The organism is Klebsiella sp. S69 (assembly GCF_016516145.1).
Lineage (GTDB): Bacteria > Pseudomonadota > Gammaproteobacteria > Enterobacterales > Enterobacteriaceae > Klebsiella > Klebsiella oxytoca.
The window spans coordinates 1-115,343 of sequence record NZ_JACVUU010000002.1; the positions used below are offsets into that span (position 1 = coordinate 1).

Below are 115,343 nucleotides of genomic sequence, written 5' to 3' on the forward strand. Positions count from 1 at the left end.
GTACTAATGAACCGTGAGGCTTAACCTTACAACGCCGAAGATGTTTTGGCGGATTTGAGAAGATTTTCAGCTTAGATTCCGGATTTTCGGGAACGAAAGATTTTACGCTGAGGCAAGGCGGCAAATGAAGAAAAGGAAGGAGCATACTGTAGTATGTGACTGACTTTACGAATGCAGCCAACGCAGCATCGGTGTAAAAGATTCGTTTCTGACAACAGAATTTGCCTGGCGGCAGTAGCGCGGTGGTCCCACCTGACCCCATGCCGAACTCAGAAGTGAAACGCCGTAGCGCCGATGGTAGTGTGGGGTCTCCCCATGTGAGAGTAGGGAACTGCCAGGCATCAAACAAGCGAAGAGCCCATCCTGACGGATGGGCTTTTTGCGTTTTTGTCGTCTGAAACTGCCGGACATCGGTCTACCCTTATCCGGCCTTTTCATTACTCATGTACCAAATTCAATAACGGATACGGTTTTCCAAGATCGTCCGTTTCAGAACGGCCTGTCACCTTAAAGCCCATTTTCTTATAAAATCCGACCGCTTGTTCATTCTGCTCGTTAACGTTAGTCGTCAGTCTGGGCGCTAACGACAAGGCGTGTTTAATCAAAAGCTTACCCACGCCACAGCCGCGAACGGCAGGATCAACAAATAACGCATCCATATGTTCCCCCGTTAGAAGCATAAAGGCGACCGGCTCATCTTTCTCCGTTACTGCTACCCACAGCGGCGCTTCGGGTAGGAATGAGCTCACCAGCTCTTCCAGCTCCGCTCTATATGCTTTTGATAAAAAACCGTGCGTTGCATCGACCGATCGACACCAGATCGCAATCAGTTTTTTCCCTTCATCATGCCGTGAACGGCGGATACTAATAACCATACATGCTCCTTTTATTTGTTCTTATATTCTAACGTAAATATCTCCGTGAAATTTTCTCACCCTGCATTTGCAGGCTCGACATTCACATTATTCCTGGGTATCTTCAGCTGTCTGGATGTCTAAACGTTTATACGTATGTTATGAGGTAATAAAGTTATGCCAATTCGGGTGCAGGACGAGCTACCGGCCGTCAATTTCTTGCGTAATGAAAACGTCTTTGTGATGACGACAACTCGCGCGACGACTCAGGAAATCCGCCCGCTGAAGGTGCTCATCCTTAATCTGATGCCGAAGAAAATCGAGACTGAGAATCAGTTTTTGCGACTGCTTTCCAACTCTCCTCTGCAGCTTGATATCCAGCTGCTGCGCATCGATGCCCGCGAATCACGTAATACCCCAGCGGAACACCTGAACAACTTCTACTGCAACTTTGAAGATATTTGCGATCAGAATTTTGATGGCCTGATTGTTACCGGCGCGCCCTTAGGTTTGGTTGAGTTTAATGACGTTGCCTACTGGCCGCAGATCAAACAGGTGCTGGAATGGGCTAAAGATCATGTTACCTCAACGCTATTTGTCTGTTGGGCTGTACAGGCGGCCCTCAATATCCTCTATGGTATCCCTAAACAGACGCGCTCTGAGAAGATTTCCGGCGTCTACGAACACCATATCCTGCAACCACATGCCTTATTAACCCGCGGCTTTGACGATAGCTTTCTCGCGCCGCACTCGCGCTATGCCGATTTCCCGGCGGCGCTGATACGCGACTACACCGACCTGGAGATTCTGGCGGAAACGGAAGAGGGCGATGCCTACCTGTTCGCCAGCAAAGACAAGCGTATCGCCTTCGTGACCGGTCATCCAGAATATGATGCAAACACCCTGGCCAGCGAGTTCTTCCGCGATGTGGAAGCGGGCCTCGATCCCCAGGTTCCACACAATTATTTCCCGCAAAACGATCCGCAGAACAAACCGCACGCCACCTGGCGAAGCCATGGCAATCTACTGTTTATCAACTGGCTGAATTATTACGTCTACCAGATCACGCCATACGATCTACGCCATATGAATCCGACTCTGGATTAATCTTCTACACAACGCGATCCTAAAACGTTTCAGTATTTTGCCTCTGGCACCTTCGGGTGCCTTTTTTATTTCCGAAATGCGGCTCATATTGTGATTAAACTTTATTTATATTGTTATCAATAGGTTAAATAAGAATTAAATTAAAAATGGAAATTGTTTTTGATTTTGAAAAATAAATGCGTAGTCTTAATTGTGCTGAACGAAAACTACACAACGATCTTACGTTCGCGCCAACTGGATCAACCAAGAGGAGCAGCACATGACGCAGCAGGCGACAATTACTGACGAACTGGCTTTTAGCCAGCCATATGGCGACCAGGAGAAGCAAATCTTAACGCCTGAGGCAGTCGAATTTTTGACTGAACTGGTGAGCCGCTTTACGCCTGAGCGCAATAAACTCCTGGCGGCGCGTCTCCAGCAGCAGCAGGAAATTGATGACGGTAAGCTACCTGATTTTATTTCGGAAACAGCTTCCATTCGTAATGGTGATTGGAAAATTCGCGGCATCCCTGTGGATTTGCAGGATCGCCGGGTGGAAATCACCGGTCCGGTAGAGCGTAAGATGGTGATCAATGCGCTGAATGCGAACGTAAAAGTCTTTATGGCGGATTTCGAAGACTCACTGGCGCCTGAATGGAGCAAAGTCATTGAGGGGCAAATTAACCTGCGCGATGCGGTTAACGGCACCATCAGCTATACCAATGAAGCTGGCAAAATCTATCAGCTCAAACCGAACCCGGCGCTGCTGATCTGTCGCGTGCGCGGCCTGCATCTGCCGGAAAAACACGTGACATGGCGCAGGGAAGCCATTCCCGGCAGCCTGTTCGACTTTGCTCTTTATTTCTTCCATAACTACAAAGCGTTACTGGAAAAAGGCAGCGGGCCCTATTTCTATCTGCCGAAAACCCAGGCCTGGCAGGAAGCCGCGTGGTGGAGTGAAGTTTTTAGCTTTACGGAAGACCGTTTTGAGCTGCCGCGCGGCACCATCAAAGCCACGCTGCTGATTGAAACGCTGCCCGCCGTATTCCAGATGGACGAAATCCTGCATGCCCTGCGCGACCATATTGTGGGTCTGAACTGCGGGCGCTGGGACTATATCTTCAGCTATATCAAAACGCTGAAGAATCACCCGGACCGCGTTCTGCCGGATCGTCAGGTGGTGACGATGGACAAGCCATTCCTCAGTGCCTACTCACGATTGTTAATTAAGACCTGCCATAAGCGCGGCGCATTTGCGATGGGCGGCATGGCGGCCTTTATTCCGAGCAAAGATGCTGAGCGGAACAATCAGGTGCTGAACAAGGTAAAAGCGGACAAATCGCTGGAGGCGAATAACGGTCATGATGGCACATGGATTGCGCATCCCGGTTTGGCTGACACCGCGATGGCCGTCTTTAATGGCGTGCTCGGTGAGAACAAAAATCAGCTATTTGTCACCCGTGAAGACGATGCGCCAATTACCGCTGAACAGCTGCTGGCCCCCTGCGAGGGCGAACGAACCGAAGAGGGCATGCGCGCCAACATTCGCGTGGCGGTACAGTACATCGAGGCGTGGATTTCCGGCAACGGCTGCGTACCGATTTATGGCCTCATGGAGGATGCGGCAACGGCCGAGATCTCACGTACCTCAATCTGGCAGTGGATCCATCACGAGAAAACGCTCAGCAGCGGTCAACCGGTAACTAAAGCGCTGTTCCGCCAGTGGCTGGCCGAAGAGATGCGGGTGATTCAGGACGAACTGGGCGAGCACCGCTACAGCAGCGGGCGCTTTGACGAGGCCGCGCGCCTGATGGAACAGATCACCACTTCCGATGAGCTCATTGACTTTCTGACTTTGCCGGGTTACCGCCTGCTGGCCTGACGGCCCAGGCTACTTTGTTTGCCATTTTGGCCCCGGGCAGTACTCAAAATCCTCACGTACTATAAGTACGCTCCGGTTTTTGCGCGCTGGCCGTGACCAAACTGTCATCACCAATAATGCCTGGGAAGCCAGGAAAATAATATGGAGCATCTGCACATGAAAACCCGTACCCAACAAATCGAAGAATTAAACAAAGAGTGGACCAACCCGCGCTGGGAAGGCATTACTCGCCCATACAGCGCCGAAGACGTGGTGAAGCTACGCGGCTCCGTTAACCCGGAATGTACGCTGGCGCAGCTGGGCGCGGCAAAGATGTGGCGACTGCTGCACGGCGAAGCGAAAAAAGGCTACGTCAACAGCCTGGGCGCGCTGACCGGGGGCCAGGCGTTACAGCAGGCGAAAGCGGGCATTGAAGCGATTTACCTTTCTGGCTGGCAGGTCGCGGCGGACGCCAACCTGGCCTCCAGCATGTATCCGGATCAATCGCTCTATCCGGCTAACTCAGTACCGGCCGTGGTCGAGCGGATCAATAACACCTTCCGCCGCGCGGATCAGATCCAGTGGTCTGCGGGTATTGAACCGAACGATCCGCGTTATACCGATTATTTCCTGCCGATCGTCGCCGATGCGGAAGCGGGATTTGGCGGCGTGCTTAATGCGTTTGAGCTGATGAAATCGATGATTGAGGCCGGTGCAGCGGCCGTACACTTCGAAGATCAGCTGGCATCGGTGAAGAAATGCGGCCATATGGGCGGCAAAGTGCTGGTTCCCACGCAAGAAGCGATTCAGAAACTGGTTGCCGCGCGTCTGGCGGCAGACGTAATGGGCGTGCCAACGCTGGTGATTGCCCGCACTGACGCCGATGCGGCGGATTTAATTACCTCAGACTGCGATCCTTACGATCGTCAGTTCATTACCGGCGACCGTACCAGCGAAGGTTTCTTCCGCACCCATGCCGGTATCGAACAGGCGATCAGCCGCGGGCTGGCCTACGCGCCCTATGCCGACCTGGTGTGGTGTGAAACCTCCACCCCGGACCTTGAGCTGGCGAAGCGCTTTGCCGATGCGATCCATGCGAAATATCCGGGCAAACTGCTGGCCTATAACTGCTCACCGTCGTTTAACTGGCAGAAAAAGCTGGATGATAAAACCATTGCCAGCTTCCAGCAGCAGCTGGCGGATATGGGCTACAAATATCAGTTCATCACCCTGGCCGGTATTCACAGCATGTGGTTCAACATGTTCGATCTGGCTCACGCTTACGCCCAGGGCGAGGGGATGAAGCACTACGTTGAGAAGGTTCAGCAGCCGGAATTCGCGGCGGCGAAAGATGGCTATACCTTTGTCTCCCATCAGCAGGAGGTCGGGACTGGCTACTTCGATAAGGTCACCACCATTATCCAGGGCGGAACCTCATCAGTAACGGCGTTAACCGGCTCTACAGAAGAAGATCAGTTCTGATCATTTCCCCTCTCCCCTCTCTCCGGGGGAGAGGGAGAGAGGGGAAGGTATGACACGTGGCCTGGAATTATTGATTGCGCAAACTATTTTGCAGGGTTTCGACGCCCAGTACGGTCGTTTTCTTGAAGTCACTTCCGGCGCCCAGCAGCGCTTTGAACAGGCCGACTGGCATGCCGTCCAGCAGGCGATGAAGCAGCGCATCCATCTCTACGATCACCATGTTGGCCTGGTCGTCGAGCAGCTGCGCTGCATTACCGATGGCAAAAATACCGATAGCGACTTTTTGCTGCGAGTAAAAGAACACTATACCCGCCTGCTGCCGGATTACCCTCGCTTCGAAATTGCGGAGAGCTTTTTCAATTCCGTCTATTGTCGGTTGTTTGACCACCGCTCGCTGACTCCCGAGCGGCTTTTTATTTTCAGCTCGCAGCCCGAGCGGCGCCTGCGCTCTATACCGCGGCCGCTGGCGAAAGATTTCTTTCCCGAGCGCGGCTGGGACACGTTATTACGCAAAGTGTTATCCGATCTTCCTCTCCGCCTGCCGTGGCAAAACAGAGCGCGCGATATCGGGTATATCACCGTTTGCCTGCAGGAAGCGCTTGGTGGCGAGCTGCTCTCCCGGTCGTATCTACAGGTGGCGAATGAACTTTTTTACCGCAATAAGGCAGCCTGGCTGGTAGGCAAATTGGTTACGCCGATGGCCACGCTGCCTTTTCTTCTGCCAATCCATCGTACCGATGAAGGTGAACTGTTTGTCGATGCTTGCCTGACGACGCATGCCGAAGCCAGTATCGTTTTTGGCTTCGCCCGCTCCTATTTTATGGTTTACGCGCCGCTGCCCGGCGCGCTGGTCGAGTGGCTGCGCGAGATTCTGCCGGGTAAAACCACCGCCGAACTGTACATGGCGATTGGCTGCCAGAAGCATGCGAAAACGGAAAGCTATCGGGAATACTTGCACTATCTTTCCCGCAGCAATGAACAATTTGTTGAAGCGCCGGGGATCCGCGGGATGGTCATGCTGGTGTTTACCTTGCCGGGCTTTGACCGGGTATTTAAGGTCATCAAGGACCGCTTCGCGCCGCAGAAAGAGATGACTGCCGCTCACGTGCGCGCCTGTTACCAGCTGGTCAAAGAGCATGACCGCGTGGGACGGATGGCCGACACCCAGGAGTTTGAGAACTTTGTGCTGGAGAAACGGCAAATTGCGCCCGAGCTGATGGCCCTGTTACAAACCGAAGCCGGTGGGAAAATTACCGACCTCGGCGATCGGATTGCGATCAGCCATCTGTATATCGAGCGGCGGATGGTGCCGCTGAATATCTGGCTGGAGCAGGTTGACGGGCAGGCGCTGCGCGATGCAGTCGAGGAGTACGGGAACGCCATTCGTCAGCTGGCTGCAGCCAACATTTTCCCGGGCGATATGCTATTTAAGAATTTTGGCGTTACGCGTCACGGCCGGGTGGTGTTCTACGATTACGATGAAATTTGCTATATGACGGAGGTGAATTTCCGCGAGATCCCGCCAGCGCGCTATCCGGAAGATGAGCTTGCCAGCGAGCCCTGGTACAGCGTCTCGCCGGGCGATGTTTTTCCGGAGGAGTTTCGCCACTGGCTGTGCGCCGACCCGCGTATCGGGCCGCTATTTGAAGAGATGCACGCCGACCTGCTGCGCGCCGACTACTGGCGGGAGCTGCAAAACCGTATTCGCAACGGCCACGTGGAAGACGTCTACGCCTATCGTCGCCGTCAGCGCTTTTGCGTGCGCTATGGCAACCTGCAACAGGCAGGGTAATCAGGCGGCCAGGTTCAGGCGGCCTCTATAACCGCAAATTCTTCGTACACCAGCTCCATATCCGGCGCCCAGGTGCCTTCGCGTTCAAAGAATGCCTGATGCGCCGATTGCCAGTAAGCGAGGCTCAAATCACCTTCGCCCTCCAGCGCGGCGAGCTCAGGGCTCATTTCATTAAACCGGATCAGCCTGAGCATCAGGGTGCGTATCACGCAGACGGCTTTGCCCTGGCCGTCCAGCACAATGTGATATGCCCCCGGCGTCACGGGCGGCTGCTCCTGCTGATAGCTGGCAAGCGAACCGCAGGTGCCGCGCTTCTTCCCCGCGATGACCAGGGCCGCCAGCTCGTCGGCCAGCTCCGCTGAATCGCCGAAAGACCAGCAAAAAGCAGAAGGGTATTTATCCTGCCAGTAGGATTTCAGATCGCTCATTTATCGCACTCCGCCATACGCCAGCGTCACTTCTTTCGCCGCTTTGATCACCATGGCGCCGAACTCGGTCACGCGGTCATCGGTAATGCGGGAAATGGGCCCGGAAATAGAGATAGCGGCGAACGGCTCACGATGTTCATCATAAATGCATGACGCTACGCAGCGCAGTCCTAGCGCGTGTTCTTCGTCATCAAACGAATAGCCGCGCTTACGCGTCTGGGCCAGGTCCTCTTTCAGATGCACCGGCGATACCAGCGTAGCGTGGGTGTAAGCGTGCAGACCTTGACGGTGCAGCAGGCCGGTGACCTGATCTTCACTCAACTGCGACAAAAACGCCTTACCGGCGCCAGAAGCGTGCATCGGCAGCTTACCGCCAATCGGCGCCGACATACGCATCAGTTGGGTACACTGCACCTGATCGATAATGATCGCCTGATGATCGCTCGGGTCCAGCACCGCGAGGTTAACCGTTTCGCCGGAGTCTTCCATCAGTTGACGCAAAATCGGATGGACGATCGCCAACAGGTTACGACTTTGCAGGAAGCTGCTGCCGACGACGAAAGCATGGGCGCCCACCGACCAGTGGCCCAGTTCACCGACCTGACGAACAAAACCCAACTGCTGCATCGTGGTTAACAGGCGGTGGGTGGTGGAATTAGGCAAGCCGGCCTGCTGGGCCAGTTCGGTCAGCGCCACGCTGCCGTGAGATTCAGCAATCCATTCGAGCAGCTTCAGGCCGCGGGTCAGGGACTGAACTTGCCCGCCAGCCGGAGCGGCGGCGGAGGCGGCAGGTTTTCTGCCGCGTTTTGCGGGAGCGGGGGTCGCCATCGCGGACTCCTTTTTTCTGTATCGTGGAAATGATTTTCGTTTTATTTGGCGATAATGCAATCACTACCCGACTGATCGGATGAGTGAAGCTGAACATGTCTCATCTTGCCCGCTGTTCTCTTTTCCACCCCTTCGGTTTGTGCCAGTATGGTCCGTTGAGTTTTTTCGGTCTGGTTGAGCGTTGTCGGGAGCGAGTGTGAGCAGCAAAGTTGAGCAACTGCATCAGCAGTTAAAAGAACGTATTCTGGTTCTGGATGGGGGCATGGGCACCATGATCCAGAGCTATCGTCTGAGTGAGCAGGACTTCCGCGGTGAGCGTTTTGCCGACTGGCCGTGCGACCTGAAGGGCAACAACGACCTGCTGGTTCTCAGCAAGCCGGAAGTGATCACCGCCATCCACGATGCCTATTTTGCGGCCGGGGCGGATATCATTGAAACCAACACCTTTAACTCGACGACCATCGCGATGGCGGATTACCAGATGGAATCCCTGTCGGCGGAAATCAACTTTACGGCGGCGAAACTGGCCCGCGCCAGCGCTGATGCCTGGACCGCGCGCACGCCGGAAAAACCACGCTACGTGGCAGGCGTTCTCGGCCCGACTAACCGCACTGCGTCCATTTCTCCTGACGTCAATGACCCGGCCTTTCGCAACATCACCTTTGACGGGCTGGTGGAAGCCTATCGTGAATCCACCAAAGCGCTGGTGGAAGGCGGGGCGGATCTGATTCTGATTGAGACGGTGTTCGATACCCTCAACGCCAAAGCGGCGATCTTTGCGGTCAAAGAGGAGTTTGAAGCGCTGGGGGTCGATCTGCCGATTATGATCTCCGGCACCATCACCGACGCCTCCGGTCGCACGCTGTCCGGCCAGACCACCGAAGCCTTTTATAACTCGCTGCGCCACGCCGATGCGCTCACTTTCGGCCTCAACTGCGCTCTGGGGCCGGACGAACTGCGCCAGTACGTGCAGGAGCTGTCGCGTATCGCCGAATGCTACGTCACCGCCCACCCGAACGCCGGTCTACCGAATGCCTTTGGTGAATACGATCTGGACGCCGACACGATGGCGACGCAAATTCGCGAATGGGCGGAGGCCGGCTTCCTGAATATTGTCGGCGGCTGCTGCGGCACCACGCCGGAACATATCGCCGCCATGAGCCGCGCGGTGGCCGGCCTGCCGCCGCGCCAGCTACCGGAGATCCCCGTCGCCTGCCGTCTTTCCGGCCTTGAGCCGCTGAATATCGGCGATGACAGCCTGTTTGTGAACGTCGGCGAACGCACCAACGTTACCGGCTCGGCGAAATTCAAACGCCTGATTAAAGAAGAAAAATATAACGAAGCGCTGGATGTGGCGCGCCAGCAGGTGGAAAGCGGCGCACAGATTATCGATATCAATATGGATGAGGGGATGCTCGACGCCGAAGCGGCGATGACGCGTTTCCTCAACCTGATTGCCGGTGAGCCGGATATCGCCCGCGTGCCGATTATGATCGACTCCTCCAAATGGGAGGTTATCGAAAAGGGCCTGAAGTGTATTCAGGGCAAAGGCATCGTTAACTCCATCTCGATGAAAGAGGGCGTTGAGCCGTTTATCCAGCATGCGAAAAAGGTGCGCCGCTACGGGGCCGCCGTCGTGGTGATGGCCTTTGATGAAGTGGGCCAGGCCGATACCCGCGAACGTAAAATTGAAATTTGCCGCCGGGCGTACACCATTCTTACCGAAGAGGTGGGCTTCCCGCCGGAAGACATCATCTTCGACCCGAATATTTTCGCCGTGGCGACCGGAATTGAAGAGCACAACAACTATGCCCAGGACTTTATCGGCGCCTGTGAAGATATCAAACGCGAACTGCCGCACGCGCTGATCTCCGGCGGCGTCTCTAACGTGTCGTTCTCCTTCCGCGGTAACGACCCGGTGCGCGAGGCGATTCACGCAGTATTCCTCTACTACGCCATCCGTAACGGCATGGATATGGGTATCGTCAACGCTGGACAGCTGGCAATTTACGACGACCTTCCCGCCGAGCTGCGCGACGCGGTTGAAGATGTGATTCTGAACCGCCGCGATGACGGCACCGAACGCCTGCTGGATCTGGCGGAGAAATATCGCGGCAGCAAAACTGACGATACCGCCAACGCCCAGCAGGCGGAATGGCGCAGCTGGGACGTCAAAAAACGCCTCGAGTACTCGCTGGTTAAAGGCATTACCGAATTTATTGAGCTCGATACCGAAGAAGCCCGACAGCAGGCCGCGCGCCCGATCGAGGTTATCGAAGGGCCGCTGATGGACGGTATGAACGTGGTCGGCGATCTGTTCGGTGAAGGGAAAATGTTCCTGCCTCAGGTGGTGAAATCCGCCCGCGTAATGAAGCAGGCGGTGGCCTACCTCGAACCCTATATTGAGGCCAGCAAAGAGAAAGGTTCCAGCAACGGCAAGATGGTCATCGCCACCGTGAAGGGTGACGTTCACGATATCGGCAAGAATATTGTCGGCGTCGTGCTGCAGTGTAATAACTATGAAATCGTCGATCTGGGCGTGATGGTGCCTGCGGATAAAATCCTGAAAACCGCCCGCGAGGTTAACGCCGACCTGATTGGCCTCTCCGGGCTGATTACGCCGTCGCTGGATGAGATGGTCAACGTGGCGAAGGAGATGGAGCGTCAGGGCTTTACTATTCCGCTGCTGATCGGTGGCGCAACCACCTCGAAAGCGCATACGGCAGTGAAAATCGAGCAGAACTACAGCGGCCCGACGGTCTACGTGCAGAACGCCTCGCGCACCGTCGGCGTGGTCGCCGCCCTGCTGTCCGATAGCCAGCGCGATGATTTTGTCGCCCGTACCCGCAAAGAGTACGAAACGGTGCGTATTCAGCACGGACGTAAAAAGCCGCGCACTCCCCCCGTCACGCTGGAAGCCGCGCGCGATAACGACCTGGCCTTTGACTGGGCAAGCTACACCCCGCCGGTGGCTCATCGTCTGGGCGTGCATGAGGTGGAAGCCAGTATTGAAACCCTGCGTAATTATATCGACTGGACGCCGTTCTTTATGACCTGGTCGCTGGCCGGTAAGTATCCGCGCATTCTGGAAGATGAAGTCGTGGGCGAAGAGGCACAGCGCCTGTTTAAAGACGCCAACGAACTGCTGGATAAGCTCAGTGCCGGGAAGGCCCTCAATCCACGCGGCGTCGTGGGGCTGTTCCCGGCTAACCGCGTCGGCGACGATATTGAAATCTATCGCGATGAAACCCGGACTCACGTGCTGACGGTGGGGCATCATCTGCGCCAGCAGACCGAGAAAGTCGGCTTTGCCAACTACTGCCTGGCGGATTTTGTCGCGCCGAAGCTGTCGGGGAAGGCGGACTATATCGGCGCCTTTGCGGTGACCGGCGGCCTTGAGGAAGACGCGCTGGCCGACGCCTGGGAGGCACAGCACGATGACTATAACAAGATTATGGTGAAGGCGATTGCCGACCGTCTGGCGGAAGCCTTCGCCGAGTATCTGCATGAGCGGGTGCGTAAGGTCTACTGGGGCTATGCGGCGAACGAAAACCTCAGCAACGAGGAGCTGATCCGCGAGAATTACCAGGGAATACGCCCGGCGCCGGGCTATCCCGCCTGTCCGGAGCACACCGAAAAGGCGACCATCTGGGAGCTGCTGGAGGTGGAAAAACGTACCGGCATGAAGCTGACGGAATCCTTTGCCATGTGGCCCGGCGCGTCGGTTTCCGGCTGGTACTTCAGCCATCCGGACAGTAAGTACTTCGCGGTAGCGCAAATTCAGCGCGATCAGGTGGAGGACTATGCGTTACGTAAGGGGATGAGCGTGGCGGAAGTGGAGCGCTGGCTGGCGCCGAACCTCGGTTACGATGCCGACTGATCCACCAGCCGTTATCTTTCCTTACAACTAACAGGGCGCTCAACGAGCGCCCTGTCTCTTTATTGTGCATAAACCCTTATACTGAAGGGAGCTTGCGATCGTTGCCGTCGGATAAGCGAAGCGCTATCCGGCCTGTAACGGTTTATGAGTTTCTGGAACAAATAAATATAAGGAGAAGCTGATTCCGTGTTAACTCTGCTACACCTGTTGTCCGCCGTCGCTCTACTGGTGTGGGGCACCCATATTGTTCGTACCGGCGTGATGCGCGTCTACGGCGCTCGCCTGAGAAGTGTACTCAGCAGCAGCGTGGAGAAAAAACCGCTCGCCTTCTGCGCGGGGATCGGGGTTACCGCGCTGGTCCAGAGCAGCAACGCCACCACCATGCTGGTCACCTCTTTTGTCGCCCAGGATCTGGTGGCGTTAGCCCCTGCGCTGGTGATGGTGCTGGGCGCTGACGTTGGTACCGCGCTGATGGCGAGGGTGCTGACCTTCGACCTGTCCTGGCTTTCGCCGCTGCTGATTTTTATCGGCGTCATTTTCTTCCTTGGGCGCAAGCAAACGCGTGCGGGCCAGCTCGGGCGCGTGGGGATTGGCCTGGGCTTGATTCTGCTGGCGCTGGAGCTGATCGTTCAGGCGGTGCATCCCATCACCCAGGCTAACGGCGTGCAGGTGATTTTCGCCTCGTTGACCGGCGATATTATGCTGGATGCGCTGATCGGCGCGGTATTTGCCATCATCAGCTATTCAAGCCTGGCAGCGGTGCTGCTGACCGCTACGTTAACCGCCACCGGCGTGATTTCGTTCCCGGTGGCGCTGTGCCTGGTGATTGGCGCCAACCTCGGATCCGGGCTGCTGGCGATGCTAAACAACAGCGGCGCTAATGCCGCCGCGCGCCGCGTTGCGCTCGGCAGCCTGTTGTTTAAGCTGGTGGGTAGTCTGATTATCCTGCCGTTTGTCCATCTGTTGGCAAACGTTATGGATGAGCTTCCGCTGCAAAAATCCGAACTGGTTATCTATTTCCACGTCTTCTACAACCTGATCCGCTGTATCGCCATGGTGCCGTTCGCCGGGCCGATGGCTAACCTCTGTAAGCGACTGATTCGCGATGAGCCGGAGCTGGATGCACGACTGAAGCCAAAGCATCTTGATACTTCAGCGCTGGACACCCCGGCTCTGGCGCTGGCTAACGCCGCCCGCGAAACCCTGCGTATCGGCGATGCCATGGAGCAGATGCTGGAAAGCCTGCATAAAGTGATGCACGGTGAGCCGCGTGAAGAGAAAGAGCTGCGGCGGCTGGCGGACGATATCAACGTACTTTACACCGCGATTAAGCTCTATCTGGCGCGGATGCCAAAAGAGGAGCTGGCCGATGAGGAATCCCGCCGCTGGGCGGAAATTATCGAAATGGCGCTCAACCTCGAGCAGGCTTCAGATATCGTTGAACGAATGGGCAGCGAAATCGCCGATAAATCGCTGGCCGCGCGGCGCGCGTTCTCCATGGAGGGGTTGAAAGAGCTGGATGCGCTCTACGATCAGCTGCTCAGCAATCTACAGCTAGCGATGTCGGTTTTCTTTTCCGGCGACGTACCGAGCGCCCGCCGCTTGCGCCGTAGCAAACACCGTTTTCGCATTATGAACCGTCGTTACTCGCATGCTCACGTTGATCGCCTGCATCAGCAAAACGTACAGAGTATCGAAACCAGTACGCTGCACCTGGCGCTGCTGGGCGATATGAAGCGTCTGAACTCGCTGTTCTGCTCGGTAGCCTATAGCGTGATGGAGCAGCCGGATGAGGACGATGAGCGCGATGATTATTAAGCGCTGACGCCGCCTTACATTCCCGGCTCGCGCTGCGCTTAGCCGGGCTACAGGTATACCGCGGTCTGCGGGGGGGAGCCCGGACAGGCGCGCAGCATCGCCTCCGGGAAATTGTGCCACTCTGCGCTTTGCTCCCGGGGGCGGCGCAAAGCGCCTTGCCCGGGCTACGGGTTCAGCGTTGTCTGCGGGCTGGTAGCCCGGACAGGCGCGCAGCGCCGCCTCCGGGACAAGGGCGGGGGGTCAGAAACGATGGCCTGCGTTCAGGGTTACCGCTTCCTCTCCGGCTCTGAAAACCAGCGTCGGATTCGGGCCGCCGAGAGTGGCGTGGCCCTGCGTCACCTGTATCCAGTTGCCTTCCGGCAGGCCGATAATCGTCAACTCTGGCGCAACCACCAGCAGCTCGCGAATCCGCTGTTCGCGAGTTTCCCCTTTGTGGCCTTCCGGCAGCGCGTTGGTGAAGTGCGGGTTAATTTGCAGCGGAAACAGCCCCAGTGCAGAAAAACCGTTAGGGTCGACAATCGGCATATCATTGGTGGTGCGAATTGTCGGGCAGGCAAGGTTAGCGCCCGCGCTCCAGCCGATATACAGCGCCCCGCGCTTCACTACATCCACCATCGGCGCCAGCAGGCCGCGGTCGCGACACTCTTTCAGCAGCTGAAAGGTATTGCCGCCGCCGACGATAACTATCTCCGCGTTCTCAATCGCCGAAACCGGGTCCGCGACGCTGTGAATACCGGTAACCGTAACGCCCATTGGGCTGAAGACGGCGGCGGTTTTCGCGGTGTAATCATCCCAGGTTTGCGTCACCCCGGCAAAAGGGATGAATACCGCGGAACGGCGGCCATTTAGCTGCCCGGCAATGGTCGGCAGCGCATGTTCCAGCCAGGCTTTGCCCGGCAGCGTTGAGTTACTCAATAGCAGCAGTTCCATAATTTCTCCATTTGACCAGATGATTATTCGGGCTGGGATGTTATCACAGGATATCTCACCGCTTGCTGACGTGCTCACGCTGAGACGCGCTGAGCAAAGCGGAGCGGCGATTTTTGGCGCAGGGATTCTCCGAATTAATCTGGAAAGTACCTCGCAGAGTGACTCTACCGGGCGTGACAGGTTAGCGGAAACCGCTTAGTTTCACGTGATGATTCACAGGCAAGGGAAGGGCTGCGCTGCGCGCTGCAATCGACTTTCCGATCAATGGTTATTAGAGCGCCCTCCCTGGCGCTCTTCGTTTGCCCTTATCCTCTGGCAAAGGCCGCGGCTTCAGCGACCAGCGCCGCGTCCGGACGCACGCCGGTGTAGAGCGCAAACTGCTCCACCGCCTGCAGGGCAATCACCTCCGCGCCGCTGATAACGTGTTTGTCCCGCTTCTTCGCCAGTTTGATGAGCGGGGTTTCCGGCGGCAGAGCGACCACGTCAAATACCACGTCGGCCCGTTCCACCATCGTCGGGCTAAAGGCCAGGGTTTCGCTTTCCGCACCGCCCGCCATGCCGAGCGGCGTGACGTTAACCAGAATATCCGCCGCGATCCCTTCCGGCTTTGGCTGCCATTGAAAACCGTACTGCTTTGCCAGCACCAGTCCACGATCGCGATGGCGGGCGGCGATAATCACATCGCGGAAACCGGCATCGCGAAAGGCGGCGATGACCGCTTTGCCCATCCCGCCGCTGCCCTGGATCATCACTTTGGCAGAGGAGTCGAGCTGATGGCTGTCAATCAGGCTTTTCACCGCGATGTAGTCGGTATTCAACCCGGTTAGCCTGCCGTCGTCGTTGACGATGGTGTTGACCGAATCAATCGCCTTTGCCGAAGGGGCAAGCGCGTCAAGATACGCTATGCAGCTCTCTTTAAACGGCATTGAGACCGCGCAGCCGCGGATGCCCAATGCGCGGACGCCCTTCACCGCTGCGGCAATATCCTGGGTGGTAAAGGCTTTATAGATATAATTCAGCCCGAGTTTTTCATACAGATAGTTATGAAAGCGGGTACCGAAGTTGCCCGGGCGACCGGCCAGCGACATGCATAGCTGCGTATCGCGATTAATCATGAGCAATATCCTCCGCGTGGGCCAGCAGATACTCTTCCGCCTCTTTTGACCAGATACCGTGGTGACGTTCCATAATCGCCGCCAGCTGCGGGTCGCGAATGTCTCCCAGCGGCGTCAGCGGGAAGTTTTTCCCGGTATAAACCAGCTTCTTACCGCCGCCCACCGCCGGTAAATCCAGGGTGGTCTCGCCCGCCGCGTTCAGCCCCAGAATATGGGTCACCACCTTTGCAGTCTGGACTTTTTTTGCCTGCATCAGCGCTACGGCGGCGCGCATATCGTCGGTATTGCCGCCGGAGGTGCCGACGTAGTGAGTGAAGGCGTAATGCACATCGTAAAAATTGATCGGCGCGCTGAACTGCTTATCCTGCGGGCCGGCGAAAAAGTTCAGGCAGCCGTCCGGGGCCAGCAGCGAGGATGCCAGAGTGATGAGCTGTTCGTTAGGGACGAAGACAAAAATATCGTCAAAACCGTGGCCGCCGGAGAGCGCCATCAGCGTTTCGCGGCTGGCGTCGTGCCCATCCAGATAGTGAATCAGCGTTTGCGGCTCGGAGGGATAGTGCTGGCGCGCATAGCTGAGTTTTGGCTTATTGGTGTCGGTGACCACCAGCAGCGCCGGGTTGATCGGGCCATGCAGCGCGTAGTCGATAGCCAGCAGACCCATCGGGCCCGTGCCGCCGAGGATCAGGGTGCGCCCCTGCGGGCGAATGCCCATCACATGGTTATAGCTGCCTTCCTGCAGATGATAGTTGGCGTTGAACGCGCCGATGACGCAGGAAAGCGGCTCCACCAGCGAACCTTCAAACCAGGTATCGCCTTCCCAGGTGAGCAGGCAATCCTGCGCCATCACCTCGTCAGGGATCACCACGTGGGTGGCTTCGCCGCCGATCCACGGGAAGGAATAACCGGGGCAGTCCGGGCGATCCGGTAGCTGCAGATTGGCCTGAATCACATAGCGCTGGCCAGCGTGAAACTTGTGCTGCCATTTTTTGCCGACGGCGATGATCTCTCCGCAGAACTCATGGCCGATGATGATCGGGTTAGTCGCCACATCGTCAGGCACCTTTTTGTGGTCCTCGCCCTGGTTCGCCTCTTTCCACGAAGAGAGGCACAGGCTGTCGGTGACCACCCGGGCGAGAATTTCATCATCCTGCATCGCCGGAAGTGCAAAGGTTTCCAGGCGCAGATCGCGTTTGCCGTACAGGCGCAGGGCTGTTGTTGTTTGCATGTTTACCACCTCACCCCCTTCATCTTTCGCATTACGACTGTATTGGCTTCCTTCACGTCCCCGGGTCACGCAGTGAATCCACGCTCCCAGGGATAAATCCAGTTGCCGCCTCGCCGTACTGCGCCATCTTTGGGGTTAACTTGTTGAAGTAGACCCGGCATCGCCGGGCGGAATAATCAGGACAGGAAGCCCAGTGCGTTACCGATAATCCCCAAACCGAAGAGGGCGAAAATCAGCCAGACCGGGTTCACTTTCTTATTGAGCAGGCGCACCATCAGCAGCGTCAGGCCCAGAGCCAGCAGGCCGGGGCAAAGCTGATCGAGGATGTTTTGTACGGTCATGGTGACGGTTGAGCCGTTGGCGCCCGGCGTTTGCGAGACCACCAGCGGGACGTTGATGGTGGTCCACTTGGTGACCAGCACGCCCATCACAAACAGGCCAAGAATGGAGGCGCCTTCGGTCAGTTTTTGCAGCAGGTTACCGCCCATATCGATGACGATATTGACCCCTTTACGGAAGCCAAGCTGCAGTCCGTACCACTTCATCGCCAGACGAACCGCGTTGAAAATAAAGAAGAACAGCAGCGGACCAAGAATATTTCCGGAGAGCGCCAGCGAGGCGCCGAGGGCGGCGGTAATTGGCCGCAGCGTGCCCCATACCAGCGGGTCGCCCACGCCTGCCAGCGGCCCCATCAGGCCGACTTTGATCCCGTTGATGGCGCCATCGTCAATAGCGGCGCCGTTGGCCCGCGCTTCCTCCATCGCGACGGTCACGCCAATAACCGGCCCGCAGACTGCCGGAGTGGTATTGAAGAACACCAGATGGCGCTTCAGCGCGGCAACCTGATCCTCCTTCAGCGGGTAGAGGCGCTTGATGGCCGGGATCATGTCGTAGCAGAAACCAAGCCCGTGGATACGCTCGAAGTTGAATGACGCCTGCTGCAGGTTGGATCGCAGAAACATGCTCACCAGGTCGCCTTGGGTAATTTTTTTCTGTTCCATGTTGGGCTCCATCAGTCGTCAAGCTGGTCAAGGGCGGTGGAAGAGGGGGCGGCGGCCTGCGGTTCAGGTTTACGCCACTGCGGGTTGAGCTGGATATAAATCAGCGCGATGATGACCCCCACGCCGCCGAAAGCCAGCAGACTAAAGTCGAGATAGCCGCCCGCGAGGAAGCCGAGAAAGAAGAAAGGCATCAGATACTTCACGCCCATCATGCGCAGCACCATGGCGTAGCCGACCACCACGATAAAACCGCCGGCGATTTGCAGACCGCGGGTGACGAATTCCGGAATGGCGTTGAGCATATTGCTGACCATATCCGCGCTGACAAACAGAGAAACGATGAGTGCGGGAATGGCGACGCGCAGCGCCTGAACGCCCAGCGCCGACACGTGCAGCAGATCGATTGTTCTGAAGCGTGCCTCTTCCGCGGCCTTATCCGCCGCGTGCTGGAACACCACGGTAATGGTGCGGGCGAACACGGTGAGTACCTGGCCTGCGGCCGCGACCGGCAGCGCAATCGCTATTCCGGTAGCGATGCTTTGCTGGCCAACGATCACCAGGATGGCGGAAATAATGCTGGCTAACGCCGAATCCGGAGACTGCGCCGCGCCGACGTTCATCCAGCCGAGCGCGATGAGCTCCAGCGTCCCGCCGAGCATAATTCCGGTTTTTAAATCGCCGAGAATTAAGCCAATCACGGTACAGGCGATTAATGGACGGTGAGTCTGGAATTCATCCAGCACGCTGCCCATTCCGGCAATACAGGAAAAAATAAATATGGCTATTATTTGTAGGGTACTTATTTCCATAATTTGTCACCTCGAGGGTATAGAAATCCCTGCCTTTTACGGCATTTACACGACGTTCTTCAGGCTGCCTCTTTGTTGACTGCATTCTCTCGCCCCAGTCGCATAGTAATCTATGCTGCTGGTGACTCGCTCATTTGCCGCCGCGATGCAGCCAGAATGCCAGGGTGAAATAAAAGGCGCGTTTTATTATTCTGTAACGGACTGCTCTGCTATTTTATCGAGAATATTAACCGACGGATCTGAGGCTACGACGCGTAAATCAAGTTTAACCCCCAGCTTATCTAACTGCTGAAAGGTATTAATATCCGCTGCGTCTAATGACACCGCTTTGGTTAATTGTTTCTTACCCGGTCGCCAGGCCATGCCGCCAATATTCAGGGTGGCTATTTTCACCCCCTGCTGCACCATAGTTAATACGTCCTGCGGATTAGTGAATAAATAAAAAACCGTTTCGTCCTGATATTGCGGGTTGTGATAAACGGCGACGGCTTTCTCGATATTCACCACATTAACCTTCATGCCCGGCGGCGCGGCCTGGCGAAGCAGCGTGCGGCGAACGTCGTCGTTATACACGTCGTCATTACAGATAATAATGCGCTGGGCATTGGCCACTTTTGACCAAACGGTGGTGACCTGGCCGTGAATCAAACGGTCGTCAATGCGCGCGAGCGTAATGTTCATCAGAAATCCTCCTCAACGGTTTCCGGTTGCCGCCAGGTGACGCAGCACTGGCTGGCGATAAGTTCCAGGTGTTGGCACAGCGCTTCTGCATTCATCGTTTGCTGATTATCGACCAGCTCCAGAGCCAGCGGCAGCGACAGGCCGCTGATGACCCGGAGCTGCGGGTTGCGCATCGCTAGCCCGGCGGCGGCATTCCACGGGCTGCCGCACTGTAAATCGACGGCAATAAGCCACTCTTCGTCTTTGTGAGTACTTACCAACTTTTCAAGCTTACCGGCGATGTCGCCCGCGTTTTCACCCGGTACAAACTCCACGGCGCTGACGTTGACATCGCCGTAAACCATGCGCACCGAGTCGAGCATGGCGCAGGCCAGCTGGCCGTGGGCGCAGAAGATGACGTTAACCATTTTTCCCCCTTAGCCGCGCGTTTTTCCGCCCGCGATGTTAGTGGTGACTCCGGTGATATAGCTGGCGCGATCTGAGAGCAGATAGCAAACAAAATCAGCGACTTCGCTGAGCCGACCCGAACGACCAATCGGAATCGAATTTTTGCTATAGCCTTCGCGCAGCTGCTCGACGGTAATATTACGGGTCCAGGCCAGCGCCTGTTCGTACTCAGGCGTGCGCAGCCCGGTTTTTTCCAGAATGCCCGGCGCAACGCCCACGACGCGAATACCGTGTTTACCTAACTCTTTCGACCATGAGCGGGTAAAGCTATTCAGCGCGGCTTTAGTCGCGGCGTAACAGCTCTGGCCTTCAGAGCCTTCGAGGCCGCTTTCCGACGAGACGTTAACAATCACGCCGCTGCGCTGTTTAACCATCTGGCGGGCTACCGCCTGTGACATCAGAAATACGCCTTTTTGATTGATATTGACCATTTTTTCGAATGCCGCTTCATTTAATTCATAGCGGCCGGACGGCGCTTTCTCATCGACTAATAAACGCGGGAAGTTGACGCCAGCGTTATTAACCAGTCCGTCAATACGGCCAAAACGCTGAATAATACTGTCGACGGTATTATTCACTTCGCTGGCGCTGGAAATATCGGTTGGCCAGAAACAATAATTTTCACCGAGCTGATGTTTATCGCCGCCGTGAATATCGCTCATCTGCACATTTGCGTCCTGGGCTAATAATTCATCGACAATCGCCAGGCCAATTCCTGATGCGCCACCGGTAACAATAATAATTTTATCTTTTAAGTTTAACCACGTATCCATTATCGACTCCTGTTTCTTCAGATAAAGGGATTCCCCGCAGCAGCGCTGCGTGAAATCATATCGTTGTAATTTACTTCAGTAGCGACTCGGCGGTTTCTCGATTCGTCACCAGACAGTTAATATAGTGTCCATTTAAGGCGCCAAGAATACCGGAGTATTTTTCCTCGCCCATGGCGATACCTACCGAATAACGCGCCTGCCTGAGTTTCGCCATCTCAATAGACAGCGTTTTCTCGCTCATGGCGGTTTCTACCAGCGCGCCATCAATATTGTAAAAGCGCGAGCAGATATCACCGGCGACCTGGCGGGCGTTGAGATCGTCGCTCTCTTCGCTGCCGTAAAACGCATGCCAGTTGGCGCCGTCGCGGATAGCCGGTGAACCGATCCCCACCAGCGCGACGTCCAGGTTATCCCAGTAAGATGCAATGGTTTTAAAGTGCTGGGATTGCATAATACCGTTGCGAATTAATTTGTTATCCAGCAGCGCCGGGAAATCGGCGAGATGCGATTCCGCTTTCAGCTTCGCCGCGGCGCCGTAGGTCAGCGTATTCACGTGGTAGCGGCTCTCCAGCTTGCCGGAGGGGCCGCCGATAATCGGGACGCAGATAACCTGACGGGACTGGCTGGCCTGCGGCAGATTCTCCACCAGCGCGCGTACCGCACGCCCCCAGGAGAAACCGACGATATCGCCCGGCTCCAGCAGCCTGTCGACCAATTGTGCGCCATGCAGGCCGATAAGATTTAGCTGATCCTCCTCCAGCAGCGAGTCGCAGGCCGCCACCACCGCCTCCTTGAGGCCAAATTTTTGTTTCAGCTGCTGCTCAAGCCACAGATTTTCGTTGTAGTCATAGTTGATGGCGATAGTGACGATGCCCTGCTCGCGGCCGCGCTTCAGCAGACGGCTGATGGTGGTGCGGTATATCCCCAGCTCGCGGGCAATCTGCGCCTGGGTCATATCCTGCTCATAATAGAGCTGGGCGATTTTTACGATCAGACGAATATCGTCGCTGTTTTCCATCGTCACTGTCGGCTCCTGCACATTTGTGCAAATCAGATATTGGCGCTCACGATCTGATATAACCCCATCAGGCGCCCGCTTTAAAGAAATTTTCCTCTTTTTCATAGCAACCTTCTGACCGTTTCTGTTGCACATTTGCGTTGCTAATCGCCGGTTTCCGGCACGTTTGTGCCGTAAGTGATAAGGGCCTGATTCTGCTTTATTTCGCCGGGCAAAGTTGCTGGGCTTTCTGAAGTACACTTTTGTGTTGAAAGGCGGGACAGATCACATTTAGCGTCAGGCGGCGAGCGCGCGATTCTTTTTTATCGCCTGCAAGGTAGGGTATATTTCGTTTTTAAACAGAAAGCATTCAAGTTTTATCAAGGCGGCAAGGGAGCGACGCCCGGCAGCATAGAAATCTATGTGACTGGGATCAGTGAGTGTAGCCATCGCAGAGACAACTTGAAGGATGAAGTGTTTCAGGAGAAGTTATGCTGCCCGACTCGTCAACCCGACTCAATAAATACATCAGCGAAAGCGGAATTTGCTCGCGCCGTGAAGCCGATCGCTTTATCGAACAAGGCAACGTTTTTATCAACGGCAAACGCGCCACTATTGGCGACCAGGTTAAAGCTGGCGACGTAGTCAAGGTCAATGGCCGGTTGATTGAGCCGCGCGAAGCGGATGATTTAGTACTGATTGCGCTGAATAAACCGGTTGGCATCGTCAGCACTACCGAAGACGGGGAGCGCGACAACATCGTTGATTTCGTTAACCACAGCAAACGCGTATTCCCAATCGGCCGTCTGGACAAAGACTCGCAGGGGCTCATCTTTCTGACCAACCATGGCGATCTGGTGAATAAAATCCTGCGCGCCGGTAACGACCATGAAAAAGAGTATCTGGTCACCGTTGATAAGCCGGTGACCGATGAGTTTATTCGCGGAATGGGTGCGGGCGTACCGATTCTCGGTACGGTGACGAAGAAGTGTAAAGTGAAAAAAGAAGCACCTTTTGTGTTTCGCATTACCCTGGTCCAGGGGCTGAATCGCCAGATCCGCCGGATGTGCGAATATTTTGGCTATGAAGTGACGAAGCTTGAGCGGACGCGGATCATGAACGTCAGCCTGACGGGGATCCCGCTGGGAGAGTGGCGCGATCTGACCGACGATGAGCTGATCGATCTCTTCAAGCTGATTGAGAACTCGTCTTCAGAGGCGAAACCGAAGGCAAAGGCGAAGCCGAAAACGGCCGGCATTAAGCGCCCGGTAGTCGCGATGGAAAAAACCAGCGAGAAGTCTTCCCGTCCGGCGTCGAACGGCAAACGCTTTACTGCGCCTGGGCGTAAAAAGAAAGGGCGTTAGCGTCTGCCGCGCGTTGGCGTATTTGCCGACCAGGAAAACGAGGCCTCCGCATCCGGTTTGTAAGCCTGCTTTTTCTTGAGCTGGCGGGCTTTCTTAGCCTCGGCTTCGCGCTGGAGCATTAGTTTATCGATGTACTCTTTTTTCACGCTATTGGTCTCCGCGTTGGTCAGCGGACGGCCATGGGCGATGCGCGCGCGGTCGAGCAGGGTTTTCAGTTCGCGCTGTTCGCGCTCGGTCATCTCTTTTTGAGTGATGCGGGGGAGTGCCATAGTGGTGCCCTCAGTTAGCCTGTGGCTTCAGTGTACGGTAAAGGGGCGGACGTCTCACGGTAAATTGTTGTGCCTCGCAGAAAATCCCGGAGGCGGTGCTGCGCACCTGTCCGGGCTACAAAACCCGCAAGCTGCACGGACCGTAGCCCGGCTAAGCGCAGCGCAAGCCGGGAAAATTACGGGTTGTTAGCTCTCTTTTTCCGTTTTACGCGATTCATCCGCAATCGGCTTCCCTGACCAGTAACCGGCCAGCAGCGAGCCGGACAGGTTGTGCCAGACCGAGAACAGCGCCCCGGGCAGCGCGGCCAGCGGGCCAAAGTAGATTTTCCCCAACGCGGCGGCAAGGCCGGAGTTCTGCATTCCCACCTCGATCGCCAGCGTGCGGCAGGTGGACTCGTCAAAGCCAAACAGTCGCCCGCCCCAGTAGCCGCCGAGCAGACCGATAGTGTTATGCAGGATAACGGCGATAATCACCACAAAACCAACGGAAGCGATATGCGACGCGGAGCCTGCCACCACGGCGCAGATAATCGCCAGAATGCAGACCATCGAAAAGGCCGGGAGAAACGGTTCCACCGCCTTCACCACTTTCGGCAGCAGATGATGCACCGCCAGCCCCAGTGCAATTGGGATCACCACAATTTGCAGAATGCTGAGCAGCATTCCCATCACATCTACCTGAATATGCGCATCCACGTACAGACGCGTCAGCAGCGGCGTCGCGACCACGCCGACCAGGGTGGATACCGAGGAGATGGTGACTGAGAGCGCAACATCGCCTTTTGCCAGAAAGATCATCACGTTGGATGCCGTACCGCTGGCGACGCTGCCCACCAGCACCATGCCGGCGGAAAGCTCCGGCGGCATGTGAAAAATCAGCGCCAGCAGCCAGGCGGCGAGCGGCATCACCAGGTAGTGGAGAAAAATCCCTGCGGCAACCGGCGCGGGGCGGGAAAGCACGCGCTTAAAGTCGTCGACTGTCAGATGCACGCCCATGCCGAACATAATCAGCATCAGCAGCGTCGGGACCCACGGGCCAACGGGAGTAAAAGTGGATGGCGTGTAATAAGCGATAACCGAGAGCAGCAGCGCCCATAATGGGAACAGCCGCGTAAGCGTGGCGAGCATGTTGTTTTCCTTGCACATAAGTTGTGTTTGCTTGTTATTGACCGGCCGGGATCGAGCCCGGCCATAGCTATTGTTTATCGTGCTAAGAAATATTATTCAAACAAATTATGCTCATGTTCCGCTGCGGATAAGCTCCCAGCTGAGTCCGAAGCGCGCTAAATACTTGCGCAGGCGGTCAGCATCGTTAGGATTGGCCTTTTTCTGACGGGAGACGGCGAACAGCTCGCGTCCGGCTTCGGAGAGCGAAGCGCTGCGCTGGCAGACCTCCAGCACCGTTTCCAGCTGCCGGCGCTCGAAGAGATCGATTTCCATTGCTATGTCAGGAGAAGACGTCGTCAGCTGCCAGCTCTCTTTCAGCAGCATAATCTCCTCTTCCGCAACGGCCTGCGTAATGCGCCCCTGCTCGGCCAGCGTCGCCATACGCGCCACGGATGAGCTGAGTTCGCGAAAATTGCCGCGCCACTGCGCCTGCGGCGAGCAGGCAAAGGCCAGATAGCGCTCGCGGGCCTCTTTATCAAAGCGGATCTGCGTCTGCCGTTCGCTGGCCAGTCGCCGTAGTTCATACTCCACGTTTGGCGCAATATCTTCCCGCCGCTGCGCCAGGCCGGGGAGGGCAAAGCGCCACATATTGATGCGCGCATAAAGATCTTCGCGAAAGCGTCCTTCCGCCACCCACTGCTGCATATCGCGATGCGTTCCGGCGATTAGCTGAAAGTCGCTGTGCGCCTCGTTGTCCGAACCAAACGGGAAAAAGGTTTTTTCTTCAATGGCCTTCAGCAGCATGGCCTGCTCGTCCAGCCCCAGCTCGGCGATTTCATCAAGAAACAGCACGCCGCCGTCGGCTTCGCGTAATAGTCCGGCGCGCGGCGCGACCGCGCCGGTAAACGCGCCTTTGACATGGCCAAACAGCGTAGACATTGCGTTATCGCCGCGAAGGGTGGCGCAGTTAACCGCCATAAATTTTCCCGCCACTAAATGACGCGACTGGCGCAGCTGATAGATACGTCTGGCGAGAAAGGACTTACCGGCGCCCGTTGGGCCAGTAAGCAGGATCGGATCGGTCGATCGGATCGCCACGCGCTCAATTCGATCGATAAGCTTGTTGAACGTCGCATTGCGCGTCTCTATCCCGGCTTTCAGGAAAGAGACCGACTGCTGCTGTTCGCGCTGAAAGCGGCTAGTGAGCGCGGCATAGCGGTTTAAGTCCAGATCGATAACCGAGTAAATACCGGCAGCGATGGCTTCATCCGGTGAGCCTTTCGGCGCAGGACCGGTCTGCAGCAGATTGGCGGGAAGATAGCGCGCCTCCGTCAGCAGGAACCAGCAGATTTGCGCCACGTGAGTCCCGGTAGTGATATGCACCAGATACTCTTCGTTTTCGGTATCAAAGCTGTAGCGGCTGGCGAAGTCGAGAAACGCCGCGTAGACCTCTTCAAAATCCCACGGATCGTTTATCTCGACCCTATGCGGGCGTACTTCGGTTTGCGGCGAAAGCAGGGCGATATCTTCGATCAGCTTTTGCGCCAGGCTTTCATCGTGCGGCTGGTGGATGAGCTCCAGCCTGTCGACAGGAAAATCGGCCTGCTGGCATAGCCCAACGGTGGGCCGCCATTTTTTTAAACGATTAGCCCGCTTGCCGCGTTTATCCAGCACCGTTCCGAGAACGCCAATCACCACCCGACGCTTGTTCATTATTTATCTCATAAGATAAGTATCGATACTAAAAGATAAAAAATTCTCCCGAGCCGGGCAACGGCAAAAACCGAGGTAAAAAATAAATCACTTTTAATCAATGAGATAAAAATTTATTTCGTCACTTTTTCGTTCTGGCACGCATCTGGCAATAACCCTTTCGTTATTTCGCTGAATTCGCAGGGGGTTAAACCCCGCCGGCACGTCAGAAACGGTACTGACCGTCTTTCGGGCGCGTTCCGTCAGCCGATAACCACCAATGGGTTCGATTCCCGATTTCACTCCAATGAAAACTGGTTTGTTAATCATAGAGATACACGGGGTTTTGCGCAGTCAGCACTCCCCACAGCAGGCCGCCGGTAAAGGCGCCGTGCCGCAGGCAAAAGGTAGTTCCCCTGCGGCTTCGCCCCTGCACCCGCGCCTGCTTTTTATAAGGAATAAAAAATGGCTAAAAAAATCACTATACGGCAAGGCCAACTGGGGCTTCTCTCTCGTCAGGGAGATTTCTATCAGATTCTGGAAGCGGGCGAGCATCGCCTGCCGTGGTTCAACGTTCCTGAAGTGCTAATCGTTAACAGGGACGGCAGCGAAGTGCCGGAGGCGCTGGCCGAGTATTTACGGCGCTTTCAGGCGGAATGGATCGAACAGTACTGCCTGGCGGCGGACCTGACGGATAACGAGGCCGGAGCGCTCTATAACAACGGCGTGCTGCAGGAAATTCTGCCGCCAGCGACGCGTCGACTTTACTGGGCCGCCGGTGACGAGATGCAGCTGCTACGTCTGGATACCCGGCAGGTTGAGGTCCCCGAGGCGATCATGAACGCGGTGCTGCAGCCGAGACGTCACGGGACGGTAAAAGGTCGCGAAGCGATCCTGACCGTATCGGTGCCAGCCTGGCACGTCGGGGTATTGAAAGTCGATGGTGAGACGCAGTCGCTGCTGCCGCCGGGCCTGAGCGCCTACTGGAAGATCAATCACCTGGTGGAAGCTGAAGTGGTCGATACCCGCCTGCAGGTGCTGGAAGTCGGCGGTCAGGAGATTCTGACCAAAGATAAAGTGAATCTGCGTTTAAATCTGGCGGCGAACTGGCGCTACAGCGATGTGTTGCGGGCTTTTGGACAGCTGACGAAGCAGCTGGATCATCTGTATCGCGAACTGCAGTTTGCGCTGCGTGAAGCCGTCGGAACGCGAACGCTGGATGAACTACTGGAAGATAAGCACATCATTGATGAGGTGGTGAGCGCGCAGGTAACCGAGCGCATGGCGGCATTTGGTATCGAAGTCGCCTCGCTGGGCGTGAAAGATATTGTTTTGCCCGGCGACATGAAAGCTATTCTGTCGCAGCTGGTGGAGGCGGAGAAATCGGCGCAGGCGAACGTGATCCGCCGGCGTGAAGAGACCGCGGCGACGCGTTCGCTGCTCAACACCGCGAAAGTGATGGAAAACAACCCGGTCGCGCTGCGCTTAAAAGAGCTGGAAACGCTGGAAAGGGTGGCGGAGCGTATCGATAAAATCTCGGTCTTTGGCGGCCTGGACCAGGTGCTGCATGGACTGGTCAATCTAAAAGGATAAACAACATGACGTATAACGGTGTGGATGCCGCCATGCGCCATAAGGTGCGGCGGCAGTTACAGGAGGTGGAGCAGCGCTACGGCGTCAGGGTGCTCTACGCCTGCGAGTCCGGCAGCCGGGGCTGGGGCTTTGCTTCGCCGGACAGCGATTATGATGTGCGGTTTCTCTATGTTCATCCCCCTGAGTGGTACCTGCGGGTGGATGCGCCGCGCGATGTTATCGAGCTGCCCATCGACGCTGAGCTGGACGTCTGCGGTTGGGAGTGGCGTAAGGCGCTGGGTCTGCTGAAAGGGGCAAATCCGACGCTGATCGAATGGCTGGACTCGCCGGTGGTGTATCAGCAGGATGATGCGACGGTTCAGGCGCTTAAGCGGCTGATACCGGAGTGGTTTTCTCCGGTACGCGCCCGCTGGCATTACTACTCGATGGCCAGAAAGAATTTTCGCGGCTATCTGCAGGGTGAACAGGTGCGGTTGAAAAAGTACTTTTACGTGCTGCGTCCGCTACTGGCCGTCCGCTGGGTTGAGGCGGGAAAAGGGGCGCCGCCGATGCGCTTTGCTGAACTGCTGGCGGGAAGCTGTCTGGAAGCGGGCCTGCGTCAGGAAATCGACGAGCTGCTGGCGCGTAAACAGCGCGCCGGTGAGGCTGAATATGGTCCGCGGCGGCCATTACTGCATGCGTTTATTCAGTCCGAGCTGCTCAGAGGCGCGATCCCTCCCGCACTGCCGGATAGCCGGACAGGGAATATCAGGGAGTTGGACAGATTACTGATGACCACGGTGATGGGGAACGCAAAATCGGAATCTTTGATACGCGTTTGATTTGTAAGGCCAGCATTTCTGCAAGGCAATGGTAGAAAGGCACCCTTTGTCTGCCATCTTAAATGGCCCGGCAGAAATGGCGGGCCATTTTTATCGCTGTTACTCGAACAGATTATGATGCAGCTTCTGCACCACTTTTTCGGCATCCGCACCCGGTACCAGGAAGCACAGATTGTGGCTGGATGCGCCGTAGCAAATCATTCGAATATTAAACGGCTCCAGCACGCCAAACACCTCTTTACCGACGCCGCACGCTTTCGACAGTTCGTTACCAATGATGGCAACCAGCGCCAGGTCCTGTTCAACCTCAACGCGGCACAGCGAGGACAGTTCGGTCAGCAGCGACTGGGTGAGCAGGGTGTCGCCGGCTGAAGTCGAACCGGTGGTATCCATGGTCAGCGCCACGCTCACTTCAGAAGTGGTAATCAGATCGACGGAGATACTGTGACGCGCCAGCGTGCTGAATACCTCGGCCAGAAAACCGCGCGAGTGCAGCATATTGAGGCTGTGCAGGGTCAGCAGAGTCTGCTTGCGGCGCAGCGCCAGCGCGCGGAACAGCGGCGGATTTTCCGTATTTTTGCACACCAGCGTGCCGCCCGCTTTTGGCTCTTTGCTGGAGCCGACGAATACCGGAATATCGCTACGTACGGCGGGAAGCAGGGTGGCCGGATGCAGCACTTTCGCGCCAAAGGTCGCCATTTCCGCCGCTTCTTCAAAGGCGATAACGTCAATGCGTTTTGCCGCCGGCGCAACGCGCGGGTCGGTGGTATAGATACCCGGAACATCGGTCCAGATATCGACGCGGGTAGCGTTTAGCGCTTCGCCGAGTAGCGCGGCGGTATAGTCGCTGCCGCCGCGGCCAAGTGTGGTGGTACGGCCTTTCGCTTCGCTGCCAATAAAGCCCTGGGTGATCACCAGGCCTTCCGCCAGACGCGGAGCCAGAAGTTGCTCGGTGAGTTCAGATAAGGCGGCGATATCCGGTTCCGCGCGGCCAAAGCGATCGTTGGTGCGCATAACCTTGCGCACGTCGAACCACTGGGCGGCGATACCGCGCTCGCGCAGGATCTCGACAAATAGCAGAGTGGACATCAGTTCGCCATGGCTGACCAGTTCGTCGGTTAACGCGCTTGAACTGGCCAGGGAGGCGGCTTCCGCCAGGGTGGTGATGTTTTCCAGCAGGCGTTCAATTTCATCGCGAATCACGTTCGGATAACGCAGACGCTCCAGAATATTGAACTGGATTTGCCGCATGGCATCGAGCTTTGCGAAACGTTCGCCAGGTTCCAGCCCTTCCGCTAAGGCGACCAGCAGGTTGGTCACGCCAGCCGAGGCGGAAAGCACCACCACGCGGGTATTGGCATCCAGCAGCGCGACGTCTACGCTGCGGTTCATGGCATCAAAGTCGGCAACGCTGGTACCGCCGAATTTGGCTACAACTAAGTCTGTCATAACAACCTCGTGTCAGGGGGCCTGACTTATTAAAACGATTCCTGACAACCAATCCTGGCGGGGCTGGACGCAGCCGGATTGCAACAAAATGTCTTAATAAGCCAGGCCAAATTATTCAGCCATGGCACAAGGGAAGAGCGAAAAACAGGGTGGGCGCAGAGCGATAAACAAACTACGATGTCACCCAGAAGTGCTCCACCTTGTAGACCCGCTTGCCGATGCAGCGCATCAGATGGCGAGTATGAAACGCCCGACTGCGAACGTTTCTGGTGACAACCCAGGGGATTCAGCCCCTGTGGCCGGTGATGAGCGTAACCAGACGCTTATTCACCTCGGCGTTGCTCCCCCTCACGTATTTTCCCCGGACTGGCTCCTCCAATACGGTTACCTGGGCAACGCACCTCTTCTGGCAATTACCGACGTCTTTCACTTTGCCAGGGGGACGCGGGACATTATACCCCCCTGCAATACCCTTTCGCTGTAGCGTGAAATGCGCGATCCATACCTACCTACGTATATGTAGGTACTGCCCGTTATATAAAGGGTTCAGGCGAAGTATGTCAACGTCAGGGTTATGCGGATTTTTCATGCGCGGGTCGCTGACAGAAAAAAGCCTTATGATGTCTATACTATCAGGGACGTTTTGCCTCAAATTGCCCCAATTTCTGACGCGTATCATCGGCATAACATAAAAATCATCACAATTTTTCGTCACCGGCGCTACAATCGACCGAAGTCACAATTCTCAAATCAGAAGAGTATTGCTAATGAAAAACATCAACCCAACGCAGACTTCTGCCTGGCAGGCATTACAGAAACACTTTGATGAAATGAAAGACGTTACCATCGCGGATCTGTTCGCGAAAGATAGCGACCGTTTCTCTAAATTCTCCGCCACGTTCGACGATCTGATGCTGGTGGATTTTTCCAAAAACCGCATCACCGAAGAGACGCTGGCCAAACTGCAGGATCTGGCCAAAGAGACCTTCCTGGCTGACGCCATTAAATCCATGTTCTCCGGCGAGAAGATTAACCGCACGGAAGATCGCGCGGTGCTGCACGTTGCGCTGCGTAACCGCAGCAATACTCCGATTCTGGTTGATGGCAAAGATGTGATGCCGGAAGTGAACGCCGTGCTTGAGAAGATGAAAACCTTCTCTGAAGCTATTATCTCCGGTAGCTGGAAAGGCTACACCGGTAAAGCGATTACCGACGTCGTGAACATCGGTATCGGCGGCTCCGATCTTGGCCCGTTCATGGTGACCGAAGCGCTGCGTCCGTACAAAAATCACCTGAATATGCACTTTGTTTCTAACGTCGATGGTACCCATATCGCCGAAGTGCTGAAAACGGTGAACCCGGAAACCACGCTGTTCCTGGTGGCGTCGAAAACCTTTACCACCCAGGAAACCATGACCAACGCCCACAGCGCGCGCGACTGGTTCCTGGCGACCGCTGGCGATGAGAAACACGTAGCGAAACACTTCGCCGCGCTCTCCACCAACGGTAAAGCGGTAGGTGAATTCGGTATTGATACCGCCAATATGTTTGAGTTCTGGGACTGGGTTGGCGGTCGTTACTCTCTGTGGTCTGCTATCGGCCTGTCCATCATCCTGTCCGTGGGCTTCGACAACTTCGTCGAGCTGCTCTCCGGCGCGCACGCGATGGACAAACACTTCTCCACCACGCCGGCTGAGAAAAACCTGCCGGTGCTGCTGGCGCTGATCGGTATCTGGTACAACAACTTCTTCGGCGCTGAAACCGAAGCGATTCTGCCGTACGACCAGTATATGCACCGCTTTGCCGCCTACTTCCAGCAGGGCAACATGGAATCCAACGGTAAATACGTTGACCGTAACGGCAACGCCGTGGATTACCAGACGGGCCCGATCATCTGGGGCGAGCCGGGCACCAACGGTCAGCACGCGTTCTATCAACTGATTCACCAGGGGACCAAAATGGTGCCGTGCGATTTTATCGCTCCGGCGATTACGCATAACCCGCTGTCTGACCATCATCCGAAGCTGCTGTCTAACTTCTTTGCGCAGACCGAAGCGCTGGCGTTTGGTAAATCCCGCGAAGTGGTTGAACAGGAATATCGCGATCAGGGTAAAGATCCCGCGACGCTGGAACACGTGGTGCCGTTCAAAGTGTTTGAAGGCAACCGCCCGACTAACTCCATCCTGCTGCGTGAAATCACGCCGTTCAGTCTGGGCGCGCTGATTGCCCTGTATGAACATAAGATTTTCACCCAGGGCGTGATTATGAACATCTTCACCTTCGACCAGTGGGGCGTTGAGCTGGGCAAACAGCTGGCGAACCGCATCCTGCCGGAGCTGAAGGATGGTTCTGAAGTCAGCAGCCACGACAGCTCCACTAACGGCCTGATTAACCGCTATAAATCCTGGCGCGCATAATCGCTAAAACGTTGTCAATGCCGGCCCAGGTGGCCGGCATTTTTTATAGCCGCCGCAGCAGTTTTGCCGGGTTTCCTGCCCACACGCCTTTCTCTGTAATGGATTTTGTCACCACGCTGCCCGCGCCAATCACGACGCCATCGCAAATGCTGACCGCCAGAATGGTTGCGCCGCTGCCGATAGACACATCGTTGCCAATGATGATTCTTCCCCAGCTTTCGCGGTCGGCGTTGGGCTTGCCGTCGCGGAACATATCGTTAGCGAACATCACGCCGTGGCCGATAAAACAGCGTTCGCCGATGGTCACGTACTCGCAGATAAAGGTATGGGACTGAATTTTGCTGTCGCTGCCAACGCGGGTATGGCCCTGGATTTCAACGAAGGGGCCGACGAAGACGTTATCGCCTAGCGTGCAGTCATAGAGGTTGGCGGGCTGGTAAATCACCACGTTTTCGCCGCTGGCGACGTTGCGAATGGCGGTTTCACGAAGGGTATGCATGCTGCCTCTCAGATCGGTTTAGCCAAAATGTGTAATGTGCTTTGCTGGGTCGCAGAATGAAAGATGACATCTTTTACGTGCTGCATTCCCTGACGTTCATAAAAACGGCGGGCGCGGGTATTCGCGGCGAGCACCTCCAGCCAGAGCCAGCGTTCACCGGCAACTTTTGCTCGCTTCTCGACGGCGTGAAAAAGCTGCTCGCCATAGCGATGGCCCGTTGTTGCAGGTAACAGATAGAGCTTATGCAATAGCGTACCGGTTGGACCTTCGGGGTTGATGTCCTGGCGGCAGGCGTATTTAGCAAAGCCGATTGGCTCCTCTGCCTCAGCAATTAACCAGCAGCACTGCGTATCGGCCAGGCTGCGCTCCAGTGAGGCCACGGCATACTCTTGCTGCAGGTAGCGCTCCATTTCATCGGCGTTATGCCAGAGGTGGGTAAAGTGATGACGATAGCTGGCATTCGCCATATCGTTGAGTAAAGCCGCATCTTCCGGACGTGCAAGACGAATCTTTAGCATTCTGCGTTCCTCGCAAAGAAGTGGCGATATTTTGCCCGTAAAGTTCGCTGCGGGTAAACCTCAAAAGTGGGGGAGGAGAAGATGCCGGAGGTGAGCCTCCGGCTGGGGATCAGGCGACGGCGATGGCCTCGATTTCAATACCCGCATCTTTAGGCAGTCTGGCGACCTCAACGCAGGAGCGGGCTGGAAACGCCGCGTTGTGTTCAACGAAGAACGCTTCATAGACCGCGTTGATGGTAGCAAAATCGTTCAGATCCTTGACGAAAACCATCGTCTTAACAATATTTTTCACCTGCAAGCCCGCCGCTTCCACGATAGCCTTAACGTTTTCCAGCGACTGGCGCGTTTGCACAGCGATGTCGTCAGACATGGTGCCATCTTGCGCATTAACCGGGAGCTGTCCTGAGGTCATCGTCATGGTACCCAGGTTTACCCCCTGAACATACGGACCGATGGCGGCAGGCGCGGACGCGGTGGAAATAATCATTCTGTTGATTCCTCTTGATAAGTGGTTACATGAAATAGTTAAGTAAAACCAGTGAACCAACGCCGCTGACGACGACCCAGACCAGCCCCAGTCGGAAGCTGGCAAGCGTGCAGATAATCGCGGCGATGACTTTCGGGTTTTTTAAATCAAACTCCATGCTGGAGTTCACGCTCAGGATCTGAATCGTGATGATGGCTGGCAGAACAGTCACCGGCACAAAGCGCAGCGTTTTGCTGACCCGGTTCGACATCTGGATTTTCCCGGCGAGACCAATGAACGAGAAGCGAATAAGAAAGGTCACGGCGGCCATACCCAGCGTCAGGGCGATAAAAAAGCTATTACTCATTTTCCAGCGCTCCTTCGAGAGAGAGTTTAGCGGCGGCCTGCGCTTGTTTACGCTCTTCGGCGAGATCGACGCTCAGGCCCGCCATTACGCCCAATACGGATGCGACGACAATGCCTAACGAATAGGGCAGCACAACCAAAAGTACGCCGGATACGGCAGCCACAATGGCGGCGACGGTACAGGCCTGGCTCTTGATTTGCGGAACGACGATGGCGATAAAGGCGGCGACCATCGCAAAGTCCAGACCGTATTTTTCAATATGCGGAAATGAGGCGCCAACCAGAGCGCCAAGGAAATCGGCTAAAACCCAGGCGAACCAAAATGTCAGCATGGCTGAAGAGTAGAACAGATATTTATCCTTTTTATTCTCCTCCATCTCTTTCACCGTCGTGGCGTACACCTCATCGGTCAGAGCATAGGCCATAAAGCATTTTTTAAAAAAGGACGCCTCGCGTACGGTACTGGAAATTGATGCGCTGTAAAGTATATGACGGAGATTAATAATCAGCGTGGTGAATATAATTACCCCGAGGCTCGCCCCGGTTTTGAGCACATTCAACGCCAGCATTTGTGCTGAACCCGCAATAACAATGGTGGACCAGACCGTACTTTGCCAGACGCTCATTCCGGCGCTCACGCTTAGCGCGCCGACGATAAATGAAAAGGGAAAGTCGCCGATACACAAGGGAAGAATGGCGCTGGCGCCCCGTAGGATAACTTTTTTGTTCATAAGCAATATCTGTTATTTAAGAAATTAATTATTTATGTAAGGTACGTGGAAAGATTAGTTAATGATTATTTAGCAACCATGATGTTGATAATTTCTTTGTCGGTATAGGCCATGGGCTTAACAACCAGACGACAGAGATTATTAATCGTTTGCTCAACGTCAGCGCAAACGATCCCATCATTAGAGCTTGCGCAGCTATTTTGCATGGCCATCAATACAGCCTTAAATGCGCTGGACACGACGGATGAAACTTTCATCGCGCAGCTATTAGAAGCGCCGTCACAAATCATACCGGTAATATCACTGACCATATTAATAATCGCGGTGTTAATGGTTTCCATATCGCGAGTAAATAGCCACGCCATCCCGGCAGCTGCTCCCATTGCTGCCGTAGACGCCGCGCATAGCGCGGACAGACGCGTATAGCGGGAGTGGATCGATATCGCGGTCAGGTGGGAGAGCGCGAGCGCCCGTGCGAGCGTCTCTTGATCGGCATTAAGATGCTCCGCGACCGTCACTACCGGCATGGTAGCGGCGATACCCTGGTTACCGGAACCAAAGTTTGACATGGCGACGACGGGAGCGCCGCCCATCCGCGCGTCGGATGCGGCGACGGTATTGATGATGACTTTACTGAGCAGGTCGTTGCTGAGCAGACCCTTTTTTACTGCATCAGAGAAGGTACCATTGATGTTTAAACCATATTTCTTGCTCTTGCCTTCATTTGCCAGCGCCGAATTGAGGCGGGCGGCTTCGAGAATAAATTCGATGTCGGCAAAATCGACTTCGCTTATAAAATTGAAGGCTTCGACAAGCGAAAAGGTTTCTAACGCTTCCTGCTGCGTTACCGTATTCTGTTTATTAGCCAAAGCCTGCGCTTCGCCATTAATATAAAGTTCAACGATATTGGTATGCGTGCCTTTAACTACCACGCGGCAGCTCTTTTCGCCACCGGTCAGGGTCAGATCCAGATGGATAAAATCGGGAGTATCTTCCACGCGAATATTAACCTGGCCATCGGCGATTAGCATTTGTGCTAATTCGACATGCTGCTGGGTAATCCCCTCCAGCGTTTTTAAACCCTTATCGGCATCGCCGCCAAAAGCGCCAATGGCGGCGGCAAGCGCGACACCGCTAACGGATGTTCCTGGAATAGTTACGCCCGTCGCGTTTTTGTACAGATTCGCAGAAATAAAACCGTTAATACTTTGACAGGCCGTATCTAAATGTTTCGCAGCGTAAGCGGTAGTAAAAGAAATAGCGACGGGTTCGGTACAACCTAATGCCGGAGCCACTTCTTGTTTTAGCCATTTTATAAAAATGGATGCGCGTTCATTAATCATATTTTAAATCAATCCGCTAATTGTGGGTTATTAACTGGCGAGTATCCTAAGATAATTCTGAAGGAAAAACTTACTCTAATAACCCTGTTATTTATGCATTAAAGAGAAAAATTTTCGCTTATTAAAAGAATGTAAAACTGTGATCTTATTATGGTTAATTAACTGATTTACCGAGTATTTATATTCTGTTTTTTGAACATAAAAAGGGATTTAGTTAACCGCCTCACAGCGATGACGAAAGTAAGATTTTCTCTTTTTACGTATTTCGTCGTATACGAGCAAGGCGGGCAGTGGGGAGAAGGGGATAACAAATGTAGATCTGGATCACACTTTTGCGTTATACAGGTCACAGTAAATCATGATGATGAGGAGTACCTATGCCGCCGGTTTATCGTCCGTTGGTGAGTTTTATTGCAACCGCCATGCAAACCGTTTTGAATCTTGGCCTGCTGTGCCTGGGGGTCATTCTGATCGTATTCCTCGGTAAAGAGACGTTGCATTTGGCGCACGTCCTGTTTACCCCTGAACCTGTCAGTAAATACAAGCTGGTGGAAGGGCTGGTGGTCTACTTCCTCTATTTCGAGTTTATCGCGCTGATTGTGAAGTACTTTGAATCGGGATTTCACTTCCCGCTACGCTACTTTGTTTATATCGGCATCACCGCCATCGTACGCCTGATTATCATCGATCATGAGTCGCCCATGGCGGTGCTGATTTACTCCGCCGCGATCCTGATTCTGGTGATTACGCTCTGGCTGTGTAACTCCAACCGACTGAAACGCGAGTAAACAGACAGCACGCCGCTTCCGGTAGCGGCGTGCTGTGGTTATTATCTGATAGAGGCCTGAAGGGTTTTCTCTTCTGCGGGTGCCCACAGCTCTTCGAGTTCTTCCAGCGTCTTGCCTTTCGTTTCCGGCACAAATTTCCACATAAACATCGCCGCCAGAATTCCCATACAACCGTAAATCCAGTAGGAAAAACCGTTGTGAAAATGGGCAACCAGCCAGGAGTTTTTATCCATCATCGGGAAGGTCCAGGAGACAAAGTAGTTCGCCAGCCACTGCGCGGCAACCGCAATGGCGAGAGCTTTGCCGCGAATCGCGTTAGGGAAGATTTCTGCCAGCAGCACCCAGCAAACCGGGCCCCAGGACATGGCAAATGCGGCGACGTAAAGCAGCATCGACAGCAGCGCCACCAAACCGGATGCTTGAGTATAAAAGGCGGTGCCGAGGCTGAACATGCCAAGCGCCATCCCGAGCGCGCCAATAATTTGCAGCGGCTTGCGGCCAAATTTATCAACCGTCATGATGGCCAGAACGGTGAAAGTCAGGTTGATAACGCCCACGATAATGGTCTGCAGCAGGGCGACATCAGTGCTGGCTCCCAGCGTTTTGAAGACTTCCGGAGCGTAGTAGAGCACGACGTTGATGCCGACAAACTGCTGGAATATAGACAGCATAACGCCGATAGTAATGACGCCTGCGCCAAACATCAGCAGACGACCGCCCGTTTTACGGCCATTTTCCAGTGACAGATTGATCTCCTGCATTGCCTGGACGGCGAGCTTGCTGCCCATAATTTTGCGCAGAATACCCTCCGCCTGTTCCTGTTTGCCCTGCGCCATCAGCCAGCGCGGGCTTTCCGGTACGGTATACAGTAGCCCTAAAAACAGCAGTGCGGGAATGCATTCTGAGGCAAACATATATCGCCAACCATTGGTATCCAGCCAGTTAGCATCACCTGATTTTGCAATGAAATAGTTAACACAGTAAACCAATAGCTGCCCAAAAATAATCGCGAACTGGTTAAAGGAAACCAGTTTTCCTCGTATGCTTGCCGGCGCCAGTTCCGCAATATACATCGGTGAAAGCATAGATGCTAAACCTACGCCAATGCCTCCAATAATGCGGTAAATAACGAATTCTGGTACATATCCGGCTAAATAAACTGGCACCGCGTTGTCAGGATTTATCGGGGTAAAACCTAATTCAGGCCATGCCGAACCGATACCGGAGATAAAAAACAGAAGCGCGGCAATTTTTAGCGAATCCCGGCGGCCAAAACGGTTACTACAATAGCCGCCAAGCGCTCCTCCAATGATGCAGCCAATCAAGGCGCTGGCAACGCAGAAGCCCAGCAGTGAGTTGGCGGCAGATTCACTCAGGTTTTGCGGAGCCACAAAAACAGTGTTTAAGGATTCTACCGTACCGGAGATGACTGCGGTATCGTAGCCAAATAATAGTCCTCCTAACGTGGCGACTAACGTAATCGAAAAGATATAGCTTGAATTATATTGGGTATTCATCCTGACCAGCCTTAAATACACATTTCTTCTTATCGGTAATAATGATGGTGTATTCATCACCCGGGGATGGCAATTATCAAATTTAATATTGCAATTACGTTATATTCTTTATGTGATCGCAACTCTATTTAATTGTTAAAAGAACGGCGGTAAATGAAATTGCAGTGATGAATCGCGCAAAAGAAAATAATCGTAACCTAAATGCAAAATAACATAATAAATTTCTTTAAAAGAGTGGCGGATTATCTCTCTTCGGAAGAGACGTTGGTGGGTGGGCGCCGCTGCATCAAGGCGCTGCGGGTGGCTAACGCTCAGCACTTTGCCTGCGAACTTCTGGACTTCCGCGCAAGGGGGAGTTTCATTGCGAGACGTCGGGTACCTGAAACGCGAATAAAAAAAAAAGCGGCCTCCAGGGCCGCTGACCAACAGTCACAAATAGAATTTATGTAGGGTCCAGTTGAGGATAGCAGTGGCATTTGCCTTACTTTTTCAGCTGAGGGCGACGGCGGTAATGCCCGGTTGGGGTCGTGCATTACCGCGAAACCGTCATCCCTCCTCTGAAATTTGGGGCGGGTATACTCGTCATACTTCAAGTTGCTGATGCGTTGACTGCACCCGCTCACCCCAGTCACATAGTTATCTATGCTGCTGGGGATTATCGGGCTTGTCGCCTTTCGACAACTCGAATTAATTAGAGTATCTAACGATGAAAATTAACCTTTCACTCCGCCTGCGGTCAGGCCGTTAACCAACCAGCGCTGGGCCAGCAGGAACACTACGGTAATCGGAATGGCGGAGAGCACCGCCGCGGCGGCAAAGTCGCCCCACAGATAGTTCTGCGGGTTGAGATACTGTTGCATTCCGACCGCAAGGGTATAGCTGTTCACATCGCGCAGCAGCAGAGAGGCCACCGGCACTTCGGTAATCGCGGCGATGAACGACAGAATAAACACCACCGCCAGAATCGGTACCGATAGCGGGAGCAGCACCAGGCGGAAAGCCTGCCATGGCGTCGCGCCGTCCAGCGCCGCCGCTTCTTCCAGCGAGCCGTCGATGGTTTCGAAGTAGCCTTTGATTGTCCAGACGTGCAGCGCGATACCGCCCATATAGGCGAAGATCACGCCGCCGTGGGTATTCAGTCCAACGAACGGTACGTACTGGCCGAGACGGTCAAACAGGGCATACAGCGCGACCAGCGACAGAACCGCGGGGAACATCTGGAAAATCAGCATTCCTTTAAGCAGCGTGGCTTTACCCGGGAAGCGCATACGGGCAAAAGCGTAAGCGCAGGTTGTAGAGAGCGCGACGATGCCAATGGCGGTAATGCCGGCTACCTTGATGGAGTTCCACAGCCACAGGAGAACCGGGAAGGGGGGCGGCGTGACGCGGCCGTCAGCGTGTTCGACGCTGAAGCCTAACGCCAGCCGCCAGTGCTCCCAGGAGATACTTTCGGGAATCAGGCTACCGGTGGCGAAGTTCCCTTCGCGCAGCGAGATAGCGATGACCATCAGCAGCGGGAACATAATCGCCGCGATAAAAATCAGCAACAGGAGGTGCGTTGTTAATAAACGCAGCTTCTGAGATTTGGGTTGAACCATAGCCATAATATTTTTACTCCCCTTGATACCGCTCCAGGCTATTTTGCTTGTCATTTTGAACTCGGGCAGTGCTCAGAATCCTCACGTACTACGTGTACGCTCCGGTTCTTGCGCGCTGGCCGAGCTCAAACTGCCCGCGCCAATGACGCCTGGTTATTCCAATTAATCGAACTTCATACGTGTGGCTTTCAGGTTAACAATCGCCAGGGCGCCTACCAGCAGGAAGATCAGCGTGGCGATAGCCGCCGCGAGGCCGAAGTCCTGCCCGCCGCCGCCTTCAAAGGCGATGCGATAGGTATAGCTCACCAAAAGGTCGGTGTAGCCCGCCGGCGTGGTGGTGCCGAGCCGGTCCGGCCCGCCGTTGGTCAACAGCTGAATCAGCACGAAGTTGTTAAAGTTAAAGGCGAAGCTGGCGATCATCAGTGGCGTCAGCGGCTTGATCAGCAGCGGCAGCGTAATTTTGAAGAAGTTCTGGAACGGCGTGGCGCCATCCATTGCCGAGGCTTCATATAAATCGTCAGGAATCGCTTTCAGCAGGCCCATGCACAGGATCATCATGTACGGATAGCCCAGCCAGGTGTTGACGATGATAATCATGGTGCGCGCGGTAGTCGGGTCGCTAAACCAGGCCGGCTTGATGCCGAACAGCGCGCTGAGCATCATGTTGATCTCACCAAAGCTCTGGTTGAACAGCCCTTTGAAGATCAGAATTGAGATAAACGACGGTACGGCATAAGGCAGAATCAGCAGTACGCGATAAATCGCTTTGCCTTTCAGGGCTTCCCACTGGACGAGACAGGCGAGCACCATGCCGACCGCAACGGTGAGAATCACGGTCAGAACAGAGAAGACCACCGTCCAGACGAAAATCGCGAAGAACGGTTTCTGGATACCTTCATCCTGGAACACGCGGGTGAAGTTATCCCAGCCGATGGTCACGGTGTAGCCCGGGCTGAGCTTTTCGCTGCGCCAGCTGCCGTCGGCGTTAATCGCCTGATAGAAACCGACCTCGGCGTTCGGCCGATATTTCACGCCGCTCTGGTTGTTGGTCAGCGTACCGTCATTGGCCAGCGCGTACAGCGGCTGGGTACCGGAGAACTGACGCAGGGAGCTCATGATGACTTTGCTCTCATCCGGCAGGACGGCGGTCAGCTGGTTCAGGGCGGTGCGGTTTTGCGTAATCACGCGCAGGGTGGCGCGTTCGCCTTCCGGCAGGGCATCAGCCTCTTTTAACGCCAGCTTCTGTTCGCCGCCGAATTTAAAAGCGTCGGAAAGATAGTTTTTGCCGCTCTCGCCATCGGTCAGCGCCAGCTTCCACTCCTCTCCCGCCGGATAAAGCGCGAAGTTGTAGGATTTACCCGCCTGGAAGGAACGGTCCATCAGCACCTGTTGGGCGCGTTCAAAGGTAAGCTGGTTAGTACTGCTGTAGTTGGTGAAAGCGATAGCGATAGTGCAGATCAGCGGGAACAGGACGAACAGCCCCATCCCGGCGAGACCCGGGTAAACATAGCGCCAGGCATAGGCCTTGCGATTGGAAAAAATATACAGGCCAACCGAGCTTAAAATCAGCGTCATGATGGCAAACAGGTACTCCCCCTGGGCGTACATCAAAACAACAAGGTAACCCACCAGCAGGCACAGCAAGCCGATCACAGACCATGTGAGCTGCGGACTTTGCCACCAGTGTTTCTTTTTCACGACATCCATGGGGATCATCCTCTTTACACTTTATCCTTCGCGCGACCTCTTTGTTGGCTGCGGATACGCATCCCAGTCACTTACGGATGTAAGCGCCTGGGGATTTGCATCCTTGCCGCCTCGATGTAGCGCGAAAGATTTCGTGTAACAACGTATTCAACAAACCTTACTCCCTAAGGAATAAGGGAAACCGTATTACTTGGTGATACGAGCCTGCGCGTCTTTCAGGGCGGCATCGACGGTCTGGCGACCGCTAGCGGCGTTGATAACTGCGGTACGAACGGCATACCAGAAGGCGGACATCTGCGGGATGTTCGGCATGATTTCACCTTTCTGGGCGTTAGCCATGGTGGCGGCGATACGCGGATCTTTTTCCAGTTTTTCCTGGAAGGATTTCAGCGCAACCGCGCCCAGCGGTTTGTCCTTGTTAACTTCATCCAGACCCTGGTCGGTCATCAGATAGTTTTCGAGGAACTCTTTCGCCAGTTCTTTGTTCGGGCTGGCGGCGTTAATACCGGCGCTGAGTACGCCAACGAACGGCTTGGACGCATTACCTTTAAAGGTTGGCAGCAGGGTAACGCCGTAGTTAACCTTGCTCTTATCGATGTTAGACCACGCCCACGGACCGTTGATGGTCATCGCAGTTTCGCCTTTGTTGAAGGCCGCTTCCGCGATGGAGTAGTCGGTGTCGGCGTTCATATGTTTGTTCTTGATCAGGTCGACCAGGAAGGTCAGGCCCGCTTTCGCGCCAGCGCTATCTACGCCCACGTCTTTCACGTCGTACTTACCGTTTTCAAACTTGAATGCGTAACCGCCGTCGGCAGCAATCAGCGGCCAGGTGAAGTACGGTTCTTGTAGGTTGAACATCAGCGCGCTCTTACCTTTCGCTTTCAGTTCTTTATCCAGCGCCGGGATCTCTTCCCAGGTTTTCGGCGGGTTCGCTACCAGGTCTTTGTTATAGATCAGCGACAGCGCTTCAACGGCAACCGGGTAGGCAATCAGCTTGCCGTTGTAGCGAACCGCATCCCAGGTGAACGGATAGAGTTTGTCCTGGAAAGCTTTATCCGGGGTGATTTCCGCCAGCAGACCGGATTGTGCGTAGCCGCCGAAGCGGTCGTGAGCCCAGAAAATGATGTCGGGGCCGTCGCCGGTCGCGGCAACCTGCGGGAACTTCTCTTCCAGCTTGTCCGGATGTTCTACGGAGACTTTGATGCCGGTGTCTTTCTCAAACTTTTTACCCACTTCAGCGAGGCCGTTGTAGCCTTTGTCGCCGTTAATCCAGATAACCAGCTTACCTTCTTCAATTTTTGCGAGGGCAGAGGCGGAAAACATCATCGTGGTCAATGCAGACAGCGCGAGGATGCGAGCGCCAGTTTTGATTTTCATATACCCGTCCTATTTGGTGATGTGCTCGTGGATACACTTGAGTGGCTTAACGATGATGAGTTTCCTTTTTTAACAACCTCTTTCCATCCTCCCCATGTCTACGCCCCATCCTCCGTTTGTGTGATCTCCATTGCAGAAATGCCGGTTATGAGTCCTGGCGCACATAAAAAGGCGGCTAATTTTGCAGGCGACATCACGAAATCGGCATCCGCCCGTCCCCCCCGGCGGCGAGACGTCATCTCTCATCCTCCCGCCTCCTCCCCCATAAAAAAGCCGGGGGGTGGAGGATTTACCCCACTTATGAATGCCGCATAGTCAGCCCATCTTGAATGTGTCGTTAAGTGACAGGTTGTAACGAAGGGAGAAGGGCATGGCGAGCGTACAGCTGCGAAATGTAACGAAAGCCTGGGGTGACGTGGTGGTATCGAAAGATATTAATCTCGAAATCCAGGATGGGGAGTTCGTCGTGTTTGTTGGGCCATCAGGCTGCGGCAAATCCACCCTGCTGCGTATGATTGCCGGGCTGGAAACGGTGACCAGCGGCGATCTGCTGATTGGCGATACCCGAATGAATGATGTTCCGCCCGCCGAGCGCGGTATCGGGATGGTGTTTCAATCTTATGCGCTTTACCCCCACCTTTCCGTCGCGGAAAACATGTCTTTCGGCCTTAAGCTGGCCGGCGCCAAAAAAGAACTGATCAACCAGCGCGTGACCCAGGTGGCGGAAGTTCTGCAGCTTGCCCATCTGCTGGAACGTAAACCGAAAGCGCTTTCTGGCGGCCAGCGCCAGCGCGTGGCGATTGGCCGTACCCTGGTGGCTGAACCGCGCGTTTTCCTGCTGGATGAACCGCTCTCAAACCTTGACGCCGCGCTGCGCGTACAGATGCGTATTGAAATATCCCGTCTGCATAAACGCCTTGGCCGCACGATGATTTACGTGACCCACGACCAGGTCGAAGCGATGACGCTGGCCGACAAGATTGTGGTGCTGGATGCCGGTCGTGTCGCGCAGGTCGGGAAGCCTCTCGAACTCTATCACTACCCGGCGGACCGTTTCGTCGCGGGCTTTATTGGCTCGCCGAAGATGAATTTCCTGCCGGTCAAAGTCACCGCTACCGCCATTGAGCAGGTGCAGGTGGAGCTGCCGAACCGCCAGCAGGTCTGGCTGCCGGTGGACAGCGCCCGCGTTCAGGTTGGCGCCAACATGTCTTTAGGTATCCGTCCGGAGCATCTGCTGCCCAGCGATATTGCCGATGTCACCCTCGAAGGTGAAGTCCAGGTGGTCGAACAGCTCGGCCACGAAACGCAAATTCATATTCAGATCCCATCCATCCGTCAGAACCTGGTTTACCGCCAGAACGACGTGGTGCTGGTAGAAGAGGGAGCCACATTCGCCATCGGTTTGCCGCCGGAGCGTTGCCATTTATTCCGTGAGGATGGCACCGCTTGTCGTCGGCTGCATAAAGAGCCGGGCGTGTAAGGCTTCCCATTAAAAAAAACGTGCACCCTGCAGCGTCGATAAACAGACGCAACAACAGGCGAAGCGTTCAAAGAAAAGCAATGATCTCAGGAGATAGAATGATGATTACTCTGCGCAAACTTCCACTGGCGGTCGCCGTTGCGGCAGGCGTTATGTCTGCTCAGGCGCTGGCCGTTGATTTCCACGGCTATGCTCGTTCTGGTATCGGCTGGACCGGCAGCGGCGGTGAGCAACAGTGCTTCCAGGCAACCGGTGCTCAAAGCAAATACCGTCTTGGTAACGAATGTGAAACCTATGCGGAACTGAAACTGGGCCAGGAAGTCTGGAAAGAAGGTGATAAGAGCTTCTACTTCGATACTAACGTCGCCTACTCTGTGTCGCAGCAGAACGACTGGGAATCCACCAGTCCGGCATTCCGTGAAGCTAACGTGCAGGGTAAAAACCTGATCGAATGGTTGCCAGGTTCCACCATCTGGGCCGGTAAGCGCTTCTACCAGCGTCATGACGTTCATATGATCGACTTCTACTACTGGGATATTTCTGGTCCTGGTGCGGGTATTGAAAACATCGATCTGGGCTTCGGTAAACTCTCTCTGGCAGCAACGCGTTCTTCTGAATCCGGCGGCTCCGGTACCTTCGCCGATCGCGACCAGTTCGGTAATCGCGTTTACGACAATATCGTGCCGAACGATGTATTCGACGTGCGTTTAGCCGGTCTGGAAACTAACCCAGGCGGCACGCTGGAGCTGGGCATTGACTACGGCCACACTAACATCCCTGATGATTATTCTCTGCAGCCGGGCGCTTCCAAAGATGGCTGGATGCTTACCGCTGAGCATACTCAGAGCATGCTGAAAGGCTTTAACAAATTTGTTCTGCAGTATGCAACTGACTCTATGACCTCCAGCGGTAAAGGTGTTCCGCAGGGTGGCAGCATTAATAACGATGGATCTATGTGGCGCGTGCTGGACCACGGTGCGATCTCTCTCGGCGATAGCTGGGATCTGATGTACGTCGGTATGTACCAGGATATCGACCGCGACAACAACAATGGTACCCAGTGGTGGACCGTCGGCGTTCGTCCAATGTACAAGTGGACGCCTATCATGAGCACCCTGATGGAAATCGGCTACGACAACGTCAAATCTCAACGCACCAGCGATCGTAACAGCCAGTATAAAGTGACCCTGGCCCAGCAGTGGCAGGCTGGTGACAGCATCTGGTCCCGTCCGGCAATCCGCGTATTCGCAACGTACGCCAAATGGGATGAGAAATGGGGCTATAACGATAGCGGCGTAGCGTATAACGACACCAGTGCTAAAACCTTTAGCCGTGGCGATAGCGACGAGTGGACCTTCGGTGCCCAGATGGAAATCTGGTGGTAATCGAGCCTGACCGTTCGTAACTAAAAGAGGGGCGCAAGCCCCTCTATCTTAGGCCCAGCGCGCTATTGCCTGGCTACCGCTCGGCCATCGGAATTGAGGTGATAACAATGAAAATGAAGAAAAGTCTCGTTGCCCTCTGCCTGTCCGTCGGCCTGATGGCCTGCGTACCCGCAGTCAGTTTTGCTGATGTTAATTTCGTGCCGCAGAACACCTCTGCCGCGCCGTCGATTCCGGCCTCCGCGTTGCAGCAGCTCACCTGGACTCCAGTCGACCAATCCAAAACGCAAACCACAAAGCTCGCCGTGGCCGGGCAGACGCTCAATGTCCCCGGAATCAGTGGTCCGGTCGCCGCATACAGCGTTCCGGCGAATATTGGCGAGCTCAATATTACGTTAACCAGCGAAGTGGAAAAACAAGCTGCGGTATATGCACCGAACGTGCTGATTCTTGATCAGAATATGACGCCATCTGCATTCTTCCCCAGCAGCTACTTTACTTATCTTGAACCGGGCGTGATGAGCTCAGATCGTCTGGAGGGTGTAATGCGCCTGACTCCGGCGCTGGGACAGCAGAAAATTTATGTGCTGGTCTTTACCACGCCGCAGGATTTACAGCAGACCACTAAATTAATCGATCCGGCGAAGGCATACGCCAAAGGCACCGGCAATGCGGTGCCGGATATTCCGGATCCCATCGCGAAACACGTCACCGACGGTACCATCAGCCTGAAGGTAAAAACCTCTACCGGCTCTAGCGTGCTGGTTGGCCCGCTGTTCGGTTCGTCTGGTCCGGGGCCTGTTACCGTCGGTAATACCGCTGCTCCTGCCTATAGCGCGCCGGTCGCCGCCCCGGCCCCGGCTCCAGCGGCGAAAACCGAACCGATGCTTGATGATACCGAAACTTACTTCAATAACGGCATTAAGCAGGCGGTTGCGAAAGGCGATATCGACAAGGCTCTGAAATTGATGAACGAAGCTGAACGTCTTGGCTCGAAATCTGCTCGTTCCACCTTTATCAGCAGTGTAAAAGGCAAGGGGTGACCGTCTCCCCACAATGCTGATGTTTAGGCACAGCCTTTAGGTGCGTCCGTCAGGGCGCACTTTTTTTTATCGCGCGGCAGCTTCTGTTGCAGGGCTGTTGCGCGGATGATCGTATATTGACGTTTGCCCGCCCCCGATGCCCCATTCTGCGATACAATACCTTTACGTTTTGTACCGGAGATTCAGGCATGCCACATCCTGCGCTTACGCAACTGCGTGCGCTGCGTTATTTTGCCGCAATGCCCCCGCTGGACGCGCATCTGCGCGACTGGCTATTGCTGGAAGACTCAATGACCAAACGCTTTGAGCAACAGGGGAAGCGAGTCAGCGTCATCATGGTTAACGAAGGTTTTGTTGGACGCGAAGCGCTGGCAGATGAAGCGCCTCTGTTACCCGTCGAATCCCGCTACTGGCTGCGGGAAATTATCCTTTGCGCTAATGGCGAACCCTGGCTTGCTGGCCGAACTATCGTGCCGGAGTCGACGCTGAGCGGCCCCGAACTGGCGCTGCAACAGCTGGGACAAACGCCGCTGGGCCGCTATCTCTTCACGTCATCGACGCTAACCCGCGATTTTATTGAAATTGGTCGTAATGCAGAGCTTTGGGGGCGTCGTTCCCGCCTCCGGTTGAGCGGCAAACCGCTGCTGCTGACGGAGCTGTTTTTGCCTGCATCGCCGTTGTATTGAGAGGAAAATGAAATGGAGTGGAGTCTGACGCAGAACAAGCTGTTGGCGTTTCACCGCCTGATGCGTACTGACAAACCGATCGGCGCGCTGCTGCTGCTGTGGCCGACGCTGTGGGCGCTGTGGGTGGCCACGCCGGGGATACCGCCGCTGTGGATCCTCGCCGTGTTTGTTGCCGGCGTCTGGTTAATGCGCGCCGCAGGCTGCGTGGTCAATGATTATGCCGATCGTAAATTTGACGGCCACGTTAAACGGACGGCCCGCCGTCCGCTGCCGAGCGGCGACGTCAGCGAAAAGGAGGCGCGAACGCTGTTTGTCGTGCTGGTGCTGCTTTCTTTCCTGCTGGTGCTGACCCTGAACACCATGACCATTCTGCTGTCGATAGCGGCGCTGGCGCTGGCATGGGTCTATCCATTTATGAAACGCTACACCCACTTGCCGCAGGTGGTGCTGGGCGCGGCATTTGGCTGGTCGATCCCGATGGCCTTTTCGGCGGTAAGCGAATCGCTGCCGCTCAGCTGCTGGCTGATGTTCCTCGCCAACATCCTGTGGGCGGTGGCCTACGATACCCAGTATGCGATGGTCGATCGTGATGATGACGTCAAAATCGGTATCAAATCGACGGCGATTCTGTTTGGCGACAACGATCGCTTAATCATCGGTATTTTACAGGTGGCGGTACTGGGTCTGATGGCGGCAGTAGGCTGGCTGAGCGGGCTGGGCTGGGAATATTACTGGTCGTTGTTTATTGCTGCGGCGCTGTTTGTCTGGCAGCAAAAGCTGATATTTAAACGCGAACGCGATAGCTGCTTTAAGGCATTTATGAATAATAACTACGTGGGGCTGGTACTGTTTCTCGGCCTGGCGATGGGGTATATGCAGTAAATGTGGCGGGGTTCCCCGGCTGGCGCCGTAAAAGCTTTAGCCGGGCTACTAAACCGCAGGGTCTGGTAGCCCGGCGCAAGCCGGGATATCGCTTTAAACGTTATGCTCATCCTGGGTAACGCTTTCAATCGTCAAACGCACATCAGAAGTAATCAGATCCGCCAGCATACGGTAGATCTTCAACGTCTCTTCCGGCTCGGCATCTCCGGTATCGCTGATATAGCCTTCGTCGCGCAGGGTCAGTACCAGCGTGCTGAATACCGCCTTATCGAAGAACTCCGGCGCATTGATACCGTGCAGAACGGACAGGCGCTGCGCCACGGTACGGCTCTCTTTTTCCAGCGAACTGCGGTTGATTGACGGGTTGGCGCTCAGCAGCCAGAAGGTGATGGCGTAGCGCTGCAGCGTTTCGCGCGCGCCTGCGGCCAGCAGCTGCAGGGAACGGGCATGAGACGGATTGACGCTCACCTCATCGTCATTCACGGCGATAAGCCCCTGACGCTGCATCTCGGCAATCAGCGCATCGACGACGCCCGCCAGCTCCGCTTTTTCCCAGCGCAGGAACAGCTCGGCCTTGAGGAACGGATAGAACATCTCGACGTGACGCAATATTTCGCTGCGGGTAATACGACGATGCTGAGTGACGATGGCGGCTAACAGTGACGGCATCACCAGCATATGGGCGATGTTGTTGCGGTAATAGGTCATCAGGACGGCCTGCTCGCGCGGCAGAATGATGATATCGCCGATCGTGTCTTTCTCGACTTCGAACTTGTTCATCTGCAGCGCGTGGTCGATAAGCTCGCTGGCAGACGCCGCAGGCGTGGTCGCGTCCGCAGAGTACGGCACGTTGCGCAGCAGGGCGAGGTAGCACTCCAGCTGTTCGGTAAGCTGCTCGCGGGTCAGGGAACGCTGACGCGATGCCAGCAGCGCCGTACAGCACAGGTTCATAGCGTTGGCCGCACCGGCATTGTTAATGCGTACCATCAGGTCTGAGGCGATGTTATTTACCGTCGGCGTCAGCCAGGAGGGGCGAACGGCTTCGATAGGATCGATCGACTCGCGCCAGTCCGGCACATGTTGATTCAGGTAGGCCATCAGCGGCAGCGGTTCGCCGAAGTTAACGTAGCCCTGGCCGAGATTACGCAGCTTGCTTAAGCCGCGCAGCATCTGCGGCAGGTTCTCTTTCTCTTTTGTCGCTCCGCGCAGCTCTTTAGCGTAGGTACCAACCTCCATCACGTGCTCGTAGCCGATGTAGATTGGCACCAGGGTGATGGGACGATTACCGCCGCGCAGCATCGCCTGAATGGTCATCGACAGGGTACCGGTTTTCGGATCCAGCAGGCGTCCGGTACGAGAGCGGCCGCCCTCAACGAAGTATTCGACGGAGTAGCCGCGGCTGAACAGCTCGCCGAGGTATTCGCGGAATACCGTCGAATAGAGCTTATTGCCCTTGAACGTACGGCGAATGAAGAAAGCGCCGCCGCGCCGGAAAATCGGCCCGGCAGGCCAAAAGTTCAGGTTGATACCGGCGGCGATATGCGGCGGAACCAGGCCCTGATGATAAATCACGTACGAGAGCAGCAGATAATCCATATGGCTGCGGTGGCACGGGACATAAACGATCTCGTGGCCTTCGTGCGCCAGCTGGCGCACGCGCTCGGCGTTATGCACGTTAATGCCCTGATACAGACGGTTCCAGGTAAAGCCCAGCACGCGGTCTGTCAGGCGAATCATCTCGTAGGAGAAGTTCGCGGCGATCTCTTCCATCAGGGCGATAGCGTTTTGCTGCGCCTTTTCATGAGAAATTTTCTTGCTGCGCGCTTCGTCTTCTACCGCACGGGCAATGGCTTTCGACGCCAGCAGTTTATTGAACAGATCCTGGCGCGCAGGCAGGCGCGGACCGACCGCCGCCAGACGCTGACGGGCGAAGTGCATACGCGCCACGCGGGCCAGCTTCTGAGCGATAGTTTTATCGGTGCCGTGTTCGTCCGCCATTTTACGCAGCGAGACCGAAGGCGAGAAACGCACAAAGCTGTCGCGGCCCAGCCACAGAACGGCGAAGAATTTCTGAATGCCGTTGAGCATGCGCAGAGGCGGGTTAACCTCGCCTTTTTCACGCCCCGGCGCGCGACCGAACATCACCGAGACTGGCACCATTTGCACATCAAGATCGGGATGATTACGGTGCAAATCCAGATAGTCGTGAAAGAGCTTGATAGACTCTTCTTTCGGCGTGTAATAGGTGAATACGCGCGGTCCGCCGTGGATAAATACGTAGCGCGGAAGCAGGGCGCCGTCGATCTCCAGCGGCTCCAGCGGGTCCGGTAACTCATGCTCCAGACATTGCGCGCGCAGCGTCAGCAGGTCCGCCTTCGAATTGTAGGGCAGGACGTACATAATGGGCCGCGAGGTATCCAGGCCTAACTCCTGAGCAGGTTGTGCCGGAATCGACTTGCTTTTTACCAGCGCCCTTAATGGTAAATTCAGTAATTTATAGTAAATTCGTTGCCAGCCAGACATAGACGATGTGAAGCCTCTGGTTAATCATGCAAATGCGCCGCAAGAATAACAGAAAGTGCGCAAAATTTCCGTTGTAACGCGGCAAACGCGTACACTCATTGACGTCATTTACATAAAAAGGTTTGTTTGATGGCCAATAATACCACTGGGTTAACCCGAATTATTAAAGCGGCAGGGTATTCCTGGAAAGGATTCCGGGCGGCATGGGTCAACGAGGCCGCATTTCGTCAGGAAGGCATCGCGGCCATCATTGCCGTGGTGATTGCCTGCTGGTTAGACGTCGATGCCATTACCCGGGTGCTGTTAATTGGCTCGGTCCTGATAGTGATGATAGTTGAAATTATCAACAGCGCGATTGAAGCGGTCGTGGACCGTATCGGCCCTGAGCATCATGAGCTTTCCGGGCGCGCGAAAGACATGGGCTCTGCGGCGGTTTTACTGGCGATTGTCATCGCGCTGATCACCTGGGGAACCCTTTTATGGGCAAATTACCGCTAACTCCTGTCGTAGCGGCTCGCAAAACGAAAAGAAACTCCTGATTTTTGTGTGAAATGTGGTTCCAAAATCACCGTTAGCTGTATATACTCACAGCATAACTGTATATACACCCAGGGGGCGGAATGAAAGCGTTAACGACCAGGCAGCAAGAGGTGTTTGATCTCATTCGGGATCATATCAGCCAGACGGGCATGCCGCCGACGCGTGCGGAGATTGCTCAGCGCTTGGGGTTCCGTTCCCCAAACGCGGCGGAAGAGCACCTGAAAGCGCTGGCGCGTAAAGGCGCAATCGAAATCGTTTCCGGCGCCTCCCGCGGTATTCGTCTGCTGACGGAAGAAGAAACGGGCCTGCCGCTTATTGGCCGCGTAGCAGCAGGGGAACCGCTGCTGGCCCAGCAGCATATTGAAGGCCACTATCAGGTCGATCCGGCCATGTTTAAACCGAATGCCGATTTTCTGCTGCGCGTCAGCGGTATGTCGATGAAAGACATCGGCATTCTTGATGGCGACCTGCTGGCAGTCCATAAAACTCAGGATGTGCGTAACGGTCAGGTAGTTGTGGCGCGTATCGACGAAGAAGTGACCGTAAAGCGCCTGAAAAAGCAGGGTAACGTCGTCGAACTGCTGCCGGAAAATAGCGAATTTTCGCCAATCGTGGTGGATCTTCGTCAACAAAGTTTCACCATTGAAGGCCTGGCCGTCGGCGTTATTCGCAACGGCAACTGGCAGTAAACTCTTCCTCTCGCGGCATCATCTGATGCATGATGCTGCGTCGTTTTTCCTCTTTTTGGCACTCTCTCCATGTTTTTTAACGCCGCCGACAAAGCCCTGTGGCGCTTAGCGCTGCCCATGATCTTCTCCAATATCACCGTTCCGCTGCTCGGGCTGGTGGACACCGCCGTTATTGGTCATCTCGATAGCCCGGTTTATCTGGGGGGCGTGGCGGTTGGCGCAACGGCAACCAGCTTCCTCTTTATGCTGCTGTTGTTCCTGCGAATGAGTACCACTGGGCTGACGGCCCAGGCGTACGGCGCTAAAGATCCGCAGCGTCTGGCGCGTGCGCTGGTGCAGCCGCTGTGCCTGGCGCTGGCCGCCGGGGCGGCCATTGTGCTCTTGCGGATGCCGTTGATCGACCTGGCGCTGCACATCGTCGGCGGCAGCGAAGCCGTGCTCGAACAGGCCAGACGCTTCCTTGAGATCCGCTGGCTAAGCGCGCCGGCATCGCTGGCGAACCTGGTCCTGCTGGGCTGGCTGCTGGGCGTGCAGTACGCCAGAGCGCCGGTGATCCTGCTGGTGGTCGGCAATGTTCTTAACATTGTGCTCGATGTATGGCTGGTGATGGGTCTGCATATGAACGTGCAGGGGGCGGCGCTGGCAACGGTCACGGCAGAATACGCCACTTTCTTTATCGGCCTGCTGATGGCAAGGCGCGTGCTGGCGCTGCGCGGCGTTTCCCTGTTAATGCTAAAAAACGCCTGGCGCGGCGATATACGTCACCTGCTGGCGCTGAATCGCGACATCATGCTGCGTTCGCTGCTGCTACAGCTCTGCTTCGGTGCGGTAACGGTATTTGGCGCTCGCCTCGGCGCCGATGTCGTCGCGGTCAATGCGGTTCTCATGACGATGCTGACCTTTACCGCCTACGCGCTGGACGGTTTTGCCTACGCCGTTGAGGCGCACTCCGGGCAGGCCTACGGCGCGCGTGACGATAGCCGGCTGCTGGCTGTCTGGCATGCGGCTTGCCGCCAGTCAGGGATAGTGGCGCTGGCGTTTGCGCTGATTTACGGACTTGCCGGCGAACAGATTATTGCGTTGCTGACCTCGCTGCCTTCCCTGCAGCAGCTGGCCGACCGCTATCTGGTCTGGCAGATGATTCTGCCGGTCATTGGCGTCTGGTGCTACCTGCTGGACGGCATGTTTATCGGTGCGACGCGCGGTGCGGAGATGCGTAACAGCATGGCGGTGGCGGCGGCGGGGTTTGCCCTGACGCTGTTGACGGTACCCACGCTCGGTAACCATGGACTGTGGCTGGCGCTGACGGTCTTTCTCGCTCTGCGCGGCGCTTCCCTGGCAGCGATCTGGCGGCGGCACTGGCGGCGCGGAACCTGGTTTTCGTAGTGCATTTAGTACATCTGATGGTTAAAGATTCCGAATAATAAATCTTACTCAGAATACTCATCTATAGTTAAGTCATGTCCGAAACACAGCGGGCTGTTCATTCACCGAACGATAACCGAACGATGAGGAATGCATGATGAATAAAGACGAAATCGGCGGTAACTGGAAACAGTTCAAAGGTAAAGCGAAAGAGAAATGGGGCAAGCTGACTGATGATGACATGACCGTCATTGAGGGTAAGCGTGACCAGCTGGTCGGTAAAATCCAGGAACGTTATGGATATGAAAAAGACCAGGCAGACAAAGAAGTGACCGATTGGGAAACCAAAAACGACTACCGCTGGTAGCGAAAACGTCGTGTTTTAACCCACTGTTATTGCCTGCACGATCGGTACATGGAGGTACTGCTACCCTTGATTCCCGCTGCGGCTAACGCCTCAGCGGGCTTTCTTTTTTATCTGGATGGTATGGTCGTGATGACAGTGGCCCGGCGTACTGCAGGATTCGACCTCGACGCAGGCAGCGCAGAGGCCGTGAGCTTCAATGACGTTGTGGCGCAGCGCGAATCCCATTCTTGCCGCCAGCGTATGCATTATATCTTCGACGCCTTCCGCGCACTCTTCTTTCACGCCGCCGCAGCGGTCGCAAATAAACATCGCTGAGCTGTGGGTTGGCTGATCGAAAAGGTGGCACAGCACGTAGCTATTGGTCGATTCCACCTTATGCACGAACCCCTGCTCCAGTAAAAACTCCAGCGCCCGATAGACGGTCGGCGGTTTAGCCTGAGGCTCTTTTTCACGAAGCAGATCGAGCAGGTCGTAGGCGCTGATTGCCCCTTGCTGCAGGCTCATCAAACGCAATACTTCGAGGCGCTGCGGGGTCAGGCGCACGCCACGCTGCGCGCAGAGCTTTTCAGCATGCGCTAACATTTGTTGCGAAGTGGTCTTATCCATGAGCGTCCTCTGGTTGCGTGAATCTCAAACTGTTACTTTATCACGATACCAATGAAACGCCGAGACCCGGTGGACTATACCCGTCACACTTCGCGTCACATACGCTTTGGCAGCGTCAATTCGTCCCAGCCGTCACGCTCCTGGGGTCGCTCTGGCTTGCCCCCTTATGCTATACCTGATGCATCTCATTTTCGGGAGAAAACGATGAAACGACCTGATTGCATTCGACACTGGCGTGAACTGGAAGGGGCGGATGATTCCACCTACCCTGACAGTACCGAGCTTTTCTCCATCGGTGCGCCGCTGGCGCGCGGTCTGCGGCTCAATCGCCTGGGGATCCACCATGAGCGCCTGCCGCCCGGGCGCCGCACTTCTTATCCACATGCGGAAAGCGACGAAGAAGAGTTTATCTACGTGCTGGAAGGCTATCCGGAAGTGTGGATCAACGGCTACCTGTGGAAGCTTGAGCCGGGGGATAGCGTCGGTTTTCCTGCCGGAACCGGTATTTGCCACACGTTCCTCAATAACACCGAACAGGAGGTCCGCCTGTTAGTCGTTGGTGAGGCAAACAAGAAATTTAATCGTATCTACTATCCGCTTAACCCCGGCTATGCCGCTACGCGTCAGGATCGCTGGGTTGACCATCCGCCGCAGTTTTTCGGCCCTCACGACGGCAAGCCGCGGAAAAAATAGCGTTTATTGCGGGATGGAAAGGGGGCGCGCCGACGCTATGCGCCAGTGGTTTATCTTTGTGCTATAGTAGCGCCCCTTTTTACCCGGATGCTTATTTATTCGCCATGATGTCAGAATCAACGCCTACTGCTTTTGCTGCCCACCGTTTTTCCATCGCGCCCATGCTCGACTGGACCGACAGACACTGCCGTTATTTTCTGCGTCAGCTGTCGCGCCACACGCTGCTGTATACCGAAATGGTGACCACCGGTGCGATTATTCACGGTAAGGGCGACTATCTGGCCTACAGCGAGGAAGAGCATCCGGTCGCCCTGCAGCTCGGCGGCAGCGATCCGGCTGCGCTGGCGCACTGCGCAAAGCTGGCGCAGGCGCGCGGCTATGATGAAATTAACCTCAACGTCGGCTGCCCGTCCGATCGGGTACAGAACGGTATGTTTGGCGCCTGCCTGATGGGGAACGCGCAGCTGGTGGCTGACTGTATTAAAGCGATGCGCGACGTCGTGTCGATCCCGGTTACGGTAAAAACCCGTATCGGCATTGACGACCAGGACAGCTATGAGTTTCTGTGCGATTTTATCGAAACGGTATCCGGGAAGGGCGAATGCGAGATGTTCATCATCCACGCGCGTAAAGCCTGGCTTTCAGGCCTGAGCCCCAAAGAGAACCGCGAGATTCCGCCGCTGGACTATCCACGCGTTTACCAGCTTAAGCGCGATTTCCCGCATCTGACCATGGCGATCAACGGCGGTATTAAGTCGCTGGAAGAGGCAAAGGAGCATCTTGAGCATATGGACGGCGTGATGGTAGGCCGTGAGGCCTATCAGAATCCGGGTATTCTGGCCTCGGTGGATCGGGAGATTTTCGGCGTGGAAGGCGTCGATGCTGACCCGGTTTCCGTGGTCCGGGCGATGTATCCCTATATCGAACGCGAACTGAGTAACGGAACCTACCTGGGGCACGTAACGCGTCATATGCTGGGGCTCTTCCAGGGCATTCCCGGCGCGCGCCAGTGGCGTCGCTATCTGAGCGAAAATGCGCATAAAGCCGGGGCGGACATCAACGTACTGGAACAGGCGCTGAAACTGGTTGCCGACAAGCGTTAGTTTTTCGCTAAAATCTGGTCAAATTCACCACGCCTGGCACCTGACATGTCGGGCGTTTTTGTTTTTATTCAATAACTTATATTTGGCATGATTTTTGTAATATCCAGCAAGGTAGATTACATTTCTTTAGGGGAAAGACGATGCTGGAACTCTTATTTGTTATTGGCTTTTTTGTCATGCTGTTGGTCACCGGCGTTTCACTGCTGGGAATTATTGCCGCGATTGTGGTCGCGACCGCGCTGATGTTTGTCGGTGGTTTGTTTGCGTTAATGATTAAGCTGCTGCCCTGGCTGCTGCTGGCCGTAGTCGTGGTGTGGGTGATTCGGGCGATAAAATCGCCAACCGGGAACCGTTATCGCGGTAATAACCGCTGGCGTTACTAAGGTATTGAGCGGTATGTCACAACCTGAAGATTTTTTGCATAAAACAGCGTAGGCTTTGCTTATTAAATCTGTCACTATTAGCGCGTTAACGAATTCATCGAGCTGTACCCTACATACAGCCGAACAAAAAAAGTAAGGGCTTCCCAGGGGGAAGCCCTAAACTTTTCTTCTTCTCCCGTCATACTTCAGGCTGCAGGGGCGTTGGTTGCTGAGTGACTCGTCTCATCCATGAGACTCGCCCTTATGGGCCGTCGCTTTGCGGCGTTCAAATCTGTTTCTGACAGATTTGTCATTCACCCCAGTCACTTACTGTTGTCAGCTCCTGGGGATTCATTCACTTACCCTCTTCCTGTCGCCCGGCTCATTTAGGGAAAAGCCATAACTATGGCAACAGCAAACTCGAGCCCTGCGTCGCCCGGCTTTCCAGCACCTCATGCGCGCGGCGGGCATCGCTCAATGCATATTTCTGACTCTCCGCAACATCCACTTTTATCACCCCGCTGGCGATCAGCGAGAACAGCTCGTTGCTGGCCTCCGTCAGCTCTTCGCGCGTAGTGATATAGCCCTGCAGCGACGGGCGGGTAACGTACAGCGAACCTTTCTGGTTGAGAATGCCGAGATTCACGCCGGTCACCGGGCCCGAAGAGTTGCCGAAGCTCACCATCAGCCCCCGGCGCTGCAGGCAATCAAGAGACGCTTCCCAGGTATCTTTACCGACGGAATCATAAACCACCTGAACTTTCTTACCGTCGGTGATCCCTTTCAGGCGTTCGACGATATTCTCTTCGCGATAGTTAATGATCTGCCAGGCGCCGGCCTGTTTAGCGCGTTCGGCTTTTTGCGCGCTGCCGACGGTACCGATCAGCTTAGCGCCCAGCGCTTTGGCCCACTGACAGGCGATGAGCCCGACGCCGCCGGCCGCCGCGTGGAACAGGAACGGCTCGCCTGCTTTGATCTCATAGGTTTTACGCAGCAGGTAATAAACCGTGAGCCCTTTCAGGAACGACGCTGCCGCCTGCTCGAAAGAGATGGCGTCCGGTAAAATAGCGGCCTTATCGGCAGGTACGTTATGCACGGAGCTATAGGCCCCCAGCGCCGATTGCGCGTAGACCACCCGGTCGCCGGCTTTAATATGCTTCACGCCGTTACCGACTTTGCTCACGACGCCAGCGGCTTCGGTGCCGAGGCTGCTCGGCAATGACGGCGGTGGATAGAGGCCGCTGCGGATATAGGTATCAATGTAGTTGATGCCGATGGCCTTGTTCTCTACCTGAATTTCGTGCTCTGCGGGATCTTTCGGCGTGAACTCCACCGCTTGCAGAACATCAGGCCCTCCGTGCTGGTGAAATTCAATTCGTGTTGCCATGCTTCCTCCAGAAATGTGGTAATCTTTCGACCCATTCACTATCTCGGTAACTCCATTCACTATGGCAGGAAATAAACCCTTCAACAAACCACAGACTGAACCCCGCGAGCGAGATTATCAGCTCGATGGGTTAAAGGTCCCGCCGCACTCGATTGAAGCGGAACAGTCGGTGTTGGGCGGTTTAATGCTGGATAACGAACGCTGGGACGACGTTGCCGAGCGCGTTGTTTCGGAAGATTTCTATACTCGCCCGCATCGCCATATTTTCACCGAAATGGCGCGCCTGCAGGAGTCGGGCAGCCCGATCGACCTGATTACGCTCGCCGAATCGCTGGAGCGTCAGGGGCAGCTGGACAGCGTCGGCGGATTCGCCTACCTGGCGGAATTATCGAAAAATACGCCAAGCGCGGCGAACATCAGCGCTTATGCCGATATCGTCCGCGAGCGCGCGGTGGTACGCGAGATGATCTCGGTGGCGAATGAAATCGCCGAAGCCGGTTTCGATCCCCAGGGCCGCACCAGCGAAGATCTGCTCGACCTCGCCGAATCCCGGGTCTTTAAAATCGCCGAAAGCCGCGCGAATAAAGATGAAGGGCCGAAAAATATCGCCGACGTGCTCGACGCCACCGTGGCGCGAATTGAGCAGCTCTTCCAGCAGCCGCATGACGGCGTCACCGGGGTCAATACCGGCTATGACGATCTCAATAAAAAGACCGCCGGTCTTCAGCCGTCGGATCTGATTATTGTTGCCGCGCGTCCATCGATGGGTAAAACGACGTTTGCGATGAACCTCGTGGAAAACGCGGCGATGTTGCAGGATAAACCGGTGCTTATCTTCAGTCTGGAGATGCCCTCGGAGCAGATTATGATGCGTTCTCTGGCCTCGCTGTCGCGCGTTGACCAGACCCGTATTCGAACCGGTCAGCTGGATGATGAAGACTGGGCGCGCATTTCCGGCACCATGGGGATTCTGCTGGAAAAACGCAACATCTATATTGATGACTCCTCCGGCCTGACGCCGACGGAAGTGCGTTCACGCGCGCGGCGTATCGCCCGCGAGCACGGCGGCATCGGCCTGATTATGATCGACTACCTGCAGCTGATGCGCGTGCCGTCGCTCTCCGATAACCGTACGCTGGAAATCGCCGAAATTTCCCGCTCGCTCAAGGCGCTGGCGAAGGAGCTGCAGGTGCCGGTGGTGGCGCTGTCGCAGCTTAACCGCTCCCTGGAACAGCGTGCGGATAAGCGCCCGGTGAACTCCGACCTGCGTGAATCTGGCTCCATTGAGCAGGATGCCGACTTAATCATGTTTATCTACCGTGATGAGGTTTACCACGAAAACAGTGACTTAAAAGGCATCGCCGAAATTATTATTGGTAAACAGCGTAACGGTCCTATCGGGACGGTGCGCCTGACGTTTAACGGTCAGTGGTCGCGTTTTGATAATTATGCTGGGCCACAATACGACGACGAATAAATAATTTGGCTATTTTATTGGCGATTTTGGGATTGGGCAGTGCTCGCCATCCTCACGTACTTCAGTACGCTCCGGTGGCTGCGCGCTGGCCGCACCCAAACTCGCTGCATCAATAACGCCAAATTTGAGATAAATAATTCAAGGAATTCAAATGCAAGCGGCAACTGTAGTCATTAACCGCCGCGCTCTGCGACACAACCTGCAACGATTACGTGAACTGGCGCCTGCCAGCAAACTGGTTGCGGTGGTGAAAGCGAACGCCTACGGACACGGTCTTCTTGAGACCGCGCGAACGCTCCCGGACGCCGATGCTTTTGGCGTCGCCCGTCTTGAAGAAGCCCTGCGCCTGCGCGCGGGCGGTATCGCCCAGCCGATTCTGCTGCTGGAGGGGTTCTTTGAGGCCGCTGACCTGGCGATTATTTCCGCCCAGCGTCTGCATACTGCGGTACACAGCCCGGAACAGCTGGCGGCGCTGGAAGATGCCGACTTACCCGAACCGATCACCGTATGGATGAAGCTGGATACCGGAATGCACCGATTAGGCGTTCTGCCCGAACAGGCCGAAGCCTTCTATCAGCGCCTGAGCCAGTGTAAAAACGTCCGTCAGCCGGTAAATATCGTCAGCCATTTTGCCCGTGCGGATGAGCCAGAGTGCGGCGCGACCGAACGTCAGCTGGATATCTTTACCACCTTCGCGGAAGGGAAACCGGGGCTGCGTTCTATCGCCGCATCCGGCGGTATATTGCTGTGGCCGCAGTCGCACTTCGACTGGGCGCGTCCGGGGATCATTCTCTACGGCGTGTCGCCGCTCGACGGTGGATCCACCGGCGCGGATTTTGGCTGCCAGCCGGTGATGTCCCTGACCTCCAGCCTGATTGCGGTCCGCGAGCATAAAGCCGGCGAGCCGGTGGGCTACGGCGGAACCTGGATCAGCGAGCGCGATACGCGTTTAGGCGTTGTGGCGATGGGCTATGGCGATGGCTATCCGCGCGCCGCGCCGTCCGGAACGCCGGTGCTGGTTAACGGGCGTGAGGTGCCGATTGTCGGACGCGTGGCGATGGATATGATTTGCGTCGATCTTGGGCCTGAAGCGCAGGATAAGGCTGGCGATGCGGTCGTGCTGTGGGGCGAAGGTTTACCCGTCGAACGTATTGCCGAAATCACAAAAGTAAGTGCTTACGAACTTATTACGCGCCTGACTTCACGGGTGTCGATGAAGTACGTGGATTAACGTTCTTTCTCGTTTGCCCTGGCAGCGTTGCCGGGGCATGGTCCACAGCCCATCCTGACTTATTTCGTAGAATTGCTGGCTGCCACTTCATTCTATTGGGTCTTCTCCGAGTAGGATTCGTGCGTCGTTATAAAGCCGGTTACGATAATCATTAGGTTGAACAATTGAGTCATCAATGCGTTGCCAAATCTCATCGATTGAATTCGCCACGCTAAACCCGGCGGTTGTGAGTAACTGGCGGATATGTGGGAATTCGTCTTCGTCACAACTGATTGCCAGATAGTTTGCGATGGTGTCTGCTACCAGTTCATATTGCCCTTCTGAATCCAGACGTACCACCTGTGCCTGCTCCAGAGGAATATTATCCGGACCACGCCATAGTCCCACGTACCCCTCATTATCCTCACCAAACCAACTGATAAGTTTATTGGTGGCCTGCATCGCCCTGACGTTGTCAACAATATCGGGATCAGCCCAATCTTTTTCATTTAAATAGCTGGTATCAGACGGCGCTTCCCATTGAGGGTTATCTGTGAGCTCTAACTCAATATATTCAGTAATTTCAGAAAGTTGATTGATTTTCCCACGCAAGAGTAATATCTCGGGAGTCATGGCGTTTGTCCTTGTCTGCGGCGTTATAAATCGATTATCAGAGGCGGGTTTAACGTAATTTTTTATCGTATAACCGCTTTCCTTCCAGAGCATTGTAAAATCAACGTCCGCAATCGGGGGGCTATCCATAAATTCCTTATCCTTTTTTACGTCGTGCTGCTCCAGTTTATGAGGCTTTATGCTATAGGGAATAAAGAAGGTCAACATCCCCTCGATCTTCTTTCGCATCCAGTTTATTGTGTTATGACTTGCCTCATGTAAACCTGGAGAAACATCACGTGTTTCAGAAAGTTGACGCCTACGCTGGCGATCCCATTCTCTCCCTGATGGAGCGTTTTAAAGACGATCCACGTAGTGACAAAGTAAACCTCAGCATCGGTCTTTATTACAACGAAGACGGCATTATTCCGCAGCTGCAGGCGGTTGCCGAAGCGGAGGCGCGCCTTAATGCTCAGCCGCACGGCGCCTCAATCTATTTGCCTATGGAAGGACTGAACGCCTACCGTCACGCTATCGCGCCGCTGTTGTTCGGTGCCGATCATCCGGTACTGGCGCAACATCGCGTGGCCTCCATTCAGACGTTAGGCGGCTCCGGCGCCCTGAAAGTCGGCGCTGATTTCCTGAAACGCTACTTCTCGGGCTCGCAGGTGTGGGTTAGCGATCCGACGTGGGAAAACCATATCGCGATATTCGAAGGGGCTGGATTCGAAGTAAGTACTTACCCATGGTTTGATGATAAAACCAATGGCGTGCGTTTTGAGGCGTTCCTGGAAAAACTCAAATCGCTACCGGAGCGCGATATTGTGCTGCTGCATCCGTGCTGCCATAACCCAACGGGAGCCGATCTCAGCAATGCGCAGTGGGACGACGTCGTTGAGGTGCTGAAAGCGCGTCATTTAATTCCTTTCCTCGATATTGCCTATCAGGGCTTTGGCGCCGGCATGGAAGAGGATGCCTACGCTATCCGCGCCATTGCGCGCGCCGGGATCCCGCTGCTGGTGAGCAACTCCTTCTCGAAAATCTTCTCCCTGTATGGTGAACGCGTGGGCGGACTGTCGATCGTCTGTGAAGATGCAGAAACCGCGGGTCGTGTACTGGGGCAATTGAAAGCGACCGTACGGCGCAACTACTCCAGCCCGCCGAACTTTGGCGCGCAGGTCGTGGCGGCGGTACTGGGCGACAGCGAGCTGAAAGCCTCATGGCTGGCGGAAGTGGAAGAGATGCGTACCCGTATTCTGGCCATGCGTCACGAGCTGGTGAATGTGCTGAAAGAGACGGTGCCGGGCGGTGATTTTGATTACCTGCTTAAGCAGCGCGGCATGTTTAGCTATACCGGTTTCAGCCCAGCCCAGGTTGACCGCCTGCGCGATGAGTTCGGTGTCTACCTGATCGCCAGCGGCCGTATGTGCGTAGCCGGGCTGAATTCAGGCAACGTGCGGCGCGTCGCGCAGGCATTTGCTGCTGTAATATAAGTTTTTCCTGTCCTTTTTTGCCCGCGTCAAATCATGACGCGGGTAATTCCCTACCTGAAGTGTGATCATTCTCTTTTTATATGACATCAGAGCAGAAAAATCTTCCTATCCGCGTCAGCGGGGGGTAAGGTCTTGATGCATTAATAAGCGTACACATTATTGAAAATTATAACGATTCGATTATTTAGGGAAAAATATGCGCAAGATCACCCTGGCCTTTGGGGCCGTCTGCTTACTGTTCACGCTAAATAGCTCCGTCGTTGCTCGCGCTTCCACACCGCAGCCGCTGTGGACGGGCACCAATATGGCGAAACTCGCCGAACAGGCGCCGATCCATTGGGTTTCCGTGGCCCAGATTGAAAATAGCCTGTTGGGGCGCCAGCCGATGGCCGTCGGGTTTGATATTGATGATACCGTCCTGTTTTCCAGCCCGGGCTTCTGGCGCGGGCAGAAAACCTATTCCCCCGGCAGCGATGATTACCTGAAAAATCCGGAGTTCTGGGAAAAAATGAACAACGGCTGGGATGAATTCAGCATGCCGAAAGAGGTGGCGCGCCAGCTGATTGCGATGCACGTGAAGCGCGGCGATAGCATCTATTTTGTGACCGGACGTAGCCAGACCAAAACCGAAACGGTAACGAAAACCCTACAGGATGATTTTCTCATCCCGGCAGCGAATATGAACCCGGTTATTTTTGCTGGCGATAAGCCCGGTCAGAACACCAAAACGCAGTGGCTGCAGGAGAAAGGGATCAAAGTCTTCTACGGCGATTCGGATAACGATATCTCCGCCGCCCGAGAGGTAGGCGCGCGTGGGATCCGTATATTGCGAGCCTCGAATTCCTCCTATAAGCCTCTGCCGATGGCGGGCGCTCAGGGCGAAGAGGTCATTGTGAATTCAGAATATTAAGCCATCCATCGGCGTAAACATCATTAGCTCAAACGGCAGCCGACGCGCTGCCGTTTTTTTGTGCAAAATAGCGCGTCGGAGGTTTTACCTTTTCGCTTATTGCTGCACACTTAGGAAGGTTGATCGGTAAAAGGAGCGGTTTATGTGGCATCAGCAAACTCTGGCCTTAGGCCCGAAATCACGGGGCTTTCATCTGGTCACTGATGAGGTTTTAAGCCAGATTCCCCAGCTTTCGGGAGTTAAAACTGGCCTGCTGCATTTGCTGCTCCAGCATACATCTGCTTCCCTGACGCTAAATGAAAACTGCGATCCGACCGTCCGCTACGATATGGAACAACATTTTCTGCATGCCGTACCGGATAATGCGCCGTATGAACACGATTATGAAGGTCCTGATGATATGCCCTCGCACATTAAATCTTCGATGCTGGGCGTATCGCTGATGCTGCCCGTTCAGGACGGACGCGTCAGGCTGGGGACCTGGCAGGGGATCTGGCTAGGGGAGCATCGTATTCACGGCGGATCGCGCCATATCATCGCGACGCTAATGGGGGAATAAAAATGACAATTTCGGATTTATTGCAGTACTGCATGGCAAAGCCGGGCGCTGAACAAAGCGTACATAGCGACTGGAAAGCGACGCAGATCAAAGCGGCGGACGTCCTGTTTGCGATGGTAAAAGAGGTGGAGGACAATCGGCCTGCGGTATCGTTAAAAACCAGCCCCGAGCTTGCGGAACTGCTAAGGCAGCAGCATCGCGATGTTCGCCCCAGCAAACATCTCAATAAAGCCCACTGGAGTACGGTGTTTCTGGATGGCTCCCTGCCTGATTCGCAAATTTACTACCTGGTGGATGCTTCATACCAGCAGGCGCTCGATTCACTTTCCGAGGCTAAGCGTAAACTATTTCCATAGCGTTAAATCCTCCCCAGCAGCGCCAGCAGGGTCACATCAAACAGGCGAAGCAGCGTGGAGTGCAGGTGCGTCTGCATGGCGATCTGTTCATTGCTGGCGCGAATGCTGGCAATATCGCGCTGCCCTTCGAGGAGCAGAATGAGATCGTCCTGACTTAACCAGCCGCGCGCTTTCTCCTGTAATGCCTGAAGCGTGAGCATTCCGGCGTCGCGAATGCCGCTGTCTTCATCATTTACTATCGCCTCCATAAGCTGTAGCCATTCTGCCGTATTCACGCCTGCGCCGGTCACCTGGGCGCTGACTTCTTTAATGATGGACATGGTTATCTCCCTGAACGCAGCTGTTCGCCGCTGATGGCCTGCTGATAAAGATATTCCGTTTGTTGCGCCAGAGCTCCGGCCGTGAAGGGCGTCAGCGCTGCATCCTGGCGGGAAACATGCGTGTAAAGCCGCTGATAATTCTTCTCCAGCTCGCGCAGATTATCCTGCCGCAGCGCATCACCGTCGCTTAATGCCAGGCTAAATAGCTGACGAATCTGGCGATCCTCTTGTCTTAATAAGCGTTGGTCGACCGGCGCTGTCGCTGCATCGCTGATGAACTGCAGATGAAGCTGTTCCAGCATCAATAGCTGCTGGTGGGCCGTATTGCTGTAGCCGTCTACCCAGCTGCAGGCGGTCGTCACCAATAGCGCCGCGATAAGAGTGAATTGATAAAATCCGTGTTTGAAAGACATGATGCATCCTGCAATTTATGGCCGTGACGCTATCTGATGACAGATGTCGTGCGGCCGCAAATCACAAAATATCAGCGGGAGAAAAATGAGAGAAAATGATGCCTCTTCCCGGGATGAGAAGAGGCAGGTGAGGTTACTTCAGCATGGGCTTGAGGAAGCGAGCGGTATATGAAGCCTCGCATTCGGCGACCGTTTCCGGCGTTCCGGAAACGAGGATCTCTCCGCCGCCGCTTCCGCCTTCCGGCCCAAGGTCAACGATCCAGTCAGCCGTTTTGATGACATCCAGGTTATGCTCAATCACCACGATGGTATTACCCTGATCGCGCAGCTGATGCAGTACTTCCAGCAGCTGCTGAATATCGGCAAAGTGCAGACCGGTGGTCGGTTCATCAAGGATATACAGCGTCTGCCCGGTACCGCGTTTGGACAGCTCGCGCGCCAGCTTGACGCGCTGGGCCTCGCCGCCGGAGAGCGTAGTCGCCGACTGGCCAAGGCGAATATAGGTCAGCCCGACGTCCATCAGCGTTTGCAGCTTACGTGCCAGCGCCGGAACCGCATCGAAGAACTCACGGGCTTCTTCAATGGTCATATCCAGCACTTCATGAATCGTTTTGCCTTTGTACTTAATCTCCAGCGTTTCGCGGTTATAGCGTTTGCCTTTGCACTGGTCGCACGGTACGTAGATATCCGGCAGGAAGTGCATCTCGACTTTGATCACGCCGTCGCCCTGGCAGGCTTCACAGCGGCCGCCGCGCACGTTAAAGCTGAAGCGGCCCGGCGTGTAGCCACGCGAACGTGATTCAGGTACGCCGGCAAACAGTTCACGGACCGGAGTAAAGACGCCGGTGTAGGTGGCCGGGTTGGAGCGCGGCGTACGGCCGATTGGACTCTGGTCGATGTCGATCACTTTATCGAAATGTTCCAGACCCTGTACATCGCGGTACGGCGCCGGTTCCGCAATGGTGGCACCGTTGAGCTGGCGCTGGGCAATCGGGAACAGCGTGTCGTTGATCAGCGTGGATTTACCTGACCCTGAAACGCCGGTAATACAGGTGAAGAGCCCCACCGGCAGCGTCAGCGTTACGTCTTTCAGGTTGTTACCGCGCGCGCCGGACAGCTTCAGCACTTTCTCTGGATTCGCGGATACGCGCTGTTTCGGCACCTCAATTTTACGCTTGCCGCTCATGAACTGGCCGGTCAGCGATTCCGGCACTGCCATGATATCTTCCAGCTTACCCTCGGCCACGACCTGACCGCCGTGCACGCCGGCGCCAGGTCCGATATCGATAACGTGGTCAGCGGCGCGAATAGCATCTTCATCGTGCTCAACGACAATCACCGTGTTGCCGAGATTACGCAGGTGGATTAGGGTTCCCAGCAGGCGTTCGTTATCGCGCTGATGCAGACCGATAGAGGGCTCATCCAGTACGTACATCACGCCGACCAGGCCTGCGCCGATCTGGCTGGCGAGGCGGATACGCTGCGCTTCGCCGCCGGAGAGGGTCTCCGCCGAACGGGAGAGCGTCAGGTAGTTCAGGCCGACATTGACGAGGAATTTCAGACGATCGCCAATCTCTTTCAGTACTTTTTCGGCAATTTGCGCGCGCTGGCCGGAGAGCTTCAGGTTGTTGAAGAAGTCCATCGCGTGGCCGATGCTCATGTCTGAGATGGTCGGCAGCGGCGTATTTTCCACAAACACGTGCCGCGCTTCGCGCTTAAGGCGCGTCCCTTCACAGCTGGCGCAGGGACGATTGCTAATGAATTTAGCTAACTCTTCGCGTACTGCGCTGGATTCCGTCTCTTTATAACGGCGCTCCATATTATGCAGCACGCCTTCAAACGGATGACGGCGTACGGAGGTATCGCCGCGATCGTTCATATATTTGAATTCAATATTCTCTTTGCCTGAACCGTACAGCACGACCTTTTGTACGCTGGTATTGAGCGTGCCCCAGGGTGCTTCAACATCGAATTCATAATGTTCCGCCAGCGACTTCAGCATCTGGAAGTAGTAAAAATTGCGCCGATCCCAGCCGCGAATCGCTCCGCCCGCCAGCGACAGCTCAGGGTTCTGAATCACGCGCTCCGGATCGAAATACTGCTGGACGCCGAGGCCGTCGCAGGTAGGGCAAGCGCCTGCCGGGTTGTTGAAGGAGAACAGGCGCGGTTCCAGTTCGCGCATGCTGTAGCCGCAAATCGGGCAGGCGAAGTTGGCGGAAAACAGCAGCTCTTCGGCTTTCGGATCGTCCATATTGGCGACGATGGCGGTGCCGCCCGACAGCTCCAGCGCGGTCTCAAAGGACTCGGCCAGACGCGTGCTGAGATCGTCGCGGACCTTAAAGCGGTCGATCACGACTTCGATGGTATGTTTCTTTTGCAGCTCCAGCTTCGGCGGATCGGAGAGATCGCAGACTTCGCCGTCGATCCTCGCGCGGATATAGCCCTGCCCGGCGAGGTTTTCCAGCGTTTTGTTATGTTCGCCTTTGCGCTCTTTAATGATCGGCGCCAGCAGCATCAGGCGCTGACCTTCAGGCTGGGAGAGAACATTATCCACCATCTGGCTCACGGTTTGCGCCGCCAGCGGCACATCGTGATCCGGGCAGCGGGGCTCGCCGACGCGCGCGTACAGCAGGCGCAGATAGTCGTGAATTTCGGTAATGGTGCCTACCGTAGAGCGGGGGTTGTGGGACGTTGATTTCTGTTCAATGGAAATCGCCGGCGACAGCCCTTCAATATGGTCGACGTCGGGCTTCTCCATCAGCGACAGGAACTGCCGCGCGTAGGCGGAGAGCGATTCAACGTAGCGACGCTGCCCTTCGGCATACAACGTGTCGAAAGCCAGTGAGGATTTGCCTGAACCCGAAAGCCCGGTGACGACAATGAGTTTGTCGCGTGGGATGACGAGGTTGATATTTTTGAGATTATGGGTGCGGGCGCCCCGAACTTCGATCTTATCCATTCACCTTTCCCGGTAGATACGCGGATTGCCTGGTTTGTTAGAAGGACAAACGGCAGAAACGGCTAATTATGACACAATTTAACCTGTTTGAATATACAGTATTGGAATGCATTTTCCGGCGAGGTATGCAAAAATGTCGTACCGCGAGAGTTCTCTGGAACATACTTCCCAGCTATCAACATAGCACCTGGAAATGGTACACTCGCGCGTTTACACTATTAAGAAACGCATTCAGGAGACACAAACATGGCCAGCAGAGGCGTAAACAAGGTGATTCTCGTCGGTAATCTGGGCCAGGACCCGGAAGTACGCTACATGCCGAGTGGTGGCGCAGTTGCCAACATTACGCTGGCTACTTCCGAATCCTGGCGTGATAAAGCGACCGGTGAGATGAAAGAGCAGACTGAATGGCACCGCGTTGTGCTGTTCGGCAAACTGGCGGAAGTGGCCGGCGAATATCTGCGCAAAGGTTCTCAGGTCTATATTGAAGGCCAGCTGCGCACCCGTAAATGGACTGACCAATCCGGTCAGGAAAAATACACCACCGAGGTTGTAGTCAACGTTGGTGGCACGATGCAAATGCTCGGCGGTCGTCAGCAGGGCGCGGGCGCCCCGGCAGGCGGTGGTCAGCAGCAGGGCGGTTGGGGACAGCCTCAGCAGCCGCAGGGCGGAAACCAGTTCAGCGGCGGCGCGCAGTCGCGTCCGCAGCAGCAGGCTCCGGCAGCGCCTTCCAATGAGCCGCCGATGGACTTTGACGACGATATTCCGTTCTAACGAAGCGTTAGCGTCGTAAAGCCCTCTCTGAAAAAGCCCCTGTTTGGGGCTTTTTCTATTTTCTGACACAGCTTATCTGCATTAATTCACTGTGTGGCAGGTGTGGCAGGTGTGGCAGGTGTGGCAGGTGTGGCAGGTGTGGCAGGCGGATTTACTGCCGACGCGACCTGATTTTTAGAAGCCGCCGTCGCCTGCTGCTTACGCGCCATTTCATCCACGATCAGCCGATAAGCAATGTAGTACTTATAGATATTGCTGACATAGCTTACGGTCTCGGAGCCGATTTTCTCGGCGGCCAGATACTCAACGTTGCCAAACCACACGTTCGGGTCAAAACCGCGCCTTTTAGTATCCGCCCGTAGCCGGGCAATGCGCCCGGGGCCCGCGTTATAAGAGGCGAACGAGAACAGCGCCTTATCAAGCTGGGTCATAGGTTCATCGCCATAGTAGCGATCTATCATCCAGCGCATGTATTTCACCCCCGCATGAATATTGGGGTCGAGCTGCTTAATATCGCCGACGTTGAGCTCCTTACCGGTGCTCGGCATGACCTGCATAACGCCAATGGCGCCGACGTGGCTACGCACCGACTGATTAAGCCGCGATTCCTGATACCCCTGAGCGGCCATCAGCAGCCAGTCAACATCGTAGCGATCGCCATATTTGCGAAAGATCTCCACCATGGCCAGAAATTTACGCCGTTCTTTTTGCCCCGCCGCGTTTTTAACGTAGCTGGCATCCTTCAGGTAGCGCAGCAGTATCGTATTACCCAGCCTGCTGCCCTGGCGATTCTTATTGATGAACGCATTAAGCAGGGCCAGCAGCTGCGGGCTATTGTTACGTACCGCCCAACCGATATTACCTTCGTCGCGCAGAACAATGTTCTGATGAACCTGAATCCTGGGGAAGACCTGTTTCCAGAACAGGGCCTTGTGGCGGTCGACCACGATCAATGGGATCAGACCCGCGCTGAGCATCTCTATCAGATCCTCATCTTCCAGCGCTTCGGGCGCCGGTTCGATGGTGATGGGGGGCAGCGATTGCTGCGCAAAGCGTGCGTTGAGCGCGACCAGGCTCGCGTAATAGCTGGATGAGGTGCGGACAAAGACCGTTTTACCAGAAAGCTGCTGTAGATCGTCCACTTTGGGAGAGCCGGGACCAGAAAGAAGCAGCTCCTGAACGTGAGAATAGAGCGGCGCAGTAAAGGTCATCTCCTGCTGACGCTCAGGCGTGATCGTCAGGTTGGCGGCAATAATATCCCCTTTACCTGCGTTAAGCGCGCTGACGAGCTGGTCACGGGCCACCGGAACAAAGATGATCCGCACTTTAAGGTGACGATGCTTGAGCTTTTTCTCTTTCGCCAGGCTTTGATTGAGACTGCGTTCAAACTCCATAAATATATCGTGAGTCGCGCCGCGCTGGGTGCCTTTATTGATAAAGAAAAAAGTTTTGCTGAAGGGGGTTAATACGCGAATGGTTCGCCGGTCGAGCATACCCGGTAAATCTCCCCTCCATGGCTGTAGCATATCGTCAACGTTGACTTCCAGGGCGTCGCGTTCCGCTGGTTCTGATCGTTTGTTCTCTGTAGCCGCGTAACCGGATGTGAGGCACAGTAGCGCGGCAAAGCATGCCAGCCAGCCGACAAGGTATCGATAGAACGACGAAGTGTTCATGGCGCGGTGCTCCGCAGGGGGATGGTCTTATTTTAGTCAATTTCTGGCCGTTAGCATGTCCGCGAACAAGTGTGAGAATCGGTTAGCCGGTTATTTTAATTATTTTATTAATTAGCATGCTCGGTATTTTTGGCGAGATTATAAAACTATAAATCTCTAATTAATTGTGGAGGCAATATGATTGAATTATGTTTTTTTAATGTGGATATTATTCATTTTTTTAATTTCGCTTTCCTCTAAATGCACTTTTACCATTCCTATCTTTTTGTTTTTATTGCATTAACAAAAAACATTCATACGATAAATAATTATCGACTTGATAATAAATCTCATTTCTAATAACGTTGAGTGGCACAATAATCCTATTACTGCTGTTCGGCAAAGGCTATCAAAGAATAGCGTGGCGCGTTTATTTCTTCGTTTTTGCCAGAGTAATAAATCTATTTTGGCCACCCATTATGATTGCTATCTCGCTATTTAAGCGGGAGGGCCTGACTACGCCAAAAAGAGATGTTGCTCTATGCAGGGAATGTTTATCTGACGGAAGAAGAAGGCGTGCCCCGACAGCAAAAAAGAAAACAGGGCATATTCCATGAAACACAGTTCACACTACTCGCTGGCCGCGCTGATCCCGATGGCCATCTGGGGAGGGATGCTGCCAGCGCAGGCCGCTGATGGCACGACTCCAGACGATACGAAGAAATCTGAAACGACTGCGGTAAATGACGATGAAACCATGGTGGTCACCGCGGCGGCGCAAACGCTGCAAGCCCCCGGAGTATCCACCATCACCGCCGAAGAAATCCGTAAACATCCGCCCGCGCGCGATGTCTCCGAGCTGATTCGTACCCAGCCCGGCGTCAACCTCACCGGTAACTCTACCAGCGGGCAGCGCGGCAATAACCGCCAGGTCGATATCCGCGGCATGGGGCCGGAGAACACCCTGATTCTGGTGGATGGTAAACCGGTGACCAGCCGTAATTCCGTGCGCTATGGCTGGCGCGGCGACCGCGATACCCGCGGTGATACCAGCTGGGTGCCGGCGGAAATGATCGACCATATCGACGTCATTCGCGGCCCTGCTGCGGCCCGCTACGGTAACGGCGCGATGGGCGGAGTGGTCAATATCGTCACTAAACCGGCCACCAGCGAGTGGCATGGTTCATGGAATACCTATATGAACGCGCCTCAGCACCGTAAAGAGGGCGCGACGAAACGGACAAACTTTAGCCTCAACGGCCCGCTATCGGATGAGGTCAGCTTTAATTTATGGGGAAATCTGAGCAAAACGCAGGCCGATGCCCAGGATATTAATTCCGGTCATGAAGCAGCGCGAACCGGTAGCTATGCGGGATCGTATCCTGCAGGACGCGAAGGGGTAGTGAATAAAGATATTCACGGCAAGCTGCGCTGGGAGTTTGCGCCAATGCAGGCGCTGGAGTTTGAAACCGGCTACAGCCGCCAGGGCAACCTGTATGCAGGGGATACCCAGAATACTAACACCAGCACGTTGGTGAAAAGTATGTACGGTAAAGAGACTAACCGTCTCTATCGTCAGACTTACGGCGTGACGTGGACCGGCGGCTGGGATAACGGCGTGACCAGCAATACCTGGGCGCAGTATGAGCACACCCGTAACTCGCGCATGAACGAGGGGCTGGCGGGCGGAACGGAAGGGATCTTCTCCAGCAGCGAATTCTCCGATATCGACCTGTCGGATGTGCTGCTGCACAGCGAGGTCAATATTCCGTTTACCCTGGGATTTGAGCAGAATCTGACGCTGGGTACCGAGTGGAACCAGCAGCGGATGAAGGATGGCGTGTCGACTACCCAGTCACTCTCTTATGGCTCCGTTGACGGCGTTTCGGCAACCGGCCGTAGTCCTTATTCCAGCGCCGAGATCTTCTCGCTGTTTACCGAAGACAATATCGCGCTGACCGATAGCACCATGCTGACGCCCGCTCTGCGCTTCGATCATCACAGCATCGTCGGTAATAACTGGAGCCCATCGCTGAATCTCTCGCAGGGGCTGGCGGATGACTGGACGCTGAAGCTGGGGATCGCCCGCGCCTATAAAGCGCCGAACCTTTATCAGCTTAACCCGAACTATATCCTCTACAGCAACGGCCAGGGCTGCTATGCCAGCAGCTCAGCCTGTTACCTGATGGGGAATAGCGATCTGAAGGCGGAAACCAGCGTCAATAAAGAGATTGGCCTTGAGTATAAGCACAATGGCTATCAGGCCGGGCTGACTTACTTCCGTAACGATTACCATAACAAGATTGAATCGGGCTACTCGGCGGTGGGGACGGCCAGCAACGGCACCACCAATATTTACCAATGGGAAAACGTACCGAAGGCGCTGGTTGAAGGGCTGGAGGGCTCGCTGAATCTCCCGGTAAGCGAAACGGTCAACTGGAGCAACAACCTGACGTGGATGCTGCAGAGTAAGAATAAGACCACCGGCGATCGCCTGTCGGTGATCCCGCAGTTTACGCTGAACTCTACCCTGAGCTGGCAGGCACGCGACGATCTTTCGCTGCAGAGCACGTTCACCTGGTATGGCCGCCAGAAACCTAAACGCTTCAATTATAAAGGCGAGTCTGTTTCCGGCAGCGAGTTGAACGAAGTGAGCCCGTACAGCATTGTCGGTCTTAGCGCGACCTGGGATGTGAATAAAAACCTGAGCCTGACCAGCGGAGTGGACAACCTGTTCGATATTCGCCACTACCGTGCTGGTAACGCGCAGACGACGGGAAATTCGACGACCGGCGCTTATCTGTATGGTGCAGGTGCGGAAACTTATAATGAATCGGGGCGGACGTTTTATGTCAGCGTGAATACGCATTTCTGATTAACGATTCAAACACCCGCCGGAATAATGAACTATTCCGGCTTGTTATTTTTTATGCCGGGAAAAACCAGTGATATAAATTATGACAAAATCTCCACGGCCTCTACACAATTAATTCAACTTAGCAGCCTACAATGAATCCTGTTAATCGGATCTGCTTGATCCCGGAAACGGTTAACGGTGGCATCCTGCCATTTCCATTCTAAAGTAGTTCCTCTTCCCCCTTCCATTCCCAACCGCAGCAATGCGGAGGAGGGGGAGCCTCTATCAGGTCAGGTTCAGGCTTCTGCGAAACTGTGTTGGTGTCATCGTATAATACCTTTTAAAGGTTCGGTTAAAGGCGCTGATATCTTCATAACCAGCCATCAGACAAATATCAACGATGCGGAAAGGCGGGTTGATCTGCAATAAATTAAGGGATAGTTGCATTCGCTGCTGGCGGATATACGCCATCGGCGACATGTTAAAATAGTGGCGAAACAGGCGAAAGAGATGCCACTCGGAGTAGCCGGAAAAGCGGCTTAGCGCCTGCATCGTGAGCTTCTTTGCAAGATTGTTTTTTATCCATTGCACCAGTTCGTTAAGCACTGAACGCTGAATTTCATTTCGCGGCATAATGTCTACCCATTTCATTACTATAGAAATCTGACTGCATAATTTATTCAATATCTCTTCATTTTATCTACGGGATTATGCGTTAATTTCTCCCTGTTCCTGGTTTATTCCAGAGAGCATCATTCCTAACAAGATCTTTTCCCCCTTTCAACCAATGAGAAAGGGGGCTTTTTGTTTTTTAGTTAAAAAAACAAAAACTATAGAGTTTCCATGTTATGAGGAAATGCTTATCTGACCAGGCTCAAGAGGGAAGGTTCCGTAGAAAAATATTTTTTTCAATATTCTCTCGTATCCATATTTTCTCCATTTTCTCGTCATAATTGCGTGCAATTCTGCGCCTCGTTCAGGTTATTTAAGATTGCGTCAGCAACTGTCTGGTGCAATGAACAGCATTATTCCCGGCAGGTATCTGCTATTGCTAAATATCTTCTAGACGACACCTTCATGCTAAAAAAAACGAGTATCATCGCCGGTCTATTGATTTCCCCTTTGACGCTCTATGCATCAACTTCATATACGGTTGATGACATTCGTTTCGAGGGTCTACAGCGCGTTACCGTCGGCGCCGCGCTACTGAGCATGCCTGTTCATACAGGAGAAGAGGTTTCTAATGAGGATATCAGCGACTCGGTCCGCGCCCTGTATGCCAGCGGCAATTTTGACAACGTACAGATCCTGCGCGATGGCAGCACGCTGGTAGTACAGGTAAAAGAGCGGCCTACCATCGCTAAAATCAGTTTTTCCGGCAATAAATCCGTTAAGGATGATGCCCTGAAAGAGAACCTGGCCGCCAGCGGCATTGAAGAAGGCAGCGCGCTGGATCGCAATACCCTTACGGAAATAGAAAAAGGATTACAGGATTTCTATTACAGTACAGGAAAATACAGCGCTCAGGTTCATGCCGTCGTCACCCCGCTGCCGCGTAACCGCGTTGATTTAAAGTTTGTCTTTCAGGAGGGGGTCTCGGCGAAAATTGCGCAAATAAATATTATTGGCAACAAGGCTTTTAGTGAAGAAACATTATTGGATCAGCTGCAGCTACGTGACAGCGTTCCGTGGTGGAACGTGATTGGCGATAAGAAATATCAAAAGCAAAAGATGGCGGCGGATCTTGAAACCCTTCGTAGCTATTATCTCGATCGCGGCTATGCGCGTTTTAGCATAAATTCAAGCCAGGTGAGTATTACGCCGGATAAAAAATCGCTATATATCACCATTAATATTGCCGAAGGTGCTCGTTATAAAGTCGCCAGTACGATGGTGACCGGCGATATGGCGCAGCATACTCAGGAAATTGAGGCGCTGGTGAATCCTTTAGCGGGGAAATGGTATAGCGGTGCGGAAATCACGGCGGTCGAGAACAGTATTAAGACGCTGCTGGGAAAATATGGCTATGCCTGGCCGCAGGTGAACACCCTATCGGATATTAATGATGCGGAAAAAAGCGTCATTTTGCATATCAGCGTCGATGCCGGACGCCGTTATTCGGTACGCCAGATTCGCTTTCAGGGTAACGATACTTCCCGTGATGCGGTGCTGCGTCGCGAAATGCGGCAGATGGAAGGTGCGTGGCTGAATGATGAGAAGGTCGAGCAGGGAAAAACGCGGCTGGATCGTACAGGATTTTTCGAAACTGTCGACAAGCAGATTGTTCCGGTAAGCGGTAGCCAGGATCAGGTGGACGTGGTCTATAAGGTGAAGGAGCGCAATACCGGCTCCTTTAACGTGGGTCTGGGCTTCGGCACCGATAGCGGCGTGAGCTACCAGCTCGGCGTCACCCAGGATAACTGGCTGGGAACCGGTAATAGCGTCAGCTTCAACGGCACGCGCAACAGTTACCAGTCCTATCTTGAGCTGGGAGCGACAAACCCTTACTTCACCGTGGATGGCGTTAGCCTCGGCGGTAAAATCTTCTACAACAGCTACGACGCCTCGGATGCCGATTCCGGGAGTTACAACCAGCAAAGCTACGGCGTTGGCAGTACGCTGGGATTCCCGATTAGCGAGAATAACGCTCTTAACCTGGGCCTGGACTATGTCCATAACCGCCTGACCAATATGGACCCGGAGCTCACCACCTGGAGCTATCTTAACTCGCGGGGCATCTATCCTGACGTTGTCACCAAAGATGGCGATAGCGGTGCGACCTATAGCGCCAATGACTATTTTGCCAGCGTTGGCTGGAGCTATAACAACCTGGATCGCGGTTTCTTCCCCCGGGCGGGGAATAAAAGCAGCCTGACCGCCAAGGTTACCGTACCCGGTTCGGATAACAGCTATTACAAAGTGACTTTCGATACCACCCAGTATATGCCGCTGACCGAGAACAAAAGCTGGGTGTGGATGGAGCACCTGCGTGCGGGCTATGCCGATGGGCTGAACGGCAAATCGGTGCCGTTTTACGATAACTTTTATGCCGGTGGATCGTCGTCGGTTCGCGGATTTTCGTCCAATACAATTGGCCCAAAAGCAGCGTATTATCGTTGTAATGGTTCTGAAAGCAGCTACAGCACCTGTCCGCTGGATTCTTCATCCGATGCGGTTGGCGGTAACGCGATGGCGGTCCTGAACAGCGAATTTATTGTGCCGACGCCGTTTGTGAATGACAAATATGCCGACAGCCTGCGAACGTCGCTATTCCTCGATGCCGGTACGGTATGGAGTACCACCTGGCAAAATACCGGTCAGACGCTGGCGGCAGGGATCCCGGACTATGGCGACCCTTCGCATATCCGTATGTCTGCCGGGATTGCGGTGCAGTGGATGTCGCCGTTAGGCCCGCTGGTGTTTTCCTGGGCTGAGCCATTTAAAAAATACGATGGAGATAAAGCTGAGCAGTTCCAGTTTAATATTGGTAAAACCTGGTGATGCCCGCGTTTAATATGCGCACAATCGCTTAGATATTTTTGACTCACTCCCGGTGTAATATTACAGGCTACCGCTTTTGGTAGCCTGTAATTTATTGTCAATATATACTTATTTATGTATGTTCATTGCTGGCGCTATCGTTGATTATTATGGCTAACCATTCATTGTTATAATGCAATAATCACGCTACATCTTAGTGAGTATAAAGCTCTTTGAGTATTGTCTGATATCACATTATTAATCGATCGCCTTGCGGTTATCTATGATGAATGCTATCAATATATAGAGTCATTAATCAGCAATGCACGCAAGGATAGAAAATGAAATGGACTATTCATAATACTCTTGTCTGCCCGCATTCCGGGGTAGCTTTTTCCTCAATTTCCAGCCTGCGGTTTTTAAAGTTTATTCTGTGGTATGAGGCCGACATTTTATTACTGCCGGGAGAGTCGATAAAACTCTACTCATCGAGCGTGTTAATCAACGAGCAATATCATGCGGTAAAAGTTTATAACATCACGCGATACGATGAAGCGCAGTGGGAGAAGCTGCGGGAGCGGCCTTCCTGTCCTTATCATTCTACCGCCACGACGGCAGACTCCTGCCGTTACCAGGCGCTCTGCGCCATAAAACGCTGCCCAAACGACTTTCCACGTGCAGTACCGGGGCTGCCGTCGGGGCAGCACGATCTGGGCCAGCAGATACGGTAAAACCTGACCCGTATCTGGCCATTGTTGTTGTTCATGCAGGTGATGTATTGTCACAAAGGGGGGAGAGTGCAGCAGATTCCCGGTGATTAAGGTCTTACTCTTCTCTGGTGGCCAGAAGAGACGCATCATCCCGGAGGCGGCACGTAGTCCCTGTCCTCCGGGCTACCCTTTTGTTGGCCCTGTCGCCCGGCTATGCACAGTGCGGACCGGGGATTTTCGCTAACGGCGCTTCGCCAGTGCGGGCATTCACGATGGTGTGGGCGTGGCCGCCCGGATAAGGCGGCCCGAAATCAGGTCATCATCATCGGCCATTCAGGCGGAGTCTGGCTCATGACTTCAATCATCACGTCCTTGATATTGCCCCAGATTTTCGCCACGTCCAGCAGCGTAATGCCCAACAGACCGGTGGCAAACCAGCAGGCCGCGGCCAGGCCAATACAGCTACAGATTACCGCTAAACCGGCATAATCACTTTTACGCAGCTGAATGTTCAACGAGCTGGCCAGAAACATCAGCACTGCGCTCACGAGCGGCCAGCGCAAAAGTACGACACTGGTAGTAATGGAAGCCATCAACCTATCCTCAACGAAATTTGGAAGCCTTTGACAACCTGGCGAGACTGACGGTGATGCGATGCTCTGGCTATCTTCAGGCAAACAAGAACGTAATGAAACAACGTTTTTGTTTCATCAGCTAATGTGAACTATATCACATTTGTTCTTTTATTCACCAGTCCAAAATGGGAGTTTTCTTGCGCTCATTGACCCTGCAAAGTTCGTGGTTAATAAGGGGGGAGGGAGAGCTTTCATTGCGAAGGTCGATTATAAGCGATAGTCGAGCGCATTTCTTTTTTTAATAAGGTTTAGGTTCTGCGGATTTTATTACATATTCCGGCGAATTATACGGATAAACCGAATTAGATAGTGGGGCTAATCTCATTATGTTGAGAATGTTTCTCACGTCTTGCATTAGCAAGTATTATTCATCATTCATAGTCATGAGGTTTTTACGTCAAAGCGTGGGTTGCTGAGATACCCTGATTCATATCACAGTAAGAGGAATCATCGGGGCCTTTCACCTTGATTAAGGCGTATCGCATGGATAAAAAGCGTAAATGAGTCGTAGCGCGCCACACAAGGCGTTGAGAATTGTTGGCATCGTGCTGGTCATTCTGCTACCGGTGGTGCTGGCATTGTGGTTTGCGCAAATCCGCGCCAAAGCGGAAACCGCCGATCAGCTGCGGCTGTTTTCTCGGCTGGCGCTACAAAAAACGGAGTTGGTTATTCGAGAAGCTGACGAAGCGCGCGATAAGGCCCGTTTGTATCAGGGAGAAGTGTGTTCGCCGTATCATCAGCAATATCTGCTCGGCATTGTACGCGGTCTGCTCTATATCGACGACTTAATCTACGCCAACGGCAGCCATTTTTTCTGCTCCACTGCGGTACGCCGCGAGATGGGGTGGCAAATTCCGGCCGCAACCTATACCAAAAAGCCGGATATCGCGATTTACTACTACCGCGAAACGCCTTTCTACCCTGGCTATGCGATGAACTATCTGCAGCGCGGCCACTATGTGGTGGTGATTAATCCGCTCTCGTTCAGCGCGCTGATATCCAGTGACAGCAATCTCGCCTGGGGCGTGTTTGATACCAAAACGAACCATTTTTTTTCCGTCAGCAAGAACGCCGACCCTGAGGAATTACGTCATCTGATTCGCGCTGAAGAGGCGCTCTTTCAGCAGGATGGCCGCGTTTATGCCATCGCCCATTCCATCGTTCGCCCGATTGCCGTCATCATGTCCACCTCGCGCGTCAGCTATTACCAGAATTTTTATAATCAGGTGACGCTGACTCTGCCGCTGGGGCTGATTTGCAGCGTGTTGCTGTTACTGGTGTGGTCGCGTACGCGGCAGCAGTACCACTCTCCGCGTAATATGCTGCAGCGCGCGTTAAGCCGTCGCCAGCTGTGCCTGCACTATCAACCGATTATCGATATTAAAAATCACCGCTGCGTTGGTACCGAAGCGTTATTGCGCTGGCCGGGGTTTGATGGCCCGGTGATGAGTCCGGCGGAGTTTATTCCGCTGGCGGAAAACGAAGGGATGATCGCCCAGGTTACTGACTATGTCATCGATGAGGTATTTTCCGATCTCGGCGAATTTCTGGCGCGGCATCCGCACCTGTACGTAGCGATTAATCTCTCGGCTGCTGATTTTCAATCCGCGCGCTTGATTGAGCATATCAATGAGAAGGTCCGGCGCTACGCCATCAAGGCGGAACAAATAAAAATCGAAGTGACCGAACGCGGGTTTATTGACGTCCCGAAAACGACGCCGGTGATTCAGGCTTTTCGCGACGCGGGATATGAAATCGCTATCGATGACTTCGGCACCGGCTACTCCAATCTGAACAATCTCCATGCGCTCAACGTCGATATCCTCAAGATTGATAAATCTTTTGTCGATACGCTGTCAAACAACACCACCAGCCACCTGATTGCCGAACATATCATCCAGATGGCGAACAGCCTGCATTTAAAGATCGTCGCTGAAGGCGTGGAAACGGCAGAGCAGGTCGCCTGGCTACAAAAGCGGGGCGTGCAATATTGCCAGGGCTGGCTTTTTGCGAAAGCGATGCCGCCGCAGGAGTATATGCAGTGGCTGGCTAACGACCGCACCAGCCTCTGCCCCTGGCAACAACGTTATCAGGCGGAAATCTGATGGCGATAGTCGGTAGGCGTACGGTCGAATTCGCGGCGGAATACCCGTGAGAAAGTCTGCTGCGATACGTAGCCGAGATCCATCGCGATATCAAAAATAGGGCGCTGGGTGGTTCTTAGCGCTTCCGCAGCGAGCAGCAGACGGCGCTGGCGAATGTAATCACCTAGCGTTTGATGCATCACGGAGCGGAACATCCGCTGGAGATACCATTTTGAGTATCCCGATTTTCTGGCGACTACATCAATGTTAAGTGGTTGATCGATATGTTCATCAATCCATTCAATAAGCGTTTGGATAATATCCTGATGGGACATAAAGCGGCCTCTCTCAATTCTCGATTCGTCGTTTTGTCTGCGGGCGAGTATAATTCCTCAAGTTAACTTGAGGTAAAGCGCTTTATGGAAAAGAAATCTCCCCGCATCAAAATGCTGCTGACTCCCGGCGAAGTGGCAAAACGAACCGGCGTGGCCGTCTCCGCGCTGCACTTTTATGAAAGCAAAGGGCTGATCCACAGCCAGCGCAACGCGGGCAATCAGCGGCGCTACCGGCGCGACGTCCTGCGTGCGGTGGCGATCATTAAGATTGCGCAACGCATTGGTATTCCGCTGGCCACTATCGGTGATGCATTTGGCGTACTGCCGGAAGGGCATAACCTCAGCGCCAAAGAGTGGAAGATGCTGTCGTCCCAGTGGCGGGAGGAGCTGGACCGACGGATTCACACCCTGACCGCGCTGCGCGATCAGCTTGATGGCTGCATCGGCTGCGGCTGCCTGTCGCGCCGCGACTGTCCGTTACGCAACCCGGGCGATAAGCTGGGAGAAGAGGGGACCGGCGCACGGCTGCTGGAAGAGGATTAAAAAACTAAAGCGCCACAACAGGGCGCTTTAGTTGTTTTCCGGTCTTGGTCTTTCGCACTATCCCGCTGGTACGCAGGAGGGTTTCCCCCGACGTCGGCTCACCTCAGTATTGCGCAATATGTTGATGGAGGTTCCGGTTTGCGCCGACAACTTAAGTGTGGCTCTTTTCTCTGATTTTGCCGCCTCAGGTTGCCGAAAAATTCCCGTCATTCGCTGCCTGTTCCTATAGTTAATTTGAACAAACAGCGGGAGAGGCCCATGTTAACGGTACATCATCTCAATCAGTCACGATCGCAGCGCGTATTATGGGCGCTGGAAGAGTTGCAGCTGCCTTATCAGGTTGTCTCTTATCAGCGGGGAAAGGATATGCTCGCGCCAGCGGAGTTAAAAAGCGTTCATCCGTTGGGGAAATCGCCGGTCGTTGAAGATAACGGCCATATTCTGGCGGAGTCCGGCGCCATTCTGGAGTATTTACAGGAAACCTATGATAGCGCCAGGCGCTTAAAGCCTGAGTCGGTGGAAGATAAACTGCAATACCGCTTTTGGCTGCACTATGCCGAGGGTTCGCTGATGCCCCTGCTGCTGATGAAGCTGGTGTTTTCCAGCCTGGGCAAGCCCCCGGTGCCGTTTGGCATACGCACGCTGGGCAATGCATTAGGCAAAGGGGTGCAAAAGGCCTGGCTTAACCGACAGGTTGAGACCCATGCCCGCTTTATTGAATCGCACCTTTCTCGCCAGCGCTGGTTTGCCGGCGCTGAGCTGAGTATGGCTGATATTCAGATGAGCTTTCCGGCAATGGCGCTGCTGGCGCGCGGCGGGGTGGGGGATTTACCGCATCTGACGCAGTGGGTTCAGCGGGTAGAGCAGCGTCCGGCCTGGCAGAAGGCGATTGAGCGTGGGGGCCCATTTACCTTACCCGGCGAATGAACCATTACTAAAGCCGATGACAGGGGAAAATTGCTATCAGCGCAATACAAAAATGTTACCGGATTGCGCATGGACGATAACGTTTGCGCATCGGCTGGTTATTTCATGAACGTCATAAGCGAAATTTAGCTAAATCCGACAAACTTCTGTTGAAAAGGCCCGTCTAAAGGCTGGATAATCGTTTGCCTTTTTATTTTGCTCATCATTTCCTCTGCTGACAGGGGGGAGCAAAGTCATTCTTCACACCGTATTGTATGCGCGGAGTTAAACGTTTGCTTTTCACAGCCCCTGGCGCTGCGATGTAGCACAAGGAGATCGCGTTTAACTGGCAGTGGATGGTCCACCTCGCATCCAGACGAACGATAAAAATTCTCAGGGGAAGTTTTCTATGTCTACGCCTTCAGTGCGTACCGGCGGTTCATTGGACGCCTGGTTTAAAATTTCTGCTCGCGGCAGTACCGTGCGTCAGGAAATCGTTGCCGGTCTTACCACCTTCCTGGCGATGGTCTACTCCGTCATCGTGGTGCCGGGGATGCTCGGCAAAGCGGGTTTTCCGCCAGCTGCGGTATTTGTTTCCACCTGTCTGGTTGCCGGCGTCGGCTCGCTGGTGATGGGGCTGTGGGCGAACCTGCCGCTGGCGATTGGCTGCGCCATCTCGCTGACCGCTTTTACCGCTTTTAGCCTGGTGCTGGGCCAACAGATCAGCATTCCGGTCGCGCTGGGCGCGGTCTTCCTGATGGGCGTACTGTTTACCGTCATCTCCGCAACCGGCATTCGTAGCTGGATCCTGCGTAACTTGCCGCAGGGCGTTGCGCACGGCACGGGGATTGGTATCGGTCTGTTCCTGTTGCTGATTGCCGCCAACGGCGTTGGTCTGGTGATCAAAAACCCGCTGGACGGTCTGCCGGTGGCGCTGGGTAATTTTGACAGTTTCCCGGTGATTATGTCGCTGGTCGGGCTGGCGGTGATTATTGGCCTCGAAAAACTGAAAGTGCCGGGCGGTATCCTGCTGACGATTATCGGCGTTTCGATTATCGGCCTGATCTTCGATCCTAACGTTCACTTCTCCGGCATCTTCGCCATGCCGTCGCTGAGCGATGATAAAGGCAACTCGCTGATCGGCAGCCTGGATATCGTGGGCGCGCTCAACCCGGTCGTGCTGCCAAGCGTGCTTGCGCTGGTGATGACCGCGGTGTTTGACGCCACCGGCACGATCCGCGCGGTGGCCGGTCAGGCGAACCTGCTGGATAAAGACGGGCAGATTATCAACGGCGGCAAAGCGCTGACCACCGACTCCCTGAGCAGCGTCTTCTCCGGCCTGGTCGGGGCGGCGCCGGCGGCAGTGTATATCGAGTCTGCTGCCGGTACGGCGGCGGGCGGTAAAACCGGCCTGACCGCAGTGACCGTCGGCGTGCTGTTCCTGCTGATCCTGTTCCTCTCTCCGCTCTCCTATCTGGTTCCGGCTTATGCTACCGCGCCGGCGCTGATGTACGTCGGCCTGCTGATGCTGAGCAACGTGGCGAAAATCGATTTCAACGACTTTGTTGATGCGATGGCGGGGCTCATCACCGCGGTCTTTATCGTGCTGACCTGTAACATCGTTACCGGCATCATGATTGGTTTTGCGGCGCTGGTGATTGGCCGTCTGGTATCCGGCGAATGGCGTAAGCTGAACCTGGGGACGGTGATTATCGCCGCGGCGCTGGTCATCTTCTATGCTGGCGGTTGGGCGATTTAACTTTTCCTGCTAACGGCGGGCGGCTTTGGCCGCCCGTTTAATTTTTAAGCCACATCCTGTTTCCTTTTGCGTTAATCTGAGTAGCGTATTATGCCGAGACATGACGCCTCAGATGTAAAAAAGAAAACGCAGCAAACAGGGAACACATGGAAATATTCTTTACCATACTCATCATGACCCTCGTGGTCTCTCTCTCCGGGGTGGTTACACGCGTACTGCCCTTTCAGGTTCCACTACCTTTAATCCAAATCGCCATCGGCGCGCTGTTGGCCTGGCCTACCTTCGGATTGCATGTTGAATTCGATCCTGAACTCTTTCTGGTTCTGTTCATCCCGCCGCTGCTATTTGCCGATGGCTGGAAGACGCCGACCCGCGAGTTTATTGAGCATGGGCGAGAAATCTTCGGTCTGGCGCTGGCGTTAGTGGTGGTGACGGTGGTCGGTATTGGCTATCTCATCTACTGGATCGTTCCCGGTATCCCGCTGATTCCGGCTTTTGCCCTCGCGGCCGTCCTGTCGCCAACGGATGCCGTCGCGCTGTCCGGCATCGTCGGCGAAGGGCGTATTCCGAAAAAAATTATGGGAATTTTGCAGGGCGAAGCGCTGATGAACGATGCGTCTGGCCTGGTCTCCCTGAAGTTTGCCGTTGCGGTGGCGATGGGCACGATGGTCTTTACCGTCGGCGGCGCGACGGTGGAGTTCTTCAAGGTGGCGGTCGGCGGTATTCTCGCGGGCTTCGTGGTCAGCTGGCTCTACGGGCGCTCAATGCGCTTCCTTAGCCGCTGGGGCGGCGATGAACCGGCAACGCAAATTGTGCTGCTGTTCCTGCTGCCGTTCGCCTCTTACTTGATCGCTGAACATATCGGCTTTTCCGGCATCCTGGCGGCAGTCGCGGCGGGGATGACCATCACCCGTTCCGGCGTGATGCGCAGCGCGCCGCTGGCGATGCGCCTGCGCGCCAACAGCACCTGGGCGATGCTGGAGTTCGTGTTTAACGGCATGGTGTTCCTGCTGTTGGGCCTGCAGCTGCCGGATATTCTCTCCAGCTCGCTGGTGGCCGCAGAGGCGGATCCCAACGTCGAAACCTGGATGTTGTTTACCGATATCATCCTGATTTATGCCGCCCTGATGCTGGTGCGTTTTGGCTGGCTGTGGACGATGCGCAAGCTGAGCCAGCGTTTCCTGAAAAAGAAACCGATGGAGTTCGGCTCCTGGACCACGCGCGAGCTGCTGATCTCCTCCGTCGCCGGCGTTCGCGGGGCCATTACCCTTGCTGGTGTGCTGTCGATTCCTCTGCTGCTGCCGGACGGCAACGTCTTCCCGGCGCGCTATGAGCTGGTATTTCTTGCCGCCGGGGTGATTCTGTTCTCTCTGTTTGTCGGCGTGATTGTGCTGCCGATTCTGCTGCGCCATATCGAGTCGACCGACCATGTACAGCAGCGCAAAGAGGAGCGCCTGGCGCGGGCGGCAACGGCGGATGTGGCGATTGTCGCGATTCAGAAAATGGAAGAGCGTCTGGCGGCGGATACCAAAGAAAACATCGATAATCAGCTGCTGACTGAGGTCAGCTCGCGGGTAATTGGTAACCTGCGCCGTCGCGTTGATGGGCGTAACGATGTGGAAACCTCGATGCTGGAAGAGAGCCTCGAGCGCCGGTTCCGTCTGGCGGCGCTGCGTTCTGAACGCGGGGAGCTGTACCACCTGCGCGCCACCCGGCAGATCAGTAACGAGACGCTGCAGAAGCTGCTGCACGATCTCGACCTGCTGGAAGCGCTGCTTATCGAGGATCAGTAACACCGTACTCGTCCGCGACGGCGCCTGAGGCGCCTTGTCCGGGCTACCGCCCCTCAGACGATGGGGAATCTGTAGCCCGGGTAAGGCGTTGACGCCGCGGTTAAGCGTGCCGCTTTCGGCATCTTACTTCAGCCAGAACGCCTTACTGCACTCCAGCCACGCCCGCGCGCTGTGCGACATGTACACGCCTTCCCGCCAAATCATTCCCAGTTCCCAGCGTAGATCGCTTTGTAACAGTATCCAGCAAAAGCTCTGCGGGTCGAGGCGCTGGCAAATCGGCTCCGGTAAAATCGCGACGCCAATTCCGGCCTGTACCATCGCGGCCAGAAAATCCCACTGTCCGCTGCGCACGGCGATACGCGGCTTAACTTCATGCTGAGTAAATAGCCGCATCAGCTGCTGGCTGAGGGCGAAATCCTCGTTGTAGATCACCAGCGGATGTGCGGCGAGCGCTTCCGGCGACAACGAACTGATGCCTTCCCACTGCGCCGTTCTCGGCGTCAGCACGCAGAGCGGATGGCTGAACAGCGAGAGCGTGGTTAAGCCGCTGGCCTCATCAACGGGAAGCGCGGTCATGGCTAAATCCAGTTCACCGTTGCTTACCGCCTGCTGCACGGTCAGCCCGCCGAATTCGGAGATTTTCAATTCCACACCCGCATAGCGCTGGCGAAAGCGGCTAATCGGTTCGGCCATCAACATCCCGACCATCGGCGGAATGCCGAGACGCAGTACGCCCTTATGCAGATGATTAATATCGCTTAGCTCCGACTCCAGCTGATGAAATTCACCAAGGATGGCCTGTCCGCGCTCGAAAACTACCCGACCGGTATCGGTCAGCAGCAGCCGACGACCGTCGCGGATCAGCAGCGTGCAGTTCAGCTCATCTTCCAGATTCTTGAGCATCTTACTGATGGTCGGCTGCGTGACGAACAACTTCTCCGCTGCGCGGGTAAAGCTTTGCTGGCGCACCACTTCGACAAAATAGCGCAGCGTTCGGATATCCATAATTATTCCCTGAGACTATACCTGTGATGATTTTAATTCATTTCTGCCGGGCCCGGCGGCTCTCTATACTGCTCGCCTGTCTTCTTTTTCAGGAATACCGCTCATGGCCTTTGCGCCAGCTCGCGTGACGCCCTTCGTTATGCAACGTCTTCAGGTACCTGTTCAGGTACTGATCTACGCCGGACTGTTCGTCTGCGCTGACTATTTTGTTAACTGGCTGCACCTGCCGCTTCCGGCGAACCTTGTCGGCATGCTGATGATGTTGACGCTGATTGTCTGCCGGGTGATCCCTTTAAACTGGGTACGCGCCGGCGCCCGCTGGCTGCTGGCCGAGATGCTGCTGTTCTTCGTGCCGGCGGTGGTGGCGGTCGTCAACTACGCGCAACTGTTGATGGTGGAGGGCTGGCGCATCTTTCTGGTGATTGGCATAAGTACCATGATGGTGCTGGGCGCGACGGCATGGGTGGTTGATAAAGTGTATCGCTATGAAGTCAGCAGGATGAAGCATGAGTGATTTCCAGCTGAGCGTCCTGTGTCTTCTTGTCACGCTGGGGCTCTATTTTGCCAATAAACGGCTTTATCGCCGCTTCCATAAACTGCCCCTGATGCCGCTGGTTTTCACCCCGATCCTGCTGGTGATGATGCTGGTATTCGGCCATATCTCTTATCAAAGCTATATGGGGGAGGCCCACTGGCTGCTATGGCTGCTGGGCCCGGCGACTATCGCTTTCGCCGTGCCGGTGTATGACAATCTGGCGATTATTAAACGCCACTGGATGTCGCTGACGGCCGGAGTGACGACCGCGTCGGTTGTTGCGGTGACCAGTTCGGTGTGGCTGGCGCGGCTGTTTACCTTGCCCGATGAGATCCAGCGTAGCCTGGCGGTACGTTCGGTGACCACGCCCTTTGCCCTGGCGGCAGCTAAACCGCTGGGCGGTCAGCCTGATTTAGTCGCCCTGTTTGTCGTGGTCACCGGGGTATTCGGCATGGCGGTGGGTGATGTGCTGTTTCTGCGTCTTTCTATTCGCGAAGGGATGGCTAAAGGAGCGGGTTTCGGCGCGGCATCCCACGGCGCCGGTACCGCGCGATCTTATGAACTGGGGCCGCAGGAGGGCGTCGTCGCCAGCCTGGTGATGATGCTTTCCGGCGTTGTGATGGTATTGGCCGCGCCGCTGGTGCGCTGGGCAATGTTCTGACTATTATTTTCTGTGGTTTATCCTCTGCAAGGAAATAAACCACATAAAAAATATATATCATCAATATTTATTTCAGTTGTCATTTCATATTTGATATACCTCAACCAATATAATCAGCACTTGAATCGTTGAAAACATGAAGTCATGTAAAAGTAGATGAAGTTTATCCACCGATGTTAATCTCACTTATTTTACGTTTAAGTGTAACTACATGTTTCAAAATTGCTTCATTTTAACTTGATTCACAAATATAAATCACCATATATATTTGCAAGATGAATGAGTGGTTTTTGCAATCTGTTGTTTTTATTTGTTTATTTTTAAATCATGTCTTTATCTTATAGGTTAATCTCATTTATGATTTTAGGATTATTCTTCATTAGTTATTGAGGGTAATCTTGTTTTTGGATATCTTATTGAGGTGAGCTTTTATTATTGAATGGATTCATGTGGAGCTTGAGCTTTTGCTTCAATATTTAAAATAATATTGTAAGCAGGCAGTTTATTTCCCTAAGCGCTGATATAACTTATAGATTGAGTTGATGCCTGTTTCCCTTCTCTAATAGAGTGCCATAAACAATTGATGGACTGATTGTTAATCTTAATAAACAGGAGAATACCAATGAAAATGAATGCAATAACTCTGGCTAAAATAATCGCCTTCTCGGCGGGCTGCTCACTGGTGACAATGGCGCAGGCGGATAACACCATTACTTTTACCGGCACGGTCTCTGATACTACCTGTACAGCTACTATCGATAACGGCGTCTCATCTATTGAGATGGGGACCTCCTCCGTCGCGGATCTGAAGGCGAATACCTATGGCGCGGCTAAGAGTTTTTCTTTCACCCTGACCGGTTGCCCGAAAGTGGCTGATGGCGGTAACGCTAAGGCCAGAGTCACCTTTGGCGGTGAAGCCGATGAAACTAACAGCGATTACTTTAAGAACCAGGCTTCCGCATCGCCTGCGACGGGCGTTGCCGTGGCTATTTTTGATAACCAGGGTGCGCTGCTTAAAAATAATACTGAAGGCGCCGATGTGGATATTTCCTCCGGCGCTGCGACCATTCCTTTCACCGTAAAAATGGCGAAAGCAGGCAGTGCTGAACCGACTAAAGGCGCCGTTCAGACAACGGTAACCTACAACGTTACGTACTATTAATTCAGACGCTAATAAATACCAAGGGAAAGGGTAACTCTTTCCCTTACTGGACTCCATTATGAACAGATTATTCTACTTTATTTGTTTTTATTTGTGTGCGTCTGCGGCGCAGGCAAGCGTAGTCGTGGGCGGCACGCGGGTGATATTCGATGGCACACAAAAGTCGACGACGGTATCTGTTCAAAATAAGGATAATGTGACCAATATCGTTCAGTCCTGGATCTCCGTTGTCGATGCGGCCTCGCCAGCGAAAGATACATTCATCACAACGCCTCCGCTATTTCGCCTGAAGTCCGGAGAGCAAGGATTTGTACGCATTCTACGTTCGGGTAAACCTTTAGCGGAGGATCGGGAATCCATGTTCTGGTTGAATATTAAAGGGATTCCCGCCATGGAGAACGCGCCGGACAAAAATATGGTTCAGTTTGCGATTAATTCCAGGATAAAGCTTATTTTTCGACCCGCCGCATTGAAAAGCGCCATACCAGAAAATTTTGCCGAAAAGCTGCAGTGGTCTGCTGAAGGGCGAGATATAAAAGTGAAAAATATTTCTCCTCTATATATGAATTTCTCTGAAGTTTTGGTTAACGGCAAAGCAGTACCTGAAGCGTGGTTTGTTGCCCCCTTTTCAACAATAAAAATACCGGTAGCAAATGCCTCTTCTGCGGGCAAAAAGAAAATCACATGGAGCGTGATCAATGATTATGGAATGCCTGGACCGAAATATACCGCCATCATTCAATAACGTTGGAAAGCGTTATACCTTTTTATTGACCAGCGGCTATGCCGCCCTCATTTTCAGCTTTGCCACAATACCTCTCCCGGCGATGGCAGGTGAGTACTTCAATCCCCACCTGCTGGAGGTAAACGAAACCGGTACCTCCGCCGTTGACTTAACCTATATTTCTGAAGAGACGATTCCGCCAGGTGACTACAACCTGGATGTCTATATTAACCATACGTTTGTGGCTTCTGAGTCCGTCATTTTTACGCGACAGGATCAAAATAACGCCGCTTCATCCCGGCCATGTCTTTCCGTCGCGCGCCTGAAAGAGTGGTCGATTAAAACCGAAGATTATCCTGAGCTTACCGTGGCGGGTTCGGAGTGCGCAAAACTGTCTGCGATCCCCGGATGGGAGACGGCGGTACAGCTCTCGCAACAGCGAATCGACTTTACCTTACCCCAGGTGGCTTTAGAGCACCGTCCGCGGGGGTATGTCCCGGAAAGCCGATGGCAGCAGGGCATTACCGCCGGGCTATTGAATTACAACATTTCCGGGCAAAAAACCGATCCGCGAGATGGAGGCGTTTCCACTTCCAGCCAGTTTGTCAGCCTGCAGCCGGGGTTGAACGTTGGGCCGTGGCGTTTACGTAATTACAGCACCCTCAATCATAATGACGATGGCAGTCAGTGGGACTCCGTCTATAGCTATATTTCACGCGATATCCACGCCCTGAAAGGTCAGCTGATAGTGGGGCAAACCTATACTTCTTCGGCGGTGTTTGACAGCATCAGCTTCACCGGCCTGCAGCTGAACTCTGATAAAGAGATGCTCCCGGACAGCCTGAACGGCTTCGCACCGGTCATAAAAGGCATCGCGCGCTCGACCGCAGACGTGACGGTTTATCAAAACGGATACAGCATTTATAAAACAACGGTCTCTCCCGGCGCCTTTGAGATAAACGATCTTTATCCCACGGGAAGCGCGGGCGATCTCTACGTGACGGTGAAAGAATCAGACGGTAGTGAGCAGAGCTTTGTGGTGCCGTTTGCTTCACTGGCAATATTACAACGTGAAGGGCAGGTTGATTACGCTTTCAGCGGCGGCAAGACGCGCTCGGGAAGCGCGGGCGGAAAGGAGTATCAGTTTCTACAATCCAACATTGCCTGGGGAGCGTTGAGCAACGTCACGCTGTACGGCGGCTTTCAGCAATTAGAGGATAAATACAGTAATCTCCTGCTGGGGGCCGGGTTTAATTTGGGTTCAGTCGGGGCGCTCTCTTTTGATGCTTCTCAGTCCTGGGCTGACATAAAAGAAAATTCCTCATCGGATAACGCCTCATCCAGCGAAGGGCAGTCATACCGCGTGCGCTTTAGTAAAGATTTTCCACAGACGGGGACAAACTTTTCCGTTGCCGGGTACCGTTACTCAACGCATGGCTATTATTCTCTGCAGAACTTTATCGATCGGGCGGACTCTCATCGCGCCTGCTGTTCGTCATCCGGTCGGACTAAAGACCGCTTTGACGCTTCAGCGTCGCAGATTTTCTCCGGATTCGGTTCACTCTCCCTTTCGCTGGTCAGTGAGTCTTACTGGGATAACTCGCGGATGGAGTCGCTGGGCGTGAGTTATAGCAATACGTTTGGCCGGATGTCCTACTTCATTAACTACGCCTATAACCGCAATGTGCAGAGCAGCGGCCAGAATGAAAATAGCTCGCCTTCCAGCGACAGCATTATTTCGCTAACCGTGAGTATTCCTTTCGGCGCCGATATATCAGCCAGCTACAACATGAACAGCAGCCGGGTGGGAGACACCACTCACAGTCTTGGTTTAAATGGCTCCGCTTTCGCCGATCGTTCTCTGAACTGGAACGTGCAGGAGGGATATAACGCCAGCGATAAAAGCACCTCAGGGAACATCAACCTCAACTACCAGGGCTCAAAAGGTGAAGTCACCGCCGGATACGGTTATGACAGCAACAGCGCCCACTATAATTATTCGCTACGCGGTGGGATGCTCGCCCATTCCGGCGGGATAACGCTGTCACGCTATCTGGGCGAGAGCGTTGCGCTGATTGAAGCGCCTGGCGTCAGGGATATCGCGGTACGCGGGCAGACTAACGTCATGACCGATTCTGCCGGGTATGCTGTAGTGCCTTTCGTTCGCCCTTATCATGAAAACAATCTCTCCCTTGATGAACAGCAGGTCTCGGGAGCGGAAATAGATAATATCGTCAGAACGGTGGTCCCGACGCGCAATGCGATCGTAAAAGTTAAATATGATACCTGGATTGGCTATAAGGCCATGATGACCTTGCAATTTCATCATAAAGATGTGCCGTTTGGCGCGGTGATTACGCTAGAGGATGAAAGTCAGGAGTATAAACAAAAACGCAGCGCTATTGTTGGCGATTCCGGGCAGGCCTATTTGACCGGGCTGCCAGAAAAAGGCCGTTTATATGTGAAGTGGGGCGATAGCCAAAATACCCAGTGCTCTGTTAACTACGATTTATCCGCCAATAAATCGGTTGATGATATCGTTTTTTATGCAGCGGATTGCCGATGATGGAACTTAATATATTCGGATTAGGCCAAAAAATCAGGATGACCGGGATGAGCATCAATAATATCAGGCGATTAGCAAAATATGCAGGATGGTTGAGCCTCACCAGCACCTTTATTTTATTGTACAGTATGATGCCGGCCCGGGCCTACGAAGCGAATAGTACCGTCAATTTAAATATTACCGGTAATATTGAAGAGCCCGTCTGCGAGGTGTCGGTTAAGCCTTCCAGTGCAATCGATCTGGGAACCGTCTCTTACCAACGTCTGACCGGGAAGCCGGGCTCGAGCAGCGATAGCACTGCGCTTTCCCTTGTGTTTGATAACTGTTCAACTGGCACTTCTTCCGTAACGATTACTTTCAGCGGTTTATCTTTTGATAATACTTTTAAATCGATTTATGTGAATGAAATTATCTACGGTGCCAAAGAGGTTGGGCTACAGCTTTTGAGCGCCCAGGATCAGCAATCGTTGGGGCCGAACGATCGGTACACCTATGTATTCAACGATAGTGCTGATGGGAATGTTTTTAATATGCTCGCCAGAATGTATACACCTACTGGAAGGGTGGCAGCCGGTAAAGTCGCCTTTACCGTCACCTTTAACGTGTCATATAAGTGATTCACAGCGACAGGGATAGATATGAAAAAATATATTTTATTATTGCTGGCCTGTCTCGCTCCGATCTATAGCTGGGCGTGTGAGACAGGAACGAATTATGGCGATGTTTCAATGGCTAATTTGCCCGCGAAAATATTGATTAATGCCGGCAGTTATTCGACCGGGACCGTACTTTATGATTCCGGGAAGCTCACGCATCCTACAACTTATTTTATCAACTGTCAGGGATCAATATATTCAAATTTAGCATGGAGTTCGGGTAATGCCGGCTCGTTGATTGGCGATAATATATATACAACCTCTGTACCGGGTATCGGTATCAGAGTTAAGGTCTGGCTGAATATTACCGGCGAATATAATGGTGATAACAACGATTTTACTCCGGATTATAACGAGCATCATATCGGTGATGCGGATTTTTATCTTGGAAAGCCAACCGGGCTTTTAGATTTTTGGGCAGGCACATATTATGCGCCAACATATCAGGTGCAGCTCGTGGCAACTGGCGGAGCCATTGCCAGCAACAGCACGCTGACGCTGGGGGAGCCGATATCCACTGTGTCGGTTAGAGACGATCACGGAACGATGGTCATTTCCCAACTGCACGTCACCGGAAGCACCAAAATCCAGCTGACGCCGATGGGCTGCAACGTGAGTTCGACCACGCTGAATTTCCCTATGGGCTCCGTGAAAACGAGTGAGTTTACTCTCTCCAGCAAAGTCGGTTCCGCCCAGCAGGCGCTCACGCTGACCTGTGAGCCAGGGACTAACGTGATGATGCGAGTCAATGCGACTGAAGCTGAAGGCGATAACCCGGAGCGTAGCGTGATGGCGCTAACGGCAGGGGAGAACGTCGCGACTGGCGTAGGCGTACAGCTAAATATCAACGGCGCGCCGCTCTCCTTGAATACTAACTACTCCGTTTTTAAATCAAACAGAACAACGATAACTAACAGCGGGGCGGAAGCCAGCTATTCAATATTTACTACTCCCGATAGCCCCGGCGGGGCATCCGGGTCGGACACGCTCAATTTCTCAACTAACTATTACAAAACCGGGGCTGAAGTGACGCCTGGAACGGCCAACGCCAGCGGAACGATAACATTTATCTATAACTAGAATCACACGTACCCCAGCCGCCAGGCCGGGGTAGGGATAATCATTAATGCGCCTGACCTTTCTCAATACCGATCCCGGTCTGAGAACGAATAAACTGGGCGCGGAACAGTTCACGCTCGCGCGCGCCTTCCGCGGAGCTATCGGTAGCCGAGAAGAACCAGATACCGATAAAGGCCACGGCGATAGAGAACAGCGCCGGATATTCATACGGGAATATCGCCTTTTCGTGACCGAGGATCTGCACCCAGATAGTCGGGCCGAGGATCATCAAAATCACCGCGGTCAGCAGACCCAGCCAGCCGCCAATCATCGCCCCGCGCGTGGTCAGCTTCGACCAGTACATCGACAACAGGATAATCGGGAAGTTACAGCTGGCGGCGATGGAGAACGCCAGGCCGACCATAAAGGCGATGTTCTGATTCTCGAACAGGATACCCAGCAGAATCGCCACCACGCCGAGGATCAGTACGGTAATTTTCGACACCTTGAGTTCCTGACGCTCGGTCGCGCCTTTGCGGAAAACGTTAGCGTACAGGTCGTGAGACACCGCCGATGCGCCCGCCAGCGTCAGGCCAGCAACCACCGCCAGAATCGTGGCGAAGGCGACCGCTGAGATAAAGCCAAGGAACAGGTTGCCGCCGACCGCATCCGCCAGATGCACTGCCGCCATATTGTTGCCGCCGATAAGCTGCCCGGCCGCGTCTTTGAACGCCGGATTCGCCCCCACCAGCATGATGGCGCCGAAGCCGATGATAAAGGTCAGAATATAGAAGTAACCCATAAAGCCGGTGGCATAGAACACGCTCTTACGCGCTTCTTTGGCATCGCTCACGGTGAAGAAACGCATCAGAATATGCGGCAGACCCGCGGTGCCGAACATCAGCCCGAGGCCGAGCGAGAGCGCCGATATCGGATCTTTTACCAGTCCGCCGGGGCTCATAATCGCCGAGCCTTTCGGGTGCACCGCCATTGCTTCGGTGAACAGATTATTGAAGCTGAAGCCGACGTGCTTCATCACCATAAAGGCCATAAAGCTGGCGCCGAACAGCAGCAGGACCGCTTTAATAATCTGCACCCAGGTGGTGGCGAGCATGCCGCCAAACAGGACGTAGAGCACCATCAGCACGCCGACAAGCACTACCGCGACGTGGTAGTTGAGGCCGAACAGCAGTTGAATCAGCTTACCCGCGCCGACCATCTGGGCGATGAGGTAGAGCGCCACTACCACCAGCGAACCGCAGGCGGAAAGGGTGCGAATCGGCCCCTGTTTGAGACGATAAGAGGCCACGTCGGCAAACGTGTAGCGGCCGAGGTTACGCAGGCGTTCGGCGATCAGGAACAGAATAATCGGCCAGCCGACGAGGAAACCGAGCGAGTAGATCAGCCCGTCGTAGCCGGAGGTGTAAACCAGTGCGGAAATACCGAGAAACGAGGCCGCCGACATAAAGTCGCCGGCAATCGCCAGACCGTTCTGGAAACCGGTAATGTTGCCGCCAGCGGTGTAGTAGTCGCTGCGTGACCGTACGCGTTTTGACGCCCAGTAAGTGATATACAGCGTCAGGGCGACAAAAATCAGGAACATGATGATCGCCTGCCAGTTGGTGGGCTGGCGCTGTACCGCGCCGGTGAGGGCATCTGCGGCATTGACGGTCAAAGGGAGCGTGGCGGCGAGCGCCGTCAGGACTTTCTTCATGATGCTTTAACCTCGCTGAGAATGCTTTTTGTCAGCCGATCAAATTCACCATTTGCCCGCCAGACGTATATTCCGGTTAATACGAAAGAGATAACGATCACGCCGATACCAATCGGAATACCCCGGGTGACGCTGGTTCCCGCATGCAGCGGCGTGCCCAGCCAGCCGGGGGCAAAGGCGATAAGCAGAATAAAGCCCACATAAATCACTAGCATAATCAGTGACAGGATGGCGGCAAACCTTTGCCGGGCTGCAACAAGCTCCTTAAAATGCGCACTATTTTCTATCCGCTGACAAATCTGATCGTTCATCATAGCGTCTCCAGAGGTTCCCTTTTGTCATCCACGCGCCGGTCGTCGGCAACACTTATCCCCCCGGCAGTTAACTGTCGGGAGTCAGCCTGTTTACCGCTTTCCTGCTACCTGAAATCCTTGGGGAGTGGGTATTTATATCCTCTCCCCTGGTGGGGAGAGGGTGTAGGGGATCGGTTAGTTTATGATGGCATAGCGATGGCCTGCTTCTCTTCGAGCAGTTTTTCCACCACGCCAGGATCGGCAAGCGTTGAGGTATCGCCGAGATTACTGGTATCGCCCGCGGCAATTTTGCGCAGTATACGGCGCATGATTTTGCCCGAACGGGTTTTCGGTAACGAATCGGTCCAGTGCAGCACGTCCGGCGTCGCCAGCGGGCCAATCTCCTTACGGACCCAGTTGCGCACCTCGGCGTAGAGCTCCGGCGTCGGTTCTTCGCCATGGTTGAGAGTGACGTAAGCGTAAATGGCCTGGCCTTTGATGTTATGCGGAATGCCGACCACCGCCGCTTCGGCGATTTTCGGATGCGACACCAGCGCCGATTCAATTTCGGCGGTACCCAGACGGTGGCCGGAAACGTTCAGCACGTCATCGACGCGACCGGTGATCCAGTAGTAGCCATCTTCGTCACGGCGCGCGCCGTCGCCGCTGAAGTACATATTTTTAAAGGTCGAAAAGTAGGTCTGTTCGAAGCGTTCGTGGTCGCCAAACAGCGTACGCGCCTGGCCCGGCCAGGAGTCGGCGATCGCCAGGTTACCTTCGGTGGCGCCTTCCAGCGGCGTGCCTTCGTTATCCACCAGCACCGGCTGAACGCCGAAGAAGGGACGCGTCGCGGAACCGGCCTTCAGCTCAATGGCGCCGGGCAGCGGGGTGATCATAAAGCCGCCGGTTTCGGTTTGCCACCAGGTGTCCATCACCGGGCACTTCTCGTTGCCGATCTTCTTCCAGTACCACTCCCAGGCTTCCGGGTTAATTGGTTCGCCGACGGAGCCGAGAATGCGCAGGGAAGAGCGGTCGGTGCCTTCAATAGCCTTATCGCCTTCCGCCATCAGCGCGCGGATCGCCGTGGGGGCGGTATAAAGAATGTTGACCTGATGCTTGTCGACCACCTGGCACATGCGCGCCGGGGTTGGCCAGTTCGGTACGCCCTCGAACATCAGCGTCGTCGCGCCGCAGGCCAGCGGACCGTACAGGAGGTAGCTGTGGCCGGTGACCCAGCCGACGTCGGCGGTGCACCAGTAGATGTCGCCCGGATGGTAGTCAAAAACGTATTTAAACGTTGAGGCCGCATAGACCAGGTAACCGCCGGTAGTATGCAGTACGCCCTTTGGCTTACCGGTCGAGCCGGAGGTATAAAGGATAAATAGCGGATCTTCAGCGTTCATCTCTTCAGGCTGGTGTTCCGCGCTGGCTTTCTCAATCAGATCGCTCCACCACAGGTCGCGGCCTTCCTGCCAGTCGATTTTTCCGCCGGTACGTTTAAACACCACCACGTTTTTGATGCTCTTCACGTGCGGGTTTTTCAGCGCGTCGTCGACGTTCTTCTTCAGCGGGATCGCGCGACCGGCGCGCAGGCCTTCATCAGAGGTGATCACCAGGCGGGAGTTGGAATCGATGATACGTCCGGCGACCGCTTCCGGTGAGAAGCCGCCGAAAATCACCGAATGGATAGCGCCGATGCGGGCGCAGGCCAGCATGGCCACCGCGGCTTCCGGCACCATCGGCATATAGATAGCCACGACATCGCCCTTTTTAATGCCGAGGTCGAGCAGGACGTTGGCAAAGCGGCAGACATCGCGGTGGAGTTCGCGATAAGTGATATTTTTGCTCTGGCTGGCGTCGTCGCCTTCCCAGATGATGGCCGTCTGGTCGCCTTGCTCTGCCAGATGGCGATCGAGACAGTTAGCGGCCAGGTTAAGGGTGCCGTCTTCGTACCATTTGATGGAGATATTACCCGGCGCGAACGAGGTGTTTTTCACGCGCGTGTAGGGCTTGATCCAGTCGAGAATTTTGCCCTGCTCGCCCCAGAAGGCATCAGGGTCAGTGACGGACTGCTGATACTGCGCCTCGTACTGTTCCGGGTTAATCAGGCAGCGTTCCGCAATATTAGCGGGAATAGAGTGTTTATGTATCTGGCTCATGGCTTTTTTTCTCCTGTAGGTTGTTAAATATATGTCAAATAAACGTTAATAGTAGGGGCTTTGGCGGCTTTGTTTGCTATTTGGGGGACAGATCACGCATTGATTGAACTGAATGAAAATCAATCAAATGAAACTTTGAGGTGAAATAATTTCTGAAATGGATTTATAGAAAATGAATTTATTAAATATTTTTTATAACAAATACTTATGCAAGATAAGTTGGGGATATTAGCGAGTTTATGCATAAAACCAGAGTAAACCGCTGTTCTTAAAGACTTGCGCAGCATGCCGTGCAAATGATACTGATATTGCGCGTTAAATAACCCCATAAAGCAACGCAACACAATTCATACCCCTTTCAGTGGGTGCCATTACCTCCTGGAATGGCGCCTTTCATCGAGGAAGTCTGTAGTGAAGAAAAAAACAAAAGTCAGCCTGGCCTGGCAAATTTTGCTGGCCCTGGTGCTGGGCATACTTCTGGGCAGTTACCTGCATTACCACGCCGAAAGCCGTGACTGGTTAATCTCGAACCTGCTGACCCCGGCGGGCGATATCTTTATCCATCTGATTAAAATGATCGTCGTACCGATCGTCATCTCGACCCTGGTGGTCGGCATTGCCGGCGTAGGCGATGCGAAGCAGCTGGGCCGTATCGGCGCGAAAACCATTATCTATTTTGAAGTGATCACCACGGTGGCCATCGTGCTGGGGATTACCCTGGCTAACGTCTTTCAGCCAGGAAGTGGCATTGATATGTCGCAGCTGGCGGCGGTGGATATTTCGAAATATCAAAACACCACGGCAGAAGTACAGAGCCACGCGCATGGCCTGATGGGCACCATCCTCTCGCTGGTACCGACTAATATCGTGGCTTCGATGGCGAAGGGCGACATGCTGCCGATCATCTTCTTCTCGGTGCTATTTGGTCTCGGTCTTTCCTCGCTGCCCGCTACCCATCGTGAACCGCTGGTCACGGTGTTCCGCTCTATCTCTGAAACCATGTTTAAAGTGACGCACATGGTGATGCGCTACGCGCCGGTGGGCGTGTTCGCGCTGATCTCGGTGACCGTGGCGACCTTCGGCTTCGCTTCACTGTGGCCGCTGGCGAAGCTGGTGATTCTGGTGTATTTCGCCATTCTGTTCTTCGCGCTGGTGGTGCTTGGCATCGTGGCGCGGGTATGCGGACTGAGCATCTGGACCCTGATCCGCATTCTGAAGGATGAGCTGATTCTGGCCTACTCTACCGCCAGCTCCGAGAGCGTGCTGCCGCGTATTATTGAGAAGATGGAAGCCTACGGCGCGCCAGCGTCGATCACCAGCTTCGTGGTGCCGACCGGCTACTCCTTTAACCTCGATGGCTCGACGCTGTATCAGAGTATTGCGGCTATCTTCATCGCCCAGCTGTACGGTATTGATCTGTCCATCTGGCAGGAAATTACCCTCGTGCTGACGCTGATGGTGACGTCGAAAGGGATTGCCGGCGTACCGGGCGTCTCCTTCGTGGTGCTGCTGGCGACGCTGGGCAGCGTGGGCATTCCGCTGGAAGGTCTGGCGTTTATCGCCGGCGTTGACCGTATCCTCGATATGGCGCGTACCGCGCTGAACGTGGTGGGCAACGCGCTGGCGGTGCTGGTTATCGCCAAGTGGGAACACAAATTTGACCGCAAAAAAGCGCTGGCGTATGAACGTGAAGTGCTGGGCAAATTTGATAAAACGGCGCAATAAAACAGAAAGCCCGGTGACATCGCACCGGGCCTGAGAGAAAAGCGTCGCGTTTCTGTCGGGTAGCGGCTAACGCCTGACCCGGCCGAAACACTCCAGCCAGATCGGCTGGTGAACATCTCCAACAAGCCCGGCGTATGGGCTGCGCCGGGCTTTTTCTTATCTTTTACTTATCCTGTCGAACTCTTCACAGCCGGTATCAAACCCCTCCTGACAGCTGACGTTGAGCCAGTGCAGCGCTTTCTGCCGGTTCGGTTCGATAAAGCCTTTTTCCCCTTGCAGGAAAAGCATCCCGGCCCAGTATTCGGCGTAGCCGGTACGGGAGAGGGCAGAGCTCTCTTTAAAGTACTGCGTCGCTTTCACATCATCTTCCGGAAGATGAACCCCGCTGGCGTAAATCAGCCCCAGCAGCATCTGAGCGTCAACGGCTGAATCGCTTTCCGGATCCTGCGCGGCGTGCTGTAACAGAGTGATGGCGTGGGGGTAGTTCGGCGTACCGGCCTGCTGGTTCACCAGCACCCGGGCGAGAACAATTTCCCCCGCCTTGCTGCCTGTTTGTACGGACTTTTCCGCCAGTACTTTAGCCTGGTGGTAGTCCGCCTGCTGGGGATTGCGGATTTTGAGCTGGGCCAGCAGCGCCAGCGCGTCGCCATCGCCGTTGTCTGCGGCTTTCTGCGCCCAGTATTCGGCCTGGGGAAAATCGCCGAAGCTGACGTAAGTATCCGCCAGGTAATATTGTGCACGTGGATCGCCGGCTTCGGCCTGCTGTCTATACTGGCTACCTGGTTCCATGGCGCCTGAGGTGAAGCTTGCTATCACCAGCAGTAAATAGAGGTATTTCATTTTTTATTATCGGTAGAGGACATAACGAGCAGTATAAAGGCAGGGGAAGAAGAAGAAAACGCCGGGAACTCGTGGGGGATACTCATGGTTTATCCGAATAATCGTGCCGTCTGTTTCCCCGGGGGCGGCGCTGACGCGCCTTGCCCGGGCTACAGATTCACAGTCGTCTGCGGTCCGCTAGCCCGGATAAGGTGTTAGCCGCCATCCGGGGGGATTGATTCACAGCCTTCTGCGGTCCGTTAGCCCGGCCAGGTGCGAAGCACCGCCTCCGGGGAGGCGGTCCGATTAACCCAGCGCGCTTTCGCGCAGGCGGGCTTTCAGCTTGTTGTACTCATCAATGACGTACTGCTCAGCGGCACGCTGGTCGGCAATCGGCTCAACGTTGACGGCGCAGTACTTGTACTCCGGCGTTTTGGTTATCGGGCTCAGGTTCTCGGAAACCAGCTCGTTACAGGCGCCAATCCACCACTGGTAGGTCATATAGACCGCCCCTTTATTCGGACGATCGCTGACCTGCGCGCGGGTGATAATACGGCCCTTACGCGAGTTCACCCACACCAGCGCCTCATCCTCAATGCCCAAACGTTCGGCATCGGCGGTGTTGATTTGCGCATAGCCAGGTTCATCCGCCAGCGCGGCCAGCGCCGCACAGTTACCGGTCATCGAACGGCACGAGTAGTGGCCGACTTCGCGCACCGTCGACAGCACCATCGGGTACTCTTCGGTGAGTTTGTCAATCGGCGCGACCCAGTCGCAGGTGAAGAACTGCGCCAGACCGTTCGGGGTATCGAACTTCTCTTTAAACAAATAAGAGGTCCCCTGATCGGCGTCGGACTCATCGCGGCACGGCCACATGACGTAGCCTAGCTCGCCCATTTTCTCGTAGGTGGCGCCGTAGAAATCCGGACACAGATGCCGCAACTCGTCCCAGATCTCCTGGGTGTTGTTGTAGTGCATCTTGTAGCCCATCCGGGTAGCGATTTCGCTGATAATCTGCCAGTCGGTTTTCAGGTCCCACTTCGGCTCTACCGCTTTAAAGAAGCGCTGGAAGCCGCGGTCCGCTGCGGTATAGACGCCTTCGTGCTCGCCCCACGAGGTGGACGGCAGGATAACGTCGGCCGCTGAGGCGGTTTTGGTCATGAAAATATCCTGGACGATAACCAGTTCCAGATCGTCGAATGCCTTACGCACTGCGGACAGCTCGGCGTCGGTCTGGAGCGGATCTTCTCCCATAATATACGCCGCCCGCACTTCGCCATGCGCCGCGCGGTGCGGCAGCTCGCTGATGCGGTAGCCGGTGTGCGCCGGCAGGCTATCGACGCCCCAGGCTTTGGCGAACTTCTCGCGGTTCTCCGGGAACTTAACGTATTGATAGCCCGGATAGGTATCCGGCAGCGCGCCCATGTCGCAGGCGCCCTGAACGTTGTTCTGGCCGCGCACCGGGTTGACGCCGACGCTCGGCTTGCCGAGGTTGCCGGTGAGGATCGCCAGGCTGGTCAGCGAACGTACGGTTTCCACGCCCTGGTAGAACTGGGTCACGCCCATGCCCCACAGGATCGCGGCGGATTTCGCGCTGGCATACATACGGGCGCAGGCGCGGATCTCCTGGGCGCTCACGCCGGTGATCTCTTCCACCGACTCTGGCGTGTAGCCTTCGACGATTTTGCGATACTCTTCGAAGCCCTCAGAACGGCTGGCGACGAAGGATTTATCGTAGAGGTCTTCTTCGATAATCACGTGCCCGATAGCGTTGAGCAGCGCGATATTCGAGCCGTTCTTCAGCGCAATGTGCATATCGGCAATGCGCGCGGTTTCAATTTTACGCGGATCGCAGACGATGATTTTTGCCCCGTTGCGTTTGGCGTTAATCACGTGATTCGCCACAATAGGGTGTGAATCTGCCGGGTTATACCCGAAGATAAACACGAGATCGGTATTGTCGATCTCGGTGATGGCATTACTCATAGCGCCGTTACCGACCGATTGGTGCAGACCTGCAACCGATGGGCCGTGTCAGACGCGAGCGCAGCAGTCGACGTTATTGGTACCAATAACGGCGCGCGCGAATTTTTGCATCACATAGTTGGTTTCGTTACCCGTTCCGCGGGACGAGCCGGTAGTCTGAATCGCGTCCGGGCCATATTTCTCTTTAATAGCGCTGAGGCGAGTGGCGACGTAATCGAGCGCCTCATCCCAGGAGACGGATTCCAGCTTGCCGCCGCGCTGGCGACGGATCATAGGGGTTTTCAGGCGCGGGGTAAGGATCTGGGTATCGTTAATGAAGTCCCAGCCATAATAGCCTTTCAGACACAGGGTTCCCTGGTTGGTTTTCCCCTGTGCCGCTTCCGCCCGAACGATTTTGCCGTTATCGACCACCAGGTTGATTTTGCAACCTGATGCGCAATACGGACAAACCGTGACGACTTTTTTCATCGGTCTTGCTCCAGTTAATCAATTGGCGCATACGCGCTATCGCGCCGTCACTATGCATCTTCTATGCCATGTTTTCATTGTGGGTATCGCCTGATGATACGTTGTTTTTTTGGGCGAAATGCTGACGAAAAACAGGCTATCGTCAGTTTTGACGTGTCGACGCGGGAGCAGGTGACGCGCTCGGACAGGCGATGATGGATAGCCCGGGAGGGGCGCAGCTCCGCTTCCGGGGAGGATAGCGGGCAGGCTTGAAAGCGGTGCTGCGCTTATTGGGCTAGGTCAAATAACGGCTTCTCGCCAGCGCCGCCGCGCCCCGGGCGCCGTTAAACGCCGAGGAGGAAGCGGCGATAAAGCGTACGGCCTGAAACGGTAGCGGACGGCGAACGTAGGTTTTAACCCTGGTGATTAGGGCGTCGCGCGGGAAAGCGGGCATATCCATTACGCCGCCGCCGAGGATCACCGCGTCGGGGTCGAACAGGTTAATACTGGTGGCGATGGCGCGGGCGGCATGATTCAGCAACTGCTGCACAAACGGCTCCTGTGCGGCATGAACGAACAGCTCGCCCAGTTCGTACGCGCGTGGCTGCTGTTCATACCAGCGCTTTAGCGCAATGCCGGAGCAGACGGTTTCCAGACAGGCGGGGTTGCCGCAGGCGCAGGTGAGGGCGTCATCGCCCTGGGGGATATGCCCCAGCTCGCCCGCCACGCCGTGGGCGCCGGTCCACGGCCCGCCGTTTAGCCAGACCGCGAAGCCCATACCGGTGCCAAGATAGGCCGCCAGCACCTCCTGCTCCTGCAGGCCGTTCTGCTGCACATCAAAAGAGAGCTGCAGATTCACATCGCGGGAAAACTCCACCGGGCAGCCCAGCGCCGCTTCCAGCCGGTCCGCCAGGTTATACAGATCGTCAGCGGCCAGAGGCAGGTTGGGGGTGGAGATAATCGTCCGCTTGTCTTTTGCCACCAGCGCCGGAAACCCCATCACCAGCCCGCAGCAGCGGGCATCATGTTGGTTTAGCTGCTGCTGTAGCAGGTTTTTAATGCCGTTAACCAGGCCGTCGGCGTTAATCACCTCCACGGTACGCAGCTTTTCGCAGTGCAGCGCTTCGCCCTGCGCCGTTTGCAGGCAAAAACGGATATGAGTCGCTCCCATATCCACGCCTGCGACAACGTTACGCTGTTTTTGCATGAGGCTGTACCTCGTTTTTTGCCGCCAGAATTTGCTCGACCATGATCTGCCACGCCTCTTCAATCTTCTCGGCGTGATTAAAGAGGCCCGAAGTGCCGACGATAAAGACGTCCGCGCCCGCCGCCATCAGTTTTTCATAGGTGGCTTTATTGCAGGAGCCATCGATTTCGATCTCGTAGTTCAGCCCTTCGCGCTCGCGCCAGGCTTTAAGTTCAGCGATTTTCTCCAGCATCTCCGGGATAAACGGCTGTCCGGCAAAGCCCGGGTCGACGGTCATTACCGTGATTTTGTCGGCTTTATGAATGTAGTACTTCATGGTCTCAACCGGGGTTTCCGGGTTAAGGATCAGCCCGACTTTCATGCCGTGGCGTCGAATTTCTTCGATCAGGCGGAAGGCCTGGCCGTTGATGGTTTCCGGATGCAGGGTGATAAAATCCGCCCCCGCCTGCGCCAGCTGGCTAATGTAATCCTGCGGGCGGGTGACCATCAGATGGCAATCCAGCGGTTTGCTGGCCAGCTTTTTGACCTGGCCGACGAAAAACGGCGACAGGGTCAGGTTCGGCACAAAATGACCGTCCATGATATCGATGTGAAAATAGTCTGCATGCTGGTCGATAAACTCGATCTGTTCTTTAAATTTCAGCAGATCCATACACATTAAAGAGGGAGCAATTTTCATGATAAATTCCTTACTTACTGATAAGACGGTCGAGGGCGACAGCCGCGATGATTAATCCGCCCATTACCACCAGCTGGTAGTAGGTTTGTACTTGCAGAATGTTCAGTCCGTTATTGATAGTGCCGATAATCAGGCCGCCGATGACCACCGAGAAGATGCGTCCTTTGCCGCCGAAGAAGCTGGTACCGCCGATGATGGCGCTGGCGATGGCGTAGGTTTCAAAGCCCATACCGGCCAGCGGCTCTGCTGCGCCGAGACGCGCGGTGGAGACCACGCCCGCCAGTCCGGCGCAAATACCGGAAATGATGAACACCAGCAGCATGTGAAACTTGACGTCGATACCGGAGTAGAAAGCGGAGTTTTTGTTGCCGCCCAGCGCGTAGATATTGCGGCCGACGCGCATACGGGTGGTCAGGAACCATAGGATCAGCGCCACAATCAGCGAGAAGATCACCGGCACCGGGATGCCCAGAGGCGTGGCGGCAAAGAAGTTAACGAAATCAAATGAAAAGCCGTACACCGAGTTGGCATCAGAGATAACCAGCGTGATACCGCGGAAGATGGCGTTGGTGCCGAGGGTAATAATGAACGGATGCAGCCCGGTCCAGTTGACCAGACAGCCGTTGATAGCGCCCAGCGCGCCGCCGACCAGCACCCCGCCAATCAGCGCCGCAAGGAACGGGTCAACGCCCGCCAGCATCAGCTTGGCGGTGACCATCCCGGAGAGCGCGAGGATCGCCCCAACCGACAGGTCGATCCCGGCGACGAGGATCGCGAAGAACTCGCCCATGCCGATCAGCACGGTGACCGAACTCTGGACAAAGATCTGCGTAATGTTGTTGGTCGTCAGGAAGTACTCCGACGACAGGGTGCCGAAGATGGCGACGATGATAGCGAGGATAAAAAAGGTGCCGTATTTATCCCAGAACAGCGCGAAGTTAAACGGTTTTTTCTCGTCCATATCGCCTTTTACTCTTGTGGTAGTGCCCATGCCATAATCTCCTCTTCGCTCATATCGTCGCGATTGGTCAGGATTTGCGTCAGTCGCCCTTCGCAGAACACGGCAATGCGGTCGCAGACGGCGATAATTTCAGGTAGTTCGGATGACACCATCAGGATGACTTTTCCGTCATCGGCCAGCTGGCGCATCACTTTATAAATTTCGGCTTTTGCGCCCACGTCGATACCGCGCGTCGGCTCGTCAAAAATGATCACTTCGGGGCTGCAGCACAGCCATTTCGATATCAGCACCTTCTGCTGGTTACCGCCGGATAGCTCGGTAATGTTCTGATCGACCGAATGGCACTTCAGCGCCAGCAGCTTGCGCTGCTCTTCCGCCGTTTTGCGTTCGTCGCCTTCGCGGAACAGCCCCATGGCCCCTTTGTAGCCGCCGCGCTTCAGGCTCTGGCTGACTGCCATATTCTGAGCGATAGAAAAATTGGGGAAAAAGCCGTTTTCCCGGCGGCTTTCGGTGATGTAGCCCATGCCTTTCTTTAAGGCGTCCAGCGGCGAGCGGGGGGAGATCGCTTTGCCGTTGAGGTAAATTTCACCGCTGCTACGCTTATCAACCCCAAACAGGCAGTCCATCAGCTCGGTGCGCCCGGAACCGACCAGTCCGGCAAAACCGAGAATTTCGCCTCGATTCACGCTAAACGAGATATCGCGTACCTTTTTCTTGTCATGGCTGGTGACGTTTTTCACTTCAAACACCGTCTCACGGGCGATATTGCCGGTGCTCTCTTTCATGGCGTTGAAGCGGTTTTGCAGTTCGCGGCCGACCATCAGACGAACGATGTCATCGTTATTCACTTCGCTGACCATCCCGCTGCAGACGCTGCTGCCGTCTTTCATGACCGTGTAGCGGTCGCAGATGCGGCGTATTTCCGCCAGCTTGTGCGAGATATAGACAATGGCGGTGCCCTCTTTCCGCAGCTGATTCATGATCAGAAACAGATAGTCCACCTCTTTATTGGTCAGCGAGGAGGTCGGTTCATCCATGATCAGGACTTTGGCATCAAGCATCAGCGTCTTGGCGATTTCCAGCATCTGCTTGTGGCTGATGGAGAGGTTTGCCACCTTTTCGTCTAAGTCGATCTTTAGCCCGACGCGCAGCAGCATCATCGCCGCCCGCACGCGCATTTCTTTCCAGTCGATCACGTTGACGCCGCAGACTTTTTTCGTCAGATGGCGGCCAATATATAAATTCTCCAGCACCGTTAATTCATCAATGACGCTGAGCTCCTGATAAATAATTCCAATGCCGAGCTGGGCCGCTAATTTATGATCAAGCTTGTCGTAGTTAACGTTATTAATCGTAATGGTGCCTTTGGTCGGTTCATGTATTCCCGACAGAACTTTCATCAGCGTTGATTTACCGGCACCATTTTCCCCTAATAACGCATGTATTTCATGGGGGTAAATAGTTAAATCAACCGATTTTAATGCGTGAACCGGGCCAAAGGATTTGCCGATCCCCGCCATTGAAATATATGGCGTGAGCATAGATTTTCCTTATATTTTCACCCTCTCCGTGGGGGAGAGGGTCGGGGTGAGGGCAACCGTCAGTACAAGGTCAGTCTTATTTCGTCACCAGAATGGAGTCCACCAGCTTAAACTGCGGGGCTTTATCCAGAGGGATGACTTTGCCGCTCTTCTCAGCATCGACCATCAGCTTAAGACCCGTAGCGCCAATATCCGCCGGGTTCTGGGCGACTGTGGCGGTCATCTGTCCGGCTTCGACCATTTTGCGCGCTTCAGGAATGCCGTCGGTACCGACCACCAGTACCTTACCGGTTTTGCCGGCATTCGCGACGGCCTGGGCGACGCCCATTGCCATGGTGTCGTTGGCGCAGTAGATCGCTTTAACGTTCGGGTTACGCTGCAGCACGTTGGTGGCGACGTCCAGCGCCTTGATGCGGTCCCAGTCGGCAGGCTGACTGGCAACCAGCTTGATTTGACTCGCTTTTTTGAAAGCTTCGGTGGCGCCATTGCGGCGGGCCTCACCGGACGCGTTACCGGCTTTGCCTTCGATAATAGCGACTTCGCCGCCTTCAGCACCCAGTTTGTCGATGATAAACTCTGCGCCTTTCGCCCCGACCGCCACGTTATCGGTGGTGACAAAACCTTCTACGTTGCCGCCGGCTTTCTTCAGGTTATCCATATCGATTTTTTCATCGAGGTTGACCAGATAGATGCCCTTTTTCCAGGCTTTAGCCACCGGCATCACCAGGTTTACCGATGAGAGGGGCGCAAAGGCGATACCTTTGTAGTTTTTATTGCTCAGGTCTTCAAACAGCTGCAGCTGCGACTGAAAATCCCCTTCAGAAGGTGAGGCAAAAATATCGACGCTCACGCCCAGGGTTTTGGCTTCGTCTTCAATACCCTTTTTCATATCCACCCAGAATGGATTGGATAAGGTTTTTAAGACCACGGCATAATCGGCGGCGGCAAAGGCGCTGGTGGATAACATTACGCCCATAGCCGCGCCGCTGAAAAGTTTCAGATATTTATTCATATCAATACTCTCGGTGTAAGATACAATTTTATTGATCCCACTGATGTGGGATCGGCTTTTTATTTACTTCAGCGCGCCTGGAGAAAAGAAATTAACAATTGCGCCGGTTTTTTGCATGTTTAAATTCGCTTGTTCAATATTAAGCTGGGCAACGGAAACAAAGAATGCATCTAATAATGTCAGTTGTAATATACGCGCTGAGGCGTTTCGGCCTAATAAAGGCGTCTCTGGTGCTGGCGAACAAATAATAAAATCAGCTAATTTGGCAATCGGCGAATGATAGCTGTGGGTGATGCAAATAATTTTTGCCCCGTTCTTTTTAGCCAGCTCCACCGCGGATTTAATATCGCTGGTGCGCCCGGAGTGTGAAACCACCAGCACCACATCGCCTTCTTTCAGCAACGAGGCGGACATCATCATGATATGCGCGTCCGGGTAGGCCTGGCAGCGCACGCCGATACGTAAAAATTTATGCTGCACGTCGGCGCAGATGGCGTTGGAGCCGCCCGCGCCGTAAAGATCGCGCTGGTTAGCCTGAGCGAAAAAGCGCGCCGCGCGGTGAATCTCGTCGACGTTAACGATCGACTGGCCTTCCATAATGGTGCGCAGAGTGATGTTAAACACCTTGTTCACCACATCCTGCGGCGCTTCATCAAAGGAGAGCTCGGTCGGTAGCACCTGCTCAGATTGCGAAAAGTAGGCCTCCAGCGCGCTGCGCAGGTTACGAAAACCGCTAAACCCGAGCAGCTTAGAAACCTTAACGATCATGGCTTCTGATACCGACAGCGCTTCCGCGACGTCTTTAATGGCCGGCGCATCGCTGAGATTGCCGGGGGTAAGCAACCATTCGACGATACGGCTCTCGTTTTCGGTCATGCCTTCCTGCTTCATGCGAAGCCAGGGGGCAAGGCCGATACCGTTAGGGAGCGAACTGGATTCTGACTGACTCATCGCTTTCTCTTTGTCCATAAAATGAAGACGACACTATATCACCACAGGCAAAACAAAAAAGATACCGCCAACTTCACAAAATTTATTTTTTTATAAAGTTATGTTTATTGTGAAGTTTTGCTAAAATTCATTTTTACTTTTACATGCAATAAATTCATTATAAATCATACTATTGTGTGATTTGTATGGTTCTTTTTCTGAAAAGTGCATATGGCGTTAAATAACGTTTTCGACTTGATTTGTAAAATATCAGCGTGTAGAAAGGAGCCGGATGATGCTATTTTCAGCGTTTCCAGGGGCATTTTTAGGCGTTTAAATCACAACGCCAACCATCCTTGTAAAGTTAACAACAGGCGAGGCTAAGTATGAAAAGGATTGCATTTGGCTGCGATCATGTCGGTTTTATCCTGAAAGACGATATCGTTGCGCATCTGCGCCAGCGCGGGATTGACGTCGTGGATAAAGGCGCATGGTCTACGGAACGTACCGATTATCCGCGCTATGCCAGCGCCGTCGCTGAGTCCGTTGCCGCTGGTGAGGTCGACGGCGGGATCCTGATCTGCGGCACCGGCGTCGGCATCTCTATCGCTGCCAATAAGCATCCCGGTATTCGGGCGGTGGTGTGCAGCGAGCCCTACTCGGCGCAGCTTTCACGGCAGCATAATGACACCAATATTCTGGCCTTTGGCGCGCGGGTGATCGGCCTTGAACTGGCAAAAATGATCGTCGATGCCTGGCTGGATGCCGAATTCGAGGGGGGGCGCCACCAGGGGCGGGTAGACGCGATCGGCGCGATTGAGCAGCAGCGGATTTGAGATTCCTCCGCTACTCGCCGCGGTAGCGCTTGATTAACGTAAAGCCAGCCCACCGATGAGACTGGCTTTATGAAACGTTATACTACCGCTTTGCTTTTTTGCACCCTATCCCTCGCCGGCCAGCTGGCGCACGCCGATGTGATCGACGACGCTATCGGCAATATTCAGCAGGCTATTAACGATGCTTACCACCCGGGCGATAGCCGTTCCGACGACGATGACTATGATGATGGGCGCTATCAGGGCAGCCGTCAGCAAAGCGCCGATCGCCAGCGGCAGTATGAAGACAGACGACGACAGCTTGAAGATCGCCGCCGCCAGCTTGACGAGCGTCAGCGCCAGCTGGACAGCGATCGGCGACAGTTAGAAAACGACTGGCGTCGTCTGGATGATGATTACTGATGCCGGGCGATCCGCGGCGGGAGCCAGGGAATCAGCAGCCCCATAACGATGCCGGACGGCAGCGCCGAGATAAGCAACAGCGGGATTAAATAGAAAAACATCGGAATAAAGGCGCCGATGATGCCGCAGCAAATGGCCGTTATCAGAGGCCCGGCAATCCCGCCTGCCAGCATCCGATAGTACCAGGCGCAATCAGCGTGGCCCGTCAGGATAGCCATGAAAATGCCGGTTAACAATGCGGGTAAAAAGCCAATACCCCAGGTGAGGGATAATACTTCCGGAAGATGATTGAGGAGCTCATCAACTGAGATGACCCTGGGTAAAAAGAGAATGAGCGGTAGCGGTATTAACGGCCCAAGGGCCACGAACCAGCCTGCATGATGAATCATTCGTCCTGTCACGATCGTTTCCTTCCCTGTTTTTTTGTCCGTCGGGAAAGGTATTTCACTACTGTGAAGCGAGGATGAAGTCAGGGTAAAACGGTGATAGAAAATTAGCTCAGTTCGGGCAGGGCGGGGACCAGCTCTTTCAGCAGGGCGACAAGTTCGGGGTCCATATAGCGGTAGTCGTCGGGGATATCCAGCACGTAAAGCGGTTTATTTTCGACCAGGCGACGATATTCAGCGACCAGTCGATTTTTATGTTTCTGCTCCATCACGCAGATAATATCTGCCCAGTTAATCAGTTCAGGAGTAAGGGGTTTTCTGGCGTTCCGGCTCGTGCCCGCAGAGCGCACGTTCATGCCAGGATAACGGCGGAACACCTGTTCCGCCGTCGGGCTTCGCCATTGATTGCGGCTACAAACAAACAGCACGTTGATCAATTCGATAACAGCTCTTCCATTCCCTGATGCGCCAGCTGGCGACGAGTTTTACGGGGATATTCCATTCCCAGCTGCGCGGCGCGTAGCAATTTTTCTGAACGCAAATAGAGATGCTTCCAGTTTTTCTCGCGACGAAAACGTAAGAGGGCGGTGTGAACATCGCGAGACTTATTGCGCTGCTTTTGCGCCATGCGCCAGTCCCGGCTACGGGTTGTTTCCATGGTCTTTTCTCTCTCAGATTAATCGGGTTCAGCAGCCGCGATAATACGGAGAGGAAAGCGCCGCTATGTTAACGCTGCCAGGGGCTCTTTATCCAGCGTTTTCACGCGTGTTGAATACCGGGGCAGGGGCTGCTGGTGTGCGGTCGTCGGAGGAGCCGGGCCGTCTGGATAAGGGTTACCGATGTGCCGCGATCCGCGGCGGAAGCCTGGGAATCATCGGCCCGAGCCCCGCAAACCAGCCGATATGATGCAGGAACTTATTCATTTGGCGTTTTTCTCTGCTCCCTGCCCGGCAGATAGGCTATCAGCCATCCCATAATCAGTCCGGAGAACAGGCCAGAACCTGCGATTACCCGGAACCCATGACCACGCAGAATAAAGGTCGTCAGATCGGTATCGGAGAAAAGCAGCACGCCGGTTAGCGGTATTGCCGCGCATATGGCCAGGCCAATGGTCGCGCTGGCGAGGATACGCCGGTAATGAATCGCATGAATGCCCGTGGGCAAAAAAGCGACGGCGATCCCGGTCAGTAGCGCCGGGATGGCGCCAGCAGCCCAGGGGACGATGAGAAAATACGGCAGTTCAGAAAAGACAAATTCAAAGAAACTACCCACCGAACGGCGCGACTGTATGACGATGGCGACGATGGCCCACAGCAGGCCAATATAGGGGCCAATGAATGCATACCAGCAGGCATGGCGAAGCGTGCGTCGTGTTGTGGTCATGTGAATCCCTTCAGATGGTTAAGTTCGCAGGGAAGATAGTGAGGTTAAGTGAAGGGACGATGAAGTTTGGTTAAGGCAGCATAATCTCCATGCCGTCAAATCCCGCTTCAAACCCTGCCGGCAGAGAGTGCTCCATCATCCACGCGTCGAAGCGGTGGCTAATATGAGTGAGGATCACTCGCGGGCAGCCGATGACCTGGTTAATGGCCCGCACGGTGTTCAGGTCGCAGTGGTTGCGCGGCGGCTGCGGGCGCGGCTCGTGGCTACAGTCGATGATGATAAGCTGCGGCTGATTATTCAGCAGGAACTTCAGCGTTTTTTCCGGCAGCGCGGCGGTATCGGAGAGCCAGGCGACCCGGCTATGGGCCGACTCCAGCAGATAGCCAAACGTGAGCCTTGAGTGATTCAACGGCAGCGGCGTGACGCGCAATCCCTGAAGTTCAAACCGCACAAATGGTTCGACGGTGTGGCTGAAATCCAGCAGGCCCGGATGCTTAAACAGGTCATCGCAGCCCTGATCATCCGGGGGGCCGTATACCGCAATGGATTCGCCCACGCCCCAGCGCAAGGGGAACAGCCCCTGTACGTGATCCATATGATAATGGGTGAGCAGAAACTGCTGAAAGCTGCCGGCGGGCCACTGCGTCATCAGATCCGGCAGCCCGGCATCGAGCAGCGTCACCGCGCTATTGAATTTAACTATCGCGCTACAGGGGCGACGACGATGCGCTTCGTCGGAGCGGGCGCGGCGACAGGCGGGGCAATCGCAGCCAAAAACCGGCACCAGCTGCGCGCCGCCGGTGCCGGTTAAGCGGATACTCAGGCTCATGCTTTCTCCTCGCGCGTCAGGCTGGCTGCCGTTCGCGTCGGTTGCCGTGAATGCGAATCAGCGAAACCAGAGCGTCCACCGACTGGCTAAGGCGACCATCGTTATTTAGCGTCAGACACGCGCTCGGCGTATAGCGCGCCGCGCGCGCCATGCGCTGGGCGATTTCTGTTTCGTTCTCCCGCCCGCGCCGCGCCAGGCGTTGTCTGAGCACCTCCGGTGAAACCTGCAAACAGATAGGCAGGAGGGCGTCAGCATAGCGCGCCTGCGCTTGCGCAAGGTGCGCGCGTGAACCGTTAGCGACCACGTCGAACCCGGCGTGCAGCCACAGGTCAATCTCGATGCCAATACCGTAGTAATGGTGGTTTGCATGCCAGCTGAGGGCAAACAGATGCTGCTCGGCGCGGGTAAAAAACTCTCGCTCGCTGAGGGCGATATGGTTTTCACCGCCCGCATTGGGCGAACGAGTAATGTAGCGGTGCGCTACCAGCAGCTGCGGATGCTCACGCTGGCGCAGCGCTGCCAGCAGGCTGTCTTTACCGGAGCCGGAGGCACCGACCAGCCAAATCAGTTTTCCTGCCATCAGAAGACCCTCTTACCTTGCCGCCAGACGTGATCGATATGGATATGCTCGCCGTGACGGCGCGCCAGCACCAGGTCCGCCCGCTTACCTTCGGCAATCGCCCCGCGGTCGTGCAGCCCCAGCGCCTGCGCCGGGTTTTGACTTACCAGACGAATAGCCTGCGCGAGGGTAAAAGCGTTGCCCTCGTCGTCAGCGATGCGGAAAGCGGCATCCAGCAGGCTGGCGGGATAATAGTCGGAGGAGAGAATATCCAGCAGTCCGCTGGCCGCCAGATGATGGGCGGCGACGTTCCCGGAGTGCGAGCCGCCGCGCACGATATTCGGTGCGCCCATCAGGACGCTCATCCCATGCTGGCGCGAGGCCTGCGCTGCGGCGATAGTGGTGGGAAATTCGGCGATAACGCTGCCAAGCTGGCGTGACTCGAGCACATGTTCGCAGGTGGCGTCATCGTGGCTGGCCAGCGCGATATTCCGCTCGCGGCAGATCGCGGCGATGCGCTGCCGGTTGGGCTG

At 54.7% G+C, this 115,343-nt stretch carries 104 protein-coding genes, 1 rRNA gene and 1 riboswitch (1 of these 106 running past the window's edge); of the genes, 49 read left to right on the forward strand and 56 right to left on the reverse strand.

The genetic code is table 11. The features are described from left to right. Window positions 1-224 precede the first annotated feature (224 nt). Window positions 225-340 (forward strand): 5S ribosomal RNA (gene rrf, locus IAE27_RS02255). Between the two features lie 97 nt (window positions 341-437). Here the strand turns inward: rrf and IAE27_RS02260 are convergent. Continuing rightward, window positions 438-875: an acetyltransferase gene (locus IAE27_RS02260; RefSeq protein WP_032728766.1), complete on the reverse strand. Its 438-nt coding sequence runs from the start codon at window positions 873-875 to the stop codon at window positions 438-440. Between the two features lie 156 nt (window positions 876-1,031). Here IAE27_RS02260 and metA point away from each other — a divergent pair, with 156 nt between their 5' ends. From metA to aceK, 4 genes are all read left to right on the forward strand, one after another. Further along, window positions 1,032-1,961, forward strand: coding sequence for a homoserine O-acetyltransferase MetA (gene metA, locus IAE27_RS02265; RefSeq protein ID WP_070557100.1), 930 nt, complete (start codon window positions 1,032-1,034; stop codon window positions 1,959-1,961). Window positions 1,962-2,220: 259 nt separating this feature from the next. Beyond that, window positions 2,221-3,822 carry a malate synthase A gene (aceB, locus tag IAE27_RS02270; RefSeq protein WP_023320156.1) on the forward strand — a complete coding sequence of 534 codons (1,602 nt, stop codon included), beginning with the start codon at window positions 2,221-2,223 and terminating at the stop codon, window positions 3,820-3,822. A 156-nt stretch (window positions 3,823-3,978) separates the two neighbouring features. Next, window positions 3,979-5,283: an isocitrate lyase gene (gene aceA, locus IAE27_RS02275; protein ID WP_108705047.1), complete on the forward strand. Its 1,305-nt coding sequence runs from the start codon at window positions 3,979-3,981 to the stop codon at window positions 5,281-5,283. Window positions 5,284-5,332: 49 nt separating this feature from the next. After that, complete coding sequence (gene aceK / locus IAE27_RS02280; protein WP_004109658.1) at window positions 5,333-7,075, forward strand: bifunctional isocitrate dehydrogenase kinase/phosphatase; 1,743 nt, start codon at window positions 5,333-5,335, stop codon at window positions 7,073-7,075. Window positions 7,076-7,089: 14 nt separating this feature from the next. Here aceK and IAE27_RS02285 read toward each other — a convergent pair whose 3' ends face one another. Continuing rightward, the gene (locus IAE27_RS02285) at window positions 7,090-7,494 is read right to left on the reverse strand and encodes an ASCH domain-containing protein (RefSeq protein ID WP_097365664.1); all 405 of its coding nucleotides are present in this window, start codon (window positions 7,492-7,494) and stop codon (window positions 7,090-7,092) included. 9 nt (window positions 7,495-7,503) lie between these two features. After that, the gene (gene iclR, locus IAE27_RS02290) at window positions 7,504-8,331 is read right to left on the reverse strand and encodes a glyoxylate bypass operon transcriptional repressor IclR (protein WP_004117167.1); all 828 of its coding nucleotides are present in this window, start codon (window positions 8,329-8,331) and stop codon (window positions 7,504-7,506) included. 196 nt (window positions 8,332-8,527) lie between these two features. On the opposite strand from iclR, the gene metH reads away from it, so the two are divergent. After that, complete coding sequence (metH, locus tag IAE27_RS02295; RefSeq protein ID WP_004117169.1) at window positions 8,528-12,211, forward strand: methionine synthase; 3,684 nt, start codon at window positions 8,528-8,530, stop codon at window positions 12,209-12,211. Window positions 12,212-12,397: 186 nt separating this feature from the next. Then, a complete protein-coding gene (locus IAE27_RS02300) occupies window positions 12,398-14,029 on the forward strand; it encodes a Na/Pi cotransporter family protein (RefSeq protein ID WP_004109645.1) in 1,632 nt (543 codons plus the stop codon). 240 nt (window positions 14,030-14,269) lie between these two features. Here IAE27_RS02300 and pepE read toward each other — a convergent pair whose 3' ends face one another. From pepE to IAE27_RS02345, 9 genes are all read right to left on the reverse strand, one after another. Beyond that, a complete protein-coding gene (gene pepE / locus IAE27_RS02305) occupies window positions 14,270-14,959 on the reverse strand; it encodes a dipeptidase PepE (protein WP_004117180.1) in 690 nt (229 codons plus the stop codon). Between the two features lie 305 nt (window positions 14,960-15,264). Beyond that, entirely contained in the window at window positions 15,265-16,074 is an 810-nt protein-coding gene (locus IAE27_RS02310) for a shikimate 5-dehydrogenase (protein ID WP_004109640.1), read from the reverse strand. Beyond that, window positions 16,067-17,299: an L-sorbose 1-phosphate reductase gene (sorE, locus tag IAE27_RS02315; RefSeq protein ID WP_004109637.1), complete on the reverse strand. Its 1,233-nt coding sequence runs from the start codon at window positions 17,297-17,299 to the stop codon at window positions 16,067-16,069. The genes IAE27_RS02310 and sorE overlap by 8 nt, the downstream gene beginning before the upstream one ends. Window positions 17,300-17,475: 176 nt before the next feature. Then, window positions 17,476-18,300, reverse strand: a complete 825-nt coding sequence (locus tag IAE27_RS02320; RefSeq protein ID WP_200091673.1) for a PTS system mannose/fructose/sorbose family transporter subunit IID — start codon at window positions 18,298-18,300, stop codon at window positions 17,476-17,478. An 11-nt stretch (window positions 18,301-18,311) separates the two neighbouring features. Beyond that, window positions 18,312-19,109 carry a PTS mannose/fructose/sorbose transporter subunit IIC gene (locus tag IAE27_RS02325; RefSeq protein ID WP_004109631.1) on the reverse strand — a complete coding sequence of 266 codons (798 nt, stop codon included), beginning with the start codon at window positions 19,107-19,109 and terminating at the stop codon, window positions 18,312-18,314. A 186-nt stretch (window positions 19,110-19,295) separates the two neighbouring features. Beyond that, entirely contained in the window at window positions 19,296-19,790 is a 495-nt protein-coding gene (locus IAE27_RS02330; protein ID WP_004109627.1) for a mannose/fructose/sorbose PTS transporter subunit IIB, read from the reverse strand. Then, window positions 19,790-20,197 (reverse strand): mannose/fructose/sorbose PTS transporter subunit IIA, encoded by a 408-nt coding sequence (locus IAE27_RS02335; protein WP_004109623.1) that lies wholly within the window; start codon window positions 20,195-20,197, stop codon window positions 19,790-19,792. The genes IAE27_RS02330 and IAE27_RS02335 overlap by 1 nt, the downstream gene beginning before the upstream one ends. A 9-nt stretch (window positions 20,198-20,206) precedes the next feature. Further along, complete coding sequence (locus tag IAE27_RS02340; protein ID WP_108704323.1) at window positions 20,207-21,010, reverse strand: SDR family oxidoreductase; 804 nt, start codon at window positions 21,008-21,010, stop codon at window positions 20,207-20,209. Between the two features lie 70 nt (window positions 21,011-21,080). Next, a complete protein-coding gene (locus IAE27_RS02345) occupies window positions 21,081-22,028 on the reverse strand; it encodes a sugar-binding transcriptional regulator (RefSeq protein ID WP_004109617.1) in 948 nt (315 codons plus the stop codon). Between the two features lie 470 nt (window positions 22,029-22,498). Here IAE27_RS02345 and rluF point away from each other — a divergent pair, with 470 nt between their 5' ends. Further along, a complete protein-coding gene (rluF, locus tag IAE27_RS02350) occupies window positions 22,499-23,371 on the forward strand; it encodes a 23S rRNA pseudouridine(2604) synthase RluF (RefSeq protein WP_017145134.1) in 873 nt (290 codons plus the stop codon). Here rluF and IAE27_RS02355 read toward each other — a convergent pair. From IAE27_RS02355 to rtcR, 3 genes are all read right to left on the reverse strand, one after another. Further along, entirely contained in the window at window positions 23,368-23,640 is a 273-nt protein-coding gene (locus IAE27_RS02355) for a DUF3811 domain-containing protein (protein WP_004109613.1), read from the reverse strand. The two genes, rluF and IAE27_RS02355, sit on opposite strands and share 4 nt — an antisense overlap. 186 nt (window positions 23,641-23,826) lie before the next feature. Then, entirely contained in the window at window positions 23,827-24,768 is a 942-nt protein-coding gene (gene panS, locus IAE27_RS02360; protein WP_108704321.1) for a ketopantoate/pantoate/pantothenate transporter PanS, read from the reverse strand. Between the two features lie 111 nt (window positions 24,769-24,879). Next, window positions 24,880-26,460, reverse strand: coding sequence for an RNA repair transcriptional activator RtcR (gene rtcR / locus IAE27_RS02365; RefSeq protein ID WP_154022799.1), 1,581 nt, complete (start codon window positions 26,458-26,460; stop codon window positions 24,880-24,882). 444 nt (window positions 26,461-26,904) lie between these two features. On the opposite strand from rtcR, the gene IAE27_RS02370 reads away from it, so the two are divergent. Together IAE27_RS02370 and IAE27_RS02375 are read left to right on the forward strand one after the other, a co-directional pair. Further along, on the forward strand, window positions 26,905-28,032 hold the full coding sequence (locus IAE27_RS02370) for a slipin family protein (RefSeq protein WP_200091676.1): 1,128 nt from the start codon (window positions 26,905-26,907) through the stop codon (window positions 28,030-28,032). A gap of 5 nt (window positions 28,033-28,037) precedes the next feature. Then, window positions 28,038-28,853 carry a DNA polymerase beta superfamily protein gene (locus IAE27_RS02375; protein WP_064396647.1) on the forward strand — a complete coding sequence of 272 codons (816 nt, stop codon included), beginning with the start codon at window positions 28,038-28,040 and terminating at the stop codon, window positions 28,851-28,853. Between the two features lie 99 nt (window positions 28,854-28,952). Here IAE27_RS02375 and lysC read toward each other — a convergent pair whose 3' ends face one another. After that, window positions 28,953-30,302 (reverse strand): lysine-sensitive aspartokinase 3, encoded by a 1,350-nt coding sequence (gene lysC, locus IAE27_RS02380; RefSeq protein ID WP_004109599.1) that lies wholly within the window; start codon window positions 30,300-30,302, stop codon window positions 28,953-28,955. A 180-nt stretch (window positions 30,303-30,482) separates the two neighbouring features. Next, window positions 30,483-30,716: riboswitch (Lysine riboswitch) on the reverse strand. 353 nt (window positions 30,717-31,069) lie between these two features. On the opposite strand from lysC, the gene pgi reads away from it, so the two are divergent. Further along, window positions 31,070-32,719, forward strand: coding sequence for a glucose-6-phosphate isomerase (gene pgi, locus IAE27_RS02385; protein ID WP_004097737.1), 1,650 nt, complete (start codon window positions 31,070-31,072; stop codon window positions 32,717-32,719). 43 nt (window positions 32,720-32,762) lie between these two features. Here pgi and IAE27_RS02390 read toward each other — a convergent pair whose 3' ends face one another. The 6 genes from IAE27_RS02390 to IAE27_RS02415 all read right to left on the reverse strand — a co-directional run bounded on the left by IAE27_RS02390 (window position 32,763) and on the right by IAE27_RS02415 (window position 36,642). Further along, window positions 32,763-33,218 carry an acyltransferase gene (locus IAE27_RS02390; RefSeq protein ID WP_023320168.1) on the reverse strand — a complete coding sequence of 152 codons (456 nt, stop codon included), beginning with the start codon at window positions 33,216-33,218 and terminating at the stop codon, window positions 32,763-32,765. A gap of 8 nt (window positions 33,219-33,226) precedes the next feature. Continuing rightward, on the reverse strand, window positions 33,227-33,736 hold the full coding sequence (locus IAE27_RS02395; RefSeq protein ID WP_004109593.1) for a GNAT family N-acetyltransferase: 510 nt from the start codon (window positions 33,734-33,736) through the stop codon (window positions 33,227-33,229). A 109-nt stretch (window positions 33,737-33,845) separates the two neighbouring features. Further along, complete coding sequence (locus IAE27_RS02400; protein ID WP_004109587.1) at window positions 33,846-34,223, reverse strand: Rid family detoxifying hydrolase; 378 nt, start codon at window positions 34,221-34,223, stop codon at window positions 33,846-33,848. A gap of 25 nt (window positions 34,224-34,248) precedes the next feature. Beyond that, a complete protein-coding gene (locus IAE27_RS02405; RefSeq protein ID WP_004109584.1) occupies window positions 34,249-34,569 on the reverse strand; it encodes an AzlD domain-containing protein in 321 nt (106 codons plus the stop codon). After that, entirely contained in the window at window positions 34,562-35,299 is a 738-nt protein-coding gene (locus tag IAE27_RS02410) for an AzlC family ABC transporter permease (protein WP_200091679.1), read from the reverse strand. The genes IAE27_RS02405 and IAE27_RS02410 overlap by 8 nt, the downstream gene beginning before the upstream one ends. A gap of 65 nt (window positions 35,300-35,364) precedes the next feature. After that, window positions 35,365-36,642: a serine dehydratase subunit alpha family protein gene (locus IAE27_RS02415; RefSeq protein WP_200091682.1), complete on the reverse strand. Its 1,278-nt coding sequence runs from the start codon at window positions 36,640-36,642 to the stop codon at window positions 35,365-35,367. 377 nt (window positions 36,643-37,019) lie between these two features. On the opposite strand from IAE27_RS02415, the gene psiE reads away from it, so the two are divergent. Further along, window positions 37,020-37,430 (forward strand): phosphate-starvation-inducible protein PsiE, encoded by a 411-nt coding sequence (psiE, locus tag IAE27_RS02420; RefSeq protein ID WP_004097754.1) that lies wholly within the window; start codon window positions 37,020-37,022, stop codon window positions 37,428-37,430. A 41-nt stretch (window positions 37,431-37,471) separates the two neighbouring features. Here psiE and xylE read toward each other — a convergent pair whose 3' ends face one another. From xylE to malE, 4 genes are all read right to left on the reverse strand, one after another. Beyond that, the gene (gene xylE / locus IAE27_RS02425) at window positions 37,472-38,947 is read right to left on the reverse strand and encodes a D-xylose transporter XylE (protein WP_196549632.1); all 1,476 of its coding nucleotides are present in this window, start codon (window positions 38,945-38,947) and stop codon (window positions 37,472-37,474) included. A 713-nt stretch (window positions 38,948-39,660) separates the two neighbouring features. Continuing rightward, complete coding sequence (malG, locus tag IAE27_RS02430; protein WP_004109572.1) at window positions 39,661-40,551, reverse strand: maltose ABC transporter permease MalG; 891 nt, start codon at window positions 40,549-40,551, stop codon at window positions 39,661-39,663. 156 nt (window positions 40,552-40,707) lie between these two features. Then, window positions 40,708-42,252: a maltose ABC transporter permease MalF gene (gene malF / locus IAE27_RS02435; RefSeq protein WP_196549633.1), complete on the reverse strand. Its 1,545-nt coding sequence runs from the start codon at window positions 42,250-42,252 to the stop codon at window positions 40,708-40,710. 186 nt (window positions 42,253-42,438) lie between these two features. Further along, complete coding sequence (gene malE, locus IAE27_RS02440) at window positions 42,439-43,629, reverse strand: maltose/maltodextrin ABC transporter substrate-binding protein MalE (protein ID WP_004109568.1); 1,191 nt, start codon at window positions 43,627-43,629, stop codon at window positions 42,439-42,441. Between the two features lie 370 nt (window positions 43,630-43,999). Here malE and malK point away from each other — a divergent pair, with 370 nt between their 5' ends. From malK to ubiA, 5 genes are all read left to right on the forward strand, one after another. Continuing rightward, window positions 44,000-45,109 (forward strand): maltose/maltodextrin ABC transporter ATP-binding protein MalK, encoded by a 1,110-nt coding sequence (gene malK, locus IAE27_RS02445; RefSeq protein WP_004097762.1) that lies wholly within the window; start codon window positions 44,000-44,002, stop codon window positions 45,107-45,109. 98 nt (window positions 45,110-45,207) lie between these two features. Then, entirely contained in the window at window positions 45,208-46,494 is a 1,287-nt protein-coding gene (locus IAE27_RS02450; RefSeq protein ID WP_200091685.1) for a maltoporin, read from the forward strand. 107 nt (window positions 46,495-46,601) lie between these two features. Continuing rightward, entirely contained in the window at window positions 46,602-47,534 is a 933-nt protein-coding gene (malM, locus tag IAE27_RS02455; RefSeq protein WP_004109563.1) for a maltose operon protein MalM, read from the forward strand. A 188-nt stretch (window positions 47,535-47,722) separates the two neighbouring features. Further along, the gene (gene ubiC / locus IAE27_RS02460) at window positions 47,723-48,220 is read left to right on the forward strand and encodes a chorismate lyase (RefSeq protein ID WP_004109561.1); all 498 of its coding nucleotides are present in this window, start codon (window positions 47,723-47,725) and stop codon (window positions 48,218-48,220) included. Window positions 48,221-48,232: 12 nt separating this feature from the next. Continuing rightward, complete coding sequence (ubiA, locus tag IAE27_RS02465) at window positions 48,233-49,102, forward strand: 4-hydroxybenzoate octaprenyltransferase (protein WP_004109559.1); 870 nt, start codon at window positions 48,233-48,235, stop codon at window positions 49,100-49,102. A gap of 93 nt (window positions 49,103-49,195) precedes the next feature. Here ubiA and plsB read toward each other — a convergent pair whose 3' ends face one another. Continuing rightward, window positions 49,196-51,625 carry a glycerol-3-phosphate 1-O-acyltransferase PlsB gene (gene plsB / locus IAE27_RS02470; RefSeq protein WP_070557088.1) on the reverse strand — a complete coding sequence of 810 codons (2,430 nt, stop codon included), beginning with the start codon at window positions 51,623-51,625 and terminating at the stop codon, window positions 49,196-49,198. A 129-nt stretch (window positions 51,626-51,754) separates the two neighbouring features. On the opposite strand from plsB, the gene IAE27_RS02475 reads away from it, so the two are divergent. From IAE27_RS02475 to IAE27_RS02490, 4 genes are all read left to right on the forward strand, one after another. Next, on the forward strand, window positions 51,755-52,123 hold the full coding sequence (locus tag IAE27_RS02475; protein WP_004109553.1) for a diacylglycerol kinase: 369 nt from the start codon (window positions 51,755-51,757) through the stop codon (window positions 52,121-52,123). 122 nt (window positions 52,124-52,245) lie between these two features. After that, entirely contained in the window at window positions 52,246-52,854 is a 609-nt protein-coding gene (gene lexA / locus IAE27_RS02480; RefSeq protein WP_004109543.1) for a transcriptional repressor LexA, read from the forward strand. A gap of 69 nt (window positions 52,855-52,923) precedes the next feature. Next, window positions 52,924-54,240 carry an MATE family efflux transporter DinF gene (dinF, locus tag IAE27_RS02485; RefSeq protein ID WP_200091688.1) on the forward strand — a complete coding sequence of 439 codons (1,317 nt, stop codon included), beginning with the start codon at window positions 52,924-52,926 and terminating at the stop codon, window positions 54,238-54,240. A 136-nt stretch (window positions 54,241-54,376) separates the two neighbouring features. Further along, entirely contained in the window at window positions 54,377-54,586 is a 210-nt protein-coding gene (locus tag IAE27_RS02490; protein ID WP_016808435.1) for a CsbD family protein, read from the forward strand. Between the two features lie 90 nt (window positions 54,587-54,676). On the opposite strand, the gene zur is transcribed toward IAE27_RS02490, so the two are convergent. After that, entirely contained in the window at window positions 54,677-55,192 is a 516-nt protein-coding gene (gene zur, locus IAE27_RS02495) for a zinc uptake transcriptional repressor Zur (RefSeq protein WP_004097781.1), read from the reverse strand. Between the two features lie 204 nt (window positions 55,193-55,396). Between zur and IAE27_RS02500 the strand changes: the two genes are divergently transcribed. The 3 genes from IAE27_RS02500 to pspG all read left to right on the forward strand — a co-directional run bounded on the left by IAE27_RS02500 (window position 55,397) and on the right by pspG (window position 57,371). After that, window positions 55,397-55,885, forward strand: a complete 489-nt coding sequence (locus IAE27_RS02500) for a cupin domain-containing protein (protein WP_004109530.1) — start codon at window positions 55,397-55,399, stop codon at window positions 55,883-55,885. A 104-nt stretch (window positions 55,886-55,989) separates the two neighbouring features. After that, window positions 55,990-56,988: a tRNA dihydrouridine(20/20a) synthase DusA gene (gene dusA, locus IAE27_RS02505; RefSeq protein WP_016808434.1), complete on the forward strand. Its 999-nt coding sequence runs from the start codon at window positions 55,990-55,992 to the stop codon at window positions 56,986-56,988. A gap of 140 nt (window positions 56,989-57,128) precedes the next feature. Continuing rightward, window positions 57,129-57,371 carry an envelope stress response protein PspG gene (gene pspG / locus IAE27_RS02510; protein WP_004109526.1) on the forward strand — a complete coding sequence of 81 codons (243 nt, stop codon included), beginning with the start codon at window positions 57,129-57,131 and terminating at the stop codon, window positions 57,369-57,371. A gap of 382 nt (window positions 57,372-57,753) precedes the next feature. Here pspG and IAE27_RS02515 read toward each other — a convergent pair whose 3' ends face one another. After that, window positions 57,754-58,737, reverse strand: a complete 984-nt coding sequence (locus IAE27_RS02515) for a quinone oxidoreductase (protein ID WP_200091691.1) — start codon at window positions 58,735-58,737, stop codon at window positions 57,754-57,756. A gap of 61 nt (window positions 58,738-58,798) precedes the next feature. On the opposite strand from IAE27_RS02515, the gene dnaB reads away from it, so the two are divergent. Together dnaB and alr are read left to right on the forward strand one after the other, a co-directional pair. Further along, window positions 58,799-60,214 (forward strand): replicative DNA helicase, encoded by a 1,416-nt coding sequence (gene dnaB, locus IAE27_RS02520; RefSeq protein ID WP_004097788.1) that lies wholly within the window; start codon window positions 58,799-58,801, stop codon window positions 60,212-60,214. A 151-nt stretch (window positions 60,215-60,365) separates the two neighbouring features. Further along, complete coding sequence (gene alr, locus IAE27_RS02525; protein ID WP_004109522.1) at window positions 60,366-61,445, forward strand: alanine racemase; 1,080 nt, start codon at window positions 60,366-60,368, stop codon at window positions 61,443-61,445. 87 nt (window positions 61,446-61,532) lie between these two features. On the opposite strand, the gene IAE27_RS02530 is transcribed toward alr, so the two are convergent. Beyond that, the gene (locus IAE27_RS02530) at window positions 61,533-62,264 is read right to left on the reverse strand and encodes a hypothetical protein (protein ID WP_227685220.1); all 732 of its coding nucleotides are present in this window, start codon (window positions 62,262-62,264) and stop codon (window positions 61,533-61,535) included. Window positions 62,265-62,335: 71 nt separating this feature from the next. Here IAE27_RS02530 and tyrB point away from each other — a divergent pair, with 71 nt between their 5' ends. The 4 genes from tyrB to IAE27_RS02550 all read left to right on the forward strand — a co-directional run bounded on the left by tyrB (window position 62,336) and on the right by IAE27_RS02550 (window position 65,354). Beyond that, window positions 62,336-63,529, forward strand: coding sequence for an aromatic amino acid transaminase (gene tyrB / locus IAE27_RS02535; RefSeq protein WP_004109518.1), 1,194 nt, complete (start codon window positions 62,336-62,338; stop codon window positions 63,527-63,529). A gap of 196 nt (window positions 63,530-63,725) precedes the next feature. Further along, the gene (aphA, locus tag IAE27_RS02540; protein ID WP_004109510.1) at window positions 63,726-64,439 is read left to right on the forward strand and encodes an acid phosphatase AphA; all 714 of its coding nucleotides are present in this window, start codon (window positions 63,726-63,728) and stop codon (window positions 64,437-64,439) included. A gap of 142 nt (window positions 64,440-64,581) precedes the next feature. Further along, window positions 64,582-64,998 carry a secondary thiamine-phosphate synthase enzyme YjbQ gene (locus IAE27_RS02545; protein ID WP_016808431.1) on the forward strand — a complete coding sequence of 139 codons (417 nt, stop codon included), beginning with the start codon at window positions 64,582-64,584 and terminating at the stop codon, window positions 64,996-64,998. 2 nt (window positions 64,999-65,000) lie between these two features. Beyond that, window positions 65,001-65,354 (forward strand): MmcQ/YjbR family DNA-binding protein, encoded by a 354-nt coding sequence (locus IAE27_RS02550; protein ID WP_142475477.1) that lies wholly within the window; start codon window positions 65,001-65,003, stop codon window positions 65,352-65,354. A 2-nt stretch (window positions 65,355-65,356) separates the two neighbouring features. Here IAE27_RS02550 and IAE27_RS02555 read toward each other — a convergent pair whose 3' ends face one another. The 3 genes from IAE27_RS02555 to uvrA form a co-directional block, all read right to left on the reverse strand. Further along, window positions 65,357-65,674, reverse strand: a complete 318-nt coding sequence (locus IAE27_RS02555; RefSeq protein WP_004109504.1) for a hypothetical protein — start codon at window positions 65,672-65,674, stop codon at window positions 65,357-65,359. Between the two features lie 2 nt (window positions 65,675-65,676). After that, window positions 65,677-66,087 carry a hypothetical protein gene (locus IAE27_RS02560; RefSeq protein ID WP_142475476.1) on the reverse strand — a complete coding sequence of 137 codons (411 nt, stop codon included), beginning with the start codon at window positions 66,085-66,087 and terminating at the stop codon, window positions 65,677-65,679. Between the two features lie 133 nt (window positions 66,088-66,220). Continuing rightward, a complete protein-coding gene (uvrA, locus tag IAE27_RS02565; RefSeq protein ID WP_142475475.1) occupies window positions 66,221-69,046 on the reverse strand; it encodes an excinuclease ABC subunit UvrA in 2,826 nt (941 codons plus the stop codon). A 246-nt stretch (window positions 69,047-69,292) separates the two neighbouring features. On the opposite strand from uvrA, the gene ssb1 reads away from it, so the two are divergent. Continuing rightward, window positions 69,293-69,820, forward strand: coding sequence for a single-stranded DNA-binding protein SSB1 (gene ssb1 / locus IAE27_RS02570; protein WP_004097799.1), 528 nt, complete (start codon window positions 69,293-69,295; stop codon window positions 69,818-69,820). A gap of 86 nt (window positions 69,821-69,906) precedes the next feature. Here ssb1 and IAE27_RS02575 read toward each other — a convergent pair whose 3' ends face one another. After that, on the reverse strand, window positions 69,907-71,493 hold the full coding sequence (locus IAE27_RS02575) for a lytic transglycosylase F (protein ID WP_200091697.1): 1,587 nt from the start codon (window positions 71,491-71,493) through the stop codon (window positions 69,907-69,909). A 592-nt stretch (window positions 71,494-72,085) separates the two neighbouring features. Here IAE27_RS02575 and IAE27_RS02580 point away from each other — a divergent pair. Next, the gene (locus tag IAE27_RS02580; RefSeq protein WP_004109493.1) at window positions 72,086-74,347 is read left to right on the forward strand and encodes a TonB-dependent siderophore receptor; all 2,262 of its coding nucleotides are present in this window, start codon (window positions 72,086-72,088) and stop codon (window positions 74,345-74,347) included. Window positions 74,348-74,614: 267 nt separating this feature from the next. Here the strand turns inward: IAE27_RS02580 and IAE27_RS02585 are convergent, their stop codons facing one another. Next, window positions 74,615-74,962, reverse strand: coding sequence for a helix-turn-helix domain-containing protein (locus IAE27_RS02585; protein ID WP_016808427.1), 348 nt, complete (start codon window positions 74,960-74,962; stop codon window positions 74,615-74,617). 444 nt (window positions 74,963-75,406) lie between these two features. Between IAE27_RS02585 and bamA the strand changes: the two genes are divergently transcribed. After that, window positions 75,407-77,830, forward strand: a complete 2,424-nt coding sequence (bamA, locus tag IAE27_RS02590) for an outer membrane protein assembly factor BamA (RefSeq protein WP_070557082.1) — start codon at window positions 75,407-75,409, stop codon at window positions 77,828-77,830. A gap of 320 nt (window positions 77,831-78,150) precedes the next feature. Further along, window positions 78,151-78,540 carry an anti-adapter protein IraM gene (iraM, locus tag IAE27_RS02595; RefSeq protein ID WP_004109486.1) on the forward strand — a complete coding sequence of 130 codons (390 nt, stop codon included), beginning with the start codon at window positions 78,151-78,153 and terminating at the stop codon, window positions 78,538-78,540. Between the two features lie 290 nt (window positions 78,541-78,830). Here the strand turns inward: iraM and IAE27_RS02600 are convergent, their stop codons facing one another. Then, the gene (locus tag IAE27_RS02600; RefSeq protein ID WP_004109483.1) at window positions 78,831-79,112 is read right to left on the reverse strand and encodes a YjcB family protein; all 282 of its coding nucleotides are present in this window, start codon (window positions 79,110-79,112) and stop codon (window positions 78,831-78,833) included. Window positions 79,113-79,654: 542 nt separating this feature from the next. Here IAE27_RS02600 and IAE27_RS02605 point away from each other — a divergent pair. Then, a complete protein-coding gene (locus IAE27_RS02605) occupies window positions 79,655-81,259 on the forward strand; it encodes an EAL domain-containing protein (RefSeq protein WP_200091700.1) in 1,605 nt (534 codons plus the stop codon). Here IAE27_RS02605 and soxS read toward each other — a convergent pair. Continuing rightward, window positions 81,244-81,573 carry a superoxide response transcriptional regulator SoxS gene (gene soxS, locus IAE27_RS02610; RefSeq protein WP_004109478.1) on the reverse strand — a complete coding sequence of 110 codons (330 nt, stop codon included), beginning with the start codon at window positions 81,571-81,573 and terminating at the stop codon, window positions 81,244-81,246. The genes IAE27_RS02605 and soxS overlap by 16 nt on opposite strands. Before the next feature lie 84 nt (window positions 81,574-81,657). On the opposite strand from soxS, the gene soxR reads away from it, so the two are divergent. The 4 genes from soxR to IAE27_RS02630 all read left to right on the forward strand — a co-directional run bounded on the left by soxR (window position 81,658) and on the right by IAE27_RS02630 (window position 86,574). Then, window positions 81,658-82,116, forward strand: coding sequence for a redox-sensitive transcriptional activator SoxR (soxR, locus tag IAE27_RS02615; RefSeq protein ID WP_004109476.1), 459 nt, complete (start codon window positions 81,658-81,660; stop codon window positions 82,114-82,116). A gap of 258 nt (window positions 82,117-82,374) precedes the next feature. Next, complete coding sequence (locus IAE27_RS02620; protein WP_004109473.1) at window positions 82,375-83,043, forward strand: glutathione S-transferase family protein; 669 nt, start codon at window positions 82,375-82,377, stop codon at window positions 83,041-83,043. A gap of 388 nt (window positions 83,044-83,431) precedes the next feature. After that, window positions 83,432-84,781 (forward strand): NCS2 family permease, encoded by a 1,350-nt coding sequence (locus tag IAE27_RS02625; protein WP_070557079.1) that lies wholly within the window; start codon window positions 83,432-83,434, stop codon window positions 84,779-84,781. Between the two features lie 146 nt (window positions 84,782-84,927). After that, window positions 84,928-86,574 (forward strand): Na+/H+ antiporter, encoded by a 1,647-nt coding sequence (locus tag IAE27_RS02630; protein WP_004109468.1) that lies wholly within the window; start codon window positions 84,928-84,930, stop codon window positions 86,572-86,574. 123 nt (window positions 86,575-86,697) lie between these two features. Here the strand turns inward: IAE27_RS02630 and IAE27_RS02635 are convergent, their stop codons facing one another. Next, on the reverse strand, window positions 86,698-87,579 hold the full coding sequence (locus tag IAE27_RS02635) for a LysR family transcriptional regulator (RefSeq protein ID WP_016808426.1): 882 nt from the start codon (window positions 87,577-87,579) through the stop codon (window positions 86,698-86,700). A gap of 103 nt (window positions 87,580-87,682) precedes the next feature. Between IAE27_RS02635 and IAE27_RS02640 the strand changes: the two genes are divergently transcribed. From IAE27_RS02640 to IAE27_RS02670, 7 genes are all read left to right on the forward strand, one after another. After that, window positions 87,683-88,093, forward strand: a complete 411-nt coding sequence (locus IAE27_RS02640; protein ID WP_070557078.1) for a CidA/LrgA family protein — start codon at window positions 87,683-87,685, stop codon at window positions 88,091-88,093. Further along, window positions 88,086-88,775, forward strand: a complete 690-nt coding sequence (locus tag IAE27_RS02645; RefSeq protein ID WP_016808425.1) for an LrgB family protein — start codon at window positions 88,086-88,088, stop codon at window positions 88,773-88,775. The genes IAE27_RS02640 and IAE27_RS02645 overlap by 8 nt, the downstream gene beginning before the upstream one ends. A gap of 622 nt (window positions 88,776-89,397) precedes the next feature. Next, window positions 89,398-89,937 carry a fimbrial protein gene (locus IAE27_RS02650; RefSeq protein WP_070557077.1) on the forward strand — a complete coding sequence of 180 codons (540 nt, stop codon included), beginning with the start codon at window positions 89,398-89,400 and terminating at the stop codon, window positions 89,935-89,937. A gap of 58 nt (window positions 89,938-89,995) precedes the next feature. Next, on the forward strand, window positions 89,996-90,682 hold the full coding sequence (locus IAE27_RS02655; RefSeq protein WP_070557076.1) for a fimbrial assembly chaperone: 687 nt from the start codon (window positions 89,996-89,998) through the stop codon (window positions 90,680-90,682). Then, window positions 90,636-93,227, forward strand: a complete 2,592-nt coding sequence (locus tag IAE27_RS02660; protein WP_200091703.1) for a fimbria/pilus outer membrane usher protein — start codon at window positions 90,636-90,638, stop codon at window positions 93,225-93,227. Before IAE27_RS02655 ends, IAE27_RS02660 begins: the two co-directional genes overlap by 47 nt. Then, window positions 93,224-93,844, forward strand: a complete 621-nt coding sequence (locus IAE27_RS02665; protein WP_108704307.1) for a fimbrial protein — start codon at window positions 93,224-93,226, stop codon at window positions 93,842-93,844. Before IAE27_RS02660 ends, IAE27_RS02665 begins: the two co-directional genes overlap by 4 nt. Window positions 93,845-93,865: 21 nt before the next feature. Then, window positions 93,866-94,963 carry a type 1 fimbrial protein gene (locus IAE27_RS02670; RefSeq protein WP_070557073.1) on the forward strand — a complete coding sequence of 366 codons (1,098 nt, stop codon included), beginning with the start codon at window positions 93,866-93,868 and terminating at the stop codon, window positions 94,961-94,963. Between the two features lie 43 nt (window positions 94,964-95,006). Here IAE27_RS02670 and actP read toward each other — a convergent pair whose 3' ends face one another. The 3 genes from actP to acs form a co-directional block, all read right to left on the reverse strand. Next, on the reverse strand, window positions 95,007-96,656 hold the full coding sequence (gene actP / locus IAE27_RS02675; RefSeq protein ID WP_004109434.1) for a cation/acetate symporter ActP: 1,650 nt from the start codon (window positions 96,654-96,656) through the stop codon (window positions 95,007-95,009). Then, complete coding sequence (locus tag IAE27_RS02680; protein ID WP_004127871.1) at window positions 96,653-96,967, reverse strand: DUF485 domain-containing protein; 315 nt, start codon at window positions 96,965-96,967, stop codon at window positions 96,653-96,655. The genes actP and IAE27_RS02680 overlap by 4 nt, the downstream gene beginning before the upstream one ends. Window positions 96,968-97,149: 182 nt before the next feature. Beyond that, complete coding sequence (gene acs, locus IAE27_RS02685) at window positions 97,150-99,108, reverse strand: acetate--CoA ligase (RefSeq protein ID WP_070557071.1); 1,959 nt, start codon at window positions 99,106-99,108, stop codon at window positions 97,150-97,152. A gap of 411 nt (window positions 99,109-99,519) precedes the next feature. Between acs and gltP the strand changes: the two genes are divergently transcribed. Beyond that, window positions 99,520-100,833, forward strand: a complete 1,314-nt coding sequence (gene gltP / locus IAE27_RS02690) for a glutamate/aspartate:proton symporter GltP (RefSeq protein ID WP_004109428.1) — start codon at window positions 99,520-99,522, stop codon at window positions 100,831-100,833. A 156-nt stretch (window positions 100,834-100,989) separates the two neighbouring features. Here the strand turns inward: gltP and IAE27_RS02695 are convergent, their stop codons facing one another. From IAE27_RS02695 to IAE27_RS02730, 8 genes are all read right to left on the reverse strand, one after another. Next, complete coding sequence (locus tag IAE27_RS02695) at window positions 100,990-101,673, reverse strand: tetratricopeptide repeat protein (RefSeq protein WP_070557070.1); 684 nt, start codon at window positions 101,671-101,673, stop codon at window positions 100,990-100,992. Between the two features lie 285 nt (window positions 101,674-101,958). Beyond that, entirely contained in the window at window positions 101,959-104,106 is a 2,148-nt protein-coding gene (gene fdhF, locus IAE27_RS02700) for a formate dehydrogenase subunit alpha (protein WP_077598860.1), read from the reverse strand. Between the two features lie 274 nt (window positions 104,107-104,380). Then, window positions 104,381-105,292 carry an allose kinase gene (alsK, locus tag IAE27_RS02705; protein WP_070557069.1) on the reverse strand — a complete coding sequence of 304 codons (912 nt, stop codon included), beginning with the start codon at window positions 105,290-105,292 and terminating at the stop codon, window positions 104,381-104,383. Beyond that, complete coding sequence (gene alsE / locus IAE27_RS02710; protein WP_004109415.1) at window positions 105,276-105,971, reverse strand: D-allulose 6-phosphate 3-epimerase; 696 nt, start codon at window positions 105,969-105,971, stop codon at window positions 105,276-105,278. The genes alsK and alsE overlap by 17 nt, the downstream gene beginning before the upstream one ends. Before the next feature lie 10 nt (window positions 105,972-105,981). Continuing rightward, window positions 105,982-106,962, reverse strand: a complete 981-nt coding sequence (alsC, locus tag IAE27_RS02715; protein ID WP_004109413.1) for a D-allose ABC transporter permease — start codon at window positions 106,960-106,962, stop codon at window positions 105,982-105,984. Continuing rightward, window positions 106,941-108,473 carry a D-allose ABC transporter ATP-binding protein AlsA gene (alsA, locus tag IAE27_RS02720; protein ID WP_004109412.1) on the reverse strand — a complete coding sequence of 511 codons (1,533 nt, stop codon included), beginning with the start codon at window positions 108,471-108,473 and terminating at the stop codon, window positions 106,941-106,943. The genes alsC and alsA overlap by 22 nt, the downstream gene beginning before the upstream one ends. A 76-nt stretch (window positions 108,474-108,549) precedes the next feature. Then, entirely contained in the window at window positions 108,550-109,485 is a 936-nt protein-coding gene (alsB, locus tag IAE27_RS02725) for a D-allose transporter substrate-binding protein (protein ID WP_004109411.1), read from the reverse strand. A 63-nt stretch (window positions 109,486-109,548) separates the two neighbouring features. Continuing rightward, window positions 109,549-110,436, reverse strand: coding sequence for a MurR/RpiR family transcriptional regulator (locus IAE27_RS02730; RefSeq protein ID WP_004137474.1), 888 nt, complete (start codon window positions 110,434-110,436; stop codon window positions 109,549-109,551). Window positions 110,437-110,801: 365 nt separating this feature from the next. On the opposite strand from IAE27_RS02730, the gene rpiB reads away from it, so the two are divergent. Further along, window positions 110,802-111,251, forward strand: a complete 450-nt coding sequence (gene rpiB / locus IAE27_RS02735; protein ID WP_064343608.1) for a bifunctional allose-6-phosphate isomerase/ribose-5-phosphate isomerase RpiB — start codon at window positions 110,802-110,804, stop codon at window positions 111,249-111,251. Between the two features lie 69 nt (window positions 111,252-111,320). Further along, entirely contained in the window at window positions 111,321-111,653 is a 333-nt protein-coding gene (yjdP, locus tag IAE27_RS02740) for a DDRRRQL repeat protein YjdP (RefSeq protein ID WP_004109408.1), read from the forward strand. Here yjdP and IAE27_RS02745 read toward each other — a convergent pair. From IAE27_RS02745 to phnM, 7 genes are all read right to left on the reverse strand, one after another. After that, window positions 111,647-112,054, reverse strand: coding sequence for a hypothetical protein (locus IAE27_RS02745; RefSeq protein ID WP_004109407.1), 408 nt, complete (start codon window positions 112,052-112,054; stop codon window positions 111,647-111,649). The genes yjdP and IAE27_RS02745 overlap by 7 nt on opposite strands. 92 nt (window positions 112,055-112,146) lie before the next feature. Beyond that, window positions 112,147-112,473: a low molecular weight protein tyrosine phosphatase family protein gene (locus IAE27_RS02750; protein WP_026055915.1), complete on the reverse strand. Its 327-nt coding sequence runs from the start codon at window positions 112,471-112,473 to the stop codon at window positions 112,147-112,149. Continuing rightward, window positions 112,473-112,697, reverse strand: coding sequence for a hypothetical protein (locus IAE27_RS02755; protein ID WP_004117295.1), 225 nt, complete (start codon window positions 112,695-112,697; stop codon window positions 112,473-112,475). Before IAE27_RS02755 ends, IAE27_RS02750 begins: the two co-directional genes overlap by 1 nt. Window positions 112,698-112,954: 257 nt before the next feature. Beyond that, window positions 112,955-113,422, reverse strand: a complete 468-nt coding sequence (locus tag IAE27_RS02760; RefSeq protein WP_023329128.1) for a hypothetical protein — start codon at window positions 113,420-113,422, stop codon at window positions 112,955-112,957. 70 nt (window positions 113,423-113,492) lie between these two features. Beyond that, window positions 113,493-114,251, reverse strand: a complete 759-nt coding sequence (phnP, locus tag IAE27_RS02765) for a phosphonate metabolism protein PhnP (RefSeq protein ID WP_070557066.1) — start codon at window positions 114,249-114,251, stop codon at window positions 113,493-113,495. Between the two features lie 16 nt (window positions 114,252-114,267). Further along, a complete protein-coding gene (gene phnN / locus IAE27_RS02770; RefSeq protein WP_004117297.1) occupies window positions 114,268-114,831 on the reverse strand; it encodes a ribose 1,5-bisphosphokinase in 564 nt (187 codons plus the stop codon). Continuing rightward, a protein-coding gene (gene phnM, locus IAE27_RS02775) for an alpha-D-ribose 1-methylphosphonate 5-triphosphate diphosphatase (RefSeq protein WP_108704305.1) crosses the window boundary here: on the reverse strand, window positions 114,831-115,343 show its end. 624 nt of this gene lie beyond the right edge of the window; only the last 513 of its 1,137 coding nucleotides appear in the window; the start codon falls outside the window, past its right edge; the stop codon is at window positions 114,831-114,833. Before phnM ends, phnN begins: the two co-directional genes overlap by 1 nt.

Coding starts and splice junctions, on each gene's coding strand:
- IAE27_RS02260 (WP_032728766.1), bottom strand. CDS start 875: ATGGTTATTAGTATCCGCCGTTCACGGCATGATGAAGGGAAAAAACTG.
- metA (WP_070557100.1), top strand. CDS start 1,032: ATGCCAATTCGGGTGCAGGACGAGCTACCGGCCGTCAATTTCTTGCGT.
- aceB (WP_023320156.1), top strand. CDS start 2,221: ATGACGCAGCAGGCGACAATTACTGACGAACTGGCTTTTAGCCAGCCA.
- aceA (WP_108705047.1), top strand. CDS start 3,979: ATGAAAACCCGTACCCAACAAATCGAAGAATTAAACAAAGAGTGGACC.
- aceK (WP_004109658.1), top strand. CDS start 5,333: ATGACACGTGGCCTGGAATTATTGATTGCGCAAACTATTTTGCAGGGT.
- iclR (WP_004117167.1), bottom strand. CDS start 8,331: ATGGCGACCCCCGCTCCCGCAAAACGCGGCAGAAAACCTGCCGCCTCC.
- pepE (WP_004117180.1), bottom strand. CDS start 14,959: ATGGAACTGCTGCTATTGAGTAACTCAACGCTGCCGGGCAAAGCCTGG.
- IAE27_RS02310 (WP_004109640.1), bottom strand. CDS start 16,074: ATGATTAATCGCGATACGCAGCTATGCATGTCGCTGGCCGGTCGCCCG.
- sorE (WP_004109637.1), bottom strand. CDS start 17,299: ATGCAAACAACAACAGCCCTGCGCCTGTACGGCAAACGCGATCTGCGC.
- IAE27_RS02320 (WP_200091673.1), bottom strand. CDS start 18,300: ATGGAACAGAAAAAAATTACCCAAGGCGACCTGGTGAGCATGTTTCTG.
- IAE27_RS02325 (WP_004109631.1), bottom strand. CDS start 19,109: ATGGAAATAAGTACCCTACAAATAATAGCCATATTTATTTTTTCCTGT.
- IAE27_RS02330 (WP_004109627.1), bottom strand. CDS start 19,790: ATGAACATTACGCTCGCGCGCATTGACGACCGTTTGATTCACGGCCAG.
- IAE27_RS02335 (WP_004109623.1), bottom strand. CDS start 20,197: ATGGTTAACGTCATCTTCTGCGCCCACGGCCAGCTGGCCTGCGCCATG.
- IAE27_RS02340 (WP_108704323.1), bottom strand. CDS start 21,010: ATGGATACGTGGTTAAACTTAAAAGATAAAATTATTATTGTTACCGGT.
- IAE27_RS02345 (WP_004109617.1), bottom strand. CDS start 22,028: ATGGAAAACAGCGACGATATTCGTCTGATCGTAAAAATCGCCCAGCTC.
- rluF (WP_017145134.1), top strand. CDS start 22,499: ATGCTGCCCGACTCGTCAACCCGACTCAATAAATACATCAGCGAAAGC.
- IAE27_RS02355 (WP_004109613.1), bottom strand. CDS start 23,640: ATGGCACTCCCCCGCATCACTCAAAAAGAGATGACCGAGCGCGAACAG.
- panS (WP_108704321.1), bottom strand. CDS start 24,768: ATGCTCGCCACGCTTACGCGGCTGTTCCCATTATGGGCGCTGCTGCTC.
- rtcR (WP_154022799.1), bottom strand. CDS start 26,460: ATGAACAAGCGTCGGGTGGTGATTGGCGTTCTCGGAACGGTGCTGGAT.
- IAE27_RS02370 (WP_200091676.1), top strand. CDS start 26,905: ATGGCTAAAAAAATCACTATACGGCAAGGCCAACTGGGGCTTCTCTCT.
- IAE27_RS02375 (WP_064396647.1), top strand. CDS start 28,038: ATGACGTATAACGGTGTGGATGCCGCCATGCGCCATAAGGTGCGGCGG.
- lysC (WP_004109599.1), bottom strand. CDS start 30,302: ATGACAGACTTAGTTGTAGCCAAATTCGGCGGTACCAGCGTTGCCGAC.
- pgi (WP_004097737.1), top strand. CDS start 31,070: ATGAAAAACATCAACCCAACGCAGACTTCTGCCTGGCAGGCATTACAG.
- IAE27_RS02390 (WP_023320168.1), bottom strand. CDS start 33,218: ATGCATACCCTTCGTGAAACCGCCATTCGCAACGTCGCCAGCGGCGAA.
- IAE27_RS02395 (WP_004109593.1), bottom strand. CDS start 33,736: ATGCTAAAGATTCGTCTTGCACGTCCGGAAGATGCGGCTTTACTCAAC.
- IAE27_RS02400 (WP_004109587.1), bottom strand. CDS start 34,223: ATGATTATTTCCACCGCGTCCGCGCCTGCCGCCATCGGTCCGTATGTT.
- IAE27_RS02405 (WP_004109584.1), bottom strand. CDS start 34,569: ATGAGTAATAGCTTTTTTATCGCCCTGACGCTGGGTATGGCCGCCGTG.
- IAE27_RS02410 (WP_200091679.1), bottom strand. CDS start 35,299: ATGAACAAAAAAGTTATCCTACGGGGCGCCAGCGCCATTCTTCCCTTG.
- IAE27_RS02415 (WP_200091682.1), bottom strand. CDS start 36,642: ATGATTAATGAACGCGCATCCATTTTTATAAAATGGCTAAAACAAGAA.
- psiE (WP_004097754.1), top strand. CDS start 37,020: ATGCCGCCGGTTTATCGTCCGTTGGTGAGTTTTATTGCAACCGCCATG.
- xylE (WP_196549632.1), bottom strand. CDS start 38,947: ATGAATACCCAATATAATTCAAGCTATATCTTTTCGATTACGTTAGTC.
- malG (WP_004109572.1), bottom strand. CDS start 40,551: ATGGCTATGGTTCAACCCAAATCTCAGAAGCTGCGTTTATTAACAACG.
- malF (WP_196549633.1), bottom strand. CDS start 42,252: ATGGATGTCGTGAAAAAGAAACACTGGTGGCAAAGTCCGCAGCTCACA.
- malE (WP_004109568.1), bottom strand. CDS start 43,629: ATGAAAATCAAAACTGGCGCTCGCATCCTCGCGCTGTCTGCATTGACC.
- malK (WP_004097762.1), top strand. CDS start 44,000: ATGGCGAGCGTACAGCTGCGAAATGTAACGAAAGCCTGGGGTGACGTG.
- IAE27_RS02450 (WP_200091685.1), top strand. CDS start 45,208: ATGATGATTACTCTGCGCAAACTTCCACTGGCGGTCGCCGTTGCGGCA.
- malM (WP_004109563.1), top strand. CDS start 46,602: ATGAAAATGAAGAAAAGTCTCGTTGCCCTCTGCCTGTCCGTCGGCCTG.
- ubiC (WP_004109561.1), top strand. CDS start 47,723: ATGCCACATCCTGCGCTTACGCAACTGCGTGCGCTGCGTTATTTTGCC.
- ubiA (WP_004109559.1), top strand. CDS start 48,233: ATGGAGTGGAGTCTGACGCAGAACAAGCTGTTGGCGTTTCACCGCCTG.
- plsB (WP_070557088.1), bottom strand. CDS start 51,625: ATGTCTGGCTGGCAACGAATTTACTATAAATTACTGAATTTACCATTA.
- IAE27_RS02475 (WP_004109553.1), top strand. CDS start 51,755: ATGGCCAATAATACCACTGGGTTAACCCGAATTATTAAAGCGGCAGGG.
- lexA (WP_004109543.1), top strand. CDS start 52,246: ATGAAAGCGTTAACGACCAGGCAGCAAGAGGTGTTTGATCTCATTCGG.
- dinF (WP_200091688.1), top strand. CDS start 52,924: ATGTTTTTTAACGCCGCCGACAAAGCCCTGTGGCGCTTAGCGCTGCCC.
- IAE27_RS02490 (WP_016808435.1), top strand. CDS start 54,377: ATGAATAAAGACGAAATCGGCGGTAACTGGAAACAGTTCAAAGGTAAA.
- zur (WP_004097781.1), bottom strand. CDS start 55,192: ATGGATAAGACCACTTCGCAACAAATGTTAGCGCATGCTGAAAAGCTC.
- IAE27_RS02500 (WP_004109530.1), top strand. CDS start 55,397: ATGAAACGACCTGATTGCATTCGACACTGGCGTGAACTGGAAGGGGCG.
- dusA (WP_016808434.1), top strand. CDS start 55,990: ATGATGTCAGAATCAACGCCTACTGCTTTTGCTGCCCACCGTTTTTCC.
- pspG (WP_004109526.1), top strand. CDS start 57,129: ATGCTGGAACTCTTATTTGTTATTGGCTTTTTTGTCATGCTGTTGGTC.
- IAE27_RS02515 (WP_200091691.1), bottom strand. CDS start 58,737: ATGGCAACACGAATTGAATTTCACCAGCACGGAGGGCCTGATGTTCTG.
- dnaB (WP_004097788.1), top strand. CDS start 58,799: ATGGCAGGAAATAAACCCTTCAACAAACCACAGACTGAACCCCGCGAG.
- alr (WP_004109522.1), top strand. CDS start 60,366: ATGCAAGCGGCAACTGTAGTCATTAACCGCCGCGCTCTGCGACACAAC.
- IAE27_RS02530 (WP_227685220.1), bottom strand. CDS start 62,264: ATGTTGACCTTCTTTATTCCCTATAGCATAAAGCCTCATAAACTGGAG.
- aphA (WP_004109510.1), top strand. CDS start 63,726: ATGCGCAAGATCACCCTGGCCTTTGGGGCCGTCTGCTTACTGTTCACG.
- IAE27_RS02545 (WP_016808431.1), top strand. CDS start 64,582: ATGTGGCATCAGCAAACTCTGGCCTTAGGCCCGAAATCACGGGGCTTT.
- IAE27_RS02550 (WP_142475477.1), top strand. CDS start 65,001: ATGACAATTTCGGATTTATTGCAGTACTGCATGGCAAAGCCGGGCGCT.
- IAE27_RS02555 (WP_004109504.1), bottom strand. CDS start 65,674: ATGTCCATCATTAAAGAAGTCAGCGCCCAGGTGACCGGCGCAGGCGTG.
- IAE27_RS02560 (WP_142475476.1), bottom strand. CDS start 66,087: ATGTCTTTCAAACACGGATTTTATCAATTCACTCTTATCGCGGCGCTA.
- uvrA (WP_142475475.1), bottom strand. CDS start 69,046: ATGGATAAGATCGAAGTTCGGGGCGCCCGCACCCATAATCTCAAAAAT.
- ssb1 (WP_004097799.1), top strand. CDS start 69,293: ATGGCCAGCAGAGGCGTAAACAAGGTGATTCTCGTCGGTAATCTGGGC.
- IAE27_RS02575 (WP_200091697.1), bottom strand. CDS start 71,493: ATGAACACTTCGTCGTTCTATCGATACCTTGTCGGCTGGCTGGCATGC.
- IAE27_RS02580 (WP_004109493.1), top strand. CDS start 72,086: ATGAAACACAGTTCACACTACTCGCTGGCCGCGCTGATCCCGATGGCC.
- IAE27_RS02585 (WP_016808427.1), bottom strand. CDS start 74,962: ATGCCGCGAAATGAAATTCAGCGTTCAGTGCTTAACGAACTGGTGCAA.
- bamA (WP_070557082.1), top strand. CDS start 75,407: ATGCTAAAAAAAACGAGTATCATCGCCGGTCTATTGATTTCCCCTTTG.
- iraM (WP_004109486.1), top strand. CDS start 78,151: ATGAAATGGACTATTCATAATACTCTTGTCTGCCCGCATTCCGGGGTA.
- IAE27_RS02600 (WP_004109483.1), bottom strand. CDS start 79,112: ATGGCTTCCATTACTACCAGTGTCGTACTTTTGCGCTGGCCGCTCGTG.
- IAE27_RS02605 (WP_200091700.1), top strand. CDS start 79,655: ATGAGTCGTAGCGCGCCACACAAGGCGTTGAGAATTGTTGGCATCGTG.
- soxS (WP_004109478.1), bottom strand. CDS start 81,573: ATGTCCCATCAGGATATTATCCAAACGCTTATTGAATGGATTGATGAA.
- soxR (WP_004109476.1), top strand. CDS start 81,658: ATGGAAAAGAAATCTCCCCGCATCAAAATGCTGCTGACTCCCGGCGAA.
- IAE27_RS02620 (WP_004109473.1), top strand. CDS start 82,375: ATGTTAACGGTACATCATCTCAATCAGTCACGATCGCAGCGCGTATTA.
- IAE27_RS02625 (WP_070557079.1), top strand. CDS start 83,432: ATGTCTACGCCTTCAGTGCGTACCGGCGGTTCATTGGACGCCTGGTTT.
- IAE27_RS02630 (WP_004109468.1), top strand. CDS start 84,928: ATGGAAATATTCTTTACCATACTCATCATGACCCTCGTGGTCTCTCTC.
- IAE27_RS02635 (WP_016808426.1), bottom strand. CDS start 87,579: ATGGATATCCGAACGCTGCGCTATTTTGTCGAAGTGGTGCGCCAGCAA.
- IAE27_RS02640 (WP_070557078.1), top strand. CDS start 87,683: ATGGCCTTTGCGCCAGCTCGCGTGACGCCCTTCGTTATGCAACGTCTT.
- IAE27_RS02645 (WP_016808425.1), top strand. CDS start 88,086: ATGAGTGATTTCCAGCTGAGCGTCCTGTGTCTTCTTGTCACGCTGGGG.
- IAE27_RS02650 (WP_070557077.1), top strand. CDS start 89,398: ATGAAAATGAATGCAATAACTCTGGCTAAAATAATCGCCTTCTCGGCG.
- IAE27_RS02655 (WP_070557076.1), top strand. CDS start 89,996: ATGAACAGATTATTCTACTTTATTTGTTTTTATTTGTGTGCGTCTGCG.
- IAE27_RS02660 (WP_200091703.1), top strand. CDS start 90,636: ATGATTATGGAATGCCTGGACCGAAATATACCGCCATCATTCAATAAC.
- IAE27_RS02665 (WP_108704307.1), top strand. CDS start 93,224: ATGATGGAACTTAATATATTCGGATTAGGCCAAAAAATCAGGATGACC.
- IAE27_RS02670 (WP_070557073.1), top strand. CDS start 93,866: ATGAAAAAATATATTTTATTATTGCTGGCCTGTCTCGCTCCGATCTAT.
- actP (WP_004109434.1), bottom strand. CDS start 96,656: ATGAAGAAAGTCCTGACGGCGCTCGCCGCCACGCTCCCTTTGACCGTC.
- IAE27_RS02680 (WP_004127871.1), bottom strand. CDS start 96,967: ATGAACGATCAGATTTGTCAGCGGATAGAAAATAGTGCGCATTTTAAG.
- acs (WP_070557071.1), bottom strand. CDS start 99,108: ATGAGCCAGATACATAAACACTCTATTCCCGCTAATATTGCGGAACGC.
- IAE27_RS02695 (WP_070557070.1), bottom strand. CDS start 101,673: ATGAAATACCTCTATTTACTGCTGGTGATAGCAAGCTTCACCTCAGGC.
- alsK (WP_070557069.1), bottom strand. CDS start 105,292: ATGCAAAAACAGCGTAACGTTGTCGCAGGCGTGGATATGGGAGCGACT.
- alsE (WP_004109415.1), bottom strand. CDS start 105,971: ATGAAAATTGCTCCCTCTTTAATGTGTATGGATCTGCTGAAATTTAAA.
- alsC (WP_004109413.1), bottom strand. CDS start 106,962: ATGGGCACTACCACAAGAGTAAAAGGCGATATGGACGAGAAAAAACCG.
- alsA (WP_004109412.1), bottom strand. CDS start 108,473: ATGCTCACGCCATATATTTCAATGGCGGGGATCGGCAAATCCTTTGGC.
- alsB (WP_004109411.1), bottom strand. CDS start 109,485: ATGAATAAATATCTGAAACTTTTCAGCGGCGCGGCTATGGGCGTAATG.
- IAE27_RS02730 (WP_004137474.1), bottom strand. CDS start 110,436: ATGAGTCAGTCAGAATCCAGTTCGCTCCCTAACGGTATCGGCCTTGCC.
- rpiB (WP_064343608.1), top strand. CDS start 110,802: ATGAAAAGGATTGCATTTGGCTGCGATCATGTCGGTTTTATCCTGAAA.
- yjdP (WP_004109408.1), top strand. CDS start 111,321: ATGAAACGTTATACTACCGCTTTGCTTTTTTGCACCCTATCCCTCGCC.
- IAE27_RS02755 (WP_004117295.1), bottom strand. CDS start 112,697: ATGGAAACAACCCGTAGCCGGGACTGGCGCATGGCGCAAAAGCAGCGC.
- IAE27_RS02760 (WP_023329128.1), bottom strand. CDS start 113,422: ATGACCACAACACGACGCACGCTTCGCCATGCCTGCTGGTATGCATTC.
- phnP (WP_070557066.1), bottom strand. CDS start 114,251: ATGAGCCTGAGTATCCGCTTAACCGGCACCGGCGGCGCGCAGCTGGTG.
- phnN (WP_004117297.1), bottom strand. CDS start 114,831: ATGGCAGGAAAACTGATTTGGCTGGTCGGTGCCTCCGGCTCCGGTAAA.